The sequence below is a fragment of the Streptomyces sp. NPDC001492 genome (genome assembly GCF_053597275.1).
Genome location: NZ_JBSFHW010000008.1, coordinates 69,070 through 181,742, shown reverse-complemented (window position 1 = coordinate 181,742; position 112,673 = coordinate 69,070). Strand labels below are relative to the sequence as shown.

At 70.2% G+C, this 112,673-nt stretch carries 101 protein-coding genes and 8 pseudogenes (1 of these 109 running past the window's edge); 42 read left to right on the top strand and 67 right to left on the bottom strand.

The genetic code is table 11. The features are described 5' to 3' along the window. From ACWC1K_RS13385 to ACWC1K_RS13375, 3 genes are all read left to right on the top strand, one after another. Nucleotides 1-796, top strand: partial view of a quinone oxidoreductase family protein gene (locus ACWC1K_RS13385; protein ID WP_450831010.1) — the 3' portion only. The gene continues 122 nt to the left of window position 1, outside the view; the window shows 796 of its 918 coding nt (coding positions 123-918); the start codon falls outside the window, past its left edge; it ends in the stop codon at nt 794-796. 145 nt (nt 797-941) lie between these two features. Further along, the gene (locus ACWC1K_RS13380; protein ID WP_450831009.1) at nt 942-2,807 is read left to right on the top strand and encodes an exo-alpha-sialidase; all 1,866 of its coding nucleotides are present in this window, start codon (nt 942-944) and stop codon (nt 2,805-2,807) included. 10 nt (nt 2,808-2,817) lie between these two features. Continuing rightward, on the top strand, nt 2,818-4,029 hold the full coding sequence (locus ACWC1K_RS13375; RefSeq protein ID WP_450831007.1) for a DUF4185 domain-containing protein: 1,212 nt from the start codon (nt 2,818-2,820) through the stop codon (nt 4,027-4,029). Here ACWC1K_RS13375 and ACWC1K_RS13370 read toward each other — a convergent pair. Continuing rightward, nucleotides 3,965-5,014, bottom strand: coding sequence for a bile acid:sodium symporter family protein (locus ACWC1K_RS13370; protein WP_450831005.1), 1,050 nt, complete (start codon nt 5,012-5,014; stop codon nt 3,965-3,967). The two genes, ACWC1K_RS13375 and ACWC1K_RS13370, sit on opposite strands and share 65 nt — an antisense overlap. A gap of 141 nt (nt 5,015-5,155) precedes the next feature. Here ACWC1K_RS13370 and ACWC1K_RS13365 point away from each other — a divergent pair, with 141 nt between their 5' ends. After that, nucleotides 5,156-6,019: a LysR substrate-binding domain-containing protein gene (locus ACWC1K_RS13365; RefSeq protein WP_450831004.1), complete on the top strand. Its 864-nt coding sequence runs from the start codon at nt 5,156-5,158 to the stop codon at nt 6,017-6,019. 115 nt (nt 6,020-6,134) lie between these two features. Further along, nucleotides 6,135-6,299 (top strand): annotated as a pseudogene (locus ACWC1K_RS13360) (LysR family transcriptional regulator); the annotation flags it as partial. A gap of 139 nt (nt 6,300-6,438) precedes the next feature. Here ACWC1K_RS13360 and ACWC1K_RS13355 read toward each other — a convergent pair. Then, a complete protein-coding gene (locus ACWC1K_RS13355) occupies nt 6,439-7,434 on the bottom strand; it encodes an Lrp/AsnC family transcriptional regulator (protein ID WP_450831002.1) in 996 nt (331 codons plus the stop codon). A gap of 111 nt (nt 7,435-7,545) precedes the next feature. Here ACWC1K_RS13355 and ACWC1K_RS13350 point away from each other — a divergent pair, with 111 nt between their 5' ends. Both ACWC1K_RS13350 and ACWC1K_RS13345 read left to right on the top strand, forming a co-directional pair. Next, complete coding sequence (locus ACWC1K_RS13350) at nt 7,546-9,054, top strand: MFS transporter (RefSeq protein WP_450831000.1); 1,509 nt, start codon at nt 7,546-7,548, stop codon at nt 9,052-9,054. Between the two features lie 241 nt (nt 9,055-9,295). Beyond that, complete coding sequence (locus ACWC1K_RS13345) at nt 9,296-11,122, top strand: AMP-dependent synthetase/ligase (protein ID WP_450830998.1); 1,827 nt, start codon at nt 9,296-9,298, stop codon at nt 11,120-11,122. Between the two features lie 18 nt (nt 11,123-11,140). Here ACWC1K_RS13345 and ACWC1K_RS13340 read toward each other — a convergent pair whose 3' ends face one another. The 9 genes from ACWC1K_RS13340 to pqqA are packed head-to-tail and all read right to left on the bottom strand — an operon-like array spanning nt 11,141 to nt 22,860. Further along, on the bottom strand, nt 11,141-13,171 hold the full coding sequence (locus ACWC1K_RS13340) for a PQQ-dependent sugar dehydrogenase (RefSeq protein WP_450830996.1): 2,031 nt from the start codon (nt 13,169-13,171) through the stop codon (nt 11,141-11,143). Nucleotides 13,172-13,182: 11 nt separating this feature from the next. Then, nucleotides 13,183-15,435 (bottom strand): alpha-galactosidase, encoded by a 2,253-nt coding sequence (locus ACWC1K_RS13335; protein WP_450830994.1) that lies wholly within the window; start codon nt 15,433-15,435, stop codon nt 13,183-13,185. Next, entirely contained in the window at nt 15,432-18,659 is a 3,228-nt protein-coding gene (locus ACWC1K_RS13330; protein ID WP_450830993.1) for a glycosyl hydrolase family 28 protein, read from the bottom strand. The genes ACWC1K_RS13335 and ACWC1K_RS13330 overlap by 4 nt, the downstream gene beginning before the upstream one ends. A gap of 11 nt (nt 18,660-18,670) precedes the next feature. Continuing rightward, nucleotides 18,671-19,459, bottom strand: coding sequence for a Tat pathway signal sequence domain protein (locus ACWC1K_RS13325; RefSeq protein WP_450830991.1), 789 nt, complete (start codon nt 19,457-19,459; stop codon nt 18,671-18,673). A gap of 4 nt (nt 19,460-19,463) precedes the next feature. Beyond that, complete coding sequence (locus tag ACWC1K_RS13320) at nt 19,464-20,651, bottom strand: glycoside hydrolase family 88/105 protein (protein ID WP_450830989.1); 1,188 nt, start codon at nt 20,649-20,651, stop codon at nt 19,464-19,466. Next, nucleotides 20,648-21,724: a pyrroloquinoline quinone biosynthesis protein PqqE gene (gene pqqE, locus ACWC1K_RS13315; protein WP_450830987.1), complete on the bottom strand. Its 1,077-nt coding sequence runs from the start codon at nt 21,722-21,724 to the stop codon at nt 20,648-20,650. Before pqqE ends, ACWC1K_RS13320 begins: the two co-directional genes overlap by 4 nt. After that, nucleotides 21,721-21,975, bottom strand: coding sequence for a pyrroloquinoline quinone biosynthesis peptide chaperone PqqD (gene pqqD, locus ACWC1K_RS13310; RefSeq protein ID WP_450830986.1), 255 nt, complete (start codon nt 21,973-21,975; stop codon nt 21,721-21,723). Before pqqD ends, pqqE begins: the two co-directional genes overlap by 4 nt. Next, nucleotides 21,972-22,688 (bottom strand): pyrroloquinoline-quinone synthase PqqC, encoded by a 717-nt coding sequence (gene pqqC, locus ACWC1K_RS13305; protein WP_450830985.1) that lies wholly within the window; start codon nt 22,686-22,688, stop codon nt 21,972-21,974. Before pqqC ends, pqqD begins: the two co-directional genes overlap by 4 nt. A 22-nt stretch (nt 22,689-22,710) precedes the next feature. After that, nucleotides 22,711-22,860, bottom strand: coding sequence for a pyrroloquinoline quinone precursor peptide PqqA (gene pqqA / locus ACWC1K_RS13300; RefSeq protein WP_450830983.1), 150 nt, complete (start codon nt 22,858-22,860; stop codon nt 22,711-22,713). 300 nt (nt 22,861-23,160) lie between these two features. Between pqqA and ACWC1K_RS13295 the strand changes: the two genes are divergently transcribed. Next, entirely contained in the window at nt 23,161-23,997 is an 837-nt protein-coding gene (locus tag ACWC1K_RS13295; protein WP_450830981.1) for an aldo/keto reductase, read from the top strand. 94 nt (nt 23,998-24,091) lie between these two features. Here ACWC1K_RS13295 and ACWC1K_RS13290 read toward each other — a convergent pair whose 3' ends face one another. Next, nucleotides 24,092-24,703, bottom strand: coding sequence for a hypothetical protein (locus ACWC1K_RS13290; RefSeq protein WP_450830980.1), 612 nt, complete (start codon nt 24,701-24,703; stop codon nt 24,092-24,094). 204 nt (nt 24,704-24,907) lie between these two features. Here ACWC1K_RS13290 and ACWC1K_RS13285 point away from each other — a divergent pair, with 204 nt between their 5' ends. Beyond that, on the top strand, nt 24,908-25,603 hold the full coding sequence (locus ACWC1K_RS13285) for a glycoside hydrolase family 75 protein (RefSeq protein WP_450830978.1): 696 nt from the start codon (nt 24,908-24,910) through the stop codon (nt 25,601-25,603). Between the two features lie 62 nt (nt 25,604-25,665). Here ACWC1K_RS13285 and ACWC1K_RS13280 read toward each other — a convergent pair whose 3' ends face one another. Further along, nucleotides 25,666-26,568, bottom strand: coding sequence for a class I SAM-dependent methyltransferase (locus ACWC1K_RS13280; protein ID WP_450830977.1), 903 nt, complete (start codon nt 26,566-26,568; stop codon nt 25,666-25,668). Between the two features lie 137 nt (nt 26,569-26,705). Between ACWC1K_RS13280 and ACWC1K_RS13275 the strand changes: the two genes are divergently transcribed. Next, nucleotides 26,706-27,479, top strand: a complete 774-nt coding sequence (locus ACWC1K_RS13275) for a phytanoyl-CoA dioxygenase family protein (RefSeq protein WP_450830975.1) — start codon at nt 26,706-26,708, stop codon at nt 27,477-27,479. A gap of 31 nt (nt 27,480-27,510) precedes the next feature. Here ACWC1K_RS13275 and ACWC1K_RS13270 read toward each other — a convergent pair whose 3' ends face one another. Then, entirely contained in the window at nt 27,511-29,241 is a 1,731-nt protein-coding gene (locus tag ACWC1K_RS13270) for a glycoside hydrolase family 6 protein (RefSeq protein WP_450830973.1), read from the bottom strand. Between the two features lie 45 nt (nt 29,242-29,286). After that, on the bottom strand, nt 29,287-30,756 hold the full coding sequence (locus tag ACWC1K_RS13265) for a cellulase family glycosylhydrolase (protein ID WP_450830972.1): 1,470 nt from the start codon (nt 30,754-30,756) through the stop codon (nt 29,287-29,289). A gap of 284 nt (nt 30,757-31,040) precedes the next feature. Here ACWC1K_RS13265 and ACWC1K_RS13260 point away from each other — a divergent pair, with 284 nt between their 5' ends. The 3 genes from ACWC1K_RS13260 (at nt 31,041) to ACWC1K_RS13250 (ending at nt 37,233) form a co-directional block, all read left to right on the top strand. Next, on the top strand, nt 31,041-33,959 hold the full coding sequence (locus ACWC1K_RS13260) for a glycoside hydrolase family 48 protein (protein WP_450830971.1): 2,919 nt from the start codon (nt 31,041-31,043) through the stop codon (nt 33,957-33,959). 223 nt (nt 33,960-34,182) lie between these two features. Further along, on the top strand, nt 34,183-36,846 hold the full coding sequence (locus tag ACWC1K_RS13255; protein WP_450830969.1) for a cellulose binding domain-containing protein: 2,664 nt from the start codon (nt 34,183-34,185) through the stop codon (nt 36,844-36,846). 117 nt (nt 36,847-36,963) lie between these two features. Further along, complete coding sequence (locus tag ACWC1K_RS13250; RefSeq protein WP_143687415.1) at nt 36,964-37,233, top strand: hypothetical protein; 270 nt, start codon at nt 36,964-36,966, stop codon at nt 37,231-37,233. A 317-nt stretch (nt 37,234-37,550) separates the two neighbouring features. Here the strand turns inward: ACWC1K_RS13250 and ACWC1K_RS13245 are convergent, their stop codons facing one another. From ACWC1K_RS13245 to ACWC1K_RS13235, 3 genes are all read right to left on the bottom strand, one after another. Further along, nucleotides 37,551-38,300: a class I SAM-dependent methyltransferase gene (locus ACWC1K_RS13245; protein WP_450830967.1), complete on the bottom strand. Its 750-nt coding sequence runs from the start codon at nt 38,298-38,300 to the stop codon at nt 37,551-37,553. Between the two features lie 5 nt (nt 38,301-38,305). After that, the gene (locus ACWC1K_RS13240; RefSeq protein WP_351478653.1) at nt 38,306-38,611 is read right to left on the bottom strand and encodes a 4a-hydroxytetrahydrobiopterin dehydratase; all 306 of its coding nucleotides are present in this window, start codon (nt 38,609-38,611) and stop codon (nt 38,306-38,308) included. Between the two features lie 128 nt (nt 38,612-38,739). After that, complete coding sequence (locus tag ACWC1K_RS13235) at nt 38,740-39,819, bottom strand: ADP-ribosylglycohydrolase family protein (protein WP_450830965.1); 1,080 nt, start codon at nt 39,817-39,819, stop codon at nt 38,740-38,742. A 30-nt stretch (nt 39,820-39,849) separates the two neighbouring features. Here ACWC1K_RS13235 and ACWC1K_RS13230 point away from each other — a divergent pair, with 30 nt between their 5' ends. The 5 genes from ACWC1K_RS13230 to narI all read left to right on the top strand — a co-directional run bounded on the left by ACWC1K_RS13230 (nt 39,850) and on the right by narI (nt 43,948). Beyond that, complete coding sequence (locus tag ACWC1K_RS13230) at nt 39,850-40,686, top strand: helix-turn-helix domain-containing protein (RefSeq protein WP_450830963.1); 837 nt, start codon at nt 39,850-39,852, stop codon at nt 40,684-40,686. A 136-nt stretch (nt 40,687-40,822) separates the two neighbouring features. Beyond that, nucleotides 40,823-41,686, top strand: a complete 864-nt coding sequence (locus ACWC1K_RS13225; protein WP_450830961.1) for a helix-turn-helix domain-containing protein — start codon at nt 40,823-40,825, stop codon at nt 41,684-41,686. Between the two features lie 41 nt (nt 41,687-41,727). After that, nucleotides 41,728-42,525 (top strand): SAM-dependent methyltransferase, encoded by a 798-nt coding sequence (locus ACWC1K_RS13220; RefSeq protein WP_450830960.1) that lies wholly within the window; start codon nt 41,728-41,730, stop codon nt 42,523-42,525. A gap of 209 nt (nt 42,526-42,734) precedes the next feature. Continuing rightward, complete coding sequence (narJ, locus tag ACWC1K_RS13215; RefSeq protein WP_450830959.1) at nt 42,735-43,229, top strand: nitrate reductase molybdenum cofactor assembly chaperone; 495 nt, start codon at nt 42,735-42,737, stop codon at nt 43,227-43,229. Next, on the top strand, nt 43,226-43,948 hold the full coding sequence (gene narI / locus ACWC1K_RS13210) for a respiratory nitrate reductase subunit gamma (protein WP_450830957.1): 723 nt from the start codon (nt 43,226-43,228) through the stop codon (nt 43,946-43,948). The genes narJ and narI overlap by 4 nt, the downstream gene beginning before the upstream one ends. 3 nt (nt 43,949-43,951) lie before the next feature. Here the strand turns inward: narI and dnaK are convergent, their stop codons facing one another. The 6 genes from dnaK to ACWC1K_RS13180 all read right to left on the bottom strand — a co-directional run bounded on the left by dnaK (nt 43,952) and on the right by ACWC1K_RS13180 (nt 51,969). Continuing rightward, complete coding sequence (gene dnaK / locus ACWC1K_RS13205; RefSeq protein ID WP_450830956.1) at nt 43,952-45,817, bottom strand: molecular chaperone DnaK; 1,866 nt, start codon at nt 45,815-45,817, stop codon at nt 43,952-43,954. 167 nt (nt 45,818-45,984) lie between these two features. Next, nucleotides 45,985-46,413, bottom strand: coding sequence for an OsmC family protein (locus ACWC1K_RS13200; RefSeq protein ID WP_099934526.1), 429 nt, complete (start codon nt 46,411-46,413; stop codon nt 45,985-45,987). Nucleotides 46,414-46,471: 58 nt separating this feature from the next. Beyond that, nucleotides 46,472-48,205, bottom strand: coding sequence for a vWA domain-containing protein (locus ACWC1K_RS13195; protein ID WP_450831123.1), 1,734 nt, complete (start codon nt 48,203-48,205; stop codon nt 46,472-46,474). A gap of 62 nt (nt 48,206-48,267) precedes the next feature. Then, nucleotides 48,268-49,329, bottom strand: coding sequence for an ATP-binding protein (locus tag ACWC1K_RS13190; RefSeq protein ID WP_450830954.1), 1,062 nt, complete (start codon nt 49,327-49,329; stop codon nt 48,268-48,270). A 78-nt stretch (nt 49,330-49,407) separates the two neighbouring features. Continuing rightward, entirely contained in the window at nt 49,408-51,414 is a 2,007-nt protein-coding gene (locus ACWC1K_RS13185; RefSeq protein ID WP_450831121.1) for a phage holin family protein, read from the bottom strand. A 153-nt stretch (nt 51,415-51,567) separates the two neighbouring features. Then, nucleotides 51,568-51,969, bottom strand: coding sequence for a hypothetical protein (locus tag ACWC1K_RS13180; protein ID WP_450830952.1), 402 nt, complete (start codon nt 51,967-51,969; stop codon nt 51,568-51,570). An 83-nt stretch (nt 51,970-52,052) separates the two neighbouring features. Here ACWC1K_RS13180 and ACWC1K_RS13175 point away from each other — a divergent pair, with 83 nt between their 5' ends. Continuing rightward, a complete protein-coding gene (locus ACWC1K_RS13175; RefSeq protein WP_450830950.1) occupies nt 52,053-52,826 on the top strand; it encodes an MBL fold metallo-hydrolase in 774 nt (257 codons plus the stop codon). Then, entirely contained in the window at nt 52,823-53,443 is a 621-nt protein-coding gene (locus tag ACWC1K_RS13170) for a DedA family protein (RefSeq protein ID WP_450830949.1), read from the top strand. Before ACWC1K_RS13175 ends, ACWC1K_RS13170 begins: the two co-directional genes overlap by 4 nt. Before the next feature lie 64 nt (nt 53,444-53,507). Here the strand turns inward: ACWC1K_RS13170 and ACWC1K_RS13165 are convergent, their stop codons facing one another. From ACWC1K_RS13165 to ACWC1K_RS13150, 4 genes are all read right to left on the bottom strand, one after another. Continuing rightward, nucleotides 53,508-54,572 carry an MBL fold metallo-hydrolase gene (locus ACWC1K_RS13165; RefSeq protein ID WP_450830947.1) on the bottom strand — a complete coding sequence of 355 codons (1,065 nt, stop codon included), beginning with the start codon at nt 54,570-54,572 and terminating at the stop codon, nt 53,508-53,510. Beyond that, on the bottom strand, nt 54,569-55,816 hold the full coding sequence (locus ACWC1K_RS13160; protein ID WP_450830945.1) for an aminotransferase class I/II-fold pyridoxal phosphate-dependent enzyme: 1,248 nt from the start codon (nt 55,814-55,816) through the stop codon (nt 54,569-54,571). The genes ACWC1K_RS13165 and ACWC1K_RS13160 overlap by 4 nt, the downstream gene beginning before the upstream one ends. 101 nt (nt 55,817-55,917) lie before the next feature. Then, nucleotides 55,918-56,634 (bottom strand): hypothetical protein, encoded by a 717-nt coding sequence (locus ACWC1K_RS13155; protein WP_450830943.1) that lies wholly within the window; start codon nt 56,632-56,634, stop codon nt 55,918-55,920. A gap of 177 nt (nt 56,635-56,811) precedes the next feature. Beyond that, a complete protein-coding gene (locus tag ACWC1K_RS13150) occupies nt 56,812-57,531 on the bottom strand; it encodes an ANTAR domain-containing response regulator (RefSeq protein ID WP_450830941.1) in 720 nt (239 codons plus the stop codon). 88 nt (nt 57,532-57,619) lie between these two features. On the opposite strand from ACWC1K_RS13150, the gene ACWC1K_RS13145 reads away from it, so the two are divergent. Beyond that, entirely contained in the window at nt 57,620-58,735 is a 1,116-nt protein-coding gene (locus ACWC1K_RS13145; protein WP_450830940.1) for a PAS domain-containing protein, read from the top strand. Here the strand turns inward: ACWC1K_RS13145 and ACWC1K_RS13140 are convergent. Continuing rightward, nucleotides 58,716-59,510 (bottom strand): RNA polymerase sigma factor SigF, encoded by a 795-nt coding sequence (locus ACWC1K_RS13140; RefSeq protein WP_450830938.1) that lies wholly within the window; start codon nt 59,508-59,510, stop codon nt 58,716-58,718. The two genes, ACWC1K_RS13145 and ACWC1K_RS13140, sit on opposite strands and share 20 nt — an antisense overlap. 256 nt (nt 59,511-59,766) lie before the next feature. Here ACWC1K_RS13140 and ACWC1K_RS13135 point away from each other — a divergent pair, with 256 nt between their 5' ends. After that, nucleotides 59,767-61,560: a thiamine pyrophosphate-requiring protein gene (locus tag ACWC1K_RS13135; RefSeq protein ID WP_450830937.1), complete on the top strand. Its 1,794-nt coding sequence runs from the start codon at nt 59,767-59,769 to the stop codon at nt 61,558-61,560. Nucleotides 61,561-61,617: 57 nt separating this feature from the next. Here ACWC1K_RS13135 and ACWC1K_RS13130 read toward each other — a convergent pair whose 3' ends face one another. The 4 genes and pseudogenes from ACWC1K_RS13130 to ACWC1K_RS13115 all read right to left on the bottom strand — a co-directional run bounded on the left by ACWC1K_RS13130 (nt 61,618) and on the right by ACWC1K_RS13115 (nt 64,324). Continuing rightward, a complete protein-coding gene (locus ACWC1K_RS13130; RefSeq protein WP_450830935.1) occupies nt 61,618-61,824 on the bottom strand; it encodes a hypothetical protein in 207 nt (68 codons plus the stop codon). Between the two features lie 394 nt (nt 61,825-62,218). After that, nucleotides 62,219-62,551 carry a hypothetical protein gene (locus ACWC1K_RS13125; RefSeq protein WP_450831128.1) on the bottom strand — a complete coding sequence of 111 codons (333 nt, stop codon included), beginning with the start codon at nt 62,549-62,551 and terminating at the stop codon, nt 62,219-62,221. Between the two features lie 32 nt (nt 62,552-62,583). Then, nucleotides 62,584-63,453 (bottom strand): annotated as a pseudogene (locus tag ACWC1K_RS13120) (zinc-dependent alcohol dehydrogenase); the annotation flags it as partial. A gap of 202 nt (nt 63,454-63,655) precedes the next feature. Beyond that, on the bottom strand, nt 63,656-64,324 hold the full coding sequence (locus ACWC1K_RS13115; protein ID WP_450830933.1) for a FadR/GntR family transcriptional regulator: 669 nt from the start codon (nt 64,322-64,324) through the stop codon (nt 63,656-63,658). Nucleotides 64,325-64,605: 281 nt separating this feature from the next. Here ACWC1K_RS13115 and ACWC1K_RS13110 point away from each other — a divergent pair, with 281 nt between their 5' ends. The 3 genes and pseudogenes from ACWC1K_RS13110 (at nt 64,606) to ACWC1K_RS13100 (ending at nt 68,370) form a co-directional block, all read left to right on the top strand. Continuing rightward, nucleotides 64,606-67,206 carry a DUF1349 domain-containing protein gene (locus ACWC1K_RS13110; protein ID WP_450830932.1) on the top strand — a complete coding sequence of 867 codons (2,601 nt, stop codon included), beginning with the start codon at nt 64,606-64,608 and terminating at the stop codon, nt 67,204-67,206. Nucleotides 67,207-67,316: 110 nt separating this feature from the next. Then, a pseudogene (locus ACWC1K_RS13105) lies at nt 67,317-67,616 on the top strand (MarR family winged helix-turn-helix transcriptional regulator); the annotation flags it as partial. 142 nt (nt 67,617-67,758) lie between these two features. Continuing rightward, nucleotides 67,759-68,370, top strand: a complete 612-nt coding sequence (locus ACWC1K_RS13100) for an IS5 family transposase (protein WP_450830931.1) — start codon at nt 67,759-67,761, stop codon at nt 68,368-68,370. Here the strand turns inward: ACWC1K_RS13100 and ACWC1K_RS13095 are convergent. The 6 genes and pseudogenes from ACWC1K_RS13095 to ACWC1K_RS13070 all read right to left on the bottom strand — a co-directional run bounded on the left by ACWC1K_RS13095 (nt 68,323) and on the right by ACWC1K_RS13070 (nt 71,429). After that, nucleotides 68,323-69,192, bottom strand: a complete 870-nt coding sequence (locus ACWC1K_RS13095) for a helix-turn-helix transcriptional regulator (RefSeq protein WP_450830929.1) — start codon at nt 69,190-69,192, stop codon at nt 68,323-68,325. The two genes, ACWC1K_RS13100 and ACWC1K_RS13095, sit on opposite strands and share 48 nt — an antisense overlap. 66 nt (nt 69,193-69,258) lie before the next feature. Continuing rightward, a complete protein-coding gene (locus ACWC1K_RS13090) occupies nt 69,259-69,600 on the bottom strand; it encodes a MoaF-related domain-containing protein (RefSeq protein ID WP_450830927.1) in 342 nt (113 codons plus the stop codon). A gap of 64 nt (nt 69,601-69,664) precedes the next feature. Then, nucleotides 69,665-70,366, bottom strand: a pseudogene (locus tag ACWC1K_RS13085) (type 1 glutamine amidotransferase domain-containing protein). A gap of 29 nt (nt 70,367-70,395) precedes the next feature. Further along, entirely contained in the window at nt 70,396-70,521 is a 126-nt protein-coding gene (locus ACWC1K_RS13080) for a hypothetical protein (RefSeq protein WP_450830925.1), read from the bottom strand. A gap of 6 nt (nt 70,522-70,527) precedes the next feature. Next, the gene (locus ACWC1K_RS13075; RefSeq protein WP_450830923.1) at nt 70,528-70,785 is read right to left on the bottom strand and encodes a nuclear transport factor 2 family protein; all 258 of its coding nucleotides are present in this window, start codon (nt 70,783-70,785) and stop codon (nt 70,528-70,530) included. Nucleotides 70,786-70,829: 44 nt separating this feature from the next. Continuing rightward, nucleotides 70,830-71,429: a flavodoxin family protein gene (locus ACWC1K_RS13070; RefSeq protein WP_450830922.1), complete on the bottom strand. Its 600-nt coding sequence runs from the start codon at nt 71,427-71,429 to the stop codon at nt 70,830-70,832. Nucleotides 71,430-71,652: 223 nt separating this feature from the next. Between ACWC1K_RS13070 and ACWC1K_RS13065 the strand changes: the two genes are divergently transcribed. Continuing rightward, complete coding sequence (locus ACWC1K_RS13065; protein WP_450830920.1) at nt 71,653-71,883, top strand: hypothetical protein; 231 nt, start codon at nt 71,653-71,655, stop codon at nt 71,881-71,883. A gap of 180 nt (nt 71,884-72,063) precedes the next feature. Here ACWC1K_RS13065 and ACWC1K_RS13060 read toward each other — a convergent pair whose 3' ends face one another. Beyond that, nucleotides 72,064-72,828, bottom strand: coding sequence for an AraC family transcriptional regulator (locus tag ACWC1K_RS13060; RefSeq protein WP_450830919.1), 765 nt, complete (start codon nt 72,826-72,828; stop codon nt 72,064-72,066). Between the two features lie 204 nt (nt 72,829-73,032). On the opposite strand from ACWC1K_RS13060, the gene ACWC1K_RS13055 reads away from it, so the two are divergent. Together ACWC1K_RS13055 and ACWC1K_RS13050 are read left to right on the top strand one after the other, a co-directional pair. Next, on the top strand, nt 73,033-73,830 hold the full coding sequence (locus ACWC1K_RS13055) for a siderophore-interacting protein (protein ID WP_450830917.1): 798 nt from the start codon (nt 73,033-73,035) through the stop codon (nt 73,828-73,830). A 135-nt stretch (nt 73,831-73,965) separates the two neighbouring features. Then, nucleotides 73,966-74,244 (top strand): annotated as a pseudogene (locus ACWC1K_RS13050) (MarR family winged helix-turn-helix transcriptional regulator); the annotation flags it as partial. A gap of 454 nt (nt 74,245-74,698) precedes the next feature. On the opposite strand, the pseudogene ACWC1K_RS13045 reads toward ACWC1K_RS13050, so the two are convergent. The 11 genes and pseudogenes from ACWC1K_RS13045 to ACWC1K_RS12995 form a co-directional block, all read right to left on the bottom strand. Next, nucleotides 74,699-74,818 (bottom strand): annotated as a pseudogene (locus ACWC1K_RS13045) (IS5 family transposase); the annotation flags it as partial. Between the two features lie 504 nt (nt 74,819-75,322). Then, nucleotides 75,323-75,640, bottom strand: a complete 318-nt coding sequence (locus tag ACWC1K_RS13040) for an ImmA/IrrE family metallo-endopeptidase (RefSeq protein ID WP_450831119.1) — start codon at nt 75,638-75,640, stop codon at nt 75,323-75,325. 260 nt (nt 75,641-75,900) lie between these two features. After that, nucleotides 75,901-78,918 (bottom strand): hypothetical protein, encoded by a 3,018-nt coding sequence (locus ACWC1K_RS13035; RefSeq protein WP_450830915.1) that lies wholly within the window; start codon nt 78,916-78,918, stop codon nt 75,901-75,903. A 488-nt stretch (nt 78,919-79,406) separates the two neighbouring features. Next, nucleotides 79,407-80,048: a LutC/YkgG family protein gene (locus ACWC1K_RS13030; RefSeq protein ID WP_450830914.1), complete on the bottom strand. Its 642-nt coding sequence runs from the start codon at nt 80,046-80,048 to the stop codon at nt 79,407-79,409. Next, a complete protein-coding gene (locus tag ACWC1K_RS13025; protein ID WP_450830912.1) occupies nt 80,045-81,538 on the bottom strand; it encodes a LutB/LldF family L-lactate oxidation iron-sulfur protein in 1,494 nt (497 codons plus the stop codon). The genes ACWC1K_RS13030 and ACWC1K_RS13025 overlap by 4 nt, the downstream gene beginning before the upstream one ends. Continuing rightward, complete coding sequence (locus ACWC1K_RS13020; RefSeq protein ID WP_450830910.1) at nt 81,535-82,275, bottom strand: (Fe-S)-binding protein; 741 nt, start codon at nt 82,273-82,275, stop codon at nt 81,535-81,537. The genes ACWC1K_RS13025 and ACWC1K_RS13020 overlap by 4 nt, the downstream gene beginning before the upstream one ends. Nucleotides 82,276-82,327: 52 nt before the next feature. After that, nucleotides 82,328-82,639 (bottom strand): L-rhamnose mutarotase, encoded by a 312-nt coding sequence (locus ACWC1K_RS13015; RefSeq protein ID WP_450830909.1) that lies wholly within the window; start codon nt 82,637-82,639, stop codon nt 82,328-82,330. Further along, entirely contained in the window at nt 82,636-83,646 is a 1,011-nt protein-coding gene (locus ACWC1K_RS13010; protein WP_450830907.1) for an aldo/keto reductase, read from the bottom strand. The genes ACWC1K_RS13015 and ACWC1K_RS13010 overlap by 4 nt, the downstream gene beginning before the upstream one ends. Beyond that, nucleotides 83,643-84,401 (bottom strand): SDR family NAD(P)-dependent oxidoreductase, encoded by a 759-nt coding sequence (locus tag ACWC1K_RS13005; RefSeq protein WP_450830905.1) that lies wholly within the window; start codon nt 84,399-84,401, stop codon nt 83,643-83,645. Before ACWC1K_RS13005 ends, ACWC1K_RS13010 begins: the two co-directional genes overlap by 4 nt. After that, entirely contained in the window at nt 84,398-85,735 is a 1,338-nt protein-coding gene (locus ACWC1K_RS13000; RefSeq protein WP_450830904.1) for an L-fuconate dehydratase, read from the bottom strand. The genes ACWC1K_RS13005 and ACWC1K_RS13000 overlap by 4 nt, the downstream gene beginning before the upstream one ends. A 14-nt stretch (nt 85,736-85,749) precedes the next feature. Continuing rightward, a complete protein-coding gene (locus tag ACWC1K_RS12995) occupies nt 85,750-86,601 on the bottom strand; it encodes a fumarylacetoacetate hydrolase family protein (protein ID WP_450830902.1) in 852 nt (283 codons plus the stop codon). An 827-nt stretch (nt 86,602-87,428) separates the two neighbouring features. Between ACWC1K_RS12995 and ACWC1K_RS12990 the strand changes: the two genes are divergently transcribed. The 5 genes from ACWC1K_RS12990 (at nt 87,429) to ACWC1K_RS12970 (ending at nt 93,093) form a co-directional block, all read left to right on the top strand. Next, complete coding sequence (locus ACWC1K_RS12990; RefSeq protein ID WP_450830901.1) at nt 87,429-88,475, top strand: sugar ABC transporter substrate-binding protein; 1,047 nt, start codon at nt 87,429-87,431, stop codon at nt 88,473-88,475. 108 nt (nt 88,476-88,583) lie between these two features. Then, nucleotides 88,584-90,185: a sugar ABC transporter ATP-binding protein gene (locus ACWC1K_RS12985; protein ID WP_450830899.1), complete on the top strand. Its 1,602-nt coding sequence runs from the start codon at nt 88,584-88,586 to the stop codon at nt 90,183-90,185. 2 nt (nt 90,186-90,187) lie between these two features. Continuing rightward, entirely contained in the window at nt 90,188-91,231 is a 1,044-nt protein-coding gene (locus ACWC1K_RS12980) for an ABC transporter permease (RefSeq protein ID WP_450830897.1), read from the top strand. A gap of 85 nt (nt 91,232-91,316) precedes the next feature. Then, nucleotides 91,317-92,018, top strand: a complete 702-nt coding sequence (locus tag ACWC1K_RS12975) for a FadR/GntR family transcriptional regulator (protein ID WP_450830895.1) — start codon at nt 91,317-91,319, stop codon at nt 92,016-92,018. Nucleotides 92,019-92,214: 196 nt separating this feature from the next. Continuing rightward, nucleotides 92,215-93,093, top strand: a complete 879-nt coding sequence (locus ACWC1K_RS12970; RefSeq protein WP_450830893.1) for an LLM class flavin-dependent oxidoreductase — start codon at nt 92,215-92,217, stop codon at nt 93,091-93,093. Nucleotides 93,094-93,096: 3 nt separating this feature from the next. Here ACWC1K_RS12970 and ACWC1K_RS12965 read toward each other — a convergent pair whose 3' ends face one another. Then, nucleotides 93,097-93,357: a hypothetical protein gene (locus tag ACWC1K_RS12965; protein WP_450830891.1), complete on the bottom strand. Its 261-nt coding sequence runs from the start codon at nt 93,355-93,357 to the stop codon at nt 93,097-93,099. Nucleotides 93,358-93,485: 128 nt separating this feature from the next. On the opposite strand from ACWC1K_RS12965, the gene ACWC1K_RS12960 reads away from it, so the two are divergent. The 5 genes and pseudogenes from ACWC1K_RS12960 to ACWC1K_RS12940 all read left to right on the top strand — a co-directional run bounded on the left by ACWC1K_RS12960 (nt 93,486) and on the right by ACWC1K_RS12940 (nt 97,763). Beyond that, nucleotides 93,486-93,878 carry a DUF2795 domain-containing protein gene (locus ACWC1K_RS12960; protein ID WP_450830889.1) on the top strand — a complete coding sequence of 131 codons (393 nt, stop codon included), beginning with the start codon at nt 93,486-93,488 and terminating at the stop codon, nt 93,876-93,878. Between the two features lie 137 nt (nt 93,879-94,015). Beyond that, nucleotides 94,016-94,455 (top strand): annotated as a pseudogene (locus ACWC1K_RS12955) (CBS domain-containing protein). Beyond that, complete coding sequence (locus tag ACWC1K_RS12950) at nt 94,452-95,108, top strand: diguanylate cyclase (RefSeq protein ID WP_450830887.1); 657 nt, start codon at nt 94,452-94,454, stop codon at nt 95,106-95,108. Before ACWC1K_RS12955 ends, ACWC1K_RS12950 begins: the two are co-directional and overlap by 4 nt. A gap of 6 nt (nt 95,109-95,114) precedes the next feature. Further along, nucleotides 95,115-95,657, top strand: coding sequence for a type 1 glutamine amidotransferase domain-containing protein (locus tag ACWC1K_RS12945; protein WP_450693807.1), 543 nt, complete (start codon nt 95,115-95,117; stop codon nt 95,655-95,657). Continuing rightward, nucleotides 95,657-97,763: pseudogene (locus tag ACWC1K_RS12940) on the top strand (catalase). The gene ACWC1K_RS12945 and the pseudogene ACWC1K_RS12940 overlap by 1 nt, the downstream one beginning before the upstream one ends. Before the next feature lie 14 nt (nt 97,764-97,777). Here ACWC1K_RS12940 and ACWC1K_RS12935 read toward each other — a convergent pair. After that, entirely contained in the window at nt 97,778-98,050 is a 273-nt protein-coding gene (locus tag ACWC1K_RS12935; RefSeq protein WP_115910185.1) for a DUF6158 family protein, read from the bottom strand. Nucleotides 98,051-98,107: 57 nt separating this feature from the next. Here ACWC1K_RS12935 and ACWC1K_RS12930 point away from each other — a divergent pair, with 57 nt between their 5' ends. Beyond that, nucleotides 98,108-99,223 (top strand): baeRF2 domain-containing protein, encoded by a 1,116-nt coding sequence (locus tag ACWC1K_RS12930; protein WP_450830886.1) that lies wholly within the window; start codon nt 98,108-98,110, stop codon nt 99,221-99,223. A gap of 92 nt (nt 99,224-99,315) precedes the next feature. On the opposite strand, the gene ACWC1K_RS12925 is transcribed toward ACWC1K_RS12930, so the two are convergent. Together ACWC1K_RS12925 and ACWC1K_RS12920 are read right to left on the bottom strand one after the other, a co-directional pair. Next, nucleotides 99,316-100,935, bottom strand: a complete 1,620-nt coding sequence (locus tag ACWC1K_RS12925; RefSeq protein ID WP_450830884.1) for an ABC-F family ATP-binding cassette domain-containing protein — start codon at nt 100,933-100,935, stop codon at nt 99,316-99,318. Nucleotides 100,936-100,977: 42 nt separating this feature from the next. Then, on the bottom strand, nt 100,978-101,643 hold the full coding sequence (locus tag ACWC1K_RS12920) for a histidine phosphatase family protein (protein WP_450830882.1): 666 nt from the start codon (nt 101,641-101,643) through the stop codon (nt 100,978-100,980). Nucleotides 101,644-101,713: 70 nt separating this feature from the next. Here ACWC1K_RS12920 and ACWC1K_RS12915 point away from each other — a divergent pair, with 70 nt between their 5' ends. The 3 genes from ACWC1K_RS12915 to ACWC1K_RS12905 all read left to right on the top strand — a co-directional run bounded on the left by ACWC1K_RS12915 (nt 101,714) and on the right by ACWC1K_RS12905 (nt 104,341). Beyond that, entirely contained in the window at nt 101,714-103,207 is a 1,494-nt protein-coding gene (locus tag ACWC1K_RS12915) for a phosphatase PAP2 family protein (protein ID WP_450830880.1), read from the top strand. 99 nt (nt 103,208-103,306) lie between these two features. Next, complete coding sequence (locus ACWC1K_RS12910; RefSeq protein WP_450830878.1) at nt 103,307-104,128, top strand: class I SAM-dependent methyltransferase; 822 nt, start codon at nt 103,307-103,309, stop codon at nt 104,126-104,128. A gap of 42 nt (nt 104,129-104,170) precedes the next feature. After that, entirely contained in the window at nt 104,171-104,341 is a 171-nt protein-coding gene (locus ACWC1K_RS12905) for a hydrophobic protein (RefSeq protein ID WP_450830876.1), read from the top strand. Here the strand turns inward: ACWC1K_RS12905 and ACWC1K_RS12900 are convergent, their stop codons facing one another. From ACWC1K_RS12900 to ACWC1K_RS12845, 12 genes are read right to left on the bottom strand one after another with little or no spacing between them, the layout of a single operon-like run. Beyond that, nucleotides 104,342-104,626, bottom strand: coding sequence for a gas vesicle protein K (locus ACWC1K_RS12900; protein WP_450830875.1), 285 nt, complete (start codon nt 104,624-104,626; stop codon nt 104,342-104,344). It lies immediately after the preceding gene. Then, nucleotides 104,623-104,811, bottom strand: coding sequence for a gas vesicle protein (locus tag ACWC1K_RS12895; RefSeq protein WP_030936857.1), 189 nt, complete (start codon nt 104,809-104,811; stop codon nt 104,623-104,625). The genes ACWC1K_RS12900 and ACWC1K_RS12895 overlap by 4 nt, the downstream gene beginning before the upstream one ends. Beyond that, entirely contained in the window at nt 104,808-105,575 is a 768-nt protein-coding gene (locus tag ACWC1K_RS12890; protein WP_450830873.1) for a GvpL/GvpF family gas vesicle protein, read from the bottom strand. Before ACWC1K_RS12890 ends, ACWC1K_RS12895 begins: the two co-directional genes overlap by 4 nt. Beyond that, on the bottom strand, nt 105,572-105,922 hold the full coding sequence (locus tag ACWC1K_RS12885) for a gas vesicle protein (RefSeq protein ID WP_450830871.1): 351 nt from the start codon (nt 105,920-105,922) through the stop codon (nt 105,572-105,574). The genes ACWC1K_RS12890 and ACWC1K_RS12885 overlap by 4 nt, the downstream gene beginning before the upstream one ends. Next, nucleotides 105,919-107,031: an SRPBCC family protein gene (locus tag ACWC1K_RS12880; RefSeq protein WP_450830869.1), complete on the bottom strand. Its 1,113-nt coding sequence runs from the start codon at nt 107,029-107,031 to the stop codon at nt 105,919-105,921. The genes ACWC1K_RS12885 and ACWC1K_RS12880 overlap by 4 nt, the downstream gene beginning before the upstream one ends. Next, nucleotides 107,031-107,765, bottom strand: a complete 735-nt coding sequence (locus ACWC1K_RS12875) for a DNA primase (protein WP_450830867.1) — start codon at nt 107,763-107,765, stop codon at nt 107,031-107,033. Before ACWC1K_RS12875 ends, ACWC1K_RS12880 begins: the two co-directional genes overlap by 1 nt. Next, entirely contained in the window at nt 107,762-108,025 is a 264-nt protein-coding gene (locus ACWC1K_RS12870; RefSeq protein ID WP_450830866.1) for a gas vesicle protein GvpG, read from the bottom strand. The genes ACWC1K_RS12875 and ACWC1K_RS12870 overlap by 4 nt, the downstream gene beginning before the upstream one ends. Before the next feature lie 4 nt (nt 108,026-108,029). Further along, nucleotides 108,030-108,800 carry a GvpL/GvpF family gas vesicle protein gene (locus tag ACWC1K_RS12865; RefSeq protein WP_450830864.1) on the bottom strand — a complete coding sequence of 257 codons (771 nt, stop codon included), beginning with the start codon at nt 108,798-108,800 and terminating at the stop codon, nt 108,030-108,032. Next, on the bottom strand, nt 108,797-109,231 hold the full coding sequence (locus ACWC1K_RS12860) for a gas vesicle structural protein GvpA (RefSeq protein WP_450830862.1): 435 nt from the start codon (nt 109,229-109,231) through the stop codon (nt 108,797-108,799). Before ACWC1K_RS12860 ends, ACWC1K_RS12865 begins: the two co-directional genes overlap by 4 nt. Nucleotides 109,232-109,290: 59 nt before the next feature. Next, nucleotides 109,291-109,656 (bottom strand): gas vesicle protein GvpO, encoded by a 366-nt coding sequence (gene gvpO / locus ACWC1K_RS12855; protein WP_450830860.1) that lies wholly within the window; start codon nt 109,654-109,656, stop codon nt 109,291-109,293. A 39-nt stretch (nt 109,657-109,695) separates the two neighbouring features. After that, nucleotides 109,696-110,619: a non-homologous end-joining DNA ligase gene (ligD, locus tag ACWC1K_RS12850; RefSeq protein ID WP_450830858.1), complete on the bottom strand. Its 924-nt coding sequence runs from the start codon at nt 110,617-110,619 to the stop codon at nt 109,696-109,698. After that, entirely contained in the window at nt 110,616-112,472 is a 1,857-nt protein-coding gene (locus ACWC1K_RS12845; protein ID WP_450830856.1) for a transketolase, read from the bottom strand. The genes ligD and ACWC1K_RS12845 overlap by 4 nt, the downstream gene beginning before the upstream one ends. Nucleotides 112,473-112,673: the final 201 nt, after the last annotated feature.

Here is a 112,673-nt window from a genome sequence, read left to right as displayed (position 1 = left end):
CGTCCGCAAGGTCACCGAGGCCGCCGAGCCGATCCCGCTGGGCGGTGAGATCGCGGGCGAGGTGGTGGCCGTCGGCGACGGAGTCACCCGGTTCCGAGTCGGTGAGCGCGTGACGGGGCTGTGCTTCGGGCACGGTTACGCCGATTTCGCGCTCCTGCACGAGGCCATGGCCTCCCCCATACCGGACGGCGCGTCCGCCGTCGACGCGGTCGCTCTCGTCCGCAGCGGCCTCGTCGCTCTCGGCGCCTTGGAGGCCGCCCGCCCCGAACCGGGCGAGACGGCACTGGTCACGGCTGCCGCGAGCGGAGTCGGCCAGCTGGCCGTGCAGTTGGCGAAGGTGCGGGGCGCGGCCCGGGTGGTGGGGGCCGTCTCCGATGTGGGGAAGGCGGACTTCGTGCGCTCCCTCGGTGCGGACGACGTCGTCGCGTACGGCGACGACAGCTGGGGAGATCCCGTCGACTACGCCTTGGACGCCGTCGGCGGCGAGCTGCTCACCCCGGCCGTCGCGGCGCTCGCTCCGGGCGGGCGGCTGGTGGCCTACAGCTCGGGCGGCGGAACCATCCAGGCGTACGACCTGCTCGTCGGCGCCAAGTCCGTGATCGGCTTCCAGATGGCGCGGATCGCCCGCGGGCAGCCGGAGCTGTACGAGCGCCGGCGGCAGGAGCTGTGGCAACTGTTCGGGGCGGGCGCACTGAAGCCGGCCGTACATGGGGAGTTCGCGCTGGAGGACGCGGCGAAGGCGCATGCGGTGATCGAGTCGCGGAGCAATCTGGGCAAGGTGGTGCTGCGCCCCTGAGGTCCGCGGTGGCGCGCCACCGCGGTGCCTGACGAGTAGCTGCACGGTCCTTGTGAGGCTCCGGAGACCCCAACTAGCCTCTGTGGTGCGGACATTGGACGTGGGATGTCCAGATGTCCAGACCTCTGAAGGGCAGGTTCGCACCATGCCGTCACGTCTTCGCGCCCGTCTGAGAACCGTGTTCACAGCAGTTGCCGTCACCGCCGTACTGACCGCGTCGCCGCATCCCGCACAAGCCCAGACGCCCACCGCCGCTCCCGCGTTCGAACAGCAGGTGATCTTCAGGGCCTCCCAGGACCCCGGCTACGCCTGCTTCCGCATACCGGCGATCGTGAAGTCGGCCGACGGCACACTGCTGGCCTTCGCCGAGGGCCGCGTCCGCAACTGCGGGGACGCCGGCGACATCGACCTCGTCCTCAAGCGCTCCACTGACGGCGGCCGCAGCTGGGGCCCGCTCCAGGTCGTCAACCACGGCGGCGGTGACACGCACGGCAATCCGGCGCCGGTCGTGGACCGCGCGACGGGTCGCGTTCTGCTGGCCGAGACGTACAACACGGGCCGTGCGGACGGCTCCAGTTGCACGGTGCCCTGCGACCGGACCCCGCATCTGCAGTACAGCGACGACGACGGGCTGACCTGGTCCGAGCCGCGTGACCTGAGTTCCGAGATCCTGCCCGCGGACTGGAACTCCTGGTACGCCACCGGGCCCGTGCACGGCATCCAGCTCACCCGCGGCAGGCACGCCGGGCGGCTGGTCTTCGGCGTCAACACCGAGACATGGAACGGCAGTCAGGTCACCGCCAACCACGCGGCGCTGATCGTCAGCGACGACGACGGCGGCCACTGGCGGATCGGCGCCACCGATTCCTGGCCGATCGCCGAGGACGGCACCTTCCGGCAGAAGCCCTCCGAGCTCACGCTCACCGAGCGCACCGACGGCTCGGTCCTGGTCAGCGGCCGCGAGCAGGACGGCACCGACCTCGGCCACCGCACCCAGACGGTCAGCCGGGACGGCGGCGACAGCTTCGCCACGCCGTTCCGCGACCTGCCCGACCTCTACACGCCGCAGGTGCAGGGCTCGATGCTGCGCATGGGCGACCGGCTGCTGCTGGCCTGCCCCGGGGACCCCGACCGCCGCAGGACCATGATGGTCCGCTCCTCCTACGACGGCGGACGCACCTGGGACAGCGTGGACCGCGGCACGGTGGTCACCCCGGACTGGTCGGGCTACTCCGACATGGTGCGCGCCGACCGCGACACGGTGGGGCTGATGTACGAGGGCGGTGCCGTCGACGCCCGCGACGAGATCCGCTTCGCCCGCTTCACCGAGGACTGGCTGCGGCCGCGCCGCGGCCCGGATCCGACCACCGTCGACCTCGCCCGTCACGAGCCGCCGGCGGCCGTGCTCGGGGGCGCCCGGGAGACGGACGGCGTGTTCGGCGGGGCGCTGGAGTTCGACGGTGCCGACGACGCCGTACGCCTGCCGTATCGGGACGAACTCCCGCTCGGGGCAAAGGACTTCACGGCCTCGCTGTGGTTCCGGTACACGGCCACGACCGGTGAGCAGCCGCTGCTGTGGATGGGCGGGACCGGCACCACGCAGCCCCAGGTCTGGCTGCGCGGCGAGCCCGCGAGCAACCGCGTCCAGGGGCTGATCACCGTGCGGGGCGGCGCGGCTGCCCCGCAGTCGGCGTCCGTGCGCACCACGGGGGCGTACAACGACGGGCAGTGGCACCACTTGGCACTGCGGCGCGGCGGAGGACGGTTGACGCTGTTCATCGACGGCACCGAGTTCAGTACCGCCGACGTGCCCGGTTCGGTGAGCCGGAACTCGCCGTTCGGTGTGCACATCGGGCAGCGCATGGACAGCCGGGCCTTCTTCACCGGAGCGATCGACGAGGTCCAGGTGTGGGACCGGGCGCTGAGCGACGAGGAACTCGCCACCCGTGACACCTCCCTGAAGGACACGGTGCTGTGGCTGCCCATGGACCATGTGAGCAACAGCCACTAACGTCCCGTGGGTGCCCGACGACGTACGAGCACGACAGCGGACGGGAACCGGCCTCGGCCTGCTGCTGGCCCTGGTTCTCGGGGCCGTGCTGCTCACCGCCCTCCCGGAGCACGGTCGGCGGGAGGGCGGCGCCTGTACACCGCACACGGTCTCCTCGTGGTCGGCCGACGACCGTCTCACCGGGGAGTTCGCACGGTACGGCGACGACGCGACCCGTACCGACGACTGGACCGGCGGCGACGGCACCCATTCGGTGCGGCTGCCGGACGGGCGGGTGCTGTGGCTGTTCTCGGACACCTATCTCGGCCAGGTGCACCGTCCGCCCAACCCGGTCGGCGAGTCGTACGCCTGGCGGGACACGACGGCCCCGCTGGTGCGCAACTCGGCCGTGGTGATGGACGGCGGGGGCCGCCTGCGGACCACGCTCCCCGCCCCGCTCTTCCCCGACCCCGCCCAGAACCAGTGGCGCTGGCCGGTCGCGGCGCGGGTCGAACCGCGCTCCCCCGGTTCCTCCGAGAAGGTCGTCCGGGTGCTGCTGTGGGTGCGGGCGGCCGGGCAGTCCCCGTGGATCTACGGAGTGCCCACCGCGACCGAGGTCGCCACGCTCTCCCTGCCGGATCTGCGGGTCGAGTCGGTGGTGAAGGTGCTCGACCAGAGCCTGGTGCCCGATCCGTCGCACCGGATCCTGTTCGGTACGACGCTGGTGGAGAAGGGCGGTTGGACGTATGTCTTCGGCGGCGACGACGGGCAGGCGGCGTCCCGGCCGGCCTCGTCGGCGTATGTGGCGCGGGTGCCGCAGGGGCGGCTCGGGGACACGGGCGCCTGGCGGTACTGGGACGGCTCGGGGTGGGGGCTTCGGCCGCGGCCGGTGAGCGGGGCGAAGGTGGGCAGCGCGTTCTCGGTGGTGCGGGTGGGCGGGACGTATGTGCTGTTCACGATGGCGGCGGGGACGGCCGGTCTGACCACCGTGACCTCCTACTGGGCGTGCTCCCCCGCCGGGCCGTGGCACGGCCCGACGAGGAGCTTCAGCCCCTCGCTGCCGACGGCGGGCGTCGCCGCGTACAACCCGCAGGTGCATCCCGAGCTCAGCGGCGACGGGCGGCTGGTGCTGAGCTACGACGTCAACTGGCTGGAGACGAGCGGCGCTTCGGCGAGCATCAACGCGAACGTGACCCTGTACCGGCCGCGGTTCGTGACGCTGCGGGTGACCCGGTCGCAGTGACCTGGGCGGCTTCCTCCACGGGGTCGTGCGAGCGGCGCTTGGCGATCACCGCGCACACCATCAGCTGCATCTGGTGGAAGAGCATCAGCGGCAGCACGGCCAGCGAGGCGTGGGCGCCGAACAGGACGCTCGCCATGGGGAGACCGGAGGCGAGGGACTTCTTGGAGCCGGCGAACTGGAGGGCGATCCGGTCCTCTCGGCCGAAGCGCAGCGCCTTGCCGCCGTACCAGGTCAGGGCGAGCATCACGGCGAGCAGGACGGCCTCCACGACCAGCAGGCCGCCCAGCCGGACCGGGCTCACCTGGTGCCAGATGCCCTGGACCATGCCCTCGCTGAACGCGGTGTAGACGACCAGCAGGATCGAGCCGCGGTCGACCAGTCCGAGGACCTTCTTGTGCCGGGCGACGAACCCGCCGATCCAGGGACGCAGCAGCTGCCCGGCGAGGAACGGCACCAGCAGCTGGAGCACGATCTGGACGAGCGAGTCGGCCGAGAACCCGCCGGCGCTGCTGCCCAGCAGGGCCGCCGCGAGGAGCGGGGTGATCACGATGCCGACGAGGGAGGAGAAGGAGCCCGCGCAGATCGCCGCCGGAACGTTTCCTCTGGCGATCGACGTGAAGGCGATCGACGACTGGATGGTCGAGGGGACGAGAGTGAGGAAGAGCAGTCCCTGGTAGAGCGGGTGGGTCAGGAGGACCGGGACGAGACCGCGGGCGGCCAGGCCCAGCAGCGGGAAGATCACGAACGTACAGGCGAGGACCGTGCCGTGCAGCCGCCAGTGCTTGAGTCCGTCCAGCGCCTCACGGGTGGAGAGCCGGGCGCCGTACAGGAAGAAGAGGAAGGCGATCGCGGCCGTGGAGGCGCCCGAGGCCACGTCGGCCCCCGCCCCGCGCGCCGGGAGAAGAGCCGCGAGGCCCACCGTCCCGAGCAGCAGCAGGATGTACGGGTCGATCGGTATCCAACTCGGCCATCGCAGGCGTTTCACGGTGCTCCACTTGCTTGTTGCTGTCGGCGGTCCGGGGCCGGAGGGCCCCCGCCCATCGTCCTCCTCCGAGAGCCGATCGGGAATCCGTCATACCGCTCTGACTGTTATCGCGATCCACGATAAGCGGCTACCGTGGTCGCCATGTACGACCCCTCCCACCTGCGCACCTTCCTGGCGGTCGCCCAGACGCTGAGCTTCACGCAGGCCGCCCGGCGGCTGGGGCTGCGGCAGTCCACCGTCAGCCAGCACGTGCGTCGCCTCGAGGACGCCACCGGGCGGCAGCTGTTCTCCCGGGACACCCACTCCGTGGAGCTGACGGAGGACGGTGAGGCGATGCTCGGGTTCGCGCGGCGGATCCTGGAGGTGCAGGAGCAGGCGTCGGCGTTCTTCACGGGCACACGGCTGCGGGGCCGGCTGCGCTTCGGCGCCTCGGAGGACTTCGTGCTGACCCGGCTGCCGGAGATCCTGGAGGGCTTCCGGCACGACCATCCGGAGGTCGATCTGGAGCTGACGGTCGAGCTGTCGGGCACCCTGCACGAGCAGCTGGCCGCCGGGAAGCTGGACCTGGTGCTGGCCAAGCGGCGCCCGGAGGACCCGCGGGGCGAGCTGGTCTGGCACGACGAGCTGGTGTGGATCGGTGCGGAGCGGCTGCGCCTGGACGCGGACCGGCCGGTGCCGCTGATCGTCTTCCCTCCGCCGGGCATCACGCGCGCGCTCGCCTTCGAGTCCCTGGAGCGGCAGGGCCGCCCGTGGCGCATCGCCTGCACCAGCGGCAGCCTGAGCGCCCTGATCGCGGCCGCCCGGGCCGGCCTCGGCGTCATGGCGCACTCCCGCGGCCTGATCCCCCCTGGCCTGGTCCGCGTCCCCGACCGCTTCGGCCTGCCCGAACTCGGCCGCGTCGACTTCGTCCTGGACCACGGCACCCGCCGCACCCCCGCCCAGAGCGCGGCGGACGCGCTCGCGGCGACGATCCTGGCGGGCGGGGTGCGGCTGCACCGGCGCTGAGCGCCGGGCCGGCCGTGCCCCGACAGGTCTTCTGCCGTCTGCGGACCCGCCATGGCCGGCCACGCCCGCGCGGCGGAGCCGCATGTCGACACGGCCCCGCGCCCCTTGAGAGCAGCTGCCGCACCGCCCGGTCCGCGTCCCCGACCGCCTCGGCCTGCCCGAACTCGGCCGCGTCGACTTCGTCCTGGACCACGGCACCCGCCGCACCCCCGCCCAGAGCGCGGCGGACGCGCTCGCGGCGACGATCCTGGCGGGCGGGGTGCGGCTGCACCGGCGCTGAGCGCTCCGCCGGCTGTGCGCGAAAGTTGCGCCGGCTGTGCCGCGATACGCCGTCTGTCGACTACCGGTTCGTCGTGGCTTGTCGCGCCTGCGCGGCGGAGCCGCATATCGACACGGCCCCGCGCTCCTTCAGGGCCTGGTCAGCGGGTCGGGAGCGGGTAGGTGAGCTGTTTTATGCGGCGCAGGAAGACCGTCGTCTCCACGTGCTGGACGCCCTCCAGGTGGCCCAGCGGACCGCTGAGGTAGGCGTACAGGCCGGCGGTACTCTCGGCCAGCGCGGTCGCGATGATGTTGCAGGGGCCCGTGGCCGCGGAGGCATGGGCGATCTGGGGGTGGCCGGCGAGGGCCTCGCCGACGGAGTGCAGGGCGGCCGGGGCGGCGGTGATCCACAGGATCGCGGCCACCGGGTGGCCGACCAGCTCCGGGTCGCTCTCCGAGTCGACGTACACGGCCCCCGCGGCGAACAGTGCGGCGAGGCGGCGCTTGACCGCGGACTCGGACAGGCCGGTGGCGCGCTGCAGTTCGGGGTAGGTGGCCCGGCCGTCGCGCTCCAGCGCGGCCAGCAGCGGCTCGTCCTGCGCGGTGAGGCGGACGGGCCCGGCCGCAGGCTCGGCCCGGGGGCGCAGGGCCTCGGTCTCCTCGGCGGTGAGTGCCCCGAACTTGGTGATCCACCCCTGTGGGCCGCCGTAGAACCGGTGCAGCAACTGGTGGGCGCGGATCTCGACCACGCTGGGGGTGCGCGGGAGTTTGCCGAGGAGCAGGTCGTCGTGGTCGCCGGAGCTGCGCGGGCGGGTCAGGCAGAGGACCTCGGTCCCGCCCGAGACGAGCGCGACCCAGCTGGTGTCGGGCCGCTTCGCCAGCGCTTCCCCGATGGCCGGGGCACTGTCCGGCGCGCAGCGCACCCGCAGCATCCACTGGTCCCGGCCGAGCCGGTCCGCGTCCCGCATCACCACGATCCGCAGCCCGCCCTCGGCGCACAGCCGCCGGTAGCGGCGGGCGACGGTCTGGTCGGAGACCCCGAGCACCGCCGCGATGCGACTGAAGGGAGCCCGGCCGTCGACCTCCAGCGCCGACAGCAGGCGCAGGTCGAGCTCGTCGAACCCGGGTGCCAGCCGTGCGTGGGAATTCGTCTCCATACCGCCCTCTGGTGTCGGATTTCAGCGCCTGGACAGCTACAGCCACCGCGATCGTCCGGCCTGCCCCATCGTACGGAGTCCTACGCATCCATCGCACAAGGAGTTGAGGACATGCGTACATGGGGGCCGCTCACGGCGGTGTGCCTGAGCACATTCATGTTGTTGCTGGACGTGACCATCGCGGTGGTCGCACTGCCGGACATGGCGGGTTCACTGCACGCCTCACTGAGCGATCTGCAGTGGGTGATGGACGGGTACGCGCTGGCGCTGGCCGCGCTGCTGCTCGGCACGGGCGCCGCGGCCGACGTCCTGGGCCGGCGGCGGGTGCACGTCGTGGGCGTGGTGGTGTTCGCGACGGCCTCGCTGCTGTGCGGTCTTGCGGGCGGACCGGGGATGCTGATCGCCTCGCGCGCACTCCAGGGCCTCGGCGGGGCCGCGATGCTCGCGACCACACTGCCGCTGCTGGGCTCCGTCTACCAGGGCAAACAGCGGTCGGTGGCGCTCGGCGTGTGGGGCGCGGTCAGCGGCGCGGCGGCCGCGGTGGGGCCGGTGCTCGGCGGGCTGCTGACGGACGGACCGGGCTGGCGGTGGATCTTCTACGTCAATCTGCCGGTGAGCGTGGTCGCGGTGTGGCTGACGCTGAGGTTCGTGCCGGAGTCGCACGGTTCGCGTGACCGGCGCATCGACTGGGCGGGCACCCTGACGTTCGCGGCCTTCGCGGGCGGGCTGACGTACGGGGCGGTGCGGGCCGGGGAGCACGGCTGGGGCGAGACGGGCACCCTCGTGACGTTCGCGGCGGCGGTCGTGGCGCTGGTCTGCTTCGTCGCCGTGGAGCGGCGCGGCGCGGACCCGCTGCTGGATCCGCGGCTGTTCCTCAAGCCCGCGTTCTCCGTCGTGATGCTGGGTGCGCTCGCCTTCAACGCGGGGGCTTTCGGTCTCATGGCGTACGACTCGATATGGATGCAGTCGCTGCTCGGGATCAGCCCGGTGCGCGGCGGTGCGGTGTTCCTGTGGATGTCAGTGTCGGCGTTCGTGGTGGCCGCGGCCGGCGGGCGACTGCTGCACGGGGTGCCCGTGCGGATCACGGTCGGCGGCGGGCTGCTGCTGGTCGGTTCGGGGCAGTTCTGCATGACGGTGCTGGACGCGGGGTCGACGGCGGCCGCGCTGGCGCCGGGCATGGTGCTGGTCGGTGTCGGTACGGGGCTCGTGGGTCCGGGGATCGCGGGCGCGGCGCTGGCCGCCGTACCCCCGGAGCGGTCCGGGATGGCGGGCGGCGCGGTCAACACGTTCCGGCAGCTCGGCCTCGCGCTCGGCATCGCCGTCTACGGCACCGTGCTGACGTCGCGCATGCAAAGCACGCTGCCGCGCGAGGCGGCCCATGCCCTGGCGGGAGGCGGGGCTGGGGCCCTGCGCGGCGCCTTCTCCGAGCATGCGCTGCGGTCGGTGTTCGCGTCGGGCCTGAACACCGCGGCCATGGCGGCGGGGCTGACCGCGACGGCCGCCGGAGCGCTGGTGATCGTCCTGGTCAGGACGGCGCGCCCCACCCGGCCGGAGGTAACGGAATCCTCCGCTCCCGCGCTGACAGAGGAGAGGACGGCCCCACTCGGACGGGGCCACTGACGGGCGCCTGGGCCGGTTACCAGGTCGTACAGATTCGGTGGAGATTACGGGACCGAAACTTACTCAACCGTCAGTTTTCTGTCCGACCCTTCCGGATGTGAGCGCATTTTCCGGCCGTGACCAGCGTGTACCGGAGCACTGCTCGGATTCGGCCCCCCTCCCGCCCTGTCGCCGTCTGGGGTAGCTTTCACGCCCTGTGCGGAGTAGCACTAAATCGGGCGCCGAGGAACGGGGAGCGGGTTTGCGCGAGTTCACCAACCCTCCGTTGACGTTGTCACCGCCGGTGGGCGGCCTGGCCGACGTCGTCTTCGAGCGTGCCCAGGAAGACCCGCTGCACATCAGCCTCGGCCGCAAGGACGACCAGGGGCAGTGGCGTGATGTGACGGCGGCGGAGTTCCGGGACGAGGTGCTGGCCCTGGCCAAGGGGCTGCTGGCGCGCGGCATCCGCTTCGGCGACCGCGTCGCGATCATGTCCCGTACCCGCTACGAGTGGACGCTGTTCGACTTCGCGCTGTGGACGATCGGCGCCCAGGTGGTGCCGATCTATCCCACGTCCTCGGCCGAGCAGTGTTTCTGGATGCTCTACGACGCCGAGTGTTCGGCGGCGATCGTGGAGCACGAGGACCACGCGATGACGATCGCCAGCGTCATCGACCGGCTGCCTCAGCTGCACCAGCTGTGGCAGCTCGACCTCGGAGCCGTGCAGGAGCTGTACGACGCGGGCGTGTACATCGACGACGAGGTGGTGCACCGGCACCGGCAGGCCGTCACCCCCGACTCGACCGCGACGATCATCTACACCTCGGGCACCACGGGCCGCCCCAAGGGCTGCGTCATCACCCACGCCAACTTCATGTACGAGGCGGACACGGTCGCCGAGCACATGGAGCCGGTCTTCCACTCCAAGAAGGGCGACGAGGCGGCGACACTGCTGTTCCTGCCGCTCGCGCACGTCTTCGGACGGATGGTGGAGGTCACCGCGATCCGCCACGGGATCCGTTTCGGCCACCAGCCGCAGATGAACGCCGCCGCGCTGCTGCCGGACCTGCAGGCGTTCAAGCCGACGTTCATCCTGGCGGTGCCGTACATATTCGAGAAGGTCTTCAACGCCTCCCGCCGCAAGGCCGAGAAGGAAGGCAAGACGGGACCCTTCGAGAAGGCCGTCGAGATCGCGGTGAAATACGCGGACGCCGTCGAGGCGAAGGCCTGGGGCATCGGCCCCGGCCCCTCGGCCGGACTGCGCGTGCAGCACCAGCTCTTCGACAAGCTGGTCTACTCCAAGGTGCGGGCCGCTATGGGCGGCCGTATCCGCAACGCCATCTCCGGCGGCTCCGCGATGGACCGCCGCCTCGGCCTGTTCTTCGCGGGCGCCGGCGTGCAGATCTACGAGGGCTACGGCCTCACCGAGTCGACGGCGGCCGCGACCGCCAATCCGCCCGAGCGCACCCGCTACGGAACCGTCGGCCAGCCCATCCCGGGCGTGACCGTGCACATCGCGGACGACGGCGAGATCTGGCTGCACGGCCCGAACATCTTCCAGGGCTACCTCAACAACCAGAAGGCCACCGACGAGACCCTGCACGACGGCTGGCTCGCCACCGGTGACCTGGGCTCCCTCGACGAGGACGGCTTCCTCACGATCACCGGCCGCAAGAAGGAGATCCTGGTGACCTCCGGCGGCAAGAGCGTCTCCCCCGGTCTGCTGGAGGAGCGGGTGCGCGACCACCCGCTGGTCAACCAGTGCATCGTCGTCGGCAACGACCGCCCCTACATCGCCGCCCTGGTCACCCTCGACCAGGAGGCCGTCGAGCACTGGCTGGCCATGCGCGGCAAGCCGCAGATGTCGCCGGCCGAGCTGGTGCGGGACGCCGACCTGGAGACGGAGGTGCGGCGTTCGGTGGTCGCCGCCAACACCCTCGTCTCACAGGCCGAGTCGATCCGCACCTTTCGGATACTGGCCCAGCCCTTCACCGAGGAACACGGTCTGCTGACCCCGTCCCTGAAGCTGAAGCGCAAGGCCATCGAGAACGCCTACGCCAACGAGGTCGAGGCGCTCTACCGGGCCTGAGCCCGTCCTGACATACCGTCAGCTGATGTTGATGCGGAAGAGCTTGTCCGATCCGTCCGGCTGGTTTCCGTTGTTGTCGCAGTTGGTGGTCGACAGCCACAGCTGGTCGGCGCCCGGCACCTTGGTCACGGTCCGCAGCCGGCCGTACGTTCCCACGTAGTACGCGGTCGGTGTGCCGACGCTCTCGTTGTCCCCGTTGATCGGGATGCGCCACAGCCGCTCGCCGCGCAGGGACGCCATGTAGACGACGTTGCGGACGATCGCGATACCGCTGGGCGAGGCCTCGGAGACGTTCCAGGTGGCCTTCGGGTTGGTCATCCCGGCGGTGCTGCAGGAGCCCTCGCAGATCGGCCAGCCGTAGTTGGCGCCCGGCTTGATGAGGTTGAGTTCGTCCTTGGAGCTGTTGCCGAACTCCGCCTCCCACAGACGGCCGTTGCGGTCGAAGGCGAGGCCCTGCGGGTTGCGGTGGCCGAGGCTGTAGACGTAGTTGCCGAACGGGTTGCCGGGGGCCGGCTTCCCGTCCGTCGTCATGCGCAGGATCTTGCCGTTGAGGGAGTTCTTGTCCTGAGCCAGGTCCGGTGTCTGGGCCTCGCCGGTGGAGACGTAGAGGTACCCGTCGGGGCCGAAGGCGAGGCGGCCGCCGTTGTGGTAGCGGTTCTTCTTGATGCCCTGGAGCAGGATCTTGTAGTCGCTGAGCTTGGTGCCGTCGTACGTCATGCGCACGACCCGGTTGCCCTCGGAGGCGGTGTGCATGAAGTAGACGTAGTGGTTGGTGTCCCACTTGGGGTCGACGGCGACGCCGAGCAGTCCGCCCTCGCCGTTGGTGGTGACGGCGTTCGGGACGGTGCCGACCTGCGTCCTCGTGCCGTCCTTGGTGACCTTCCAGACCTTGAAGTCGTCCCGCTCGGTGACCAGGGCGGTCTTGCCGTCGGGCATCCAGTAGGTGCCCCAGGGGATGGTCCAGCCGCTGGAGAGCGTGGCGATCGAGGACGGGACACCGCCGTCGGTCGCGCACGCCTTGGTGGTGAAGGTGACGGTGTTGCTCGGATCGGAGACATTGCCGGCCGCGTCACGGGCGACGACGTTCAGACTGTAAGGACTGTTGCAGGCGAGCCCGGTGAGCGTGGTCGACGTGCCGGTGGTGACCGTGTCGTAGACGGTGGTGTCGCTGCGCACGTCGTACGCGACGACCCCCTTGTCGTCGGTCGAGGCGCCCCACTTGAGGTCGGCGCTGTTGGCGGTGACGTTGCTCGCGGACAGCGTGCCCGGCCTGCTCGGCGGGGAGGTGTCGGAGCTGGGCCTGGTGGTGCAGTCGACGACCGGGCTGGCGGACGAGGTGTTGCCCGCCGCGTCACGGGCGATCACCGTGAGGTTGTAGTCGGTGTTCGGGGTGAGCCCGGTCAGCGCCTTGGAGGTCGAACTCCCCGGCGCCTCACTGATCTTGTTGCCGTGCTCGTAGATGTCGTACGCGCTCACCCCCACGTTGTCCGTGGACGCGCCCCAGGCCAGGGTGAGGGAGTTCTCGCCGATGTCCGAGCAGCTGGGCTGTCCGGGACGGGTCGGGGCCTGGGTGTCGGCGGCCGCGTCGAGGCTGATCCGGTCGAGGTTGGGGCCGCCGTTGGCGGTGGTGGCGGTGGCCCGGATCTTGTCGGTGCCCGCGGTCAGCGGGACGTTGACGGTCTTGGTGACCCAGGTGTTCCAGTCGGCGGTGGCCGGGAAGGACACCCCGGAGGCGACGACCGTGCCGCCCACGGAGATGTCCATCGGCCGGTCGGTGGAGGTCCCGTTGGCGTAGCGCAGGGTGAGGGCGGAGGTGCCGGCGGAGGCCGCGCTCACCGTGAACTCCACATAGGAGCCCTTGATGTTGGTGTAGTCGACGAAGCCGGTGCCGGTGTACCCGGTGTGGTTGGTGGCCACGGTGCCCTGGGAGATCTGGGCGTCCTCGGCCTGGTAGTCGGTGGCGGCCAGCGCGGTGCCCTGGCCGAGTCCGGCGAGCGGCAGCGCCAGGGCCGCCGCGACGCCGTACGGCAGTACTCTTCTGATGTTCACGGTTGTTCCCCTCAGCCCGTGTACTGGGTGAAGACCTTGAGGTAGTCGTACGGCTGCTGCGTCACGCCGCTGCAGGCGTCGCCGTCGGTGCCCGAGCCGCAGGCCCGGTCGCGGTTGACGGCCCAGTAGGTGAGCCGTCCGATGTGGTGCTGCTGGGCGTAGGCGAGCATGGTCTTGAAGTCGGCCACCCGCACGCGCTCACCGGAGTCGTCGGTCCTGCCGTTCATCGACGAGAGCCCGATGTGGGTGTAGGCGGTGGCGTCGCTGTAGCCGTACGCCGACTTCACCTGGGCCTTGAGTCCTTCCATGGCCTTGGTGGTGAGGCTGCCCATGTTCGTGGTGCCGCCGCCGAAGTCGAACGGCATGATGCACCAGACGTCGTTGGCCAGACCGGAGTTGGCGGCCCGCTTGATCATGTCGACGCCGGTGGAGTCGGGGCCGCTGGAGGTGGTGCCGAAGGTGATGACGGTCTTCAGGCCCGGGTTGTTCGCCTTCACCGTCTTCAGCGCGTCGACCACCCGCTGCCGCACGGTCGCCTTGGACCACTCGGTGTTCTCGATGTCGATGTCGAGCGCCTTCAGCCTGTAGGCGTTGATCACCTTCTGGTAGGCGCCCGCGAGAGCGGAGGCGCTGGAGCACTTCTCGCCGAGCTTGTTCCCGCTCCAGCCGCCGACGGAGACGACCACGTCACCGCCCGCGCCTCTGATCGCGTTGATCGTGGACTGGTCGCTGCCCCCGGTCAGCGGGCGGGAGCCGTCCCACTTCGGGTTGCAGGTGCCGTCGGAGAGGATGAAGGCGAGGGTGAACCACTTGACGCCGGTCGCGGACATCACCGACGTGGGGCTTTGGGGGCTGCCCCAGCCGAGGTACTCGTAGGGGGCCACGGCGAACCCGGGTGAGGCGGCCGCCGTCTTCAGGGAGTTGACGGGTTTGACCCGGATGAGCCTGGTCTCGCCCGGACGCAGGGTCGCGCTGTAGGAGTCGGCGATCACGCCCTTGTGGGATCCGGACCAGAGGTCGGTCACGTCCCCCGAGCCGCTGAAGCCGACCTGCGACCAGTTCACGCTCACCGTCGCGTTGCCCGAGGTCCCGGTGTTGAACAGGGCCACGACGTACTGTCCGTCGCTCTCCTTCTTGCTCCAGACCTGTCTGACACCACTGCTCACGATCCGCTTCGCGGCGACCCCGTCCTGGTCGACGCCGATCAGCCGGTCGTTGGTCAGCATGGCCTTGTCGACGGAGTCGAGTCGGGTGAGGTCGGTGCCGAGCAGCAGCGGGGCCGCCGCCATCGACCACAGCGTGAAGTGCGAGCGGCGCTGGTCGGCCGTCAGGCCCACCTGGTCGCCGTTGCCGATCTCCAGCGAGTCCAGGTCGTTCCAGCCGCCGGGGCCGGCGTACGGCTGCCAGGAGGCGGCCGAGTCGAAGCGCTTGGAGACATGGGACCAGTCGGTCAGCGGATAGCCGCTGCCGTTGCTCCCCGGCCCGCAGTAGCACTCGACGTCACCCTGGGTGCGCCAGCTGTTGGCCAGTTTCCGCCAGGTGGAGGCATCCGCGATCGGCAGGTTGTTGGACAGGGCGAAGTTGATGGGCCGTCCGCTCGCCCGCAGCGCCTTGTCCCAGGCCTGGACGTCGGGAATGTCGGCGCTGCCCACCCCGTCGATCTTCAGGTAGTCGACACCCCAGGACGCGAACTGCTTGGCCCAGGAGTTGACGAACTCCTGCGCGCCCGGCTTGGAGTAGTCGATGTAGTACATGTTCTTGCAGTTGTAGTTCTTCTCGGTCCTGGACGTGTCCGCGATGTCCTTCGCGTGGTACGAGGTCCCCTCGATCGGTGTGTTCTTGGTGACGGCGTTCTTCGCGATGCCGGGTGTGACGTAGAAGCCGAACTTCAGGCCCTTGGAGTGGACGTAGTCGGCCACCCCCTTGATGCCGTCCGGGAACTTGGCGAGGTCGACGGCCCAGCGGCCGTAGCCGTCCACGGTGAAGCCGTTGCTGTCGCACTTCTGCCAGAAGTCGTCGAGGTTGACGTGGACGAAGCCGTGGTCCTTCAGACCGCTGGAGACCAGCGCGTCGGCCTGCGCCTTGATCTTCGCCTCGGTCGGTGTGCGGCGCACGAAGCTCCAGCTGGACCAGCCCATGGCGGGCCGGACGGACTGGCCGTTGTCGGAGGCGGCCGCCGGGTGGGCGGTGACACCCACCAGCGGCACGGCGGCCGCCACGAGCAGCCCGGCCACCGCGGCCGTGAGCGATCTGACACGGATCATGACTGTCCCCCGTTCGCGGGTGTGGCGTACGACGTGCCGATCCACGCCTCGTCGACCCGCAGTCGCTTGTAGCGGGTGGTGTCGCTGGAGGCGGCCCAGGTGGTGTCGACCTCGAGCCGGACGTAGCGGGCGTCGGCGGCGGTCAGGTCGATGCCCTGGATGCCGCGGCGGCTCGGCAGCTGGCCGGACTTGACCGCGCTGCCCCAGGTCGAGCCGTCGTTGCTGAGGAACACCTTGTAGTCCTTGATGCGGGCCGACTGCTCCGTGTCCGAGCGGGCGTAGGCGACGGAGTCCTCGCGTTGATTGAGCCCGATGTACTGCACCTTCTTGGCCGAGCCGAGGTCGAAGGTGAGGTTCACGGGCAGCGTCTTGTTGTTGTCCCAGTAGGTGAGGTAGTCGCCGTCGCCGGCCGCCGACGCGGCGTGCCCGCTCGCGGAGGCGCTCGCGCTGACCTTGACGCCGGTGAGGATCCCCTGGCGGCCGGCCGTCGTGACCTTGAAGACCGTGTCGTACGGGTCCCAGGTGCCGAGCCCGCTCAGGGTGAGCACGCCGCCGGACTGCGACCACGAAACCGCCGCTCCCGTGCGGAGGTTGGTGACGGAGGCGATGCGGTAGCCGTTGTCCCGCACGCGCAGGGTGCTGGTGCTGGGCGGGGTCAGGACGTGGATGTACTGCCGGTTGGCGTCGTCCTTGGCGATGGTCGTCACCCCGTACGCACCGTCGTTCCAGGTGCCGGGCTTGAGGCCGCCGTACATGTAGCCGCCGCCCTCGGTGCCGTGCAGGGACTCCCAGATGGGGTCGAGGTAGGAGTTGGCGAAGGTGTTGAAGGAAGCCTGGTTCGACGGGAACTTGCCGTTGACCTGGGCCGTCTCGGCCATCAGCGCCTTGACCGAGGAGCCGGCGTTGGTGATGAGGCGGCCGAGGGTGAGTGCGCGGTCGACGGAGGGGTTGGAGCCGTCGTACCACCACGCACCGGTCGAGGGCAGCTTGAAGTCGGCCTCGGTCAGGCGGGGTTGGGCCGTGTAGATCGCCTGCGGGTAGTCGTAGGCGGGTGTCATGCCCGTCTTCTGCTCATTGCTGATCATGTCCATGATCGGCGTGTCTTCGTTGTTGTTGCTGAGCGTGTAGTTCGGGCGCTTGTCGTAGATCTGCTGGTAGAGGTTGTGGCTCTCCCAGTAGGAGTTGTCGTTGTCGATCCAGAAGCCGCCGAGGTCGGGGTAGCGGTCCATGACCTCGAAGAAGTTGTCGTAGCTGAACTGCCCGAAGCCGTCGCGGGTGGTCAGGTCGACGTTCTTGCCCTTGTGGGCGGAGTAGGCGGCCGAGTCGAGCCACTCGTGGCCGCCCTCGTCGTGCCACTTCGGGTCGTCGGTCATGTAGAGGATGACCTTCATGCCCTTGGCCTTGGCGGCAGTGATCAGCTCGCCGAGGAAGTCGCGCTTGGTGGAGCAGGACCCGGGGATCTTCGACGGCCAGGGGCGGGCGTAACCGAGGCGGCTGTGGAAGGTGGCGAGGACCAGGTACTGGGTGTGCAGCTTCTGCGCCTCCTTCACCCAGTACTCCGGTGTCCAGCCTCCGCTCGTGACGTCCTTCTCCCAGGCGGAGCAGCTGGTGTGGGCGGGTGCGGTGCGCAGGCCCCAGTGCAGGAAGAGGCCGCCGACGGAGCTGCGGAGGAAGTCCTGACGGGGGTTCTCCAGGTCGAGGGGTCGTACGGCGCGCGCACAGTTCTCGGTGGATCCACTGCTCGACACCCGCAGTGTCACGCCGCTCAGGCAGTACCCGTCGACGTCCTGGAAGCCCATGTCGTACGGCGAGTTCGAGCCGCGCTGCGCGGTGAAACCGGTGAAACGGATGCCGCTCGCCGCGTTGGCGATGACCGCGGGGCGGCCGTCGCTCGCCGCGAACTTGACGGAGCTGTCGGTGAACTGGACGTTGTCGGCGTTGTGCAGGTACCAGCCGTACGCCGGGCGCGTGCCGATGGCCTTCGGGTTGTAGTCGCCCGGGTCGTTGCTCGGCACTCCGGTGGACATGGTGCCGTTGCCGCCGGGGACCGTGATGTTGACGTTGTTGAAGGTCACCCCGCTGATGCGGTGGCCGCTCTCGCCCCACAGGGTCGGGCTGAAGGAGGGGCTGTTGCCGGTGGCCGTGATGTTGTCGTAGGTGATGTTGCTGATCGATCCGATGCCAGGGCTGTTCCCGCATCGTTTCCGCGTGCCGATCTTCTGCATGATCGGCGAGTGGACGTTCGTCATCGTGATGTCGCGGTAGTGGACGTCGGAGATCTTCGCGCCGTCCATGGAGACCATGCCGAGGCCGGACTTGTCCGCGCCGTCGATGCGGATGTTCTCGAACTGGTAGTCCGAGAAGTCTCCGCAGGTCTCGGAGCCGAACATCAGAGCATTGCAGCAACGGGCCGACAGGGAGGAGTCGTTGACGCGGACGTGGCCGTTGGGGAGCTTGGCCCCGAGGGCATAGTCGCTCTTGAAGACGAGCGCGTCGTCGTTGGCCTTGATGTTCGCGTGGGTCACCGTGACGTTCGTCGTGGAGATGATGTTCCAGCCGTCGCGGTCGCTCGCGGTGTCGATGGTCAGACGGTCCGAGGTGACGTTCTTGCAGCCGTTGATGAGCGCGGCGAAGTGACCGCCGCGGCGCAGGGTGAGGCCGTCACCGATCCGGAGGCCGTCGCACCGGGTCAGTGAGATGATCTTGTCGGCCTCGCCGGTCTTCGGGTTGCCGGTGATCAGGTTGCCCGCGCCGTCGATGACGCCCTGGCCCACGAAGCCGATGTCGGTGAGCCTGTCGCCGTAGATCATCGCGTCGTGGAAGTGGCTGTGCCCGTAGTCCTGGTAGGCGTCGTACGGGTTTGACTCGGCCTTGTCGTAGGTGTCCGCGCCGGAGCCCTGGAGGGTGGCACCCTTGTCGAGCTGGAGCGTCACATGGCTCTTCATGTGGATGGTGTTCTTGGACTTGTAGGCGCCGGCGGGGAAGCGGACGATTCCGCCGCCGTCGGCCGAACTCGCCGCCGTGATGGCCTTGTTGATGGCCGGGGTGTCGTTGGCGGAGCCGTCCGCCTTGGCTCCGTAGTCACGGACGTCGTAGACGGCGGCGGCGCGCGGGGCGTGCTTCGGGGCCGCGAGCGCGGCGGGGTGGGCGAGTCCGAGGACGACGGCGATGACGAAGAACACGATCGCCGCCGCCCCCGTCCGCTGTGCGGTGGGCGGTCTCATATGACGGTTCCTCAGACGAGTTGGTAGCCGCGGAGATTGGTGAGCAGCAGGTAGGTGTCCCGCAGGGATCCGGAGGTGTCGCCGAGGGAGCGGTAGATGCCCCACTTCGGGCGCACACGGTCGGCCAGGAAGGTGTCGACGCCGGTCTTCGACGCGTCGACGACGGTGGAGCCGCCGGACTTGAGGATCCAGCGGACCGAGCCGGCAGAGCCGTTGCCGATCTTGATCTGGAAGTCGACGTCGGTCCATTTGTCGTGCAGCGGGTCCAGGTCGGTGCGGCCGACCAGGATGTCGTCGATGGCGAGCTTCAACTCGATGGTCTGCCTGCCGTTCACCCGGCGCAGGGACTGCACGACGATCGGCGAGGTGCCGTTGCCCGGCTGCTTCATCTGCATGATGTGGGTGAAAGTGGTCGTCGCCTTCAGCGAGCTCGGGATGTACATCGAGTACGTGAGCCGCCAGGTCTGACCCTGGGTCCACTTGAGGTAGTTGCTGCCGCTGCCGTTGCGCAGGCCCGTGACCTCCTGGCGCTGGCGGTCGGTCGAGGTGTCGCGGTCGACCGTGTGCATGTTGAAGCGCCAGTTGTTGCCGGTGGCGAAGATGTGCGGATGACCGGCGGGGTGCGAGTCGGCGCGGTCGTCCTCGACCGTCTCGAAGGCACCGAGGCCGTCGCCGCTCGCGGACGGTGCCCACTTCTGCTGCCAGGTGGCGGCGTGGGCGGTGGTGGCCGGCAGGCCGACCGCGGCCCCGGCCGCACCGCCGAGGGCGGCTCCCAGCAGAGCCCTTCTGGACGTGCTCATGACATTAATCACCTCGCAGTTGCTCGTTCATGATCAGGAAGGCGCCCAGGCCGTGGAAGTCGTTGGTGGCCCGGGTGCGGGCGACGTAGTACGCGTAGTCACCGACGTTCGTGCCGACGGAGATGTCGGCGAGGTCGGTACGGCCGTCGGGGCCGGTCGAGAGCTTGGCGAGGACGCCTTGGTAGCCCCGGCGGGCGACCGCCGCGTAGTGCGGGTCGAGGTAGTGCTGCTGAACCCCGCGGGACAGCGCGTAGGTGAACATGCTGGAGCAGGACGTCTCGGTCCAGTTGCCGCTCCGGCCGCCCTTGTCGATCACCTGGAACCAGCGTCCGGTCGCCGGGTCCTGGTACCTCTCCAGGCCGGCCGCCAACTTCCCGAAGATGCCGAGGAGTTGGGCCCGGCGTGGATGGTTCGCGGGGAGCGCGTCCAGCACATTGACGATCGCCATGGAGTACCAGCCGACCGCGCGGCACCAGTGCTCGGGGGCGAGCCCGGTCCGCGGGTCGGCCCAGCTCACGCTCTTGGACTCGTCGTAGGCGTGCCGGAGCAGACCGTTCGCCACCTGCAGATGGCTGCCGTACACGTACAGCTGCTTCGCCGCCTCGTCGTCGGTGTACGCGCTGTCGCCGAACTCCTTGCCGTACTCGACGAGGAACGGGTTCACCATGTAGACGCCGTCCGACCAGAGCTGGTGGGCGCGGCTTGCGGAGTCCGCGTGCCAGAAGCCGCCGTCGGCGGTGCGCGGGTAGGTGCTCAGGCGGTCGACGATCTTCTTGGCCGCCTTGCGGTAGCGGTCCTGGCCCGTCTCGTGGTGCAGGATCACCAGCAGCCGGCCGGCCTGCATGCTGTCCAGGCTGTTGAAGGACTGGCCGATGGAACCGTCGCTCTTCACGAAACGGTCGACATAGTCCTTGATGTAGGCCAGATAGCGGGCGTCATGGGTGCGCTGGTACGTGAGGTACTGGCCGTAGAGGTAGAGGCCGACCGGGTAGGACCAGCCGCCGATGCTGCTCGGGGTGTAGCGGGCCATGGTGGAGTCGACGACGGCCACGGACCAGTCGGGTGCGGCGGCCCGGAGATGTGCGGGCGCGGGGGCGGTGGGCGGAGCCGGTGTCGCCGCCGGCAGGGTGACGAGGCCGGCGGTGACGAGGGCGAGGGTCGTCAGTGCCGTCCGCAGACGTCTGGGGCTCATGTTCCTCCCTTTCGGTAGGCGTACGCGAGGTCGCCGCGCGGCCCCTCGACGAGATCGCGTACGAGGTGGTGGTCGGGGGCGTGCCGGCAGGCGGGGTCGGTACGGCTCGCGTCGCCGGTGAGGGCGTGGGCCTGGCAGCGGCAGCCGCCGTGGTCGGTGGAGCGCAGGGCGCAGCCGCGGCAGGGTTCGGGCATCCAGGACTCTCCGCGATAGGCGTTGAAGGCCTTCGACTCCCGCCAGATCCAGGCCAGCCGGTGCTCGCGCACGTTCGGCGGGTCGAGGTCCGGCAGGGCGGCCGCGGCCGGGCAGGGCAAGGCCGTGCCGTCCGGGGCCACGGTGAGCGAGACCGCACCCCAGCCGCCCATGCAGGGTTTCGCGGTGGCGTCCACCCAGTCCGGAGCGACCCACACCAGCTCCATCGCGCCGTCGAGGAGTTGGCGCCAGCGGGAGACGGAGGCGCGGGCCTGTTCGACCTGTTCCCGGGTGGGCAGCAGCGCCGCGCGGTTGCGCAGGGCCCAGCCGTGGAACTGTGCGTGGGCGAGTTCGATGCGGTCGGCGCCCCACGAGAGACCGAGGGCGATCAGGTCGTCGAGGGCGTCGAGATTGGCGCGGTGGAGCACGATGTTGAGGCCGAAGGGAAGACCGGAGGCGCGGATCAGCCGGGCGGCGCGCTCCTTGGCCGCGAACGAGCGGGCGCCCGCGATGCGCTCGGAGGCCCGCGGGTCGGCGTGCTGCACCGAGAGCTGGACGCTGCGCAGCCCGGCCTCGGCGAGCTGCTCCGTGCGCCGCTCGCTCAGCCCCACCCCGCTGGTGACCAGCTGGGTGTAGAGGCCCGCGGTGCCGGCGGCCGCGACGATACGGGGCAGATCGCGTCGGAGCAGCGGCTCGCCGCCGGACAGATGTGTCTGCACGACGCCGAGGTCGGCGGCCTGGCGGAACACGTCGGACCACTGCCCTGCGTCCAACTCCTTTGACCGACCGATCAGTTCGACCGGGTTGGAGCAGTACCCGCAGCGCAGCGGACAGCCGTGGGTGAGTTCGGCGAGCAGCGCCCAGGGGGCGGCCACGGTCATGCGAGCCAGCCCTCCTTCCGCAACGCGGCCAGGAAGCCGGGGACTTCGTCGGCGACGGGCGCGGCGGGGTACCGCGCGCCGAGCTCGGCGACGATGTCGTCCACCGCGCGCGTGCCGTCGCAGAGGCCGAGGACGGAGCCCGCGCTGCCGCGCAGCACGACCACCCGCTCGGGGAGCAGCAGCAGATCGGTGTCCCGCACGCGGTCGTGGTGCAGGACGACACCGCGGGAGAGTGCCGGACGCCAGGTCATGGGCCGCCTCCGTCCACCGCGTCCAGCAGCGACCACAGCACCTCGCACTTGAACTTCAGGGCGGCCAGCGCGCGTTGCTGCTGATCGCGGGTGCGGGCCAGGTCGAGGACCAGGGCGAGGGCCTCGGCTCCGTCGCGGCCGCCCTGGTCGATACGGGTGCGGAAGTAGGCGAGGCCGTCGGAGTCGATCCAGGGGTAGTGGCGCTCGAAGGCGGCGATACGGGTGCGCATGAGACCGGGAGCGGACAGCTCGGTCAGCGAGGCGGCGATCGCGTCCAGGGCCGGGTGCAGACGGCAGAAGTTGACGTATCCGTCGACCGCCAGGCGGACGCCGGGCAGCACCCGGGAGCCCTCCCACAGTTCGTCGCGGTGCAGCCCGGCCGCCTCGCCGAGGCGCAGCCAGCGTTCGATCCCGCCCTCCCCCTCGGCCGTGCCGTCGTGGTCCTGGATCCGGCGCAGCCAGGACCTGCGCGGCTCGGGCCGGTCCAGCTTGGCGAGGATCAGGGCGTCCTTGACGGGGATGTGGCGCTGGTAGTGGAAGCGGTTGGCGATCCAGCGGCGCAGCTCCGCCGGGCTCAGTTCACCCCGGTGCATCCGCAGGTTGAAGGGGTGGCGGTCGTGGTAGCGCTCCGCGGCGACGGCGCGCAGCCGCTCGGTGAACTCGGCGGTTCCCCAGGCGGTGGCGCCGTCGGCACGGACGGTTGTCGCGGTCACGGTGCGGTCGCCCTGCGGCCGGTCAACGGTCGCCGAGGGCGTAGGCGGTCACTTCGAGAGCGGTCTCCACCACCTGATAGCCAGGGTTTTGCCAAGCGTTTTCATCCGATGTCTCTTGCTCCTCCGGGAGGGTTCGTTCCGTAGGGAGGACGCGGCAAAGCATCTCGTTCATGTGGCGGTACCTGCTTTCCTGAGGGGTGGGGGGCTGGGGAGGCCCAGACAGGTGCAAGGAGTTCACATGCATGCACCGAGTTCATGAACTCGGTCGGTGGCGCGATCCAGAGTTGCGGGAGGAGGGGCTCGCGTCAATGGTCCGGACCGAAGACGTCGGATGCATTTCCGGACAATCCCCGGAACCGTCAACTGACTCATCGGTCAGTTCGTATGGATTCTGCCGTCAGGAATGCATGACGGCCCGTGATCGTTGACGATGGGAGTACCACCTGACGACAACCGTAAGGATCAAGAGCTCGTGAGCAGCAAGGTCCCCCCGATCATCCTCAACAACGGCGTCGAGATGCCACAGCTCGGCTTCGGCGTCTGGCAGGTGCCGGACGACGAGGCGGAGCGGGCCGTCGCCACCGCGCTGGAGGCCGGGTACCGCAGCATCGACACAGCGGCGATCTACGGCAACGAAGAGGGCACCGGCAGGGCGATCGCCGCCTCCGGCGTCCCCCGCGAGGACATCTTCCTCACCACCAAGCTCTGGAACAGCGACCATGGCTACGACTCCACGCTGCGCGCCTTCGACGCGTCACTGGACAAGCTGGGCGTGGAGTACCTCGACCTGTACCTGATCCACTGGCCGACGCCGGCCCGGGACAACTACGTCGACACGTACAGGGCGTTCGAGAAGCTGCACGCCGACGGCCGGGTGCGGGCGATCGGCGTGTCCAACTTCGAGCCGGAGCACCTTCGGCGGCTGATCGCCGAGACGTCCGTCATCCCGGCCGTCGACCAGATCGAGCTGCACCCGCACCTGCAGCAGCACGCCGCCCGCGAGTACCACGCGGAGCAGGGCATCGCGACCGAGGCCTGGTCGCCGCTCGGCTCGGGCAAGGGCCTCCTCGAGGTCCCGGCGATCGTCGCCATCGCCCAGAAGCACGGCCGCACCCCGGCGCAGGTCGTGCTGCGCTGGCACCTGCAGCTGGGCAACATCGTGATCCCCAAGTCGGTGACGCCGTCCCGGATCAAGGAGAACATCGAGGTCTTCGACTTCAGCCTGGACACCGAGGACCTCGCGGCGATCAGCGCGCTCAACGAGGACCGACGCCTGGGACCGGACCCGTCGACGTTCAACGTGGCCTGACGGCCGCCGCGGTACACGGGTCGGCCCCCGCCGCACGGCGGGGGCCGACCCGTGTCCGCAGCCGGCGCTCCGGCCGGCTCCCGCACGGAACTTGTCAGTCGACGCGCGCATCCGCGTGGACGACCTCGAACTCCTCCAGTCCGATCACGGTCACATGCGCCTTGGCCGCACCCTCGTGCCGGGCCGCCGCCTGCGCCCCGCGGGAGGCGGCAAGGGCGTTGCGGTCCGTGAACAGGGCGCCGACCAGACCGCGTCCGCGCTCCCGGTCGACCAGCAGGGACGTCCTGGCCAGCCCGGACAGACTGTCGAGCCGGGGCACCACCGAAGCGCGGAAGGTCTCGGCGAGCAGATCCGCATCCATCGGGTCGAACTCCAGCCTGGTGAGCCGCAGTCCGCCGCCCGCCTCCGGCTGCCGCACCTGATGGACGACCACCGCCTCGTAGTTCTCCACGGCGGTCGTCGCCGCGAACGGCTCCAGCAGTGCGCCGCGCCGCTCACGCATGACCTCGTCGCTGTTGCGCCGGGCCTCCTCGGACTCCCACCAGCTCACCGCCAGCAGCTTGCCGAGCTCCCGGTCCACGAAGATGCCGGCCCCGCGGTAGCCCGGACGCTCCTCCAGCAGATCCCGCCCCTGCGAGTTCAGGGCCCTGATGGCCGTGTCGACCTTCGCGGGATCCCCGGTCGCATACACCGTGCGAACGAACATGACGCCTCGCCTCCCAGAAGTCGGGCGCATATCTGGATATTCCGTCCATCCAGTCTTCTCCTCCGGGCAAACCGCTGCAATCAGGTCCGGATACGGCCCCGTGGCACGGCAGTCCGGACCAAGGGGTTGACGGGGGCACGTAAAGAGGGCCACCTTGTACGGCACCCAAGTAAGGAAACTTTCCTAACAGAAGGGTCCCCCACAGTGCGCATACGAACACTGACCCTCGCCGCGGCCTCCGGGGCCGCACTGCTCGCCGCCGGAGTGCTCCCCGCGAACGCCTCCGGTACGGCAAGGCCGGCCTCCGCCCAGGAGGGCTCGGTCAGCGCGGCCGACCTGCTCGCCAAGGTGACGTCGTGTCAGCAGATCTCCCACGGCAAGTACAAGACGGACGACGAGACGTCGGCCACGGTCCCGGTCTGCGGCAAGAACGGCGCGGTCTTCTGGAAGGCCGACATGGACATCGACTGCGACGGACAGCGCACCTCGAAGTGCAATGAGAACACCGACCCCTGGTACCAGGACGACACGGCGTTCCACCAGTCCAACGGCAAGCCCCTCAAGGCCGATTCACTGCCGTACGTGGTCGTGCCCAGCTCCAGCAGCATCTGGAACTACTCCGGCGCCGGCATCAAGGGCGGCGGCGTGGTCGCCGTGATCTACAACAACAAGGTCGAGTACGCCGTCGTCGGCGACACCGGCCCCACGAAGATCATCGGTGAGGCTTCGTACGCCACCGCCCAGGCCCTCGGCATTGACAGCAACCCCGAGACCGGCGGCGCCGACTCCGGCGTGACCTACATCCTCTTCAAGAACTCGCAGGTGTCCCCCATCGAGAGCCACAGCGCGGCGGTCACGCTGGGGGATCAGCTGGCGAAGAAGTTCCTGCAGAACAACTGAGGCCACGGCGCACGCGAGCCGCAGGGCAGCCCAACTGTCCTGTCCAGGTCGGTTGGGCTGTCTCACATGGCGTGCGCGGCCGTGTGCACGGTGTGTGCCGCGAGGACGAACACGTCCGGGCGGTGGTGGACGCTCGCCTTGTCGTCGGGGTCGAGGAGCTGGTCGAGGGTGGCACGGTCGGTGGCGTCGAGGTGGTCGCCCAGGCCGTCACGGAGGCGGGAGAGGGAGGCGGCGACATAGGCGCGGGCGCGGTCCTTGGCCGGGGCCGGCAGGTCGAGCAGGAAGGTGCGGGTGCCGGTGGGCCTGAGGCCCGCGGCGGCCATCAGGGCCGGCCAGTCCTCGGTCTCGGCGACCGCGCCGGGCAGGCTCGAGCGCATCTCGGCGAACCACTCCTCCTCCAGCACGTCGAGGCGGGCCTGCAGACCGGGGCGGCCGATCCCGATGTCGCGCGGCAGGAAGCGCGCGGGCAGACCGCCCTCCATGAGCGCGAGGGTGCCGCCGGGCGCGAGCCGCGCGGCGAAGGCGGCCAGGGCGGCCCGCTGGTCGCCGATGTGGTGCAGGCTGCGGCTGGCCCACAGCAGATCGGCGGGGTAGTCCAACTCGTCCAGTACGCCCGGCAGTTCACCGGTCAGCGTGCCGAAGCGATCGCCGAGCCCCAGCCGGTCGGCACGGGCACGGGCCCGCTCCAGGAGCGGCGCCGAGCTGTCGACCGCGACGACCCGGGCCCCCGGGAAGGCCTCGGCGAGCAGACAGGCGACGACACCGGGTCCGCTGCCCGCGTCGACGATCAGCCCGGGTTCGGTCTGCTTGTCGGTCAGCCAGGTCATGGCCCGCTCGTAGAGGGACGTGAACAGCTCCGCCTGCGATTCCAGCAGCGGGGCCATCTCGGCCCAGTCGATGTCGGTGTGGTCGTGGTGATGACCGTGACCGTGCTCTCGGTGTCCGTGGTGGTGTCCTTGCGCCATGGAGGTCAGCCTCTCGTCCGGGTGCGACCCAGCGTGCTCCGACGCACCGCATGACGGCCAGCACGGTTGCCGTAACGGCAAAAGCCGGCGGCAAAAATGAGGTGCACGGTGCCTGACGGGTCATCGACGATGGCCCGATGGACGACGGACTGGTGGAGAGGTTCCTCGACGACGGGTTCGTGAAGATCGAGGGGGCGTTTCCGCCACGGGTCGCCGAGGACTGCGCGCGGCTGCTGTGGAAGGAGACGGGGTACGACCCCGAGGACCCCGGCACCTGGAAGGACCCGGTGGTGTGGGTGGGGGGAATGGCCCAGGGCCCGTTCGCGGCGGCGGCCAACACACCGGTGCTGCACATGGCGTTCGATCTGCTGGTGGGCGAGCGGCGCTGGGACCCCCGCTACTCACTGGGCAGTTTCCCGTTGCGCTTCCCGCACGAGGAGGAGCCGGAGGACGCCGGCTGGCACATCGAGGGCAGTTATCTGCCTCAGGGCACCGAGCTCTGGCACACCAATCTCCGCTCCAGGGATCGCGCCCTGCTGATGCTGTTCCTGTTCAGCGAGGTGACCGAGGACGACGCCCCGACCCGTGTCAGGGTCGGCTCCCACCTGGACGTGCCACCGGTCCTGGCGCCGTACGGCGACGAAGGCGCGGACTTCATGACGCTCGGCCCGCGGGTGGACGCCGCCTCCGCGCACCGCCCGCTCGCCCACGCCACCGGCCGCCCCGGCGACGTCTACCTCTGTCACCCCTTCCTGGTGCACGCCGCCCAGCCCCATCACGGCACCCGACCCCGTTTCATGGCGCAGCCGCCGCTGCACCTGAGGGAGCCGCTGGAACTGGAGCGGCGCGACGCCGACTACTCGGCGGTGGAGTTCGCGATCCGCCGGGGCCTGGCCCGGGGGGAGGGGTAGGCCCCGGCGGGGTCGGTCAAGCCGTCGGTCACTACGACAGCGGCGGGTACGCGTTCTGCATCAACTGCTGGAACTGCGCCGAGAACCAGTGGCCGGACAGTGGCGCGTTCGGCAGGGCACCGGACATGTTGTTGTTGTTGCGCGGGTTGCCCGTGTAGGTCGGGTCGCACATCCGGTCGAAGCCCTTGCCCTCGTCGTTCGGGACCGCCGAGCTGGCACCGTCGGACTCGCCCGGGGGCTTCATCCACACGTACGCGTCGATCCCGGCCGCGGGGCTGGCCTTGGGCCGTTCACCGAGGCCGGCGCCGGCCTGGTTGCACCAGTTGCCGGTGTTGAAGCGCCGGTCGATACGGCCGCCGTCGACGTAGGTGTTCACATCGGTCTGGGCGCCGGGACCGGTCGGCCGGGCGCTGCCGCCCCAGCCGTTGCGGGAGGTGTCGATGAGCATGCCGACGCCCGAGGGGAAGCCCTGGCTCACGGCCTCCTGGCGGAAGGCCTGGGCGTAGGAGAGCTCGTCGACGTACCGGTTCCAGTCGACCCACTTCGACTGGCGCACGGACGTGCCGTTCACGGTGTCGTTGATGGTGTAGTACGGCTCCTTCAACGCGCTGTAGTTGGCGGTGTTGGTGATGAAGCCATGGACGTCGTTCACCGTGGCACCCTCGGCGGTCGCCGCCTGCTTGATCGTCTGGACCGTCGCCGAGAAGTTGTCGTCCCAGCCGAGCCAGCCGTGGTGCCCGGCGTCCACGTAGTTGTAGACGTTGGGGACGTCACCGAGCTTGTTCAGCGCGTAGCCGACACCCTTGATGTAGTTGCCGTTCGCCTTCATCGTGTCGCAGTTGGGGGTGGCGGTGTTCCGCGGCGAGACGTTGGTGACGAGGTTCGGCAGGGAGTCGAGTTCGACCGTGGTGACGATCCGCAGCGAGGCGTACTTGGGATCGGCGAGGATCGCGGCGATCGGGTCGATGTACTGCGTCTTGTACTTGTCGATGTCCGTCGGACCGAACTCACCGTTGGAGGCGAGCGCGGCACAGTCGCGGCCCGGCAGGTCGTAGATCACCAGCTGGACGACGAGTTCGCCGCTGCCCTTCTGCTTCAGGGCCTCGTCGAGGTGCGCCCGCAGGCCCATCTTCCCGCCGGCGCCGTTGATCGCGGCGACCCGGTCCAGCCACACACCGGTGGGCTGGTTGGCGACGCGGCTGCCGCCCGGCTCGGCGGCGGCGTTGGCGGACCACTCCGGGTTCACGTACACCTTGGCGCCGGCGTAGGGGTTGTCGGCCTTCGGGCCGGTCGGACCGGGGTCGGTCGGGCCCGGATCGGTCGGGCCCGGGTCGGTCGGACCGCCGTCGACGTTGCAGGTCACACCGTCGAGGGTGAAGGTGGCCGGGACGGCGTTGCTGCCGCCGTAGGTGCCCTGGAAGCCGAAGCTGACCGAGCCGCCGGTGGCGAGGGTTCCGTTGTAGCTCTCGTTGGCTGCGGTGACGGCCGTCCCGCTCTGGCTGATCTTCGAGTTCCAGAAGTTGGTGATCTTCTGGTTGCCGGCGTACGACCACTTCACCGCCCAACTGCTCTTGGCGGCGCTGTTGTTGGTGACCGTGACGGCGGCGGTGAAGCCGGAGCCCCAGTCGTTCTGCACCTTGTAGTCGACGGTGCAGGGGACGGAGGCCGCCAAGGCGTCGCCGGGGACGAAGGCCGTCGCGGTCCCGGCGGTCCCGGCGACCAGCGCCAGGGCGGCGAGTAACGCTGTTCTGGTACGACTCATGAGTGCGGGTTTCCTTCTCCATGCGTGAATTGCGGGATACGGGACTTACGGGTTGATGGCGCGCAGGTGATCGCGCAGCCCGGTGCCGTACGACGTGGGGGTTCCGTCGTAATTGGAGATCAGGGAGGGACCGGAGGAGCAGTCCCAGGTGTTCCAGGTCCAGCCGAGGTAGGACAGGCCGCGGTCGTCGAACCACTTCATGACCTGGTCGACGAAGGAGTGCGAGCAGGTGTTCTCGCCGATCTCTCCGGCCATCAGCGGCACCTGGGCCGCGACCGGGGCGAGGGTGGAGTTCCAGCAGCTCTCGTTCGCGCAGGAGTTGAAGTTGTAGACGTGGTAGGCGGCGACGAGATTGCCCGTCGGGTCGGTGGGCCTGTACGTCAGCCACTGGCCGAGGTCGTTCGAGTACGCCAGACCGCCGGCCATGACGACGTTCCTGGCGCCGGTGCCGCGCACGGCGTCGACGAGGTCCTGCATCCCGGCGACCTGGTAGCCGATCCCGGGGCAGGTGCCCCCGTCCTTCCAGCACTGCCACGCCTGGGTGGTGGTCGAGGTCGCCCGGTCCGGGTACGGCTCGTTGAACAGGTCGAACACGACCGCCGGGTCGGCCTTGAAGGTGCTCGCCACCGACGACCAGAACGACGGTGTGTACTGCATGTCGGGCATCGGCTTCTGGCAGGTCGCGTGTACGTCGGAGCAGCCCGCCGAGTTGCCGGTGTACTGGCCGTAGGTCCAGTGCAGATCGAGGACCGGCGTCAGACCGTGCGCCTCGGCCATGGTCACCAGGTCCTTGACGGCGGCGATGTAGTGGGCGCCCGCGTACTCGGGCTTGACGGTGGAAAGACCCAGCCAGCACTCCTCGTTGAGCGGGATGCGGACGGTGTTCGCCTTCCAGTCGGCGATCGCCCTGAGCGCGGCGTCGTCGACCGGGCCGTCCCAGATGCCCCGGCCCTGCACGCACATGAACTCGCCGCCGGAACGGTTGACGCCGAGCAGCCGGCGGTTCCTGCCGTCGGCGTCCACCAGCTTGTTCCCGGAGACATGCAGGGCGGGCGCGGTGCCACCGGCGGGCGGCCCGGTCGGGGGCGGGGAGGGCTCCGTATCGGCGTTGCACGTCGTCCCGTTGAGCTTGAACGACGTCGGTACGGCGTTCGTCCCCGACCAGGAGGCGAGGAATCCGGCGCTGACGCTCGCGCCGGTGGCCAGCGAGCCGTTGTAGCTCTCGTTGGCCGCGGTCACCGTCGTACCGGACTGGGACCACTTGGCGTTCCAGCCCTGGCTGACCTTCTGGCCGCCTGCGAAGTCGAAGCCGAGGCTCCAACTGCTCATGGCTGCCGTGTTGTTGGTGATCTTCACGGCGCCCTGGAAGCCGTTGTCCCACTGGCTGGTGACGGAGTACTCCACCGAGCAGGCGGGGGTGGCTCCCTGTGCCGTGACGACCGGTGCGACCGCCGTGCCCACCAGGGCCATGGCGGCGGCAACAAGTAAAAGACCTGAACGCGGGGGGTGTCGCATGAGCGAGTCCTTGCAGTTCGGGCGCGCCGTGACGGACGCGTCGACTGATGGAGTCGCTCCCACTGGTGTCCATGAAGCTAGCGCCAAGTGACGGCAAAGGACAGGGGAGTCACAGACTTTCCTGACTTTCCCTCAGCTAAATGGCGTCGAATCTTTTCGACTCTTCAAGCACCTTGACCGCCCTCACCCCCGTCCCCACTATGGGAGCGCTCCCACTGGTTCAAGGCTTGTTGCTCCTCCCTTCCCCCCACTCTTTTTTCCGAGCCGCAAGGAGGAACCAGCACATGCAGCCCAGCAGGAGACACAGAGCCGCGCGGCGGTTGTGGACCGCCGTGGTGGCGGCCCTCGCTCTTCCGCTCACCATGCTCGGCACCGGTACGACTCCCGCTCATGCGGCGGCACTTCAGTGCAGCGTCGACTACAAGACCAACGACTGGGGCTCCGGCTTCACCGCCGACCTCACCCTCACCAACCGCGGAACCGACGCGATCAACGGCTGGACGCTGACGTACGCCTACAGCGGCAACCAGAAGCTCAGCAACGGCTGGAACGGCACCTGGTCCCAGTCCGGTCAGTCGGTCACCGTGAAGGACGCCGGGTACAACGCGAAGATCGCCGCGGGCGCAGCGGTCTCCACCGGCGCACAGTTCACCTACAGCGGCACCAACGCCGCCCCCACCGGTTTCGCGATCAACGGCACCACCTGCACCGGCGCACACCAGCCGCCGGTCACCGTGCTGACCAGCCCCGCCGCGGGCGCGGTCTACACGCAGGGCGACCCGGTCCCGCTCGCGGCCACCGCCGCCGCGGCCGACAACGCGACCATCAGCAAGGTCGAGTTCTACGACGATACGACCCTGCTGGGCACGGACACCAGCGCGCCCTACAGCCTCTCCGCCTCCGGTTTGACCGTGGGCAGTCATTCGCTGGTGGCGAAGGCGTACGACAGCCTGGGCGCGTCCGCGGAGTCGACGCCCGTCGGCATCACGGTCGCCTCGGGTCCCGCCGTGGTGGCCTCGCCGACCCAACTGGGCGTCCAGCAGGGGAAGTCGGGCACCTACGACGTGAAGCTGTCGACGCAGCCGAGCGCCAATGTGACCGTCACGACGGCCCGCGCGAGCGGCGCCTCCGGCCTGTCGGTCACGGGCGGCGCCACGCTCACCTTCACGCCCTCCAACTGGAGCACCGCACAGAAGGTGACCATCACCGCCGACGCCTCCGGCACCGGTGCGGCGTCCTTCGAGTCGACGGCGACGGGGTACACGAAGGCGACGGTCACGGTGACGGAGCTGGCGGCCTCGAAGGCGTACGACGCCCGCTTCCTGGATCTCTACGGCAAGATCACCAACCCGGCGAACGGCTACTTCTCCCCCGACGGCATCCCGTACCACTCGGTGGAGACGCTGATCGTCGAGGCGCCGGACCAGGGCCACGAGACCACGTCGGAGGCCTACAGCTACCTGCTCTGGCTGCAGGCGATGTACGGCAAGGTCACCGGTGACTGGTCCAAGTTCAACGGCGCGTGGGCCCTCATGGAGAAGTACATGATCCCCACCCACGCCGACCAGCCGACCAGCTCCTTCTACAGCGCCTCCAAGCCGGCGACCTACGCGCCCGAACTGGACACCCCGAACGAGTACCCGGCGAAGCTGGACACGTCGGTCTCGGTCGGCTCCGATCCGATCGCGGGCGAGCTGAAGAGCGCGTACGGATCGGACGACGTGTACGGCATGCACTGGCTGCAGGACGTCGACAACGTCTACGGCTACGGCAACACGCCGGGCGGCACCTGCGAGGGCGGTCCCACGGCGAAGGGACCGTCGTACATCAACACCTTCCAGCGCGGGCCGCAGGAGTCGGTCTGGGAGACGGTGCCGCAGCCGACCTGCGACGCCTTCAAGTACGGCGGCACGAACGGGTACCTGGACCTGTTCACCGGCGACTCGTCCTACGCCAAGCAGTGGAAGTTCACCGACGCCCCGGACGCCGACGCGCGTGCGGTGCAGGCCGCGTACTGGGCGGATGTGTGGGCGAAGCAGCAGGGCAAGGGCGCGGACGTCTCCGCGGCCGTGGGCAAGGCCGCGAAGATGGGCGACTACCTGCGCTACGCGATGTACGACAAGTACTTCAAGAAGATCGGCAACTGTGTCGGCCCGTCCACCTGCCCGGCCGGTACCGGCAAGGACGCCTCCGACTACCTGCTGTCCTGGTACTACGCCTGGGGCGGCGCCACCGACACCAACGCGGGCTGGGCCTGGCGCATCGGCTCCAGCCATGTGCACGGCGGCTACCAGAACCCGCTCGCCGCGTACGCGCTGAGCTCCTACGCCGACCTGAAGCCGAAGTCGGCGACGGGCGCGACCGACTGGTCCAAGTCGCTGCAACGGCAGCTGGAGTTCTACCAGTGGCTGCAGTCGTCCGAGGGTGCCATCGCGGGCGGTGCGACCAACAGCTGGGCGGGCCGGTACGCGACTCCGCCGGCGGGGACGTCGACCTTCTACGGCATGTACTACGACTGGCAGCCCGTCTACCACGACCCGCCGTCCAACCAGTGGTTCGGCTTCCAGACGTGGTCGATGGAGCGGGTCGCCGAGTACTACCAGCAGACGGGGAACGCGCAGGCCAAGGCGGTCCTCGACAAGTGGGTCAAGTGGGCGCTGTCCAAGACCACGATCAACCCGGACGGCACCTATCGGATCCCCGCGACGCTGCAGTGGTCGGGCCAGCCCGACACCTGGAACGCGTCGAGTCCCGGGTCCAACAGCGGGCTTCACGTGACCGTCGCCGACTACACCAACGACGTGGGTGTGGCGGCCTCGTACGCCAAGGTCCTGACGTACTACGGCGCCAAGTCCGGTGACGCGACCGCCAAGTCGACGGCGAAGGCCCTGCTGGACGGCATGTGGAACAACTACCAGGACAGCCTGGGCATCGCCGCGCCGGAGACGCGTACCGACTACAGCCGGTTCAACGACAGCGTGTACGTGCCGAGCGGCTGGAGCGGCAAGATGCCGAACGGCGACGCGATCAACTCGTCGTCGACGTTCTCCTCGCTGCGGTCGTTCTACAAGAACGACCCTGCCTGGTCGAAGATCCAGGCGTATCTGGCGGGCGGGGCGGCGCCGTCGTTCACGTATCACCGGTTCTGGGCCCAGGCGGACATCGCCTTGGCCATGGGCTCGTACGCGGAGCTTCTGGAATAGCCCTGCGAGGCGCTCCGCGGGTGGGCGGTTCTTGACTGCGGGTCCGTTGTCGCTGGTCGCGCCCGCGCGGCGGTAGCCGCAAGTCCAGCACAGTCCCGCGCCCCTCAAGGGGCGCTCCCGCACCGCCGGGCGATCCCCACCCGCACGGGGGGTCGCCCGGCACTCGCGCGCCATGGAGAAGGCACTGGCCCACTCCGTCCCCACATCCCGGAAAGGACCCCCCGTGCGAAGAACCCGCATCCTCACTGCCGTGCTCGCGCTCGCCGCCGGGCTGCTTGCGGGCACACCGCCTGCGCTCGCCTCCGGCAGCACCCCGAACGTGAGGGTCGCCGCGGACACGTACACCTGGAAGAACGCGCGGATCGACGGGGGCGGCTTCGTCCCCGGCATCGTGTTCAACCGGAGTGAGAAGAACCTGGCCTACGCCCGCACCGACATCGGTGGCGCGTACCGCTGGCAGGAGGCGACCAAGACCTGGACGCCGCTGACGGACTCGGTCGGCTGGGACCAGTGGGGGCACACCGGGGTCGTCAGCCTGGCCTCCGACTCCGTCGATCCGGACAAGGTGTACGCGGCCGTCGGCACGTACACCAACAGCTGGGACCCGACGAACGGTGCCGTACTGCGGTCCGCCGACCGCGGCGCAAGCTGGCGGAAGACCGATCTGCCGTTCAAGCTCGGCGGGAACATGCCCGGCCGGGGCATGGGCGAGCGGCTCGCGATCGACCCGCACAAGGACAGCGTGCTGTATCTGGGCGCGCCCAGCGGCAAGGGGCTCTGGCGGTCGACGGACTCCGGTGCGACCTGGTCGCAGGTGACCGGCTTCCCCAACGTCGGCAACTACGTGCAGGATCCGAGCGACACCAGCGGATACGCCTCCGACAACCAGGGGATCGTCTGGGTCACCTTCGACGAGTCCACCGGTACGTCCGGTACGGCGACGAAGAACATCTACGTCGGGGTCGCCGACAAGGACAACGCGGTGTACCGGTCGACGGACGCGGGCGCCACGTGGACCCGGCTGTCCGGGCAGCCGACGGGATATCTGGCGCACAAGGGTGTGCTGGACGCGAAGAACGGCTATCTGTACCTCGCCTACAGCGACAAGGGCGGCCCCTACGACGGCGGCAAGGGCCGGCTGTGGCGGTACGCCACCGCGACCGGCACCTGGACCGACATCAGCCCGGTCGCCGAGGCCGACACGTCCTACGGCTTCAGCGGACTGACGATCGACCGGCAGCGTCCCGGCACGGTGATGACGACCGCGTACAGCTCCTGGTGGCCGGACACCCAGATCTTCCGCTCCACCGACAGCGGCGGCACCTGGACGAAGGCCTGGGACTACACCTCGTACCCGAGCCGCTCGAACCGCTACACCATCGACGTCTCGTCGTCGCCCTGGCTGACGTTCAACGCGAACCCCTCACCTCCCGAACAGGCCCCGAAACTCGGCTGGATGACGGAGTCGCTGGAGATCGACCCGTTCGACTCGGACCGGATGATGTACGGCACGGGGGCGACCCTCTACGGCACCGAGAACCTCACCAAGTGGGACAGCGGGGGCCAGTTCACCGTGAAGCCCATGGTGCAGGGGCTGGAGGAGACGGCCGTCAACGATCTCGCATCTCCCCCGTCGGGCGGCGCCCAGCTGTTCAGCGCCCTCGGTGACATCGGCGGCTTCCGGCACACGGACCTGACCAAGGTCCCCTCGATGATGTTCACCTCGCCGACCTTCACCACGACGACCAGTCTCGACTTCGCGGAGACCGACCCGAACACGGTCGTGCGGGTCGGCGACCTCGACTCCGGTCCGCACATCGCGTTCTCCACGGACAACGGGGCCGACTGGTTCGCGGGTACGGACCCTTCGGGTGTCTCCGGCGGCGGGACGGTGGCCGCGGCCTCGGACGGCAGCCGGTTCGTGTGGAGCCCCGCGGGCACCGGCGTGCAGTACACGACCGGCTTCGGGACTTCCTGGGCCGCGTCGAGCGGCATCCCCGCGGGCGCGACCGTCGAGGCCGACCGGGTCGACGCGAAGACCTTCTACGGCTTCAAGTCAGGGAAGTTCTACGTGAGTTCGGACGGCGGAGCGACCTTCACCGCGTCCTCGGCCACCGGCCTCCCCAGCGGCGACAGCGTGCGCTTCAAGGCGCTGCCCGGCACGAAGGGTGACGTCTGGCTCGCGGGCGGCGCCCCCGACGGCGCCTACGGGCTGTGGCACTCCACGGACGGCGGGGCGAGCTTCACCAAGCTGTCGAACGTCGAGCAGGCCGACACGATCGGCTTCGGCAAGGCGGCGACGGGGGCCTCGTACCAGACCCTCTACACCAGCGCCAAGGTAGGCGGCGTACGCGGCATCTTCCGCTCGACCGACAAGGGCGCGAGCTGGACCCGTATCAACGACGACGCCCACCAGTGGGGCTGGACAGGCGGGGCGATCACCGGCGACCCGCGTGTCTACGGACGGGTGTACGTCTCCACCAACGGCCGGGGTGTCGTCTACGGCGACACCTCCGACACGGGCGGCGGCGGGGACAACGGCGGCGGCACGGACCCGACGCCGACCGGCGCCTGCACCGTGACCTACAAGATCACCAACCAGTGGTCGGGTGGCTTCCAGGCCGACGTCCAGCTCACCAACACGGGCTCGAGCGCCTGGAACGGCTGGTCACTCGGCTGGACCTTCGCGGACGGCCAGAAGATCACCCAGCTGTGGAACGCCGGCCACACCCAGTCGGGCGCGGCGGTGACGGCGAGGAACGTGAGCTGGAACGGCACGGTGGCGGCCGGTTCGTCCGTGGGCTTCGGGTTCACGGGCAGCTGGTCGGGGGCGAACACGAAACCGAGCTCGTTCAAGCTGGGCGACCAGACCTGCACGGTCGGCTGACTGGGCCGAACGGTTGCCGGGAGTGATCCTCGAGTTGCGGAGGGCAGAGGGCCACCTGAATCTGATTGAACCTGATCAAGGAAGGTCCGGTCCCACATGCCCGTCGAAAGGACAGTGATGTCGCAACGCACACGCAAGTCGACCCGCTCTCGCGTCGCGGCGGTCCTCGCCGCTCCCGTAATCGCCCTGACCCTCATGGCGCCGAGCGCGTCTGCGGCTCCGGCGCCCTCCAAGTGCGAAGGAACCATCCACATCTCCCTTCTGGGCCACCAGACATGCGTCTCCTCCAAGGGCGACAACGGCGACCACCATGACGTGCTCTCGGGCCTTCTGGGCGTCGTGACCGGCCTCCTGGGCGGTCTGTTGGGTGGCGTCCTGGGTGGCTGAAGCCGACCCGGCAAGGTGAGGCGGTCGCCCGCGATCGGCGGGCGACCGCCTCCGTGTCACGGAGTGCGGGCCGTCGGCCGCGGAGCCGTCGCCATCCCGTCGACGACGAGGAAGCCCGGGCACATGCTCGTGCCCGAAGTCCCGGACCTGGACGCCCACTTGACCGACTCCCTGCCCGCAGGAACCACTGGAGAGCGCTCATGAGCAGCCCGGGGCCGCTGGTCCTTCCGCCGCTGTGTCGCCTGCCTCCGCCCACGGGGAGCAGGCGTTCTCCGTCGATGGCGGGGAGACGTGGGTGACCAACTGGACGATGGACTTCAGCCGGCCGCCGGCTTCCTGAAGGCCCGGAGGCTGAACTCCGGGTCGGGGCGTGGCCGTTCCTGGTCGGGCAGCGCCTGGATCCGGGCGACGAACCCTTCGGTGAGTGGGTCCCCGGGCGGCAGCTGGGTGAACCAGCCGCGCCGCAGATCGGCGGCGGTGCGACGGGGGCTGCGGCCCTGACCGCGGCCGGGGAAACGGGCCTGCCCCGCCGGGTGCAGGCGGTGCGCGACGGCGTATGTCTCCACGAGCGGGGCGGCGTCCGGGGCCGGGCGGCGCGGGCGCGGGGCGAGGACGGCGTCGATGTCGCTGCCGACGTCGTGGGCGGCGGCCTTGTCGACGGTGGTGACGTACACACCGCCGGGCTTCAGGACGCGGGCGCACTCGGCGACTACGGCGCGGACGTCCTCGGGTTCGTCGAACAGGTGCAGCAGCCAGACGCTGGTGACGGCGTCGAACGTCCCGTCGCGGAACGGCAGCCTACGGCTGTCGGCCAGCAGGACGGAGCCGGGCAGGCGCCGGGCGGCCATCCGGGCCATGCCGTACGTCAGGTCGGCGCCCGTCACCTGGGTGGCGGGCCGCGCGGCCGCGAGGCGCCGGGTGACGATCCCGGTGCCGCAGCCCACGTCGAGGAGCCGCTCGGTGGCCGCCGGGAGCAGGCCGAGCACGGCGTCGGCGGCGGCCGCGGCCCTCGGCTCGCCACCGCGGCTGGCGTCGTACGCGTCGGCTTCCTTGTCGTAGTCGAGCACGCGGGTCAATGTGCCCCGTGGGCCTGTGCGAGGTCCTCGACCCTCTGTGCGAGGCCGAAGTCGAGCTCGGTGACCTTGCCGCCCGCGCTGTGCGTGTTCACCGACAGGGACACGGTGTTGTAGCCGAGGGTGAGGTCGGAGTGGTGGTCGAGCTCGTCCTGGACCTGGGCGATGTGGATGACCATCGCGGTGGCGGCGAAGTGCGAGCCGAGCCGGTAGGAGCGGGTGAGCCGGTCGTCCTCGACCGCCCAGCCCGGCAGCTCGGCCAGTCGGTCCTCGATCTCCTTCAGCGACAGGGGTTCGACGGGCATGGGCTCGCTCCTTCCTCGGCACCGGGTGCTTCTTCAGCGTGCCACAGCCGCTGACTGCGGTCCTGGTCAGAAGGGTTCCCGGGGGCGGGCCGGGGAACCCTCCGGACGGTTGGGGAACGGCTGCCCCCTCACCGCTCGTGCAGTCGCTCCGCCGCCAGGTCGTCCGCGATCGCGGCAATCGTGCGCCTGCCCTCGACACGCTCGACCCACTCGTGCGGCAGGCCGACGTCTCCGTGCACGGCGCCGAGGAGGTTGCCGCAGATGGAGCCGGTGGAGTCGCTGTCACCCGAGTGGTTGACGGACAGCAGCAGGGCCGCTTTGACGTCCAGCTCGACGAGGGCGCAGTAGACGCCCATCGCGAGGGCCTGCTCGGCGACCCAGCCCGCGCCGAGAGACTGGAGCTTCTCCGCGGTGGGCCGCCCCTGGGCGGCGAGGTCGAGGGCCCCCTCCAGGGCGGCCGTCGTCTCCTCGTGACCGGGGTGGCGGGCCAGCAGCCGCAGCGTGCGCAGCACCGCGCCCTCCAGGGAGTCCCCCTCCACCACGTACGCCACGATCGCCGCCAGCGCGCCCGCCGCGTAGTAGCCGGTGGGGTGGCCGTGGGTGATCTGGGCGCCTCGGGCGGCCATGGCGAAGGCCCCGTCGGCGGAGTTGATCAGGCCGAAGGGGGCCGAGCGCATCACGGTGCCGCAGCCCTTGGAGTCGGGGTTGACCTGGCCCGGCTTTCCGTCGAGCGCGAGCATCGGGTCGGGGTGGTACTTCTGGGCGACCCCGGAGAGGCAGGCGTTGCCGGGCGCGCGGCGGGAGTACAGCCAGGGCTCGTCGATCAGGCCGCCCGTGGGGGCGGCGCCCTGCTCGGGGCCCGGCTTCGACTGGGTCTCCAGCCAGCGCTCGTACGCCTGGAGCAGCATGTGCGCCCAGGCACCGCCGATTCCCCTCGTCCGCTCCCGGGCGTGTGCCTGGATCAGTGCCTCGACCGTGAACAGGGTCATCTGTGTGTCGTCGCTGACCAGGCCCAGCGCGCCGTACGCGCCGGGCACGAACCCGGTCACGCCGCGCTCCCCGTGAACGGCGCGGATACGGTCCAGGGAGTTGAACTCGATGGGATAGCCGAGGGCATCCCCGATCGCCCCGCCCAGCAGACAGCCCCGCACCCTGGCCCGGTACACCGCGGCGGTCTCCAGGGTCGGCTTCAACGGCGGCCAGGTCATAAGGTGCGCTCCTCGACTACGGTCCTGCGTATGACCATTGTCGCGACGGGAACCAGCACCTCGGCCACCGCCCCCACCGACAAGGGGGTGGGCCCCCTCCTGCGGTCCTGGCGGGAGCGCCGCCGGGTCAGTCAGCTGGAGCTGGCGCTGCGGGCCGACTCCTCGGCGCGGCACATCAGCTTCATCGAGACGGGCCGTTCGCGGCCGAGCGAGGAGATGGTGCTCAGGCTCGCCGAGCACCTCGACGTCCCGGTGCGGGAGCGCAACTCCCTTCTGCTGGCGGCCGGTTACGCCCCGCGCTACCCGGAGACCCCGCTCGACTCGCCCGAGCTGGACGCCCTGCGCCAGGGCATGGAGCGCCTCATCCAGTGCTACGAGCCCTACCCGGCGTTCGTGGTCGACTCGGTGTACGACGTGGTCGCGGCCAACCGGGGCATGACGATGTTCCTGGACGGCGTCGCGCAGTCACTGCTCGAACCCCCGCTGAACGCCATGCGGTTGACGCTGCACCCCGAGGGCCTCGCGCCGCGCATCCGCAACCTCCCCGAGTGGCGCGGACATCTGCTCGCGCAGATGGAACGGGAGATCGCCCTGCACCGCTCCGCACCCCTGCGGGCGCTGTACGAGGAGGTGGCGGCCTACCCGGTGCCGCAGCAGGAGCACGGCCACGACCACGAACCGGCGGAGCCCGTCCCCTACTTCGCGCTCCCGATGCAGATCGAGCACGAGGGCCGGACGCTGTCCTTCGTCTCGTCCATCTCCACCTTCAACACCCCCATGGACGTGACGGTCGCGGAGCTGGCCATCGAGACGCTCCTTCCGGCCGACCCGGCGACGGTCAAGTACCTCCAGTCACTGATGCCCTGACGGGACGCGCCCCCGCAACCCCGCCCAACCGCCGGACGGCCCACGTGGCGAGCGCCTCACGGCCGAACCAGTGAGACTGGCGGCGGAACATGACACACTGCTGCGCGGTTACTTCGGCGCGTAGGGGAGGCGTGGCGTGAGTGAGCGGCGTCCCGCGCCCACCGTGGGCCAGGTCGTGCTCGGCAGGCGCCTGCAGGAACTGCGGGAGGCGGCCCGGCTCAAGCGTGAGGAGGCCGCGCGCGTCCTGCGGGTGGCCCCCGCGACCGTACGGCGGATGGAGATGGCCGAGGTCGCGCTGAAGATCCCGTACGTCCAGGTGCTGCTGGAGACGTACGGCGTCCCGGACGACGAGGCGGCCGCGTTCGTCGCCCTGGCCGAGGAGGCCAACCGGCCGGGCTGGTGGCAGCGCTTCCACGACGTGCTGCCGGACTGGTTCAGCCTGTATGTGAGCCTCGAGGGCGCCGCCGGCATCATCCGCTCCTACGAGCCGCACTTCGTGCCCGGCCTGCTGCAGACCGAGGCCTACGCACGTGCGGTGATGGAGGCGGGCACGGTCGGGCAGACCGGTCCGGAGACCATCGAGCGGCATGTGTCCCTGCGGATGGCCCGGCAGCGGCTGCTGGACCGTCCGGACCCGCCCCATCTGTGGGTGATCATGGACGAAACGGTTTTGCGGCGCCCGGTGAGCAACCGCGGCGAGGTGATGCGCCAGCAGATGGACAAGCTGCTGGAGTTCGCCGAGCGGGACCGGGTCACGCTGCAGATCGCCGAGTTCAAGGACGGCCCGCACCCGGGCACCTACGCGCCCTTCACCCTGTTCCGCTTCGACGAGCCCGAGCTGCCCGACATGGTCTTCACCGAGTACCTGACCGGGGCCCTGTACCTCGACTCGCGCAAGGAGGTCTCCGCGCATCTGGAGGTCCTCGACCACATGACGGCGCGGGCCGCGTCGGCCCAGCGCACGAAGAAGATCCTGCGGGAGCACCGCGAGGCCTTCTGAGCCACCCACCGCACCTGTCCGACCGGAGGAGAAGACCCCGTATGACCGGATCCGACGCCGCACCGCAGATCGACACCAGCCGGCCGCACCCTGCCCGTGTGTACGACTGGTGGCTGGGCGGCAAGGACAACTACCCGGTGGACGAGGCGCTCGCCCGGAAGATCCTCGCCGTGGACGACAGCGCGGTGCGCGGGGCACGGGCCAACCGGAGGTTCATGCACCGGGCCGTCCGCACGGTCGCCGAGGCCGGGATCCGCCAGTTCCTGGACATCGGCACGGGCATCCCCACCGAGCCCAATCTGCACCAGGTGGCGCAGGCCGTGGCGCCGGAGTCCCGGGTGGTGTACGCGGACAACGACCCGATCGTGCTGCGGCACGCCCAGGCGCTGCTGCGCGGCTGTGAGGAGGGCCGCACGGAGTACGTGCACGCGGACGTGCGGGACATCGACGCCCTGCTGCGGCAGGCCGCCGAGACGCTGGACTTCTCACGGCCGGTCGCGCTGTCGCTGGTGGCGCTGACCCACTATCTGGACGACGGCGTCCACGACCTTCTGGCGAAGTACGTCGCGGCGCTCGCCCCGGGCAGCCATCTGATCCTTTCGCAGGTCACCCCCGACCTCAATCCGGAGGCCATCGCGAAGGCGGCGGGCGCCTTCCGTGCGAGCGGCACCCCCTTCTTCCCCCGCTCGATCACGGACTTCCAGCGCTTCTTCGAGGGCCTGGAGCTGCTCGGTCCCGGCGTGATCCCGGTGACCGGGTGGCGGCCGGAGGCCGAGGACGTGGCGGCACAGGCGGAGGGCGTCGTTCCGGTGTACGCGGGGGTCGCCCGCAAGCCCTGACCTCGTGGCCGAGCACCCGTACGGGCGCCATGAACAGGTGCGTTCCCCCGCCCGGCCCTAGCGTCGAAGCACGGGGCGAGCAAGGGAGCGACGCAGGTGGCCGACACGCGAATACCGCCCGCCGGGCCGGGAGCGGCGCTGCTGGGCGCAGGACGCTTCTTCCGGCCCCAAGCGAGCGCCACGGGCTCCTGCACCGCGAAGGAGACCTGATGCCCTCCGACGCCGTGCTGTACCAGGCGGCAGCGCTCTGCCTGACCTATCCCGACGACGACTTCCGCGCCCGGCTGCCCCTGCTGCGCGAGGCGGCCCCGCAGCTGCGGGAGTTCACCGACCACGCGGCCGTCACCCCGCCCGGCGAGCTGGCCGCCCACTACCTCCAGGTCTTCGACTTCAAGAACCGGCACAGCCTCTATCTGAGCCGCTGGCGGGACGAGGACACCCGGCGGCGCGGCATGTCGCTGGTCCGCTTCAAGGACGTCTACCTCGCCGCCGGCCTGGAGTTCACCGGCGAGGAACTGCCCGACTTCCTCCCCGCCGTACTGGAGTTCGCGGCCCGCACCGGGAACACGGCCCTCCTCACGGAACACCGCGAGGCCCTGTGGCAGCTCCGGGCCCGGCTCGCCGACTTCGGCACCCCGTACGCATCCGTCCTGGAAGCCGTGTGCGCCACCCTGCCGATCCCCCACACGGAGGTTCCCTCATGACCACGCTCCTGTGGGGCGTTCTGCCGTACGTCGCCTTCGCCCTGCTCGTCGCGGGCCTGATCTGGCGCTACCGCTACGACAGATACGGCTGGACCACGCGCTCGTCGCAGGTGTCCGAGTCGAAACTGCTGAACATCGCCTCCCCGGCCTTCCACTACGGCATCCTCTTCGTGCTCGCGGGCCATCTGGTGGGCCTGTTCGTCCCACGGTCGTGGACCGGCCCGTTCGGTGCCGGCGAGCACACGTACCACCTGTTCTCGCTCTACGGCGGCACAGTGGCCGGTGCGCTCGCCGTCGCCGGGATCATGCTGCTCATCCACCGCCGCCACACGCACGCCCCGGTGTTCCGGGCGACGACGGTGAACGACAAGCTCATGTACGTCGTCCTGATCGCCGCCATCTGGATGGGCATGGCCGCGAAGCTCAGCCATGTCTCCGGCGACGGCTACAACTACGGTGCGTCGATCGCCCCTTGGGCCCGCAGCCTGTTCACCCTCCAGCCGAGGACGGACCTGATGGAGGGGGTGCCGGTGCTGTACCGGGTCCACGCGACGATCGGCATGGCGCTGATCGCCCTGGTGCCGTACACCCGCCTGGTCCACATGTTCAGCGTGACGGTGCAGTACCTGTTCCGCCCCTATGGGGTGAACCGCGACCGCGACCCCGGGCAGCCGGGGCCGCGGCCGTGGCGGCGGGACCGGGAGCGGACGGGCGTGTGACGGTCAGGCCGCGCCGCCCTTGGTGTCGCGGTCCTCGTCGACGATCTCGGCGTCGACCACGCCCTCCTCGTCCTGCGGTGAGGTGTCCTGCTCAGTGCCGCCGGCGGAGGCACCCTGGTCGGCCTGGGCGTACATGGCCTGGCCCATCTTCTGGCTGACGGTGGCGAGTTTCTCGACCCTCGTCCGCAACTCGTTGGTGTCCGCGTCGCGTTCCAGCAGGCCCTTGAGTTCCGTGGCGGCCGTCTCGACCTCCGACTTGGTGTCGGCGGGGATCCGCTCCTCGTTCTCCCGGATGAACTTCTCCGTCTGGTAGACGAGTTGTTCGGCCTGGTTGCGGGTCTCGGCGGCTTCGCGGCGCTTGCGGTCCTCCTCGGCGTACTGCTCGGCCTCCCGCATCATGCGGTCGATGTCGTCCTTGGGGAGCGCCGAGCCGCCGGTCACCGTCATCTTCTGCTCGCGGCCGGTGGCGAGGTCCTTGGCCGAGACGTGCATGATGCCGTTGGCGTCGATGTCGAAGGCGACCTCGATCTGCGGGACCCCGCGGGGGGCCGGGGGCAGACCCGTGAGGTCGAAGACGCCGAGCTTCTTGTTGTACGCGGCGATCTCGCGCTCGCCCTGGTAGACCTGGATGCCCACCGAGGGCTGGTTGTCGGTGGCCGTGGTGAAGATCTCCGAACGCCGTGTCGGGATGGTCGTGTTGCGTTCGATCAGCTTGGTCATGATGCCGCCCTTGGTCTCGATGCCGAGGGACAGCGGGGTGACGTCGAGGAGCAGCACGTCCTTGACGTCGCCGCGGATGACGCCCGCCTGGAGGGCCGCGCCGACGGCCACGACCTCGTCAGGGTTGACGCCCTTGTGCGGGTCCTTGCCGGTGAGTTCCTTGACCAGGTCGGTGACCGCGGGCATCCGGGTCGAGCCGCCGACGAGGATGACGTGGTCGACCGCGGACAGCTTGATGCCGGCGTCCTTGACCGCCTGGTGGAAGGGGGTCTTGCAGCGGTCGAGGAGGTCGGCGGTGAGTTCCTGGAACTGGGCGCGGGTCATCTTCTCGTCGAGGTGCAGCGGCCCCTCGGCGGAGGCGGTGATGTAGGGGAGGTTGATCGTCGTCTCGGACGAGCTGGACAGCTCGATCTTGGCCTTCTCGGCGCCCTCTCGCAGCCGCTGCACGGCCATCTTGTCGCCCGCGAGGTCGATGCCGTACTGCCCCTTGAACTTCTTGACGAGATGGTCGACGATCCGCTGGTCCCAGTCGTCGCCGCCCAGGTGGGTGTCGCCGTTGGTCGCCTTGACCTCGATGACGCCGTCGCCGATCTCCAGGAGCGAGACGTCGAAGGTGCCGCCGCCGAGGTCGAAGACCAGCACGGTCTGCTCCTCGCCGCGGTCGAGGCCGTAGGCGAGGGCGGCGGCCGTCGGCTCGTTGATGATCCGCAGGACCTTCAGGCCCGCGATCTCCCCGGCCTCCTTGGTGGCCTGCCGCTGGGAGTCGTCGAAGTACGCCGGTACGGTGATCACCGCGTCCGTGACGTCCTCGCCGAGGTAGGACTCCGCGTCCCGCTTCAGCTTCTGCAGCACCCGCGCGGACAGCTCCTGCGCCCGGTAGCGGGTGCCGTCCACGGAGCCCTGCTCGGGAAAGCGCCAGCTCGGGTCGCCCATGTGCCGCTTCACGGAGCGGGCGGTCCGCTCCACATTGGTCACGGCCTGCCTTTTCGCGACCTCCCCGACCAGCACCTCGCCGTTCTTGGCGAAGGCCACGACCGACGGTGTGGTCCTGGCCCCCTCCGCATTCGCGACGACGGTGGGTTCGCCGCCCTCCAGTACGGCCACCACCGAGTTCGTGGTCCCCAGATCGATCCCGACCGCACGTGCCATCTCCGTCCCCTTCCGCCAGGGCACTCCTCACACACCAGCACAAAACTTGAGTGCGCTGTTGTCAATGCCGCGTACTGGCCGCGTACTGCGGGTACCCGGAAACGACGGTGCCGCGCCCCCTGTGTCGGGGGCGCGGCACCGAAGGACGTCCAGGACGCGGGTGGATCTCAGGCCAGCTTGGCCGACAGGGTGATCGTCGTGCCGGTGAGGGCCTGGCTGACCGGGCAGTTCTTCTTGGCGTCCTCGGCGGCGGCGACGAAGGCGTCGTTGTCGATGCCGGGGACCGTGCCCTCGACGGTCAGGTGGATGCCCGTGATGCCCTCACCCGGCTGGAAATTCACGTCGGCCGAGGTGATCAGCTTGGTGGGCGGGGTGCCGGCGCCGGCCAGGGCGTGCGACAGCGCCATGGAGAAGCAGCTGGAGTGCGCGGCGGCGATCAGCTCCTCGGGGCTGGTCTTGCCGTTCGCGTCCTGGGAGCGCGAGGCCCAGGTGACGGGCTGCTCGGCAATGGCACCGGAGGAGTCGAAGGAGACGACACCGTTGCCCTCGAGCAGGTTGCCTTCCCAGACGGTGTGTGCGGAGCGCGTGGTTGCCACGATGAATCCCTTCGAATTCTGGCTGTTCCTGTACGACACCATCCGATCACATTCCGGCTCACTGCACCCGGAACACCGGCCCACGCGCGGTGAACGGCAACCGCGCCCCCTGCGGGATCAGATACGCGTGCTCGCGCCGCACCCGCAGGACGTCGCACCAGCCGTCCGTGATGACGAGGACGGGCGCGCCCGGCGGGAAGTCGTCCGCGCGGTGCAGGAGGTCGATCCCGGGCTGCAGGACCGTACCGCCGCGGCCGTGGACGCGTACCCGGCCGGCGATCTCCGTGACCGGCACGAAGCCCGCGTCGTGCGGGGCCGTGTCGCAGAAGATCACGCGGGCGGCCGGGACGTCGCGGGCCCCGGCGTAGGAGGCGATGGCGCCGAGGGCCTTGCCGAGGAGGGTGCGGTCCATGGAGCCGGAGGTGTCCAGGACGACGCCGAAGGTGCAGCGGGCGATCTCCTCGGGCGGGAAGTAGCGGCCGGCGCGCGGGATGTCGGGCGTGGAGGACTGGCGGCGCGAAGGGCGCGCGTATGTCCGTACCGGTTGTGGGCTCGGCACGAACTCGTCGAACCAGCGGGCCAGTCGGGCGTCCCAGGGCAGGGGCGGGTGGCTGAGGGTGCGGATCTCCTCGACCAGGCCGCCGGGGAGGAAGCCGCGCCCCTGCTGCTGGTGCAGGTCCAGGCCCTGGCTCAGGCCCCGGCGGTAGAACTCGTCGAGGTCGACGTACGCGCCGGGCGGGCCCAGCGGGGCGCCGAGCATGTCGCCGCTGCCCTTGCCGCGCAGGGTGGACAGGCGGCGCATACGGCGCAGGTCGCCGGCGAGACGGTCGTAGACCTCCTCGGAGGAGAGACCGGTGAGGGCCGGGTCGTGCAGGAGGCCCTCCGGCATGGTGCCGACCTGCATCTCCTGCAGCCAGCCGTTGATCACGTAGTCGCAGGCGATGTTGAAGAGGTAGTGGTCGCGGGTGCCGCAGCGGTCGCCGTGGCGCAGGGCGGCGTGCAGCATCTCGTGGGCGAGGATGAACCGCCATTCCTCGTCGTCGAAGCGGCGCAGCGGGTTGATGTAGATCTCGCCGGCCTCGGCGTTCACCGCCGCCACGGAGATGCCGTGCGCGCGGGCGAGTTCGGCGTCGGCGACGAGTGTGATGCCGGCCGCGATGCCGCCGAGCAGCGGATAGGAGGAGATGAACCAGCTCAGGGCCTTCTCCCAGGGGCGCTGCGGGGCGACTTCCCCGCTGAGGGAGTCGCGGCGGCCGCCCGCCATGTCCATCGCCGCGGACACCGTCCGGGTCAGGGCGGTGGCGAACGCCAGCTGGTGGTCGGGGGGTTGGCCGTAGTACCCGTGCCAGGTCAGGAGCAGCTGGTCGGGCTCGCCGCCGGCGGTGCCGCAGCGCTCGTACGCGGGTGGGAGCCCGTCCCGCCGCCAGCGCGCGGCGAGTTGCTCCTCGTCGCCGTCGGGGTAGGAGGCGGGCAGCGTCTCGGGGGTCTCGCCGATGGTGAAGTTCAGCAGGAAGCGGTTGACGACGACGCAGCGTGCGGCGAGGTCGTAGCGGTCCGGCTGGGTGCGCTGGCCCTGCGCCGCCGGGACGTGCCCGAAGCCGAGGTGCAGGACGGCGTGGGCGAGGGCCCAGGCCCAGGCGGCGGGTTCGGCGAGCCGGTGCGGGTGGACGTGCAGGTCGGCGGCGGAGTCGACGACCACGAGTCCGTCGCGGGGCGCGATCTCGCACTCCTCGTCGCGGCACACGTCGAACTCCACGGCCGCGAGGGCCGGGTTCGCCTTCACCAGCGCCATCCCCTCGGCGAACGCCTCGGCCGCGAGGTCCCGCTTCTTCTGCCCCTTGCCCTTGGTACGGCTCACCGCCGCGCCTCCACCAGCCGGGGCATGTCCCGGGCGGCCTCGATGAGGAACCACGAGGGCAGGACCGGGTTGCCGTCGGTGTCGGAGGCGATGACGGTCTGGGCGACCTCGACGGAGATCTCGGCGAGCTGCACCAGCAGCGACTTGGCGCGGTACGCGGTCTGCCGGCCGTTCGCCGACATGTGCTCCTTGCTGACCGGGAGTTCCTTGATCAGGCGGCCGCGGAAGGACTCGGCGAGGTAGTAGAGCAGGTCGCGGTCCTCGATGCGGTTCGGCCAGCGGGCGTCGCCCTTGATGATCGCCTCGATGCCGAACTGGCTGCGCACGATCTTGACGTAGCCGCAGAAGGCCGTGGCGTGCGCGGGCGTCAGCGTGCCGTGCGCGAGGACCTTCAGCGTCTCCTCGTCGAGGCCCTGGCCGAAGGAGTGCAGCGCGTCGGAGAGCATGTGCCAGGAGCGGGGCGTGGAGAAGGGCTCCTCGGTCTTCGGCGGCCTGGACCACAGGTGGTCGGGCCGGTCGGTGAGGTGGTCGAGGATCCAGGGGTGGATGTCGTTGTTCGCCGCCCAGGTCAGCCAGTCCTTGGCGGAGGCCTCCAGGTGGACGTGGGCGAGACGGTTGACGAGGGCGGAGGCGACGGGGCGGGCGAGCGCGTTGTCGGTGGCGCGGTTGCCGGCGCCGATGACGATGGATCCCTTCGGCAGCTCGTAGTTGCCGATACGGCGGTCGAGGATCAGGGAGTAGAACGCCTTCTGGACGTCCGGGGTGGCCGCGTTGAGCTCGTCCAGGAACAGGCAGTACGGCTCGTCGCGGGCGATCACCTCCGGCGGGCAGAACACCGACCGTCCGTCGCGGATCTGCGGGACGCCGATCAGGTCCTCCGGGGCGAGCTGGGTGCCGAGCAGGCTCACGCACTCCAGGCCCAGCGACTCGGCGAAGTCCCGCACCAGGGAGGACTTTCCGATGCCGGGGGCGCCCCAGATGAAGACCGGCCGGACGGTGGCGAGGCCGAGAAGCAGTTCGGGGATACGGGCGGGAGTGACGGACACGGCAGCCTGCAAGAGGCGTCCCTTCGGGGTGTTCGAGAGGTGTGCGACTCGAACAGTGTGTGCGTACGACCCCGGCGGCGCAGCCGAATTTCAGGCGGCCCGCTCCGCCTCGTCCTCGTCGGTGACCGGCACCTGAGGGCCGTCCGTCTCCCGCAGCCAGCGGCGCAGTACCCGGTGGACGTGCTCGGCGCCGGTCAGCTCCTCGCCGTCCTCGACCGGTGGCGAGAGGACGACCGGGGAGAGCAGGAACGGTCTGGCCTGCGCGCCGCCCAGGCCTCCGTGCGAGCCGATCTGTTCCTCGAAGGCGAGGACCTCGCCGTCGGCCGGGTCGTGGAAGGAGTTGACCATGATGTCGGCGGTGTGCGGGAACGAGTGGGTGCGGCGCACGGCGTCGGCGGCGCCCGGTCCGAATGCCTCCAACGGGCCCTGTTTGTCGTCGAGTTGGTCGAGTGGGATCTCGGCGCCGTACGCGCCGAGCACCACCCCGCCGTGCTCCTCGCTGCGGACGAGCAGGAAGCCGATGCCCGGATGGTTGGCGAGGGTGGTCAGCAGGGCGGGATGGCGGGCGTCGATCTCCTCCTTGCTCATCCGGTGCGGCACGTCGGGGAAGGAGACCAGGCCGAGGTTGCCGGAGGCCAGCACGAGCGGTTCCGAGCGGCGGGAGGGCCGGTGCTGCTCCTTGCCCTCCTCGACGGGTCTGCGCAGGGCCGCGCGCACGGCTGCGCGGGCCTCGGCCCCGCTGTGGGTGCGCTGCGCCTTGCGCGGCACGGGCAGCCCGCAGCCGGCCCGCACCAGATCGCCGAGGCCGAGGCCGTAACGGGCGCGGAAGGTCTCACCGGGACTCTGACCGTGGTCGGACAGGACCACGATGCGGTACGGCCGTGGGGCGTGCTCGGCGACGTTCGCGATCAGCGCCAGGGCGCGGTCGAGGCGTTCGAGCACCTTTTCAGCGTCGCGGCTCGTCGGCCCGGAGTGGTGCGCCACCTCGTCGTACGCCACCAGGTCGGCGTAGACGGCGGTGCGTCCGGCGAGCATGTCGCCCATCACCGCGGCGACGACGACGTCCCGTTCGACCACGGTCGCGAAGGCGCGGACGAAGGGGTAGAGGCCGCCGCGTGCGACGCGCGGGCGCTGCTTCCTGATCCGGGCCCGGGTGGACTCGCTTGTTTCGCGGCCGACTTCGGCGACGAAGGACAGGGCGGTGCGCACGGCGTTGGCGGGGTCGGAGAAGTACGCGAAGTAGCCGGCCCGGGAGCGGTTCTCCCGGCCGCGGCGGCGGGTGGCGATCGACAGCACCAGGGCCTGCTCGTCGGCGCCGCCGCTGAAGAGGTTGCCGCGGCTCGCGCCGTCGGCGGTGAGCAGGCCGGCGTCGCCGGTGCGCTCGACGGCCCGGCGCTGGAGTTCGGCGGCGCTGGTCGGCCGGTTGCAGACCATCACCTCGCGGGTGTCCTTCTCGTACCAGCGGAACGCCGGGACGTCGTCATTGCTGCCGTGCAGGATGCCGAGCTGGCTGGCGCCGGTCTGGCTGGACCAGTCGGTGCGCCAGGGGGTGAGCCGGTGGGTGGTACCCAGCCACTGGGCGACGGTGGGCATCACGCCCTTGCCGACGGCGGCCAGCAGGACGTCGTGACCCACGCCGTCGAGTTGCAGGAAGACCGTGCCCGGGGCGGACGGGCCGGGCGGCAGACGTCTGCGGCGGCGGTCGGCGAGGCGGTAGAGGCGCCGCCGGTACGCGTCGTCGTCGCGCACGGCCAGGGCGGCGCCGGTCGCGGAGGCCACGGCGGACATCACGGCGGCCACCACCACGGCCGTCTCCGGGGCCGCTTCGGCGCTGCTGGCCGGATTGAGCCGCAGGGCGACCAGCAGCAGCGACCCGTTCAGCACGAAGACGAGCAGTCCCAGCACCAGCGCCGGCACCAGCAGCAACAGCCGCACCAGCAGCGGCCAGACCAGGGCGGACAGCACACCGAAGGCCCCGGCGCCGACCGCGGCGGTGACGGCGATGTGGGTGGCGCTCTCGCCGTCGGCGGACTGGAGGCGGAAGTCCGGCAGGATCCCCGCGAGCACGAGCATGGTGACCGTGGAGACCGCCCACACCGCGACGCTCCGCCCCGTCTGACTGGCGACCCGCCGCCAACGCACGCCACGCACGCCCAGCCCACCTCACGTCCTGGCCCGTCGTCGGTGCGGGCCTGCACTTCAGACTGTCACACGGGTCGGACAATGCGGTCCGTCACCGGGAGCGGGGGCTCAGCGCCCGTCGTAGCCGGCCGTCGGCATCGACAGCCGCCGGTGCACCCGGGCCTTCATCTGGGCGTCGTAGCAGGGCTCCTCGAACCCGACCGTCTCCACCCGCACCCCGCGCCGGGCGCACTCCGCCGTGAACTCCTCGACGGACGACAGCGCGCTCTCCAGTACCCGGCGGCTGGGCGCCACGAACAGGTCCATCCCCGGCCGGACGCCGTCCCACAGCACACAGTGGTCGGCCCGCAGCCCCCGCACCAGCAGCTCCCGGCTGACGATGTAGCCCCGCTCGGCGGCCCAGCGCGCGCACATCGCGTGCTGGCTGCGCGAGTCCACCAGGAAGGGATCGTCGTCCAGCTCCTGCAGCGGCGTCAGACTCGCGATCGCCGTGACCCGCACCGGTCCCATGGCGTCCCCCTCACCTCCGGGTTTCGGCGCCGACCCTACTCCTGCCCGTAGGCTTCGGGGAGTCGCGCGAAGGAGGCAAAGAGGTGCCGGTGGAGATCACCTGGTGGGGTCACGCGACGTGTACGGTCGCTGACTCGGGCGTACGGCTGCTCACCGACCCTCTTTTCGCGCGCCGTCTCGCCCATCTCCGCCGCCGTCGCGGGGCGCTGCCGCCGCCCGGCGCCTGGCGCGCGGACGTGGCGCTGGTGTCGCATCTGCACGCCGACCACCTGCACGTTCCGTCGCTGGAGCGGCTCGCCGAGGGCACCCGCCTGCTGGTGCCCCGGGGCGCGCCCCGGGCCGTGCCGGGTCTGCGTCGGCTCGGCCATCTCGCGGTGAGCGAGGTGGCGCCCGGGGACCGGGTGACGGTCGGTGACGTGGTCGTACGGGCCGTTCCCGCACGGCACGACGGGCGTCGGCTGCCGCTCGGGCCGCATCGCTCGCCCGCTCTCGGCTATGTGATCGAGGGCGAGGCGCGGACGTACTTCGCGGGGGACACGGGGCTGTTCGACGCGATGGAGCAGGAGGTCGGGCCGGTCGAGGTGGCTCTGCTGCCGGTGGGCGGCTGGGGGCCGTACCTCGGCAGCGGGCATCTGGATGCGGGGCGGGCGGCCGAGGCACTGGGCCGGCTGGCGCCGCGCAGTGCGGTACCGGTGCACTACGGCACGTACTGGCCGATCGGGATGGACGCCGTGCGCCCCCATGAATTCCACGCGCCCGGCGACGAGTTCGTGCGCCTCGCGGCGGAGCACGCGCTGGATGTCGCGGTGCACCGGCTCGGGCACGGGGAGAGCGTGCGCCTGGAGGTCGCACGGTGACGTGGCTTGCCGCTACGGCGGCGATCGTGCCTCCGGAGTCGACGCAGCGGGCGATCGGCTATCCGTCGCTGTTTCTACTGGTGCTGTTCGGGGCGCTGGTGCCGGTGATTCCCACGGGGGCGCTGGTGAGTTCGGCGGCCGTGGTCGCCTTTCATCAGACGGCGCCGTTCGCGCTGGCGCTGGTGTTCGTGACGGCGTCGCTGGCCGCGTTTCTCGGGGATGCGGCGCTGTACTGGCTGGGGCGGCGCGGGATGCGGTCGAAGAACGGGTCGCGGTGGCTGAAGGCGATTCGGGCGCGGGCGCCGGAGGAGCGGCTTGCGCAGGCGCAGGGCAAGTTGGCCTCGCATGGGGTTGCCGTGCTGGTGTTGTCCCGGCTGGTGCCGGCCGGGCGTATTCCGGTGATGTTGGCCTGCCTGGTGGCCGAGTGGCCGTTGCGGCGGTTCGCCCGGGGGAACTTGCCGGCGTGCCTGGCCTGGGCTGCGACGTATCAAGTGATCGGGATTCTGGGTGGTTCTTTGTTCCCGGAGCCTTGGGAAGGCGTGGTGGCTGCGGTTGTGTTGACCGTGGTCATCAGTGTGGTGCCGAGTTTGTGGAGACGGGTTCGATCTGCCAGGTGAGGTGCGTTGCGGGGCGCGGGTGCGTTGTGGTTGATCGCGCAGTTCCCCGCGCCCCTATAGGGCGCTACAGGACCCGGGAGGCTCCTACTGGGAGGTCCCACAAGTCGTCGCGATCCAGGCCTGCCTTCTCCCAGGCCGTCCGTACCCGTGTCAGTGGCTCCAGGACCGGCTCCGCCGACAACACGAACGTGCCCCAGTGCATGGGCGCCATCCTGCGCGCGCCCACGTCCTGGGCCGCCCTGACCGCCTCCTCCGGGTCGCAGTGGACATCGCTGAGCCACCAGCGGGGGTCGTAGGCGCCGATGGGGAGGAGGGCGAGGTCGATGCCCGGGTAGCGCTCTCCGATCCGGGAGAACCAGTGGCCGTATCCCGTGTCGCCCGCGAAATAGACGCGTTGGCCGTCGGGGGCCGTCAGTACCCATCCGCCCCACAGGGAGTGGCAGGCGTCGGTGAGGGTGCGCTTGGACCAGTGGTGGGCGGGGACGAAGTCGAAGCGGACGCCGTTCAGTTCGGCCGCCTCCCACCAGTCGAGTTCGGTGACGTGGGTGAAGCGGCGGCGGTGGAACCAGCGGGCGAGGCCTGCCGGGACGAACACCGGGGTGGTGCGCGGGAGCCGGCGCAGGGTGGGTGCGTCCAGGTGGTCGTAGTGGTTGTGGCTGATGACGACCGCGTCGACGGGCGGCAGGGATTCCCAGGGGACCCCGACCGGGGTGATGCGGGCGGGGGTGCCGAGGATGCGACGGGACCAGACCGGGTCGGTCAGAACGGTCAGGCCGCCGATCCGGACGACCCAACTGGCGTGTCCCGCCCAGGAGACGGCGACGGTACGGGCGTCGACGCGGGGCAGCGGAGCGGGTTCGAAGGGGAGCCGGGGGATGTCGGCCAGGCCTTCGCGCCCGGGGCGGATGGAGCCCTCCCGGGCGAAGCGTGCCATCGCTTTCAGGCCGGGCAGCGGGGCGGTCAGGCGGTCGTGGAAGGTGCGCGGCCACACCCGGCGCTCGCCCAGCGGGCGGGGTTCGGCGAGCGGCGGAAGGACGGGCGCGAACCCTGGTCCGGACGCCGTCTCGTCGGCATCCCGGGTGGTCGTACTCGTGCTCGTGGTGGTGGTCGACTCGGACTGCTGCGTCATCGAGGAGGCTCCCATCGCTGAGCGTCGTCGCGGAGATCGTCGAAGACCGACTTCACATGGCTCAACGCGCGTTGCACATGTGGCAGTTCCAACGGCGTGGGTGATGTGAGACATTCCGCGCGTTCCTCGTCCGTGCGGCCCAGCAGCGGGCCGGTGGACAGACGGACGCGCAGGGCGCCGAGTTCGTCGCCGAAGCGGTGACCGCCCGGTGCGGGCATGCCGAGGCGGGCGGCGAGGAAGTCCTCCAGTTCCTGCGCGTCGCCGACGCCGTGCGCCGAGAGCGCGGAGCGCAGCGGGCCGAGGTCGGCGTAGAGGTGACGGCCGGCCTGCGGGGGTCGGGACAGGGTGCCCGCCGCGACGACCGCCGCGTGCAGGGCGGCGGCCACGCGCGCGTGCAGGCGCATGGCGGCCGCCACGCGCGCGGTGACCGGCTCCGGCTCCCGCAGCGCGTAGGCGGCCGGGGCGGCGAGGGGCCCGGCGATGCGGGCGCCGAGCGCGGTGAGCACGTCGAGCACGCGCGCGTGGAGGTCACCGCCCGTCCCGCCCGCCGGGAATCGGGCCACCGCGGCAGGCCAGCCGGGCGGCAGCAGCGCGCCGGCCAGGTCGGTGACGACGGTGACCCGGTCGGGCAGCATCTCGGCCGGGCTGAGCAGCACGGTGTCGTGCGGCGCGTGCAGGGTGTCGCGCCAGGTCTCGTCGCTGACCAGGTGCAGTCCCTCCCCGGCTGCGGCCTCCACGCACCCGTGCAGGAACTCGGGAGGAGCGACGGTGGCGGTGGGGTCGTCCGCGACCGACAGCACGAGAAGCCGCGGGTCACCGCCCTCGGTGCGCACCCTGCGCACGGTCTCCAGCAGGGCGTACGGATCCGGGACGCCACCGCACTCGGCCGGCGTCGCCACATGGAAGACGGGTCTGCCCAACAGGCGTGCGTACGGCGCCCACCAGGCCGCGCAGGGCCTCGGCACCAGGACGTCACCGCCGAGCGCGGCGGTCAGCGCGAGCAGCAGGGCGGGGGCGCCGGGGCCGGCGGCCACGCGGTCGGGTGCGGCGGACAGGCCGCGTCGCTCCCAGTACCCGCAGGCTGCCTCGATCAGTTCGGGTCCGCCGCCGATCGGCTCCGCGTCGGCGCGTGCGGCGGCCGCGGCGAGCACGGCGGTGAGTTCGGGCGGCACGGGCAGCCCGTCCTCGGGCAGGGGCGGCCCGAAGCGGACGGGGCCGTGGCCTTCCGGGTCCGTCGGCCGCATGCGTACCTCCGCGCAGTCCCTGTGCCGTGTCCGTGCTCCGAGTACCCAGGGTGCCGCTGTCGCATCGGAGTGCGCACGGGTTTCGCCCGTCTCCCGGCGGGTCAGCGGCCCCAGACGGAGTCCTTGGGCCACATCCGGTAGGCGGCGGCGCCCAGTGCGCAGACGATCAGGAGGCCGCCGGCGACCAGGGCGGGCACGGAGTCGGAGAAGGTGCCGCCCGCACCGGCCTCCACCCCGTGCTGCATGTCGTGTTCCCGCCCGTTCTGCAGGCCCGTGCCGCCGCAGGAGTCGGAGTCCTGCGCGGTGCAGGGCCGGCCTTGGTCATGGCCGTCGCCGTCCCCGACGTCGCCGCCGCCGACAGCGCCTCCGCCGAGATCGGCGCCCTCACCGCCGCCGCTGTCTCCCCGTCCGCCGCCACCGCCGCCGTCGTCACCGTGTCCGCCGCCACCGCCGCCGTCGGCACCACTCACACCGCCGTCGCTCCCGCTCTCACCAACCGCGGCGCCATCGCTGCCGTCGCCGCGGTTCACATGGGAAGCGGCGCTCCACGCCTTGCCCGTGGAGCCGGCCGCCGTCGCGCAGGTGCCGTCGACGGTCGTGGGGTGCCCGCTCCCGGCGTTCGTGTGCGAGGCGGCGCCGAGGGTGGCGGGCGGCGGTCCCCCGGTCGCTTCGCAGGCGACCGAGACGGTGACGCCGCCGCCCGGGGAGACGCTGCTCGAGCCGGTCTCTGCGGCCGAGTCCGCGTAGGCGGCCGAGGCGAAGCCGAGCGTGGCACCGGCCAGGGCCGCGACGGACAGGACACGGGCGGTGCAAGGCATGGGGAGGGCTCCTTCGACGGGCGGTTTCTCAGGAGCACGGAGTCGTGCCCCATAGCCCATCACAGCCCGCCCGGCGGCCAGGCGCGCGCGGCCGAGCCCCATTCGCGCTACGAGGACGCCCGAGCGGGTGACACGACGGTGCCCCGCCCTGGTGTCAGGGCCCCGGTTCGCGGGACCTCAGTTCAGCAACGCGGCCAGGTCCCTCTCCAGCCCCCGCCCCCGCCGTTCGACCACCGCCGCCGCCACGTCGGACAGCTTGCGGTTGCTGCCCTGCGAGAGGCGGCGCAGCACCCCGAACGCGGCGTCCGCGTCGCAGCCCAGTACGTGCATGATGATGCCGCAGGCCTGGTCGACGTGGGGGCGGGAGCGCAGGGCGGTGCCGAGCTGGTCGAGTTCGGTGAGCGCGGCACGGTAGGAAAGGTCGCGGACCAGGCATGTCATGGCGAGGTCGCCGAGCGCCCGGGCGGGCCCGTGCGGGGCGTCCGCCAGGGCGCCGGGCCGGAAGCTGTAGAGGCTGAGCGTCACCGCCAGCCCGGAGCGCCGGAAGGGCAGCGTGACGCTGGAGCGCACCCCGGAGTCGAGCGCGAGGGCGCGGTAGTCGGGCCAGCGGTCCTCGCGCAGCAGATCGGAGCAGCGGGCCGGTTCCCCGCGTTCCAGGGCGGCCGGGATGGGCCCGTCCCCGGAGCGCAGCTGCACGGCGACGAGCGGGGCGAGGTCGGGATGGGTGACGGCCGCGGGCCGCTCGCTGCCGCCGTCGGCCACCATTCCGCTCGCTCCACAGCACTCCACGGTGCAGCGCGCGGCCTCCTCCACCAGTTCCGACAGCCGCCGCCCGGGGAGGGCGGGCTCGGTCGCCTCCGTTCCCCAACGACGGGTGTGATGCCCGGTGTCCGGCATGGTGCACTCCTCCTCTCTCTCGCGCACCTTCCCCCTCGCCCGGTCCGAAAACGGTGGCCTCGGACGGGAGTCGCGCTAATTTCGTCGCATGACGCAGACGGACGAGTTCGGTGAAGACCTTGCGGACTTTGTGCGCCGCGTCGCGGAGCTGAAGACGGCGCGGTCCGTGTCGAGTGGGGACCTGCCCACAGTGCTGGACGCGGCCATCTTCGAACTGGACCATGTGGTCGGCCAGTTGTGGCCCCGGTACGAGCGGCTTTCGGAGGCGGGCCCGGCCCGCACCAGGGCCTCGGCGGACCGTCAGGAGCAACAGCTGCTGCGTGCCGTGTTCCAGCGTCTCCCGCTGCCGGTCGCGCTGGTCGACAAGGAGACGGTGGTGCGGCGGCTGAACGGCGCGGCGAGCGCCTTCACCGGTGTGCGCGCCGGTTATGCGACGGGCCGCCCGCTGACCGGTTTCCTCGCGCACGCCGACCGGGCCGCGTTCCGTTCGCAGGCCGCGGCGGTGGCCCGCGGCGAGGGCGACCGCAGTCTCACCGTCCGCCTCCAGCAGCAGCCGTCCGTCCCGGTGCACGCCACGCTGGCGGCCGTACGCCCGAGCGGCGAGCCCCGCGCGACGGTCCTGGTGGTCCTGCAGCCCGGCGGGCCCAGCGTCCCCACGGAGCCGGCGGACCCGCCGGCGCGGCAGCTGCCGGACCTCGCCGAGGCCACCCGGCACGCGGCCGTGATGGACCTCCTGGACGCGATGACCACGGCCCTGCTGACCACGGACCGGCACTCCGCCCTGGAGGCGGCGGCGCGGGTCCTGCACGGCAGGTTCGCCGACTGGGTGATCGCCGACGCGGGCGCGGACGGTCTCTCGCGCGCGGCCGTACTGGCCCCGCCGGACGGGACCGCGGCCGCGCTCCAGGGGCAGGATCCGGCCGACTGCCCCCTGGTCGTCGAGACGATCCGGACCGGGTCCCCGGCCCTGCAGATCCGCCCGCCGGACCCGGACGCCTTCGGCCGGACCGCGACGGGCGCCCCCGTCCTCGTAGCGGCGAACGTCACGTCACTGCTGTGTGTGCCGTTGAAGGACGGGGACGCCGTGCGGGGGGTGCTCACGTTGTTCCGGTGCGGGCCCCGGCTGGCGTTCTCGATGGCTGAGGCGCAGGCGATGGACCTGATGTCGCGCCATCTGGCACTGGCTATGCGGCCTCGTGCATGATCTGGTCCCGCATCCGGGTGCAGCAACGGCTGATCAGTCGTGACACATGCATCTGGGAGATGCCGAGCTGCTCGGCGATCCGGCTCTGCGTCATGTCGCCGAAGAACCGCATGTACAGGATGGCCCGCTCCCGTTCGGGCAGTGCGGCCAGCCGGGGCTTGACGGACTCGCGGTCCACGACCGTGTCGAGCGCGGGGTCCGGGGATCCGAGGGCGTCGCTCAGCGAGTAGCCGTCCTCGCTGCCGGGCAGTTCGGCGTCGAGGGAGAGCGCGGTGAAGCTCTCCAGCGCCTCCAGTCCGACCAGGACGTCCTCCTCGCTCATGTTGGCGTGCTCGGCGATCTCCGCGACCGTGGGCCTGCGGCCAGAGATGGTCTGGGAGAGGTCCTGGGTGGCGAACCGGACACGGTTGCGCAGGTCCTGGACCCGGCGCGGTACGTGCAGGGTCCACATGTGGTCGCGGAAGTGCCGTTTGATCTCGCCGGTGATGGTGGGCACGGCGTAGCTCTCGAACGCGTTGCCGAGTTCGGGGTCGTACCGGTCGACGGCCTTGACCAGGCCGAGGGCGGCCACCTGACGCAGGTCGTCGAAGCTCTCGCCGCGGCTGCGGAAGCGCCCCGCGAGACGGTCGGCCATCGGCAGCCAGGCCTCGACGATCTGCTCACGCAGCGTGTCGCGCTGCTGGCCCGCGGGGAGCTTGGCGAGTTTGCGGAAGGCGTCGGCGGTGTCGGGGGCGTCGTCGTGCGGGTGGTGCTTCGCGCTCACTTTGGTGGGCATGGTGCGTCGCAACTCCCTTGAAGGTGCTCTGGGGTGGACGGTCACCGTGGGAGTGCGGCTGCGCGTTCGAGACAGGCGCGGCCTGGGCGGCTCAGGGGCCGGTCCCACGGACGTGCCTCCTGTCCGAAGCACTGGAACTGCGCCTGCCCCGGGCCCCGGGCCGCAAACACCCCCGCATGTTTTCCGTCGGCCCACCGGGTGACTCGGCCCGCAGACGACAGCTGTCCGATCACGCCAAGGCCCGGGAGGTCGACACATGAGCACCAAGGTCTCCGACCACGTCCTGCAACGACTGCGCGAGTGGGGAGTAGACCACGTCTTCGGCTATCCGGGTGACGGCATCAACGGTCTGCTGGCCGCCTGGGGGCGGGCCGAGAACAAGCCCCGTTTCGTGCAGTCCCGGCACGAGGAGATGTCCGCGTTCGAGGCGGTCGGCTACGCCAAGTTCAGCGGTCGTCTCGGAGTGTGCGCGGCGACCTCGGGGCCCGGTGCGATCCACCTGCTCAACGGCCTCTACGACGCCAAGCTGGACCATGTGCCGGTGCTGGCGATCGTCGGCCAGACGCATCGCACGGCGATGGGCGGCTCGTACCAGCAGGAGGTCGACCTGCACACCCTGTTCAAGGACGTCGCCTCGGACTTCATCGAGACGGTGACGGTCCCCGAGCAGCTGCCGAACGTCATCGACCGCGCGATCCGCACCGCGTACGCACGCCGCGCCCCCACGGCGATCATCATCCCCGGGGACGTCCAGGAGCTGGACTACTCAGCCCCCACGCACGAGTTCAAGATGGTGCCCTCCAGCCTGGGCCGCAGCTCCTGGACGTCGGTTCCGTCCCGGGAGTCCATCGAGCAGGCGGCCGAGATCCTCAACTCCGGTGACAAGGTGGCGATCCTGGTCGGCCAGGGCGCGGCCGGGGCACGCGCCGAGGTCGAGCGGACCGCCGAGCTGCTGAAGGCCGGCGTGGCGAAGGCACTGCTCGGCAAGGACGTCCTCAGCGACGAACTCCCTTACGTCACCGGCTCGATCGGCCTGCTGGGCACCCGGCCGTCGTACGAGCTGATGCGGGACTGCGACACCCTGCTGACCATCGGTTCGTCGTTCCCGTACACGCAGTTCATGCCGGAGTTCGGCAAGGCGCGCGGGGTGCAGATCGACATCGATCCGCACATGGTCGGCATGCGCTATCCGTACGAGGTGAATCTCGTCGGCGACGCGAAGGCGACCCTGCAGGCCTTGATCCCGCTGCTGAGTGAGGACCGCGGGCGGGAGTGGTACGACCAGGTGTGCGCGAACGTGGCGCGCTGGCGCGAGGTGATGGCGCGGCGGGCCGAGCTGTCGGCCGACCCGATCAACCCCGAGTACGTCGCCCATGTGCTGGACCCGCTGCTGCCGGCCGACGCGATCGTCAGTTCCGACTCGGGCTCGGCGGCCAACTGGTACGCACGGCACCTGACGATGAAGCCGGGCATGCGCTCCTCGCTGTCCGGGACGCTCGCGACGATGGGCTGCGGGGTGCCGTACGCGATCGGTGCGAAGTTCGCGCACCCGGACCGGCCCGCGATCGCGCTGGTCGGGGACGGTGCGATGCAGATGAACGGCATGGCCGAGCTGATCACGGCGGCCAAGTACCGCGATCTGTGGGAGGACCCGCGGCTGGTCATCGCCGTGTTCAACAACCACGACCTCAACCAGGTGACCTGGGAGATGCGGGCCATGGAGGGCGCTCCGTCCTTCCTGCCCTCGCAGGAGCTCCCGGACGTCCAGTACGCCGCGTTCGCCCGTTCGCTGGGCCTGACCGGCATCCGGGTGGAGAAGCCGGAGGACGTCGAGGCGGGCTGGCGGGCCGGTCTGGAGGCGGACGGCCCGGCGGTGATCGAGTTCCTGACCGACCCGGCGGTCCCGCCGATCCCGCCGCACGCCACCTGGGAGCAGATGGAGGCGACGGCCGCCTCGATCCTGAAGGGCGACGCGGACCGCGGCTCCATGATCAAGCGGGGGCTGAAGGCGAAGGTGCAGGAGTTCCTGCCGGGGCGGGAGAAGCAGTAGCCCCGGTCGTGTTGCACGGCGCTGAAGAGTTCAGTTGCGCACGAAACAGTTCAGTGGTCAGTTCAGTAGCGGTGAACTGTTCAGTGCCGAACTGCCGTACTTGACATCGTGGTGCGGCCGAGACTCCCGGACGTCACGCCACGGGGGCTTGCAGAACACGCTGGTCAGGCAGCGGCCACGGCGCACCGGTGCGCCGTCGACGGCCTCCATCGCGTGGGTCACCGTCCAGGAGGCGTCGACCGGGGTGCCTTCCAGGTCAACCACCTGGCACCGTTCCGGCTCACCAACCGGCTGCTCCCCCGGCTCACCGCCGCCCCGGCGGGGCCAGGGTGACCAACACCGCCGGCCGCATCTGCCCCCGTGGACGTCTGGACCTGGACGACCTCGACGGATCCCACCGCCGGTACAGCTCCCAGCGGACCTACGCCGCATGGAAGCTCGCCACGGTCCTGTTCACGCGGGAACTCGCGCGGCGCGTACACGGCACAGGTGTCACCACCTCGTGCTTCCATCCCGGAGTGATCGCCACCGACATCGGTGACCTGCGGGAGTCCGAGCCGCTGGCGGAAAAGGGTGACCACGAGCCGGTCGGGGAGGGTGAACATGGGGCGCCGTCCGGTGCCGGGAGCCGCCAGACGAGGCCGGCCCCCGCATGTGTTCAGGGGACCAGGATGAGGCGGATCGGATCCCCGATCTTGTGTGCCAATCGGTGGACGGCCTTGTCGGCCTCGGCAGGCAGCTCCAGGGTGATGGACTTCGCCGGGGCGCGGGGCGCGCTGAGGCCGAAGTCCCACAACCCGGTGGGGTCTTTGACGAGGTCCTCCGTGGCCACCACGGTCAGCGGGTGGGCCTGGCTGGAGACGATCGAAGGACCGATGTCGGCCTCGGTGAGGAGGTCGACCTCGAAGCGCGGTGCGCTCTCGTCGGTGGTGGCGGCGGCGTACTCCTCGGCCAGGGCCGACCACAGCGTGTCGGTCCAAGCGCGCGCCATGCCGTCGAAGTCCCCCGAGGCGTCGGCCTCACCTCCAGGGCCTCGAAGGCGGCGGGCGCCTGGGCGAGCGGCACGACCTTGCTGATCAGCCGCTCGGCGGGGATGGTGCCGTCCGCGACCAGCGCCACCGCCTTCTCGAAGTCGGAGCGGTCGTACAACCGGGCGCCCACCAGGGTCAGTTCGCGCCAGAAGAAGCGGTGCAGGTCGACCTCGCGGGGGCGGGATGGATCGCGACCAGGCACAGCCGGCCGCGCACTGCCAGCACCTCGACCGCCGTGTCCACGCCGGCCGCCGCGCCGGACACCTCGAAGGCGACGTCCGCGCCCGCGTCCCCGGTCCACTCCCGCACCGCCTCGGCCACGTCCTCGGCGGCCGGGTCCCAGGCCGTGAGCCCCAACTCCTCGGCGAGCAGCCGACGGTGGGCGCTCAGCTCCACCACCCGGACCTCGGCGCCCGCGGCCCGCGCGACCAGCGCGATCAGGACGCCGACCGGGCCGCCGCCGACCACGACGACCTTCTCGCCCTCACGCACCCCCGCCCAGCCCACGTCGTGCACGGCGACCGCCGTCGGCTCCACCAGCGCGGCCCGGTCCAGGGCGAGCGACTGCGGCAGCATGACCAGCGTGGTGGCGGGCACCGTCCGGCGCTGCTGCATCGCACCCGGCGAGTCGATCCCGATGAAGTCCAGGTGCTGGCAGACGTGCTGATGCCCGGCGCGGCAGGCCGGACAGGAGTCGTCCCAGCGCAGCGGCATCACGGTGACCGCGTCCCCCGGGCTGCCAGCCCTCGACGTCCGGGCCGACGCGTACGACGCGGCCTGACATCTCGTGCCCCAGGACGGCGGGCGTCTGGACCCGGGCGTCCATGTCGCCGTGGAAGATGTGCAGGTCGGTGGACGAAACCGTGAGGACGACGAGAGATCGGCACGCCGTCCTCCCCTCTACACCAGTCACCGTGAGGTCCATGAGGCGGGCCCCTGTGGAGGAGCGCAGTGGTCTTTGCCGTGCTCGCGCGGGCTGACACCGCCCTGTAGCGATCGGCCGGCGGCATGACCGGATGTACCCAACCTGTCCTCTCCGGCGGACGGGGGGCCCGTCGGTGATGTCACGGCTGCGGGGTCGGCCGGCGGCTCGCCCACGCCCGGGCGATGTGCTCGCGCATCGCGCGGGCGGCTCCGTCGGCGTCACGATGGCGGAGCAGTTCGAGTATGGCCACGTGCTCGCCCAATGACACGGTCAAGCCGTCGCGGCTTGAGTGACCGATGTAGAGGCGTGACAGGCGGGCCTTGCCGTGAACGCTGCGGATGATCGCTTGACCCAGCAGGTTCCCGGAAGCCCTCATGATCGTCTCGTGGAAGGCGGCGTCTGCCTCGGCGTAGCGCACCGGGTCGTCCAGTGCCTCCCGCAGCGCGGTGGCCTGCTCTTCGAGTTGGGCGAGTTCGAGGTCGGTGATGCGGCCGGCCGCGTCGGCGGCCATCTCGGCCTCCAGGGCGATGCGCACGCTGACCAGCTGGTCGAGGATCGTCAGCGTCCGGTCGTGGCGGACCTGGGCCTCCAGGACGACAGGGTCCAGGAGATTCCACTCCTGTGGCTCGCGCACCCGTGTACCGCGCCCGGGTGCCGCCCTGACCAGCCCCTTTTCTTCGAGTACCTTCACCGACTCGCGCACGACGGTCCGGCTGACGCCGAACTCCTCGCACAGCACCGGCTCGATGGGCAGCGCGGAGTGCGGCGGATAGGCCCCGCCCACGATCCGGTCGACGAGGTAGGTCACCACGGTGTCGCTGAGCCGGCCAGTTGGCCGTCGGGGAACGGCTCCCAGCGAGCCCTCCGAGGGCGCAGGTGCCAGTCGTTGACGACTGGCCGGGGTACGGACCACGTGCGGCTCCCTGTGATCAGGAAATAGCACAGCATACACCTTGCAGATTATGTCATTCGTATGATGAAGTTCGTCCGCCCCGGCGAAACGCCGGTGAAACATGGCCGGATTCCCGCCGGGTCGCGACCGAGAGGGGACCCGGACCAGGCACGGTGCGCATCACCGAAGGAGCCCTCGTGCTTTCACTCCGAAGAACGACCCCCTCACGCCGCCCCCGGCTGCGGATACGCGCCGCGACCGCGGCGACGGCGCTCGTCGGCGCCCTGCTCTCCGCAGTCACGTCCGCCGGAGCGGCACAGGCCGCGACCATGACGACGCTCTACGCGTCACCCTCGGGTACCGGCACCGCATGCTCCTCTGCCCAGCCGTGTTCGATCACCCAGGCGCAGACCTCGGTGCGTGCGGTCAACGCCGGCATGACCGGCGACATCGTCGTGCAGTTGGCGGACGGTACCTACCGCCTCTCCGCCCCGCTCTCCTTCACTGCCGCGGACTCGGGCACAGGCGGCCACACGGTGGTGTGGAAGGCTGCCCCCGGCGCGCACCCGGTCATCTCGGGGGCGCGGAAGATAACCGGCTGGTCGCAGTTCGACGCGACCAAGAACATCTGGCGCGCCAACGTCGGCACCGGCTTCGACACCCGCCAGCTCTACGTCGATGGCCTGCTCGCCACCCGGGCGCGCACCCAGGTCACCCGCTCCGACCTGACGTTCACCTCGACCGGGTTCACCTTCACCAATTCCGCGCTGAGCTACCTGAACACGCTGGCCAACCAGAGCCGGGTGGAGCTCGAGACGCTCGACAGCTGGACCGACCGCTACATGCCGGTCCAGAGCATCAGCAACAACACGGCCACCATGCAGCAGCCCGCCTGGGACAACAACACCTGGGGCTGGGACACCGTCCAGTCCCCGTTCCGCAAGGGACCGGCGTACCTGGAGAACGCCTACGAATTCCTCGATGCCGCAGGTGAGTGGTATCTGAACACCGCCACCGGCTACCTCTACTACAAGCCGCTGGCCGGGCAGGACATCAGCACCGCTGACGTGGAGCTGCCGCGGCTGGAGTCCCTCATCAGCGTCGGCGGCACCTACGATGCGCCGGCCCACGATCTGTCCTTCGTCGGTGTGCAGTTCTCCCACACGAGCTGGCTGCACCCGAGCACCAACGACGGCTGGGCCGACCAGCAGACCGGCGGGTACATCAAGGGCAACTGGAACAGGCCCTCGGATGCTTTCACCTCCTGCAAAGCGGGATGCAGCCTGTTCGAGGCGACCCGCCCGGTCTGGCTGCAGATGCCCGCGGCGGTACAGGTGTCCGCAGCGAACCACGTGACGTTCAACGCCGACAAGTTCGTCGGCATCGGCCAGTACGGCCTAGGTATCGGCGAGGACGCCAACGCGAACACCTCGGGCGTCGGCCTGGGAGCCAGCGACATCAGCGTCGTCGGCTCGCTCTTCAACCAGATCGCAGCGGGCGGCATCATCGTCGGCGGGTACCGGGAAGACGCGCATCACCCCAGTGACGCCCGGATGACGAACAAGAACATCACGATCAAGAACAACCTCATCCACGACGTCGCCATCGACTACCGTGACAACGACGCGATTCTCGCCACGTACACCACCAACGCGGAGATCAGCCACAACGAGGCGTACAACCTCCCCTACTCCGGCATCGGCCTCGGCTTCGGGTGGGGAGTCAACGACGTGGGCGGCAGCCCGGACTACCTCAACCGGGGTCTGTACAACTATCAGCCGATGTACAACACCCCGACGACGGCCTCGGGGAACTCGGTGGTCGCCAACTACGTGCACAACTTCCTGCAGTCGATGAACGACGCCGGCTGTGTCTACACCCTGTCGGCGAACCCCTCCAGTGTGATCGACCGGAACTACTGCACCGCCGGCGGCAACCACGGCATGTATTTCGACGAGGGATCGCGATACCTGTCCGCCACCAACAACGTCTTCAACGGGAGCGGGGACTACGTCCACGCGAACGCCCCCAGTAACACCAACACCGGCAATTTCACCCTGACCGACAACTGGACCACGAGGGACGGTGACGTCGTCAACGGGGTTCGTGGCAACGTGGTCAGCGGCACGGTGATCGTCACGGGCGGTGCCTGGCCGGCGGGCGCCCAAGCGGTCATGAACGCGGCCGGTCTGGAACCCGCGTACCAGTACCTCAAGTACCCGGTGACCGCTCCCTACTCCACCTTCGCGGTGAACTCGCCGGCCACCTTCAGCCAGGCGAACGGCCAGTTCGCGATCACGGAAGCCGGGACCGACGTCTGGGGCGGTACGCCACAGCACGACGACCAGTACGGGGCCATCTACCAGAGCCAAGCGTTCACCAACGGCACCACCGTGACCACCAAGGTGAACCAGCTGGACAACACCAACCCCTGGGCAAAAGCGGGCATCATGGTGCGTAACAACATGACGGCCTCCGGCAGTTCAGCGGGCTACGCAGTCATGGCCGTGACACCCAGCAATGGAGTCGTTCTCGAATACGACTCCAACGGCGACGGATACCTCGACTCCGAGGCGAAGACCACGGGCATCAAGGCACCGGTCTGGTTGCGGCTCACCCGCACGGGCAACCAGGTCAGCGGGTACTACTCCACCAACGGGACCACCTTCACCCAGGTCGGCTCAGCGGTGAACCTGTCCGGGGCCAACGCGACCGAGGACGCGGGCGTCTTCCACACCTCCCACGACAACAAGGTCTCGGGTACGGCCACCTTCAGCGGCCTGAGTATCACTCCGTAGCCAGTTCTCCATCAGATGAGCAGAGGGTGTTCAGATCATGCGGTGACGCAAGATCTGAACACCCTCTTGTCCGTGCCAGGCTCGGCGGTATCCCCGTCCGGCATGACCAGATGGCCGTGGTCGCCAACATCTATCGCGCCGCCTCGGCGGTGCGGCAGCACCTGGAGAACTCCGTGCTGCGCGGTGTCGACCTGACCTGGACCGCCTTCGTGGTGCTCTGGGTCATCTGGATCTGGGGCGAGTCGGAGACGCGGCACGTGGCCGAAGAGGCCGGGATTTCCAAGGGCACGCTCACGGGGGTGGCCCGGACGTTGGAAAGCCGAGGGCTGGTGCGGCGAGCAGACCATCCCACCGACGGCCGACTGGTGCTCCTGAGCCTGACCGACGAAGGGCAGGAGCTGATGCAGCGCCCTCCAGGAGACCCTGTTGCCGCAGTTGTACGTGCTCGCGCCAGTGGAGTTCAACTCGGTTGCACCGACGTGTGATTGTGTCGCTCACCGGTTCGGGAATGCGGCCGATCACCCGGAACGTGTTGGGCGGTATCCGTTGGACATGACGGACGCGGAGTGGGCCCAGGTCCGGCGGCTGCTGCCGGTGCCGGCCTGGCTGCGCGGCCGGGGCGGGCAGCCGGAGGCGTACTGCCACCGCACGATGCTGGACGCGATCCGGTATCTCGTGGACAACGGGATCAAGTGGCGGGCGATGCCAGGGGACTTCCCGCCGTGGGACCGGGTCCATGCGTTCTTCCGCCGCCGACATGACCATGGCCTGGTCAGGGAGTTCCACGACCGGCTGCGTGAAGAGGTCCGCGAGAGGCTGGGCCGCGACGCGGCACCGACGGCCGGTGTGATCGACTCGCAGTCGGTCAAGGCGGACGCCGTCGTCGGTGCCGACAGCCGCGGGTTCGAAGGCGGCAAACTCATCAACGGCCGCAAGCGGCACGTCGTGGTCGACACACTCGGCCTACTGCTGGGCGTGATGGTCACCGCCGCGGACACCGGTGACCGCACCGCCGCCCGCGTGCTTCTCGGGCGGGTCGCCGACATGCACCACCGGCTGGAACTGGTCTGGGCCGACGGCGGCTACACCGGCAGCCTCGTCGAGCATTGGGGACGGTCAGGTGGAGCTGTCGCTGGTCGTGCGGCTCGGGTCGGCCGCCCATGAGGCCAGCATGCGCAGGCTGTCGTGGGTCGGGGTGCCGGACTCGGCGGTCCAGACGATGATCTGGAGGTCGGGGTCGGCGGCCCAGGTGACGGCGTTCCAGTCCAGGTGCAGGTCCCCGACGACAGGATGGCGCAGGTGTTTGGTGCCGGTGTCGCAGACGGCGACGTTGTGCGCGCCCCACCACTGGCGGAACTGCTCGTCCCGGGCGGAGAGTTCCCTCACGATGGCAGCGAGGTGCGGGTCCCCGGGGTTGCTGGTGTTGTGCATCCGCATCAGGGCGACGGCCTGCCGGGTGACACCCTCCCAGTCCGCGTACAGCTGACGCATCGCGGGGTCGGTGATGAGCAGCCTGATGTGGTAGCGCTGCTTCTCGGGGATCTTGGCGAAGTCGGTGATCAGGGCGGCGCCCATGGCGTTCCAGGCGACGATCTCGGTGCGCGGTCCGATCACGAAGGCGGGGGTGTGCGCCATGTCGTCGATCATGCGCTGCAGCTGCGGCTGCGCCCTGGGACGAGGCTTCCTGCGGGGCGGGCGGAACTCCTCCCTGGCCGCGAGCTCGTACAGGTAGACCCGCTGGTCGTCGTCCAGGTGCAGGACGCGGGCCAGGGACTCCAGCACGGACGGCGAGGGCTGGATACGGCCCTGCTCGAGGCGGGCGTAGTAGTCGGTGCTGATGGCCGCCAGTACGGCGATCTCCTCACGGCGCAGACCCGCGACGCGCCGCGGACCGCCGTCGGGCAGGCCGACGGCGGCCGGATCGAGCTCGGCGCGGCGCGCCTTGAGGAATTCCCCCAGATCGTGGCGGTGAGGATCGCGGTTCATGCCATCACCCTGACATCGGAGAGCGGTGTTGTCAGGGGGAGGGATTTGTCCCTGGAAGCCTCACCTTCAAGATGAAGTGCGAACTGCGGCCGTCACCAGGGGTTCACGGGAGGCGGATCCACTTCCCGTGGAGCTGGACAAACTCGCCACCGATGACGGAGCTGGCCATGCAGGTCCCCTCGGTGTAGTCCTCGATGTGGGTGACGTGGTCGCCGGCTCGGTCCAGCGCACGACGTACAGGCCGTCGCGGAGCTGGGTGGTGGTGTAATCCATCGTCCGCCTGCGGCCCTTGATGGCACCGCCCGTCACCTCGAAACTGACCTGGGTCGCCGGGGCGAAGGTGATGTCCACCGTGAAGTGGCCGAGCGGCGTGTCTGGGCCGAGGTCCGCCAGCCAGGTCTGCCCCACGCTGGGAAGGGGCGCGTTGCTGTTTGTCAGCACTACTTCTTTCCGTGGGCGGCGGTGCGCGGCGTCAGCCGAGGACCTTGACGACTTCCCGGGCGAGCGGGACAGCCGAAGCGGGGTTCTGGCCGGTGACGAGGATGCGCTCCACCTCAAGAGGGGAAGCGAACTTCTCCTCGCCCTTGTGGCAGTCCGCACCCACGTCCGAGATGAGACGGTCCTGCAGAAGCCACTTCGCCCGGTCGGCGAGGCCGTTCTGGATCTCCTCGGAGTTGGACAGTCCGGTCAGGCGGCAGCCGTGGAACGGGGACTTGCCGTCGGGGTCCACGGTGGACAGCAGCGCGGCCAGGCCATGGCACACCAACGACACGATCTTGCCGGAAGCCAGCCAGCCGCTGAGTAGCCTCCCGGCCGCGGGGTTCTCGGACAGGTCCTCCATCGGGCCCCAGCCGCCGGGGACGAACACCGCGTCGTAGTCATCGATGTTCACGTCCTCGATTGCGCATCGGGTTCGCCAGTTCGGTGGCCTCGCGCAGAGCGGTCCTCATCTGCTCGGCACCCTCAGGTCCGCCGTTGAAGTCCGGCGCCAGGCTGAGCGCATCGGCGGTCGGCGGGATGCCGCCCGGGGTGGCCGCGGCGGTCTCGTAACCGGCCTCCTTGAGGACGCCGTACGAACCGATTGCCTCCTCGGCCCAGAAACCGGACGGCTGCTCGAACCCGTCGGCCAGGGTCCAGTGGTCGGCGCGGCGATGAGGAAGAGGATCCTCGCCAGCGAGTGCTCCCTGGGGTGAGTCCGGACGGTCAGTTGTTCGCAGCCTGCTGGACGACGTGGCTGTCGGCGGCCTGGACCAGGTGGGTGAGCTTGCCGTTGCCGACCGTCCACAGGTGGTTGAAGCGCGCGTCCGACTCCGCACCGGACTTGGACACGGCGTGCTAGTGACCGCGTACGAAGACATGCTCGCCCGCGTCGTAGAAGTCCTCGGCCACCGCACCGAAGGACGTGAAGCGGGGCGCGAGCCGGCCGAAGAAGTGACCGCCGGCGCTGGCCCAGGTCGTGTAGACGCCGCCGTAGGGGAAACCGGGGGTGATGTCCCAGACGATGTCGGGGTCGATGACCTCGGCGACCACGTCCGGAGCCATACCGGAGTCGTAGAGCCGATGCACGAGAGCGAGGTTCGGGGAATCGGACATGACGATGCTCCTTTTCGGGACGGGCTGCGGGTGTCGTTCTGGGTTCAGGCGGCGAGGGCGGCGCGGCCGGCGCGGAAGAACGCGGTCTGCTGCGCGACGCGGGCACCGAGGCCCTCGGCGGTGACGATGTCCGCCTTGTGGACCGCTTCCGGACCGGCATCGACCGGGGTCTGGGCGCCCGCACCGACGAAGTAGCCCAGACGGTTGATGTCGTCCTCGCTGCCTTCGGTGGAGGACCAGCCCGGCTGCACGCCGAGGCTGACCCAGTGCATGCCGTGCTGGGCGGCCAGGGTGAAGAAATAGCCCAGGGTCGAGGACTTGTCGCCGTTCTTCGCACCGGAGTTGGTGAACCCGGCGGCGATCTTGTCGGCCCAGGTCTGGGTGTACCAGCGCTTGCTGCTGGCCTCGGCGAAGGTGTGGAAGACGGCGGAGGCGGTGCCCATGTAGGTGGGGGCACCGAAGATGATCGCGTCGGCGGCGTCCAGCTGCACCCACTGCTCATCCGTGATCGTGTCCACAGGAATGGAGATCACCTCGGCACCGGCCTGCGCGGCGCCACGCGCCACGGCCTCGGCCATCACGGCGGTGTGGCCGTAGCCGGAATGGAAAGCGACGGCGACAGCGGGACGGGAGAGAGAGGACATAGGATTTTTCTCCTCGAAAAGCATTGCGTGAATCGGGCTCCGGAAGCGTGGCACGAAATTCGAATGCGAAGGTAGGAAGGATTAGTCCCTGGCTGCGCTGTCCCTGCTTTTATGCCGGGCGACCTGTTGGTCTTACGAATTTGTGGCCGCCGCGTACCGACACGTCTATGCCGTCACCAGCCGCGACGCGTTCTCCGCGACCGACTCTCAGCTCGCCTGAGCGGTGCGCGAGCACTGGCACGTCGAAGCCCATCACCACGTCCGGGACACCACCCCCCTCGCCGAGGACGCCTCCAAGATCCGCACCGGGAACACTCCCCGCGCAATGGCCACTTTCCGTAACATCGCGATCGCCCTGGCCCGCCTCACCGGCTGGACCAATCCCGCCCACGCCACCGACTACTACAAGTCACGCCCCGACCATGCACTCGACCTCATCCCACCCGGCAGGTGAGCACGCAGGCGCCTTGGGCACACACCTGGGCTTGATCCCTTTTGGCGGACATCGAAGATCAGTGGCCGCCGCTCCAGAAGGATGATGTCCGCCAAAGCGGACCAAGCCCAGCGCAGCTGACCACCCGCTCAACCCGAGCGTCACATCATGTGACTTCAAACCGCACTCGCTGCATGGCTCCTACTCGCCCCCGTAGGTACCGGGCGTCTGCCCGGTCACGCGCTGAAAGGCGGCGATGAAGGCGCTGGGCTTTCGGTATCCCACGGCCCGCGCGGTGGCCTTGACGGACGCGCCGGTCGCCAGATGGCCTACTGCGGCGCGGACACGGACCCGAGTCCTCCACTGCGAGAAGGTCAGCCCTGTCTCGGCGAGGAAGAGCCGTGACAGAGTACGCACCCCGCTGTGCACCTCCGCCGCCCACATCGCCAGTTCTCGCTGATCTCCGGGCGAGTCAATGAGTCGCTCGGTGATCGTACGCAAGCGCGGTTCGGCGGGCATGGGCACCTGGATCGATTGGGTCGGCAGCGGCCGGAGGACCTCGAAGAGGAGAGCTTCGGCATGACGGCGGCTTGCCGCGTCCGGCTCGGCCCGCAGGTATCGGATGAGCTCACGAAGCAGCGGCCCGACGGCGACGCCGGTGGGCTGTGTCCAGTCGATGGGGCAGCGCGTGGCCATGAACCGGATGACGCACAGTTCACCGGCGTGCCGTGTCGTCCCCGTGTGCTCGACACGGCCGGGAAGCCACAGGCCGTGCCCCGGAGGCACCAGCCAGTCGCGCGAGACCGTGCGCAGGGTGACGGAAGTGGTCGACGCCCACAGCAGCATCGGCTCCGCATGGGTATGGGGTGCCACCTGGAAGGGCGGATGCGCATGCTGGTGATCGATGCTCAGGATCGGCGAGGCGGTTCCCTCGCCCAGAGCTGTCACCTGAGCCAAGACGCTCACCCCTCCATCCGCCGATCCGTCCCGTCCCAGCCCACCAGTCCCGTTCGCCCAGTGCTCCGCTCACGGTCCGGCCGTTCCGGGGTATCGCATGGCCACCATGCGCACAAGCGCCATTCTACGGTTAGGCATGCCTTACTTGATGCCCGGGCGTGGAGCGTACCCACCTCGCGTTGCGGCGTCGACGCACAGGAAGAGGACGTCACCATGAACCGGATCAAGCCCGTCAGCCGTCGGGTGCTGTCGGCCGAAGTCGTGCGCAAGGAGTGGAGGCCCGGAAACTTCCTGCTGGTGACCGTGGGCGGAGAGGACCTCAAGGACTTCCGGCCGATCGGAGTCGACCAGCAATTCAGGCTCCTGTTCCGGCGGCCCGGCCAGGACCGGCTCTGGCTGCCCTCCCGGTCCGACGCCACATGGATGGCGCAGTACATGATGACGGGCAAGGCGGCACGCCCCTACGTCCGTTTCTACACGGTCCGGCACTTCTGGCCCGACCGCAACGAACTGGACATCGAGTTCGTGCTCCACGAAGGGGACAGTCCGGCCTCCACCTGGGCGCGGGGTGCCCGCCCCGGCGAACCGGTCGGCATCCTCGACGAGGGAGCCAGCTACAGCCCGCCCCATGGCGTGGAATGGCAACTGCTCGTAGGGGACGAGACCGCGGTACCGGCCATCCTGTCCATCCTGGACTCCGACGAGGGCGCGTTGCCCAGCGAAGTGTTCCTCGAGGTACCCAGCAGCGCGGACATCCAGAAGTTGAACACGCCACAGAACGTCAGCGTGCACTGGCTTCCGCGCGACGGCCGCCCCGGACTTCCGGGGCGCTACGCGCTCGACACCGTGATGAAGGCCGCCCTGCCAGAAGGGCGCTTCGCCACCTTCGTGGCAGGTGAGAATCACCTGCCCACGACACTGCGGCGGCACCTCGTCCATGAGCGCGGCGTCGACAAGTCCGACATCACGTTCGTCGGTTACTGGCGGCACGGCAGGGCGACTCCGGGATGACGGCCGGTGCGTTCGGTCGAGGCCGCCCGCGTGGACCGCCCTTCTCACCCGCTCCTGAGGCAGATCTCGCTCTGCCACCCATCGTCGCCCAGCGAGGTGCCCTGCGCGGTCGGTTCTGTTCACGAGGCACCTCCAGCAGTGGTCGCCAACATCTATCGCGTCGCCTCGGCGGTGCGGCAGCACCTGGAGAACTCCGTGCTGCGCGGTGTCGACCTGACCTGGACCGCCTTCGTGGTGCTCTGGGTCATCTGGATCTGGGGCGAGTCGGAGACGCGGCACGTGGCCGAAGAGGCCGGGATTTCCAAGGGCACGCTCACGGGAGTGGCCCGGACGTTGGAAAGCCGAGGGCTGGTGCGGCGAGCAGACCATCCCACCGACGGCCGACTGGTGCTCCTGAGCCTGAGGCCGCGCGGCGCGTGGCTGTCGCCCGCGAGGAGATCGTCGAGGTCCTGGCCGCGTCGCCGGTCGGGGCGGAGGTCGAGATGGTGGGGGCTGTGAGTGCGATGGCGCCGAGGGTCGAAGTGCCTTGCCGGCAGCCAGGCTTGGATCGTTCGGTCTGACGGGTGACTGCGCGGTGATCGTGGCGCTGGTCGAGGAGGGTGCGGCGGGGGGCGGGGAAGGTGTGCGGGCCCGGCGGATGCGTGAGCATCTCGGTTGGCGGGCCAGTGATGCCCGTGAGCAGGCTGCTCGGTTCCGCGCGAAGCGGCTGGTGGAGCGGGGGTGGTTGTGCGAGGAGCGGCCGGGGCTGTTCAGGCCGCGGCCGGGGTGGGCCGGCTGACGTGGCGTCGGGGTGTGGGAGTTCCTTGGCGGGCAGGCGGTGATGGACGGCCGCCCACCAGACCATGGCCTCGGAGCTGTCGGTACGGTTCTCGTAGTCCCGGGCCAGGCGCCGGGCTCCGATCAGATGGGCAAAACTGCGTTCGACCACCCAGCGGCGTGGTAGCACGGCGAACCCGCGTACGTCGTCGGGGCGCTTGACGACGGTCAGCGCCAGGGCGAGGATCCTTCGGGTTTCGACACCTCGAAGATCAGCCGGTGGCCGTTCATCTATGCGGGCCTCATCCCAACGCCGGAGCAAACCCCCGGATCAGGTCGAACCCGTACACCATCTCCATGGACGCAACCCTGTCGTGGAAGCTGGACCCGAAAGGGCTCCATCCGTGTTCCGGCAACGAGGACACCACCCAAACGCCCTGCACCAGCTGACCGCCGGCCACGGCGACCTGAGGCACCGCAGGAGCACCATCTCAAGTCGGTTGACCTCGCTCAGCGATCACAGCCGCCTGCGTGAGCGCGGGGAACGCCTCCTCCCAAACCTGGCAAAGATGTCGGCTCACCATCCGTCTCAGTACGGGCCACTGGGCGAGCAACAGTTCCTTGTTGAGGAACCGGACCAGGTCTTGACGCTGCCCCTCTGCGGCACGGATCCGGTGGGCGTCTCCGACGTCCTGCATCAGCTGGCTGTCCTCACTCACGCTGGTTCAAAGGCCCTTCAACTGGCCGATCGACCCCGGCGCGCACTCGCGCCACTCTTGTTCATACGCCAGGTCAGCATCTTCCTGCTCACTCCGAAGCGGAGCATGGCTCCCTCCGGACTGAGTCCGCCTCTGGCAATGGACCACGCCGCCTCATTGGTAATCAGGAGGTTGCCGGCAAGCCAGTCCGCTTCCTCTTCCATCTCTCCGTCCCAGTGCCGGCAACCACGCAAGTCGAGCGCAGGGCCCGGCGGATGCATCAACAGCGCGTGGGCGATGTCATGGCTGGCCGAGCTGTTCTGACGCCCCGGCTCGTGGGAATCGTTCACCCAGATCTGCCGCCGCGGCCCCGCATGCAGCGAGCCTCACAGGCGGCAGCGGCGAAGCGGGGCGAAGCCCCAACTCCCCGATGATGTCGAACGTGGTGCCGCTTTGCGGCCCGGCCGCCAGGAGCAGATGACGCCGGCATATGGGATACCGACCCGCTGTCCAGGGGCACCGATCCGGAGCCTCCGGACGAGCCGCCCGCGCGCACCTCAGCCGCCCCTGCCGGTGGGCCCGGCGGGGCGGCTGAGGTGTCGTACGCGGTGGTGCGTCAGCGCACGTCGAACCGGTCGACGACCAGCCAGCTGCCTCCCGTCTTGGTGAGGGTGAGGGTGTGCCGTCCGAGGGGCAGGCCGCTGACGGAGTACACGGTCTGCTGGGCCTGGCGGCTCGCGGAGGATGCGTTGACGCTGCTCTGGGAGGCTCCGTCGAGGGAGACCGCGATGGTGCCCTCGTCGGAATTGGTCTCGGTGACGAGGCTGATCCCGGTGCCGGTGAAGGTGACGGTGACCGAGTCGCCGTTCGCCGTGGCGGCGTGGACGTCGTCCTGGTAGTCGCCCAGACCACGGTTGCCGAAGTACTTCCAGGAACCGCCGTTGTATGTGATCTTCGTTGTGGTGTCGTTGTACGTGCTGGTCACCTCGAAGCCGTCCAGAGTGGCCCAGGTGCCGCTGCGCTTCACGAACTTGATCGTGTGGCTTCCAAGAGGCAGCCCGCCGGTGCTGTAGATGACGGCCTGAGCCTGGCGTGTGGCCGAGGAGGTGTCGAACAGCCCTTGGGAGGTGCCGTCGAGGAAGACCTCGACTTGTCCCTGATCGCTGGACTTCTCTCCGAGGATCGAGACCCCGGTGCCGGTGAACGTCAGCGAGGCGGTATCGCCGTTGCCCTTCGTGGAGTGGACATCGTCGACGTAGTCGCCGTAGCCGCGGTCGCTGCTCACGGTCCAGCTTCCGGTGTAGGCGATCGCGGAGTCGTCGTCGTTGATTCTCCCGGTCAGCCCCTCGGTAACGGGATTGGGGGTGCTGGGGCCGGCGGCGGCGATGATGTCCTGGGAAGCGGTGGGCCAGGCGCCGCCGGAGACGATGGTGGCCTGGTTGAAGGTGATGTTGGTGCCGTGGTTGTTGTACGAGGACGTGTCGGAATAGTTGTCGTGGATGTTGATGTCGTGGATGGTCGGCGTCCACATGCCGATCCAGTTGCCGCGGCCGATGCGGGTGACGTTGTCGTGGGTGTCCCAGTAGGAGCTGCCCTCGTCCTGGTACAGCCTGTTGTTGGTGTTGTTGGTGGCCTCGACGACGTTGTTCGCGAGTACGGAGGTAGTGGAGCCGTCGCCGTTGCCCTGGCCGCCGTTGGTGTAGATGGGGCCGCCGTCGTGGAGGATGTTCATCACGTCGTGCACGTGGTTGTTCAGGATCTGGTTGGCCCCCGCGTAGATGGTGCCGTGCTGGCAGGTGGTCAGGCCCTGGGCGGACTGCATGGAGCACGGTGAGGCGTAGCCCCAGCCCCAGCCGACCGACATGCCGGAGTAGGGGGTGTCGCCGATGTCGTTGTGCGAGATGGTCAGGTCGCGGGTGTAGCCGGCCCAGATGCCGACCGCGTCCGAGTAGTCCTGGCCGACCTGCGAGATCCAGTTCTGGGAGACGGTGTCGCCCGTGGTCATGCGGCCGGTGTCGGTGAGGTAGTAGTCGTCCACCTCACCCACCGAGACGCCGCCGCCGGAGGTGTCGTGGATGTAGCTGCCGGTGATCGTGGAGTCCTGGGTGCCGTCGGCGAGGTCGATGCCAGTGCCGCCGGTGTGCGTGACCTCCACGTCGTCGAAGGTGATGTGCGAGCCGCGGTGGACCTGCACGGCGGCGGGGATGCGGATGGGGGCGTTGTTGTTGTCGGGGTCCCACAGCACGCCGGCCTGGTTGTCGATGTAGCCGGCCGTGGAGGGCAGCGTCCAGGTGGTGTAGGCGAAGGTCAGGCCCTGGAAGGTGATGTCGTGCGCGGGCGTGATCGCGTCCGGCACCACGGTGAAGCCGTCCAGGAGCATGGACGTCCCGCCGGTCTTGACCAGCTTGATGGTGTGCTGGCCCTTGGCCAGGCCGCTGACGGAGGCGACGACCTGCTGGGCGAGCCGCGATGAGCCGGAGGCGGAAACGCTCTGGACCTTGGCGCCGTCGATGTAGACGTCGATGCCGCCCTCGTCGCTGTTGGTCTCCGAGAGCACGTCGATCCCGGTGCCGGTGAAGGTGTAGCTCACCGAGTCGCCGTTGGTCGTGGTGGCGTGCACGTCGTTGTAGAGGTCACCGAAGTTGCGCCCGCTGGAGGAGCTCCAGGAGCCGGTGTAGGTGATGGCCGGGTCCGTGTCGTTGACCGGGGCGAGGTGTCCGGGCGTGCCCTTCACGTTCAGCAGCGTTTCGGTGGTGGGCAGTTCCACGTCGGCGGTGCTGAGGTCCTCACCGCTGCGCGGCTTGTAGTACAGGAAGCCCGCCGAGCTGTCGAGGTAGAACTCGCCCGGGGCGTCGAGCAGTTGGTACGCGTTCTCCACGTAGCTGATCGCGTTGAGCTTCGGCAGCCCGGCACCGTTGAAGGGGAAGCCCCGGTTGGGCACCGAGGTGTTGTTGTTCTTGAAGCAGGCCGGGTCGACGTTGAGGCTGGACCCGCCGCCGCTGGGCGCGGTGATGCTCGCCAGCGGGCAGCGCATCTGCTTCCACTGGGCGTTGTCCACGACCTCCACCGACGAGGCGTTGGTGAACGACGTGTAGGAGGCGTCGCTGGTGGTGAAGCTGGACCCGGAGAGGGTGAACCCCGAGGGGTTCAGCGGACCGCGTGCACGCTGGGCCCGCACTCCGTCGACGAAGAGCTGCCTGCTCTGCGTGCCGGCCGGCACGGCGGCGCGGTAGATGTTCTTGCCGCTGTCGAACAGGGAGAACCCGCTGACCTTGGTCGCCCCGCTGAGGACGGGCTTCTCGCCCGGGTAGGCGGCGTAGACCACCTTGTGGCCGTTGCGTCCGGAGTCGGACGCACCCAGGGCGAACGCCTGGGACAGGCGGTAGGTGCCGCCGCGCAGAACGACGTCGATGTCGGCGGCCATGGCAGGGGTGAGGCCCGCCACCTTGCTCTTGGCGCCGTCCAGGCTGCACGGGGCGCTCTGCGAGCAGGTGCTGCCGGACCCGGAGGGTGAGGCGTACAGCACGGTCGGCGTGGCGGCGTACGCCGGGCCGGCCGAGGACAGAGCGGCGCAGATGATCGCGCCGACCGTCCCCAGCACACCGTAGAGGCCGGTGGCTCTGGAACGGAACATAGGGGTGCTCCTTCGGGAAGGGCCGGAACGCCCGGCGGCTGCGGACCTCGTCGTCGTGAGGACCGTGACGGTCAGCCCGCCGGACGTCGTCCAGTGGAGGGGGGCGGTGGCCTTCATCGGGGAGCGCCTGCTGAGGCGAGCGCAGACATCATGCGGCTCCATGACACGTGAAGGACACAAGGAGTGTCGGCAACGACTGTTTGTCCACAGCACAGACCAGGCGGCGGGTACGCGGCTCGCGTCCGCTCAAGGCCAGAGCTACTCACTCGGACATCGGATGTATTAAGAGGCACATCTCTGTGCTCTGTCTAGTACTAGCGAAAAATTCATGAAAAGAACGAGGAAGAGCCCCAACTTGCGACCCGCCAAGCGAAACGGCGCAACGAATAGATGGGATCTATCGCTGCCCTCTGTGCGCAGAAAACGGCACGGAACGCAGCGCGGCCATTCCGACCGCGCCGCGTTCCGTGCTGTCCTGTCTACGACGGCTACGCGCCCTCCAGCACGATGATGTCGAGGGTCCTGGGCCCGTGCACGCCCTCAACCCGCTCCAGCTCGATGTCGCTGGTCGCCGAGGGGCCCGAGACCAGCGTCAGCGGCCGCGACGGGTCGAGGCGCTGCAGCGCCTCGGGCACGTCGGGTGCGATCTGATCGGCCCGGACCAGGCAGATGTGCTGGTCCGGGAGCAGCGTCAGGGCCCGCCGCCCCTGGCCAGGACCGTGGTCGAGGGCCACGGTGCCGGTGACGGCGATGGCCGCGGCGACCGTGGTGAGGACGGCGTCGGCAGCGTCGAGCTGTCCGACGGTCAGCGGCGGGACGTCCGCCAGCAGCGACCAGGGCCCGTCCGGGACCAGGTCGTCGTCAAGCCCGGACGGCACCACCAGGGAGCGTGCTCCGGTACGGGCGAGCGCGCGGCCCACGGCCGCCGCGGCATCGGAGGCCGGCACCCGGACCACCGTGGCGCGGTACTCGGCCGCACGCTCGGCGAACAGCCCCACGACGTCCTCTCCCGCAGGGTCGGCGCGGCGACCATGCGGAGGTGGCAGATCATCGGGACGCTCGGTGCCGGGAACACCGGACAGCGCTCCCCGAACCGCGCTCAGGACGGTCTCGCGGCCGTTCATCGTCATCCCTCCCCTCCCGCCGTCGTACGGCTGTCTTCTCTCCTGCGGGTTCTCGTACGGCGCCACCAGGCGCGCAGTGACTCCTGCGGCGGGGCGGGTGTGTCACGGGTGGCGGACCAGCGGGAGAACGGGCCCGGCAGGGCGCCGATCCGGCCGCCCCGGCCCACCAGCCGGCCTCCCAGGGCGGCGAGCCGCTGGGCTGCCGCCAGCCGCCTCGGCGAGGACAGCACGGCGCCCGCGGCTTTCATGGCGAGCGCCTCGGTGGTGGGGAGCAGCCGATCGCGGCGTTTGGCCTCCACCGCCTCGGCCCTCAGGTGGACCAGCACCTCGGGGATGTCGATTTTCACCGGGCACGCGTCGTAGCAGGCACCGCACAGAGTCGAGGCGAAGGGCAGCGAGGCCGCGTTCTCGACGCCGACGAGCTGCGGGGTGAGCACGGCGCCGATCGGGCCGGGGTACACCGAGCCGTAGGCGTGGCCGCCGGTGCGCTCGTAGACGGGGCAGACGTTCAGGCAGGCGGAGCAGCGGATACAGGAGAGCGCCTGGCGTCCGACCTCGTCGGCGAGGGTCCCGGTGCGGCCGTTGTCGAGGAGGATCAGATGGAAGTTCTGCGGGCCGTCGCCCTCGGTGACACCCGTCCACAGCGAGGTGTACGGGTTCATCCGCTCCCCTGTGGACGACCGCGGCAGCAGCTGGAGGAAGACGTCCAGGTCGGAGAAGGACGGAAGCACCTTCTCGATCCCCATGACGGTGATCAGCGTCTGCGGCAGGGTCAGGCACATCCGCCCGTTGCCCTCCGACTCCACGACCACGACCGTTCCGGTGTCGGCAGCGGCGAAGTTGGCTCCGGAGACGGCGACCTTGGCCCGCAGGAACTTCTCCCGCAGGTGCAGCCGGGCCGCCTCGGCGAGGTCACGGGGGTCGTCGGTGAGCTCTTCGGGGGCCGGACTGCCCCACTCCCCCATCTCCCGGCGGAAGATCTCCCGGATCTCAGAGCGGCCCCGGTGGATGGCCGGCACGAGGATGTGCGACGGGCGGTCGCCGCCCAACTGCACGATGAGTTCCGCGAGATCCGTCTCGTAGGCGCGGATGCACGCGTCCGCCAGCGCCTCGTTGAGACCGATCTCCTGGGTCGCCATCGACTTGACCTTGACGACCTCGTCCTGACCGGTCTGCTTCACGAGGGCGGTCACGATGCGGTTGGCCTCGGTGGCGTCCGCCGCCCAGTGGACCACTCCGCCCGCGGCCGTGACCGCCTTCTCCAGGCGCAGGAGATGGTGGTCGAGGTGGCGCAGGGTGTGGCGTTTGACCGCGGCGGCCTTCTCCCGCAGTTCCTCCCAGTCCTCCAGTTCGGCGGTGGCCGCCAGCCGCTTGTCCCGGATGGTGCCGGTCGCCCGGCGCAGGTTCGCCCGCAGCCGGGTGTCGGCGAGTGCGGTGCGCGCCGCGTCGGGGAAGGCCGGCGTGCCCAGCCATACGACGTTGTCGGCGCCGCTCACCGTACGTTCCCTTCAGTGGAGGCCAGGATCTCGGCCAGGTGCATCGTGCCGACGCCGGTACGCAGCCGGGACAGGCCGCCGCCGATGTGGGTGAGGCAGGAGTTGTCGCCCGCGCACAGGAACTCGGCGCCGGTGTCCAGGACATGGCGCATCTTGTCGGCCAGCATGGCGTTGGACACGTCCGCGTTCTTCAGCGCGAAGGTGCCGCCGAATCCGCAGCAGGACTCCGCGGCGGGCAGTTCGACGAGGTCGATGCCCTTCACGGCACGCAGCAGCTTCAGCGGCCGGTCGCCCACCCGGAGCATGCGCAGCGAGTGGCAGGTCGGGTGGTAGGTGACCCGGTGCGGGAAGTAGGCGCCTACATCGGTGAGACCGAGGACGTCGACCAGCAGTTCCGACAGCTCGTACACCGTCGGGACCACGCGCTCGACAGCCTCGGTGAGGGCGGCGTCCCCGTACTGGGCGGCCACCACGCGGTGGTGATCGCGGACCATGCCCGCGCAGGAGCCGGAGGGGACGACCACGGCGTCGTAACCGGCGAAGACCTCGGCGAAGCGGCGCACCATGGGGAGCGTCTCGGGGCGGTAGCCGGTGTTGAAGTGCATCTGGCCGCAGCAGGTCTGGGCCTGCGGGAACTCGACGGTGTGGCCGAGGCGTTCCAGCAGCGCGGTCACGGCCTTGCCGGTGCGGGGGAACATGGTGTCGTTGAAACAGGTGATGAAGAGGGCTATGCGCATGGGGTTTCCCGGGGCGGACTGGGGGTGCGCAGCCGGCCGTGATCGGCACCGGTCACAGCTGCCACACCACCGGCAGTGAGGCGTCCGCGCCCTGCGCGGAGTAGTCGTGGACGACGTCGAGCAGGTCGGCCATCCGGGCCTGCCAGGCGATGTTGACGGGCAGCTTGTCCAGTTCCGCGATCATCGCCGGGTAGTCCGCAACGTCCAACAGGTGGAAGAGGTCGGTGCCGCTTCGCCAGATCGTCCACTCGCTCACCCCAGCCGCGCGGATGGCGGCGGTCAGCTCCTCGGGTACCTCCCGGTGCGCCGCCTCGTACTCCTCGACGCGATCGGCACGGACCTTGGTGTGCAGGGCGACCCTCATGACGGCTCCTTCGACGGTGTGGTGACGGGGACGGGTGTGCCGGGCGCAAGCAGTCCCTCGGCGCGCAACTCGTCCCACAGCGCGTCCGGGACTGGGTGGCGCAACTGCTCGACGGTGTCGCGCACCTCTTCGGGGGAGCGGGCCCCGGTCAGGACGCTCGCGACCGTGGGGTGGCCGAAGGGGAAGAGCAGCGCGGCGGCCCGCAGCGGCACACCGTGGCGTTCGGAGACCGCCAGCAGCCGCAGCGCCCGGTCGAGCACCGGCTGCGGAGCAGGTGCGTAGTCGTAGGTGGCGCCGGGCCGGGGCGCGGTGAGCAGCCCGGAATTGAACACCCCGCCGATGACGACACTACGGCCGCGGGCGGCTGCCTCCGGGAGCAGTTCGGCCAGCCCGTCCTGTTCGAGGAGGGTGTAACGGCCGGCGAGCAGCACCACGTCGGTGTCGGTCTCGCGCACGAACCGGGCGGGCAGCGCGGACTGGTTCATCCCGACGCCGATCGCGCCGATCACGCCTTCGTCGCGCAGCCGCTCCAGTGCCGGGTAGGCCTCGCGCAGGGCCTGCTCGGCGTGGTCGTCCGGGTCGTGCAACAGGGCCACGTCGACGCGGTCGACACCGAGGCGTTCCAGACTCGCTTCCAGGGAGCGCAGCACCCCGTCGGCGCTGAAGTCCCAGACGCGGCGGTGGGTGGCCGGGACGGCGAAGCCATGGGCGATATCGTCGCCGGCACCGCCCTGCGGGTCCGGCACGAGCAGCCGGCCCACCTTGGTGGAGAGGGTGTAGGCGTCCCGGGGGCGTTCGCGCAGCGCGGCGCCGAGCCGCCGTTCCGACAGACCGAGACCGTAGTGGGGTGCGGTGTCGAACGTGCGGATGCCGACGTCCCAGGCCGCGTCCACCGTGGCCTGGGCGGCCTCGTCGGTGACCGGGTGGAAGAGGTTGCCGAGGGCGGCACAGCCCAGCGCCAGCTCCGTGACCGGTACCGCGCTGCCGCCCAGCGTGGTGGTTCTCATGACCGTTCCGCCGGGCGCAGCCGCAGCCCCTGCATACCGCCGTCCACCGCGAGCGAGGTGCCGGTGACCGACGCGGCGGCCGGACTCGCCAGATAGACAATGGCCGCGGCCACCTCGTCCGGGGTGACCAGTCGTCCCATGGGCTGGCGGGCGTTGAGGGCGGCGCGCTCGGCCTCGGGGTCGTCCGCGGCGTCGAGGAGCCGGGAGACCCAGGGTGTGTCGGCGGTGCCGGGGTTGACGCAGTTGACCCGGATGCCCTCACGGACGTGGTCGGCGGCCATGGCGAGCGTCAGGGAGAGAACCGCGCCCTTGCTGGCGCAGTACAGGGCGCGCTGCGGCAAGCCCGCGGTGGCGCCGATCGAACAGGTGTTGACGACCGCCGCATGGGATGAACGCCGTAGATGGGGCAGGGCGGCGCGGGTGGTGCGCACGATGCCGAGGACGTTGACGTCGAGGACCCGGTGCCAGACCTCGTCCGGGTTGTCCTCGACGGTTCCGATGGCGCCCATGCCGGCGTTGTTCACGAGGATGTCCAGGCCGCCGAGCCGTTCGGCTGCCTGTTCCACGGCGGCGCGCACCGAGGCGTCGTCCGTGACGTCGGCCCGCAGGCCCAGCAGCGGTTCGCTGACCGCGGCCGGGTCGAGGTCGAGCACGGCCACCGCCGCGCCCCGACCGGCCAGTGCGCGGGCCGTGGCGAGGCCGATGCCGGACGCGCCCCCGGTGACGACGGCCCTGAGGCCCGAAAGATCGGTCATGCCGTCTCTCCCTGTGCGGCGCGGTCGGCCACCCAGAACGTGCCGTCCGGGAAGCGGTACTCGGCGATGGACTGCTCCCGCATGGTGGCGGAGAAGCCGGGGGCGAGCGGTGCGGTGTAGTGACCGTCGCGGATCACCACGGGCGCGGTGAAGTGCTGGTGGAGGTGGTCGACGTACTCGATGACCCGGTTCTCGGTGGTGCCGGACAGCGCCAGGTAGTCGAACATCGACAGGTGCTGCACCAGCTCGCACAGACCGACGCCTCCGGCGTGCGGGCAGACGGGCACCCCGAACTTCGCGGCGAGCAGCAGGATCGCGAGGTTCTCGTTGACCCCGCCGACGCGGGCAGCGTCGATCTGCAGGACGTCGATGGCGCCGGCCTGGAGCAGCTGCTTGAAGACGATGCGGTTCTGGACGTGCTCGCCGGTGGCGACCTTCACGGGGGCCACCGCCTGCCGTACGGTCGCGTGGCCGAGGACGTCGTCGGGGCTGGTGGGCTCCTCGATCCAGTACGGGTCGAACTCGGCGAGCGCCTGGGTCCACTCGATCGCTTCGCCCACGTTCCACCGCTGGTTGGCGTCGATGGCGATGCGGATGTCGTCGCCGACGGCGGCACGGGCGGTGCGCATCCGTCGGATGTCGTCGTTCAGGTCGGCACCGACCTTGAGCTTGATCTGGGTGAAGCCGTCGGCGACGGCCTGCTTGGCCAGCCGGGTGAGCTTGTCGTCGGAGTAGCCGAGCCAGCCCGGGGAGGTGGTGTAGCCGGGGTAGCCGCGCTCCAGCAGGACGTCCTCGCGCTCCGCGAGCCCGGTGCGACCGTCGCGCAGCAGTTGGAGGGCGTCCCCTGGAGTGAGGGCGTCGGCGATGTAGCGGAAGTCGACCTGGGAGACCAGCCACTCGGGGTCGGCGTGGGCGAGCAGCCGCCACAGGGGCTCTCCGGCGCGCTTGGCCGCGAGGTCCCACACGGCGTTGACGACGGCGCCGATCGCCATGTGCATCACGCCCTTCTCGGGTCCCAGCCAGCGCAGCTGACTGTCACCGATCAGGTCGCGGCTCAGGGAGCCGGGGTCGGCGCACAACTCCTGGACGGAGCGGCCCATGAGATGGGGCCGCAGTGCGCCGATCGCGGCGACCTGGACGTCGTTGCCGCGTCCGATGGTGAAGGTGAAACCGTGGCCCTCGTACCCGTCGCCGGCGTCCGTGCGCAGCACCACATAGGCGGCGGAGTAGTCGGGATCCGGGTTCATCGCGTCGGAACCGTCCAGCTCCCGCGAGGTGGGGAAGCGGACGTCGTACGTGTCGACCGCGATGATCCGGGCGGGTGTTGCAGTCAAGATGGTGCTGCCTTTCACGCTTGGGCGAAGGTCTGGCGCTGGCTGCCGAGACCGTCGACGGAGAGCTCGACGGTGTCGCCGGAGCGCAGGAAGGGAGTGCCGGGAAGACCCAGTGCCACGCCCGCGGGCGTACCGGTGTTGATCACGTCACCCGGTTCCAGGACCATGTACTGGCTCAGGTAGGACACGATGTGGTCGACCTGGAAGATCATGTCGCTGGTGTGGCCGTCCTGCCGCTTCACGCCGTTGACGCTCAGGTGCAGGCCGAGGTTCTGCGGGTCGCCGACCTCGTCCGCCGTGACCAGCCACGGGCCGAGCGGGTTGAAGGTCTCGCAGGACTTGCCCAGGTCCCACTGCGGTGAGTACTCCAGCTGGAACTCGCGCTCCGAGACGTCATGGCTGATCGCGTATCCCGCGATCACGTCCCGCGCGGCCTGCGGTCCGTCGAGGTAGCGGGCCCGCTGTCCGATGACGACGGCGAGTTCGACCTCCCAGTCGGTCTTCACCGACCCCCGGGGGATCAGCACCTCGTCGTACGGGCCGACGACCGTTCCCGGGTCTTTCATGAACACCACGGGACGCGGCGGGATCGGCGCGCCGGTCTCGGCGGCGTGGTCGCGGTAGTTCAGGCCGATGCAGACGATCTTGCCGGGGCGGGCCACAGGTGCGCCGACGCGCAGACCGTCCGCGTCGAGTTCGGGCAGTTCTCCCGCCGTGACGGCCGCGCGGGCCCGGTCGACTCCACCGGAGGCGAGGAAGGCGCCGTCGATGTCCGGGGTCAAGGAGGACAGGTCCAGCAGTCGGCCGTCCTCGGTGTGGACCGCCGGGCGCTCCTCACCGGGGGCGCCGACTCGTAGCAGTTTCACTGGGGAGCTCCCTTGCCATGCGGGTTCGTCTCAGAGGCCGGCGGCCGTCGGGCCGGGCCGCCTGCGGTGCGCCGGGCGGGAGCTCTCGGAGGAGCCTCACCCCCTGCACCTCGCCAGTCATCGGATGAATGGCGGCACGGTGACCTTAGGCCGCAGAGATCGCGCCTGGCAATGGATTCCTCGGATGTATTTGGTCGATGTTGCCGGTCAAGCCTCCCAAGGAGGCACATCCTCCGCGATTACATACGACCAAGCAGGGGACACGCGGTCTGCCATCCGATGAATCCAGAGGTGAGCCACAAGGTCGTCCCCCCTGGTGAGAGCGGGTCGAGTCGACCCATGGACGGACCGCTGTACCGCTTCGCGGCGCATGGGTGCGCCTCGCCGTGACCGAATCGTGAACTGTCGCCGTGCGTCACCCTCACCGGCGGATTCAGTGAAGACGCAGGCCAGACGAGAACCAACGCAGCGTAACGAGGCCGGAACGACACCTCGATGCCTGCGCGGGATGCGCGGTAAATCTCTGGCAGCGACCTCTTGTCAACGACCGCAACGCCGTCGTAACGTCCTCGTCGTCCGAGATACATCGGAGGAATGGCTCGCCATCCAGGACGCCGTTCGGCTCGCAATCCGGCCGGTCGTTTCGCCTCCGCACCTCGGTCTCCGGTCGACCCTCACACCCGCCCTTCTCAGGGACGATCTGCGCGTCTTCCGCGCCGGATCGGCACCTGCCCGTCCGACGACCTCGCCCCTCCCCCCAGGCAGGTACACCCCCTCCCACCGTCGCCCTGCGGCCCTGTGCCCCTGGCTAAGGAGAGATCACGGCCATGAAGCTCGCTCACCCCCGCTCCACCGCCGCAGCCGTCAGCGTCCTCGCGGTGCTGGCCCTCGCCACCGCCTGCAACCGCGCGAGCACCACCTCGGTCGCCTCCGGCGGCGACAAGCCCGCCATCGGCATCGACCTGCCGCGCTCCGACTCCGACTTCTGGAACTCCTACGCCGAGTACGTGAAGAAGGACGTCAAGACCGACGGCATCAACGCCCTGCCGCTGAGCAACTCGCAGAACGACGTCACCAAGCTGGTCGCCAACGTCCAGGTGTTCCAGAACACCGGCGCCAAGGCGGTCGTCATGGCCCCGCAGGACACCGGTGCGATCGCCTCCACCCTCGACACCCTCGCGTCGAAGAAGATCCCGGTGGTCAGCGTCGACACCAGACCCGACAAGGGCGATGTCTACATGGTGGTCCGTGCCGACAACCGGGCCTACGGCACCAAGGCCTGCGAGTTCCTCGGCAAGCAGCTGGGCGGCAAGGGCAAGGTCGCCGAGCTGCAGGGCGCCCTGGACTCCATCAACGGTCGCGACCGCTCCGAGGCCTTCGCGGAGTGCATGAAGACCAAGTTCCCGAAGATCAAGGTCTTCGAGCTGCCCACCGACTGGAAGGGCGACGTCGCCTCCGCGAAGCTGCAGTCGCTCCTCGCCCAGAACAAGGACCTGAACGGCATATACATGCAGGCCGGCGGTGTCTTCCTCCAGCCGACCCTTGCCCTGCTGGAGCAGAAGAACCTGCTCAAGCCCGCTGGGCAGAAGGGCCACATCAGCATCGTCTCCAACGACGGCATCCCGCAGGAGTTCGACGCCATTCGCAAGGGCCAGATCGACGCCACCGTCTCCCAGCCCGCCGACCTCTACGCCAAGTACGCGCTGTACTACGCCAATGCCGCGGCCGAGGGCAAGACCTTCAAGCCGGGGGCGACCGACCACGGCTCCACCATCATCAAGCTGCCCAACGGCCTCGAGGACCAGCTCCCGGCCCCGCTGGTCACCAAGGACAACGTCGACGACAAGGCCCTGTGGGGCAACAACGTGGGCTGATGACGGTCAGGTCCCGCCCTCCGCATCGGGGGGCGAGGACCACATCCTCCGTCTCCCCACGCCCGCGCCCCTGGCCCCAGCCTCCGTACGCAAAGGACGGTATCCACCATGGCGGACACCGCGACCGGCCCCGGCACCCCGGCCCCGGTGGCCGAGGCGACCGGCATCAGCAAACGCTTCGGCGCGACCGTCGCCCTGCGCGAAGCCCGCATCACCGTCGCCCCGGGCGAGTCGCACGCCCTGGTCGGACGCAACGGCGCCGGCAAGTCCACGCTGGTGTCCATCCTCACCGGCCTCCAGCAACCCGACACCGGAACCCTGCGCTTCTCCGGTGAGCCCGCACCCGCCTTCGGTGACATCGACGCCTGGCGCTCCCGTGTCGCCTGTGTCTACCAGCGCTCCACCATCATCGGGGAACTGACCGTCGCCGAGAACCTCTTCCTGAACCGGCAGAGCGGCAGGGCGATGCAGCCCATCCGCTGGAAGCAACTGCGGCTGCGTGCGGAGGAGTTGCTCGGCGAGTACGGCGTGGCCGTCGACCCCGCCGCCCGGGCCAGGGACCTCACCGTCGAGCAGCGGCAGTTCGTGGAGATCGCCCGGGCGCTGTCCTTCGGCGCACGCTTCATCATCCTCGACGAGCCGACCGCCAAACTCGACGCCCGCGGCATCGACCGGCTCTTCGGAAAACTCCATGACCTCCAGGACCAGGGCGTCGCCTTCCTCTTCATCTCGCACCACCTGCAAGAGGTGTACGACCTCTGCACCACGGTCACGGTCTACCGCGACGCGAGCCACATCCTCACCGCGCCCGTCGCCGAACTCGGGCACCAGGCACTGGTGGAGGCCATGACCGGCGAGCCCGCCCACACGGCCATCGCCACGGCGGGCGGGGCCCGGGCCGCGCGGCCCGACGCCGAGGAACTGCTGACGATCGACGGCCTGACACTGCCCGGCGTCTGCGAGGACATCTCCCTCTCGGTCCGCTCCGGCGAGGTCGTCGGACTCGCCGGCGCCACCGCCAGCGGCAATGTGCAGGTGGGTGAGGCGATCGCCGGCCTGCACCGCGCCGAGGACGGCCGCATTGCGGTCGGCGGCAGGAGCGTACGCACCGGCAGCGTGCCGTCCGCGCTCACCGCCGGAGTCGGACTGGTCCCCGAGGACCGCCACCTTCAGGGACTGGTGAACAACCGCAGCGTGGCGGAGAACGCGACGCTCACCGTCACCGACCAGCTCGGTCCGTTCGGCACGGTCCTGCCGGCCCGCACCAAGGCGTTCGCCGGGCGCATGATCCGCGACCTCGACATCAAGACCCCGGGAGCCGCGACCCCGGTCTCCGCCCTCTCGGGCGGCAACCAGCAGAAGGTCGTCGTCGCCCGTGCGCTGGCCACCGACCCGCACGTCCTGGTGGCCATCCGGCCCACCAACGGGGTGGACGTCAAGTCCAAGGAATTCCTCCTCGGCCGTATCCGGCAGGTCGCGGACGGCGGCAAGGCCGCACTGATCGTCTCCGACGAGCTGGACGACCTGAGGGTCTGTGATCGGGTCGTCGTCATGTTCCACGGACGCGTGGTCGCCGAGTTCGACCGCGGCTGGAAGGACGAAGCCGTCGTCGCCGCCATCGAAGGCGTCAGCGGCGACTCGGCCCCCGCCACCGCGTCCCCCGCATCCGCCGTAACCGCCTCAACCCGCGCAGACGAGCACGGAAGGTAGTCATGTCCGCCACCACAGATCTCACCGACCCCGAAGTGGGCAAGGCCGCGCCTGTCGCCGCGCCCACCACGCCCCGCCGGGTCGACCTCGGGCGCTTCCGTGAACTGTCCCTGGTTCCGGCGATCCTCGTGCTCGGCCTGATCGGGTTCATCGTCTCGCCGGCCTTCCTGACCGCCGACAACCTCATCGGTGTGGCCCAGCAGTCCACCGAACTGAGCCTGCTCGTGCTCGCCACGACCTTCATCCTGGTCGCCGGGCGGATGGACCTGTCACTCGAATCCACCATCGGCGTGGCCCCCGTCATCGCCGTGTGGCTCGTCCTGCCGACCAGCGGCGGCCGGTTCAACGGGCTGGGTCTCTTTCCGGAGTGGGCAGCGATCCCCCTCTGTCTGCTGATCGGCGCACTGATCGGTGCCGTCAACGGCTTCCTCATCCTCACCCTGCGACTCAACGGCTTCATCGTCACCCTCGGCGCCCTGACCATGCTCCGCGGCCTCCAGGTCGCCCTCTCCCAGGGGCAGTCGATCGTCGAACTACCCTCCTCCTTCACCTACTTGGGCAGGACCTCCTGGATGGGCGTACCCGCCGCCATCTGGGTGTGCGCGCTGCTCTTCGCCCTCGGCGGCAGTGCACTGGCCTGGCTCCGGCACGGCCGCGCGCTGTACGCGATCGGCGGCAACGCGGAGGCCGCCCGCACCGCGGGCATCCGCGTCGACCGCATCGTGTGGATCGTCCTCGTCCTCGGCAGCGTCCTCGCCGCGTTCGCCGGCATCCTCTACAGCGGCCACTACGGCTCCATCTCCGCCACCCAGGGCAGCGGCTGGATCTTCCAGGTCTTCGCCGCGACCGTCATCGGCGGAGTCAGCCTCAACGGCGGCAAGGGCTCCGTCTTCGGCGCCCTCACCGGCGTCCTCACCCTCCAACTGGTCGTCAACGTGATGACTCTGGCGGGCGTACCCCCGCTGTGGAACCAGTTCCTCAACGGCGCCATCATCATCGTCGCCCTGATCATCTCCCGCTTCGCCTCCGGCGAGAAGCAGGAATAGCCACGCACGGCAAGCGGCTCTGCCGGCCTCGAACCAACCCCGGCAGAGCCCGTCCCACTCATCCCCGGCACGGAGAGGCACGCCCGTGGCACTGACGGACGATGCGATCGACAAGATCAAGGCGATGATCGTCGACGGCGAACTCGCCCCCGGATCCCGGCTGCCCAGGGAGGAGATCCTCGCCGAACAACTCGGCCTGTCCCGCAATTCCCTGCGCGAGGCCGTGCGGGCGCTGACCGCCATGCGGATACTGATCACCCGTCAGGGCGACGGCACGTACGTCTCCAGCCTGGAGCCCCACCTGCTGCTGGAGAGCCTCTCCTTCGCCGCGGACGTCTCCCAGGGCCACACGGCTCTGCAGCTGCTCCAGGTACGCCGGCTGCTCGAACCGCAGGCGACCGGGCTGGCCGCCGCGCTCCTGAAACCGAAGGACCTCCAGGAACTGCGCAACATCCTCAACCGGTCCCGGACCGTCACCACCGTGGAGGAGTTCGTCGCCCACGACACAGCATTCCACCTCAGGATCGTCGAAGCCGTCGGCAACCCCGTGCTGTCGATGCTGCTGCAAGTGCTCTCCACCCGCACCCAACGGGTCCGTATCGTCCGCGGCAGCAAGACCCGTCACGCCCTGGACAACGCCCACCAGGACCATGAGCAGATACTCGACGCCCTCCAGTCACGCGACGCCCTGCTGGCCGCCTCTGCCGCGACCGTCCACATCACGGCCGTCGAGCAATGGCTCGCCGCCAGTCTGACCGACACCTCCTTGCGAGAAGTCGATTCCTGATGGCATGGTCACGCGGCCCGGACACCACCGTGCTTCCGGAGCGCGCCACTGCGGTCCTGCACCGTGCCGGCACCCAGGCGGACGCGTGCGTCCTGGGGTGACTGTGCAGAAAGGTCCTGAATTCTTGGGGACTCAGCCGGCATCCCCGCGGCCAACCCCCGTTGATCGTCATCTCACCGGCACATAGGTTCCGGGCATGACGAACGTACGGATCGGTGTGATGTACGACCGCGACTGGGCGCCGGAAGAGCTGCCCGGGTTCGCGCGGCGGGCCGAGGCGCTCGGAGTGGACGACCTGTGGGTGGTCGAGGACCTCGGGTGGAACGGCGGAGTCTCGGCGGCGGCGGTCGCCCTGGGAGCGACGGAACGCATCCGGGTGGGCCTCGGCATCGCGCCCGCCCCGCTGCGCAGCCCGGCGCTGCTGGCGATGGAACTGGCCACGTTGGCACGGGTGTTCCCAGGAAGGCTGGTGGCCGGCATCGGGCACGGGGTGCGGGAGTGGATGGTCCAGGTGGGCGTCGCGCCGCGCTCGCCGCTCGCCCTGCTGGAGGAGACGGTCACCTCGGTGCGCGCCCTGCTGCGCGGGCAGCGGGTGGAGCTGGCCGGACGTGAAGTGCGCCTGGAGGGCGTCGAGTTGGTGCATCCCCCGGCCGAGGTGCCGCCGGTGGTCGCCGGCGTCGTACGCCCCCGTTCGCTCGAACTGTCCGGCCGGGTCGCGGACGGCACCGTGATCACCGAGGGGCACGGCCCCGGCGACCTGGAGAACGCCCGTGCGCTGACCGCCAAGGGCGGCGCCGCGCCCGGCCACACCCTGACGGTCCTCGCCTTCGCCTCCGTCGGTGACGACCCCGACGAGGTGGCCCGCGCCCTGCAACCGCACATCGAGGGGCACGCCGCCTGGCTCGGCCGCCCGCGGGACGAGGTGTTCACCGTCGCGGGACCCGCCTCGGCGGCTGCCGAACGGATCGGCCGGCTTGCGGCGGCCGGCGCGGACACGGTCGTACTGCGGATCGCCGGCGCGGAGCCGCTGCGGCAGTTGGAGGCACTGCTGGAGGCGGCCGGGAGGCGGGGCTGAAGGTCAGCGAGGAGAGTGCGGGGAAGGGTGGCGGCGGCGCCTGCGGCGCGCGGTCCTGATCGCACTCGTTCCTGAAGCAACCACTCGGCCCGGGCCTCGCGGGATCCGCAGGACCGGGAGTGGAACGGTCGCACCGAGGGGGCCGACCGGGGCTTCATCGCTCGGGTCGGGCTTCTTCACGGGCAGCAGGAACTCCTCGTAACGGCCGAGTGCAAGCACCATGCCGAGCATGAGAAGCGGGATGATCACGGCGAGCAGTGCCATGGCCGATTCCTCCCCGAGGGTGTGCGTGGAGGGCGGATGCCGGGTTCCCGGCTTTCGGGCCGCAAACCCTGTGTCGGCCTCCGGTCTTCGGGTACGCGGAGCTCACCCCCGAAGATCTGGAGGGAGTCATGCAGCGAGGCAGTGACCGGCTGAGCGTCCACCGCGACGAAGAGATGAAGCACGAACTGCAGGGTCTGCTCCGGTCCGGACACCCGACGCGGACCGAGGAATGGCACGACCCCGAGCCCACCGCCGACGACGACCCTGAGGTCGCGGGCGGTCCGATCGCACCGGGACGCTCCCGCGCGTCCCTGGCCGCGATCCGCACGGAACTGGCCCGGCACCTGAACCGCCGGGTGTTCCCCGCAGGCCCCCGCGAGCTCGTCCACGCACTGCGCCGGGCGTACGCGCCCGACGCGCTGATCGAGCCCGTGGAGCGGCTGCCCCGCACGGCGCGCTACAGCACCGTCCAGGAGCTGGCGGAGGCACTCGCCGGGACCGGCCGGGAGCGAAGGACGTAGGCCCGGACTCGGCCGGATCCCGCGGTCGCCGGAGTACAAGGGCCCGCCGCGGCGCATGAGCCCCGGGCCCGGGGGTACTGCGGGCGGCGTCACCCCGACGACGGCCACCGGCCGGGAACGGAGAAGTACCCACAGTGATGGCAGCGAGCGCGGATTTCGTCAGGGAGGTCATGACACCGGGCGTGGTCGCCGTCCGCCCGGACGCGTCACTCGTCGAGGCGGCGCAGCTGATGCGGTCGCAGGGCATCGGAGATGTGCTGGTGGCCGACGGGCAGCAGGTCGTGGGAGTCCTCACCGATCGTGACATCACGGTGCGGGCGGTGGCGGACGGCGTCGATCCGCTGACGGTGAGCGCACAGTCCGTGTGCACCCCGATCCGGTGCTGGTCGGCCCGGACGATCCCGTCTCGGCCGCCGTGGCGCTCATGCGCGCGCACGCCGTCCGCCGGCTGCCGGTCGTGGAGGACGGGCTGCCGGTCGGGATGGTGAGCCTCGGCGATCTGGCCACGGTGCAGGACCCCGACTCGGCGCTCGCCGAGATCAGCCTTGCCGTGCCCGACGGCCGGGGCAGCGTATGAGCCGGGACCAGGCCGCCGAGATCAGCGCCACCAGTGTCACCGTCGACGTCGGTGATGTGACCACCCGCTATCTGCTGTACGGGCTGCTGCCCGGCTGGTTCGTGCCCGGTCTCGCCGACTGGGTGATGCACCGGCGCAGCCGCATCGAGGACACGGCGGGCACCAAGGAGTCGCTGATCCACTCGCTGATGATGGCGGAGGTCGGCATCCCCATCGCGCTGACCCTGCGCTACGAGGTCAACCCGCTGCTCCTGACGGTGCAGTTGGGCGGCGCCGCGGTGCATGAGGCGACCGCGCTGTGGGACGTGCGTACGGCGGTGAGGAGCGATCGTGAGGTCACCCCGCTGGAGCAGCACATCCACAGCTTCCTTGAGTCGCTGCCGTACGGCGCGCTGTCCGCCCTGATGTGTCTGCATGCCGACCAGGTCAAGGCACTGCTGCGCGGCGGAGCGGGCCGCGCCGACGCCTGGCGTCTGGTGCCGCGCCGCCGCCCGCTGTCCCGCGGCTATCTCGCGGGCATCGCCGCCGCGATCGGCGCCTGTGTGGTGCTGCCGTACGGCGAGGAGCTCGTGCGCTGTGTGCGCGCGGGCCGCCGCAACAAGAAGCGCGCCAGGACCGACGAGGCCAACTGGCGTGCCAGGAAAGGACGTTGAACCATCATGCGCATCGCATTCCTGACCGCACCCGAGGGTGTCGAGCAGATCGAGCTCACCGATCCGTGGCAGGCGGCGAAGGACGCGGGCCACGAACCCGTGCTGGTGTCGACCAAGTCCGGCCGTATCCAGGCCTTCGACCACCTCGACAAGGCGGACACGTTCCCCGTGGACGAGGTGGTGGGCGAGACCTCGGCCGCCTCCTTCGGCGCTCTGGTCCTGCCGGGCGGGGTGGCCAACCCCGACTTCCTGCGCATGGACGAGAAGGCCGTCGCGTTCGTACGGGACTTCTTCGACCAGGGCCGGCCCGTCGCCGCGATCTGCCACGCCCCGTGGACGCTGGTCGAGGCGGACGTCGTGCGGGGCCGTGAGCTGACCTCCTGGCCGAGCCTCAAGACGGACATCCGCAATGCCGGCGGCACCTGGGTCGACGAACAGGTGAAGATCGACGACAATGGCGCCGGAAAGCTGGTCACCAGCCGCAAGCCGGACGACCTGAAGGCGTTCTGCGACGCCTTCCTGCATGTGTTCGCCGAGGGGGCCGGCTGATGGGCTCCCCCGCCGACCGGAAGCAGCAACAGCGCGCCTCCTTCCACGCGGACGATCCGGCGGGCGGGCCGCTCACCACCGACCAGGGCGTCGAGGTCGACCACACCGACGACTCGCTGGCCGCGGGCGAGCGCGGTCCGACGCTGATGGAGGACTTCCACTTCCGGGAGAAGCTGACCCACTTCGACCACGAACGCATCCCGGAGCGGGTGGTGCACGCGCGGGGGGGCGGGCGCGTACGGCTACTTCGAACCGTACGAGTCCTGCGCCGAGTTCACTCGCGCGGCCTTTCTGCAGGACCCCTCCGTGCAGACACCGGTCTTCGTGCGGTTCTCGACGGTGCAGGGGCCGCGCGGCTCGGCGGACACCGTGCGGGACGTGCGCGGCTTCGCGACCAAGTTCTACACGTCGGAGGGGAACTACGACCTGGTCGGGAACAACTTCCCGGTCTTCTTCATCCAGGACGGCATCAAGTTCCCCGACTTCGTGCACGCGGTGAAGCCGGAACCGCACAACGACATCCCGACGGGCGCCTCCGCGCACGACACGCTCTGGGACTTCGTGTCGCTGCAGCCCGAGACGCTGCACGCGATCATGTGGCTGATGTCGGACCGGGCGATCCCGCGCAGCTACCGCATGATGCAGGGCTTCGGCGTGCACACCTTCCGGTTCGTGAACGCCGACGGGCGCGGCACGTTCGTGAAGTTCCACTGGAAGCCGAAGCTGGGCGTGCACTCCCTGGTGTGGGACGAGGCACAGGAGTGCCAGGGCCGCGACCCCGACTTCAACCGGCGCGACCTGTGGGACGCGATCGAGGCGGGCGAGTACCCGGAGTGGGAGCTCGGCGTCCAACTCGTCCCGGAGGAGGACGAGTTCGCCTTCGCCTTCGATCTGCTGGACGCCACGAAGCTCATCCCGGAGGAGCAGGTGCCGGTCCGGCCGATCGGCCGGATGGTCCTCAACCGCAACCCGGAGAACTTCTTCGCGGAGACCGAGCAGGTCGCCTTCCACACCGGCAACGTGGTCCCCGGCATCGACTTCACCAACGACCCGCTGCTGCAGGCCCGCAACTTCTCCTACCTGGACACGCAGTTGATCCGCCTGGGCGGCCCCAACTTCGCGCAGATCCCGGTCAACCGTCCGGTGGCGCCCGTGCGCACCAACCAGCGCGACGGCTACCACCAGGGCGCGATCCACCGGGGCACGAACTACTTCCCGAACTCCCTCGGTGGCGGCTGCCCCGCCCACGCCGGGGCGGACGCGAACGCCTACACGCACTATGCGGAACGTGTCGACGGCGCCAAGATCCGCAAGCGCAGCGAGAGCTTCAAGGACCACTACAGCCAGCCCGCGATGTTCTTCCACAGCATGACGGACTGGGAGAAGCAGCACATCGTGGCGGCGTTCCGGTTCGAACTCGGCAAGGTCGGCGCGATGACCGTCCGGGCCCGGACGGTCGAGGAACTGGCCAAGGTGGACGGCGGGTTGGCGCGCGAGGTGGCGCGCGGCATCGGTGTGCCGGAGCCGGACGGCGCCGAACCGGGGACGTACAAACTCGCCTCGCCCGCGCTCAGCCTCGAGTCGCTGCGCGGCGACGGCTCGATCCGCACCCGGCAGATCGCGGTCCTCGTCACCGACGGCGTGGACGCCGAGCAGGTCACCTCCGTACGGGAGGCGCTGGCCGCCGGGGGTGCGATCGTCGAGGCGCTGGCGCCGACGGACGGCACGGTCAGGGGCGCCGACGGCGAGTCGTACGCGGTCGACCGTGCGCTGCCGACCGTCGCCTCCGTGCTGTACGACGCGGTGCTGCTGCCCGGCGGGCAGGACGGCGCCCCGGCGGCGGTGAAGGACCCGGACGCGCTGCGCTTCGTGCGGGACGCCTACCGGCACGGCAAGCCGGTGGGCGCACTCGGCTCGGGCGTGGGCGTCCTGTCCGCCCTGGAACCCGAGGGCCTGCGGCTGTCCACCGGGGACCGGGGCGCGGTGTCCGACCGGGGCGTGGTGACGGACACGTCACCGGGCACACCGGACACCGAGTTCGTACAGGCGTTCATCGACGCGATAGCGGCGCACCGGCATGGGGACCGGCCACCGGTACGCCACTGAGGAAGCGCCGTGATTCAGGGAGTCGCCGACTCCCCGCACCGGCGGTCCCGTGCGCCTTCACGGGTGCGGCCCGCGGCCACCATGCGCCGCGGGTTGCGGCGCAGGTACTCGCCCTCCAGCTGGGCCATGCGATCGTTGTGGGCCCGCAGCGCGTCCGTCGAGCCGTACAGCAGCGTGTCGTGGCGCGTGCGGTGGATCGTCTCCAGCTCCTTCATGAGCTGCTGGTCGTCCAGCCGGCTGGGGTCGACTCCGGTCATGGTGGCACCCCGCTCGTCGTGTTCGTCCATGCGGTCCGGGTACCCGCCCGGTGAACACCAGTCCCAAGCGGCATCCGGGAGGGAACCATGGATCTCGCTTTCCTGCATCCACTCTACGAACATCCGGGCCCCTGGGCCTCCGTGTACGTCGACACGTCCCGGCATACGGAGGACACGCCCCACGAACGACATCTGACGGCCGTGGCGCTGGCCCGCGACCTCGATCGGCAGGGGGCGGACCAGGCGACGTGCCAGGCCGTCCAGGAGGCACTCGACGAGCTTCAGCACTCCTCCGAGCCCCACGGGCGAGCCCTGTTCGCGCGCGCCGGCGAGGTGGTGCTGGACCCGCCGCTGGCCCGGCCCCCGCAGCCGGACAGCGCGCACTGGGCGCCGCTTCCGCACACCTCGCCCCTGCTGGAACTGGCGGGCGAGGACCCGGCCTGCGTGGTGGCGTACATCGACCGCAAGGGCGCGGACTTCGAGCTGCGCACCTCGCTGGGCGGGCAGGAGGCCGGCACGGTCAGCGGGCGGCAGTGGCCGGTCCACCGTACGAGCACGGGTGACTGGTCGGTGCGGCACTTCCAGCTGAAGGTGGAGAACACCTGGGAGCACAACGCGGCCGAGATCGCCGACGCGCTCGTCGTCTGCCAGGAGGAGACCCGCGCCGACCTGCTGGTTCTCGTGGGTGAGGAGCGGGAGAAGCGGGCGGTGCACGACCGGCTGCCCCGGCGGCTGCAGGACATGGTCGTCGAGGCCCCGCACGGGGCCGGCAGCAGGCTGCTCGACGAGGATGTCGAGCAGGCCCGCGCGGAGCACGTACGGCAGCGGGCCGAACGGGAGCTGGAACGGTTCCTGGCGGCTCGCGAACCGGGCCCCGAGGGGCGCTCCGGGGCCGTGGAGGGCGTGCCCGCGCTGGTCGAGGCGGCCCGCGAGCACCGCATCGAAGAGCTGCTGATCCGTCCCGACGGCCCCGACGCGCACCGCGAGGTGTGGATCGGTGAGGACCCCGACCAGCTGGCGGTCCGCCGCACGGACCTGAAGATCCTCGGCAAACAGCGCTCCTGGCCGGCCCGCGCGGACGACGCCCTGATCCGCTCGGCGGTGACGACGGGCGCCCCGGCCCTGTCGGTGGCCCCAGCGGCGGAGGCGACGGGGGGCCAGATCCCGGCGGGCGGCCTGGGTGCGCTGCTGCGCTGGACGTGAGTTCACCGCGCGTCTGGGGGCTACCGCCCCCCAGACCCCCGTTCGGCCCTGAAAGGGCCTCGTCCTCAAACGCCGGACGGGCTGGTTGATGCCTATCGAACCCGCTCCACACGCCGCTCGTCCCACACCGGCTCGGCGGTCTCGCGGACGCGCCCGTCGCTGCCGAACACCAGATACCGGTCGAAGGACCGGGCGAACCAGCGGTCGTGCGTGACCGAAAGCACCGTACCGTCGAAGGCCTCCAGCCCCTCCTGGAGCGCCTCGGCGGACTCCAGGTCCAGGTTGTCGGTCGGCTCGTCCAGCAGCAGAGCCGTGACGCCCTCCAGCTCGAGCAGCAGGATCTGGAACCGGGCCTGCTGGCCGCCGGAGAGCCGGTCGAAGGTCTGCTCCGCCTGGTTCGTGAGCTCGTAGCGGCGCAGGCGGGACATCGCCGCGCCCCGGTCCTGGGAGTGTTCCTGCCACAGGATGTCCAGCAGCTTGCGGCCCTGGAGCTCGGGATGGGCGTGGGTCTGGGCGAAGTGCCCGGGCACGACCCGCGCGCCGAGCTTCCACTCCCCCGTGTGCGCCACCTCGTCGCCGGCCAGCAGCCGCAGGAAGTGCGACTTGCCGGAGCCGTTGGAGCCGAGGACGGCGACCCGCTCGCCGTAGAAGACCTCCAGGTCGAAGGGCTTCATCAGACCGGTCAGCTCAAGTCCCTTGCAGGTGACGGCCCTCACCCCGGTGCGGCCGCCCTTGAGGCGCATCGTGATGTCCTGCTCACGCGGCGGCTCCGGGGGCGGGCCCGCCTCCTCGAACTTGCGCAGGCGCGTCTGCGCGGCCTGGTAGCGGGACGACAACTCATGGCTGATGGAGGCCGCCTGACGGAGGCTCAGCACCAGCTTCTTCAGCTGTGCGTGCTTCTCGTCCCAGCGGCGGCGCAGCTCCTCGAAGCGGGCGAAGCGTTCACGCCGGGCGTCGTGGTAGGTGGCGAAGCCGCCGCCGTGCACCCAGGCGTCGGCGCCCGCGGGCGAGGGCTCCACCGACACGATCTTCTCCGCGGCGCGGGCGAGGAGCTCACGGTCGTGGGAGACGAAGAGGACCGTCTTGCGGGTCTCCTTCAGCCGCTCCTCCAGCCAGCGCTTGCCGGGCACGTCGAGGTAGTTGTCGGGCTCGTCGAGCAGCAGCACCTCGTCCGTGCCACGCAGCAGCGCCTCCAGGACGAGCCGCTTCTGCTCACCGCCGGACAGCGTGCGCACCTGCCGGAACTGCGCCTTCTCGTACGGCACCCCGAGCGCGGCCGTGGTGCACATGTCCCACAGCGTCTCCGCCTCGTACCCGCGCGCCTCCGCCCAGTCGGCGAGGGCCTGCGCGTACTGCAGCTGGGCCGCCTCGTCGTCCACGGTCATGATGGCGTGCTCGGCCTTGTCGACGGCCTGCGCGGCCTCGCGGATCCGGGGTGGCGCCACGGACACCAGCAGGTCCCGTACGGTCGTCTCGTCCCGTACGGACCCCACGAACTGCCGCATCACGCCGAGACCGCCGCTGACGGTGACGGTGCCGCCGTGCGGTTTCAGCTCGCCGGAGATCAGCCGCAGCAGAGTCGTCTTGCCGGCGCCGTTCGGTCCGACGAGGGCGACGACGGCCCCTTCGCCCACCCGGAAGGACACATCGCCGAGCAGCGCCCTCCCGTCGGGGAGGTAGTACTCGAGGTGTGCGGCTTCCAGATGTCCCATGAGGAGGCATTCTGCGGGCCGGGCCGGGGGTCGGGCAAACGCTTATGCGGTCTGTGCGGTCTCGTCGAGGGGACGGCCCGCGGGTCCGCCCTCGCCTGCCGGGGCCACCAGGGCACCCGCCCACGACAGGGCCTTCCAGCCGTCGCCGGGCGAGCCCTCCAGGATCACCACGCCGGTGTTCTCGAGGGGGCGGGCGGCGGCGAAGGGAACGTCCACGTTGTCGGCGCGGGCCGCGGTCCACATGCGGATCGCCGCGCCGTGGCTGACCATGGCGACCGTCGCGGCGCCGCTGCGTGCGGCCTCGGCGACGACGGCGTCGTAGCGGGCGAGCGCCTCGGCGCCGCTCTCGCCGCCGGGCATCCGCAGCTCGGTGTCGCCGGCCGCCCACGCGAACACCGTCTTCATGTAGAGCGCACCGTGCTCGGTGTCGCCGGGCAGCATCTCCAGGTCGCCCGCGGTGAGCTCGCGGATGCCGTCCCTCACCAGGACGTCGAGGCCGCGGGCGGCGGCCAGCGGGGCGGCGGTGAGCTGCGTACGCACCAGCGTGGAGGCGTACAGGGCCTCGATGTCCTCGTCGGCGAGCGCCTCGGGGAGGGCGGCGGCCTGCTGCTCGCCGAGCGCGGTCAGCCCCGGACCCGGGACGGCGGTGTCGAGCAGGAGATCGACGTTCGAGGGGGTCTGACCGTGGCGTATGAGGAGCAGACGCATACAGGGCCCTCCGGGTGTCGATCACCGCCCGTGGGACAAGGAACGGGCACTTCAGGGTACCCGGCACTTCATGAGCCCTGACGTCGACCTCACCGTCCCGAAGCCCGGCCCGCACCTGCTGCGCAGCCGGCTGCTCGCCCTCGACTGCCGTCTCTTCGAGTTCGCGGCCGAGCGGAACTGGCCGGCCGCCGAGCGCGTGCTGCCCCGGCTGAGCCGGAGCGCGAACCACGGTGTGCTGTGGTTCGCGGCGGCCGCCGCGATGGCGGCGAGCCGTACCCCGCGGGCCCGCCGGGCCGCCGCGCGCGGTCTCGCCTCGCTCAGCCTGGCCTCCCTGACCATCAACACCCTCGGCAAGCGCTCGGTGCGCCGCCCGCGGCCGGTGCTGGATCCGGTGCCGCTGGTGCGGCAGCTGAAGCGCCAGCCGATCACCACCTCGTTCCCGTCCGGGCACTCCGCGTCGGCGGCCGCTTTCGCGACCGGTGTCGCACTGGAGTCGCCGGCCTGGGGTGCGGCGGTGGCCCCCATCGCCTGGTCCGTGGCGCTCTCCCGCGTCTACACCGGGGTGCACTTCCCGAGCGACGTGCTCGCGGGAGCCGTCCTGGGCGCGGGCGCCGCCTACGCCGTACGGGGCCTGGTGCCGACCCGCGCCCAGCTCGTCCCGCCGGCCCGGCCCCGCGCCGAGGTCCCGGCACTGCCGGACGGCGAGGGCCTGGTCGTGGTGGCGAACAACGGCTCGGGCACCGCCGACCGGGTACGCGCCCTGCGGGACAGCCTGCCGGCCGCCGAGGTCGTCGAGTGCCAACCGGGAGATCTGCGGGCCGAGTTGGAGAAGGCCGCGACCCGCGCCCGGGTGCTCGGCGTGTGCGGCGGCGACGGCACCGTCAACGCGGCCGCCGAGGTCGCCCTGCACCACGGCCTGCCGCTCGCGGTGCTGCCCGGCGGCACCCTGAACCACTTCGCCTACGACCTGGGGGTCGAGGACGTCCGCGATCTGAGCCGGGCCGTCCAGCAGGGCGAGGGGGTGCGCGTGGACGTCGGCCGGTTCGTCTGCGGCAGCCGGCAGGGCATCTTCCTCAACACCTTCAGCCTGGGGGTGTACCCGGAGCTGGTGCGGGTGCGGGACCGCTGGTCGGGGCGGATCGGCGGCTGGCCGGCCGGGGTGCTCGCGGCCCTGCGCGTCCTGCGCACGGGCCGGCATCCGCTGGAGGCCGAGTTCGGCGGCCAGGTACGCCCGCTGTGGCTGCTGTTCGTCGGCAACGGCACCTACCACCGGATGGGCCTGGCGCCCGGCCGCCGGCTCGATCTCGCGGACGGGCAGCTCGACGTACGGGTGGTGCACGGCGGCCGCCGTCCCGCGCTGCGGCTGCTCGCGGCCGCCCTGGCGGGCCCGCTGACCCGCTCCCCCGTCCACGCGGCGGTCCAGGTGGGCCGTCTGCACCTGGAGGGCGTCGCCCCCGGCACGCTCCTCGCCCACGACGGCGAAGTCACCGAGGCGGAGGGTGAGGTGACGCTGGAGAAGCTCCCCGAGGCGCTCACGGTGTACCGCCCCCTCGCCGGTGACTGACACTCCATCAGTCCACATTGCAAAACGCGGGTCTCATCATTCGACATGCGGACGTACGGTGACCGGTACCGGCAAGCCGTCGAACAGGGGAGTTCAGCCATGTCGAAGCCGCACGAGACCGCCGTCTACACGCACGGGCACCACGAGTCGGTGCTGCGCTCCCACACCTGGCGGACCGCCGCCAACTCCGCGGCCTATCTGCTCGGTTCGCTGAAGCCCCACATGAAGATCCTGGACATCGGCTGCGGCCCGGGGACCATCACCGCCGACCTGGCGGCGCTGGTCCCCGACGGACACGTCACCGGCGTCGACCACGCGCCGGGGATCCTGGACCAGGCCCGGGCCACGGCCGCCGAACGGGGTCTGACGAACGTCGACTTCGCGGTCGCGGACGTGCACGGCCTGGACCACGCCGACGACACGTTCTGCGTGGTCCACGCGCACCAGGTGCTGCAGCACGTCGGCGACCCGGTGCAGGCGCTGCGCGAGATGGTGCGGGTGACGAAACCGGGCGGGATCATCGCCGTCCGCGACTCGGACTACGCGGCCATGACCTGGTATCCCGCCTCCCAGGGGATGGACGACTGGTCGGACCTGTACCGCCGGGTGGCGCGCGCCAACGGCGGCGAGCCGGACGCGGGGCGGCGGCTGAAGTCCTGGGCGCTGAAGGCGGGCCTGAGCGACGTCACCGCCACCTCCAGCACGTGGACATTCTCCACAGAGCAGGAGCGGGCCTGGTGGAGCGGGCTGTGGGCGGACCGGACCCTCGCTTCCGCCTATGCCGAGCGGGCCACCGAGGGCGGGCACGCCACCACCGAGCAGCTGCGGGCCGTATCGGAGGCCTGGCGGGAGTGGGGCACCCAGGAGGACGGCTGGTTCAGTGTGCTGCACGGAGAGATTTTGTGCCGAAAAGGCGCCTGAATCTCCATTTCTGGGATACCCGGAGAACAGGAGGTTCGAATTATGGTTGCTGTTCTGCTCGTACTGCTTCTCGCGCTGATTCTTTTCGGCGCGGGATTCGCACTGAAGATACTGTGGTGGTTTGCGCTGGCGGTTATCGTGCTGTGGCTGCTGGGATTCCTGGTGCGCGGCACAACAGCGGCCGGGGGCAGGGGCCGCTGGTACCGCTGGTAGTCAGCTCCTGGGAAGCAACGGCCCGAGCGGCCCGAGGTCCAGATTCAGGTCCTCGGGCCGCAGTCCGTAGCGCTCACGCAGCTCGGTCATACGGTCGTCCAGCAGCATGAGCGTGAGCCCGATCCGCTCCTCCTGCTCCTCGCTGAGGTCCCCGGTGTCGAAGCGGCGCAGCGCCTGGCGCTCCATGAGCTGGCGCAGCAGCTCGACCACGGTCAGCACCAGCTTGACGAGGTCGCGCTCGACGGTGTCGGGTTCCAGGTCCAGACGGTTGCGGTTGCGGGTCATGTGAGTTCCCCCCAAGGTGACGGAACCTGCTCGTTGACCGAGCTGATCAGCGCGTTCAGGTCGATGCGCACCAGGTCGACGTCCGCGATGCGCAGGGTGATGTCCCCCGTGATGACGACCCCGCCGGCGAGCAGCCGGTCCAGCAGGTCCACCAGGGCGATCTCACGACGTTCGACAACCGTCACGACTCTTCCCCCGTAAAGGAATAGGCGGCCCATGGGCCGGTGAGTTCGACTCGTATCGCCGGACTGTTCAGCTTCGTCTCGTCCTTGCTCTGGTCCACCAGCTCCACGAATTCCTCGGAATCACGGCGGGACACCAGATAGGCGGCGTTGAGGACATTCCGGCCGGAGACTCCGGACAGGGCGGGATTCTGCGGAGCATGCAATCGGGAATCATCGGCGTAAGCGGAAAGCGCCGCGTGCAGGTGCTCGGCGAACTCCTCGGTCTGCTTCCACATGTCCTCGTCCGCCCGCACCCGCATACGCCGCTGACGCAGATAGTCCCGGCCCGACACCGCCTTCTGCGGGGGTGCGGCGCTTTCCTCGGGCTCGATTTCGGCATACACCTTGACGCCCCATTCCACCCGCCCCTCCAGCCGGTCGAGGGTGCGCCGGAAGTCGTCCTCGCGCGCCTCCATCATCACGCGGACACCGCTGTCGTCCCGGAAGACGGTCGCGAGCCGCAGCGGCAGCGGAGTGGTGACGACCGTGAGCGCGTCGATCACGCTCTGATGGGCCCGCGCCGTCTCCGTCAGCCAGTCCAGGTCCTCCAGACGCCTGCGGAGCGGCTCCTCCGCGAAGTCCCGCTCCGGCACATGACTGACCACGGCGATCAGGCCGTGGTGGGTGAGCACTCTGGGCGGATCACCCGCCACACCTTTCAGCTGGGACTGCAACGGGGCGCCGAAGGGACGGCAGACGGCGTAGACGTACCGCAGTCCGGTCATGGGGCCTCCTCCTCTTCGCGCACTGCACGACCCTCTTCCAGTCGGCCGTTCTCCAGCTGGGCGAGTCGCTCGCGCAGCTCGGCGTTCTCCCGTGCGAGTTCCTTGCGGCGGGCACCGGAGGACAACGCGGGGTCGTCCTCCCACCAGTCGATGCCCATCTCCTTCGCCTTGTCCACCGAGGCCACGATCAGGCGGAGCTTGACGGTGAGGAGTTCGATGTCGAGCAGGTTGATGCGGATGTCACCGGCGATCACGATGCCCTTGTCGAGGACGCGTTCCAGGATGTCGGCAAGGTTGGCGCCCGAACCCTGTCCGTAGGGTTCGGGCAGGCGGCCGGCCATGCTCATCGACGGCTCCCACCGTGGGCGTACTCGGGCTCAGGCTCTTCCTCGGGCTCAGGCTCTTCCTCGCCCTCCTCCTCGTACTCGTCCTCGTACTCGCCCTCGGGCTCCTCGCCGTCCTCTTCCTCTTCCTCGGGCTCCTCTTCCTCTTCTTCTTCCTCCGCCTTGGGCTCCTCTTCTTCCTCGTACTCGCCGTTCTCCTCGTCGCCCTCGTACTCCTCCTCGCCCTGCTCTTCCTCCTCCTCGGCCACCGCGTCCTCGTGGCTGCGGACGACCTCGCCGTCGCGGATCTCGCCGCGCCAGCTGTCCTCCGCCTCTCCCTTGAGAGTGATGAAGCGGACGAAGTTCTTGAGGTCGAGGCGGGCCCGGCGGCCCTGGGCACGCCAGATGTTGCCGGTCTTCTCGAACAGGCCCGACGGGTAGTACTCCATGAGCAGCACAATGCGGGTGAGGCTGTCGTCGAGCCGGTGGAAGGAGACGACGCCCTTCGCGGTGCCCTTGGCGCCCTCCGAGGTCCAGGCGATCCGGTCGTCCGGCACCTGCTCGGTGGTCTTCGCCTTCCAGCTGCGGTTGGACCAGAAGACCTTGAGCTGCCAGTCAGACTGGGTGTCGTCGCTGCGGTTGGCGCTCTTCACGCCCTTCGCGAAGGTGCTGAAGTCCTGGTACTGGGTCCACTGGTCGTAGGCCGTGCGCAGCGGCACGCCCACGTCGACGTACTCGAGGATGACGATGGGCTTCTTGCCCGCGCTCTTCTTGCGCTTGCCCTTGCCTCCGCCGCCGAGGCCCTTGAAGGCCGACACGACGTTGTCCTTGGCGCGGGTGGCGCCGAGCTCCAGCGCGGAGCGCAGGGGCCCCTTGCCCTCGGCCAGCTTGCGGCCGCCGTCGAGGGCGAGCTTGGCCAAGCCGGGGCTTTTCCCCTCGGCGATGTCGTTGAGCTTGCCGGTGGTCTCGCCGAGTTTGCGGCCCACTCCGACCAGCATGCGCTGGGCCTGCGCGGAGAGGTACTCCTGCAGTTCGGCCTTCAGCCGGTCGGCGGCCTCGCTGTGGGCCAGGCCGGTCAGCTGTCCGGTCACCCCATTAGCGCTTTGCTTCGCGGATCCGAGCGTGTCGGTCATCACTCACCGCCTCCCTTCGGCAGGCGGGCCCGAGTTCCGCGGGCCCCGCCCCTGGCGGCGGTCGTCTTGCGGCCTGCCGTCTTCTTGGCGGAGGTCTTCTTGGCCGCCGTCTGCTTCGTCGCGGCCTTCTTGGCCGGCGCCGTCTTCGCGGGAGCCTTCCTCGGAGCCGTCTTCTTGGCGGTCTTCTTGACCGGGGCCTTCTTGGCGGTCTTCCGCGCCGGGCCGCCCTCGTCCTCGTCGTCCGCAGACTCGTCCTCGGCCTCGGGCTCGTCGTCCTCCGACTGCTCGGCTTCGGGCTCCTCGTTCTCCTCTTCCTCCGGCTCCTCGTCCTCGTACTCCTCCTGCGGCTCCTCCCCCTCACTCTCCTCCGGCTCCTCCTCGTCGTCACCTCCGACGAGATCCGTCGCCTGCCCCGTCACGCCCGAGAGCTGGTCGCGGACCTCGCTGGTGCGTCCGTGCAGGCGGTCGGCGAGGGAGCCCATCTGCCGCTCGACCATGGCGCCCGAGGCCGCCTTGCCGACGCCGCGCAGGTCCTCGCGCAGCTGGTCGCCGATCTCCTTGAACTGCGGATTGTTCTGCATCTGCTGGGACACCAGGTCCGCGATCGCCCGCGGGCTCAGATGCATCCGCTTGCCGGCCACCATGCTGCCGATGGCAAACGCCAGTTTCGCCTTCTTCGTACGTCCGAGGACGTATCCGGCCCCTATCGCGAGGCCAAGTCCCACTCGGTTCATGGTGTCGTCCAGATTCCTGTGTCCGTGCCACCGCGCTGGCCGAATTCCAGCCGGTCCAGAAGCTCGTCCTCCTGTCGGTCGAACTCCTCCTCGTCGATCTCACCGGCCTCCAACTGCTCCTCCAGCTTGCCGAGTTCGGCCCTGACGGTGGCCGGGTCGTAGTAGATCCGTTCCGCCTCGTGCAGCACCTGTTCGATCACCCATCCGCTCCCGCGCACCGGGGCGAAGGGCAACAGGACCAGCTCCTTGATCAGTCCCACGGGGTCACTCCTGGGCGATTCCCGGGCCCGCGGTGCTGCCCGCGTGCTCGGCGGGACCGGGCTCGACGAAGCTGTACGGCGGCAGCGGGCCGTTGACGCGCAGCTCGATGTGCGGATGGCTCTTGCGGATCTGCTCCACCTCGGCCAGGAACGACTCGGCGGAGTCGCGGTCCACGAGGAAGGAGACGTTGAGCAGCCACCCCGTGGACTCCGGGCCGGCGCTCACGGCGGCGGCTGCCGGTTCCAGGGTGCTCTGCAGCTCGGCCGCGTCCTCCGCCTCCCGGGCCTTGACCGCGGCCACGACCATCTCGCCGAGCCGGAGCCGCTGCTCGTAACTGCCGCCGCCCGCCTTCCGGTTGGCCTCGCTCATGGCGCGGATCTCCGGGTTCTCGGACATCACGCGGTGCAGGACGGCGTCTTCCTGGTGCGTGGCCTTGACGTTGTACTCGACCTTGCCGTCGAGGGCGCGAAGGCGTTCCTTGTAGTGGTCGGCACGATCGGACAGGACGCTGGTGACCGTGTCGTCGTCCGGGGCCGCGCTGCCGAACCGCATGGGCAGCACGACGCCGCCCGAGCCGGCCTCGGCGAGGATGTTCTGGTGTGCGAGCAGATCCTTGCGCTTGGGTCGCAGCCCCTCGGGAGCGTCGCTCACGACGGCCGCAAGGTCGCCCGCCTTCAGAATGCGCACCGGGCGGGGCGGATCGCCGACCCCGGCCAGGTCCTCGGGGAGCGCGGGGTGCGAGCTCGCCGTGATGCCGTACACATATGTGCTCACTCCTGCTCCTCCTTCCTGCGCGAGGACGTGGCCTTGCGGGCACGCGGGCGGGACTCGGTCTCGCGCTCGCGGCCCTCACCACGTGCCTGCTGGAAGGCGTCGGAGATGGTCTCCGCCGCTCCGGAGAGCGCGCCCTTGGACTTGCCGCGCGCACCGGACTCGGTCACCTCGCCGACCAGGTCGGGAAGACCCGGATCCTTGCGCGGTCCTGCCTCCAGGTCGAGGCGGTTGCACGCCTCGGCGAAGCGCAGGTAAGTGTCGACGCTGGCCACGACGACCCGTACGTCGATCTTCAGGATCTCGATGCCGACCAGGGAGACCCGTACGAACGCGTCGATGACCAGCCCCCTGTCGAGGATGAGCTCCAGAACGTCGTAAAGGCCACTGCTGCCGCCCCCTCCGCCGGTCTGCTGTGCCGGGACAACGGTCATTCCGACCGCACCTCCTTGTCTGTGAACTGGTAAATGGATGCGTGTTCCAAGCAGACGGCCTACCGGGCGCCGTGCCCGTGCGGATCGGACCGCCCGCGTTCGTAACGGCGAACGCGCCGGTAGCCGGTGAGCTGCCCCTCGGTGTCGAGCTCGACCTGGTAGCTGGCCAGCAGGCTCATCGTGTCGGGCACCCTTTCGAGCTCCACGACCTCGACCTCCAGCGACCAGCCGTCCTCCGTCCGTTCGAAGGCCGAGGCGCCCTCGACGGCCATGCCGGTGAGCTCCGCAAGCTGCGCACACGCATTGCGCAGCACCTCCATGGGGCTCAGCTTCTTGTCCGCCACGCTGTTTTCCTTGTCTGTGCTCCGCCGCGAGTCGGAGTTCCGTGAACTTTGTGACTCTTGCGTGTTTCTTGTGTTCGACATGGCCTCCTCCGGGTGGCCCCATGACCACAGGCCAAACCTTTACGAGCCACGCAACGCGTCGAGCCTGCGCCGCGCCGGTCCCAGGGCGCGGCCGCGGCTCATGATCCCGGCCCAGGGATCGGTGCGGGCCTGCTCGACGGCGTCGGCGATGGTCCAGCGGCGGGCGGTCAGGTCCGGGTCGTCCAACTGCTCCCAGGTGATGGGGGTGGCCACGGGGGCGCCGGGGCGGGGGCGGACGGTGAGGGGCGCGACCGCGGTCTGCGCGTAGGCGTTGCGGCCCACGTCGAGGTAGAGGCGGTCGCCGCGCTCCTTCTTGCGTGCGGCGGTGGTGAGCCGGTCGGGGTGGGCCCCGGCGAGGGTGTCGGCGACGTCGCGGGCGAACTCGCGGACCTCGTCGAAGTCGTGCCGGCCGTTCAGCGGCACGACCACGTGCAGTCCGCGCGAGCCGGTGGTCATCAGGGCCGAGGGGAGCTCCAGCTCGTCGAGGAGTTCTCCGAGCAGCGCGGCCGCCTCGCGCACCGCCGCGAAGTCGTCACCGGTCGGGTCCAGGTCGAAGACCATCCGGTCGGGCCGATCCAGGTGACCGACCCGGGACAGCCAGCGGTGCAGGGTGAGGCCGGCCTGGTCGGCGAGGTAGAGGAGGGTGGCAGAGTCGTCGCACACGGTGTGGCAGACGGTGCCGCCCTCCTTGGGCACCTCGATGCGGCTGATCCACTCCGGATAGTTGTCAGGGGTGTTCTTCTGCATGAAATGCGGGCCGTCCAGGCCGTCCGGATGCCGTTCCAGCATCAGCGGGCGGCCGCGCAGATGGGGCAGCATGAGCGGGGCGGCGGACCGGTAGTAGTCGACGAGATCGCCCTTCGTGTACTCCTTCGCGCGGCCGGCACCGTTGCCGGGGAAGAGCACCTTGTCGGCCCGGTGGACCTCCACGGTGCGGCGCACGGTGCGTACGTCGTCGCTCACCGCACGACCGCCTCCTCCACCAGCAGTTTCGCGGCCGCCGCGATCGACTCGGCGTCGATGCCCGCGGCGTGCAGCTGCTGGTCCGGGGCGGCCGAGCCCGGCATCGCACGGACGGCCAGGCGCACCAGGCGCGGTACCGGCCGCCCGTCGAGGAAGGCGTCCAGGACGGCGTCGCCGAGGCCGCCCTCCTCGTGGTGGTCCTCCACGGTGACCAGGCAGCCGGTGTCCTCGGCGGCGCGGCGCAGCGTGCGCCGGTCGACGGGCTTGACCGAGTAGAGGTCGATGACACGGGCCTGGATGCCGTCCCGCTCCAGCGCGTCGGCGGCGGCCAGCGCCTCGGCCACGGTGACGCCGGCCGCAACGAGGGTCAGCCGGTCGTGCGGGGAGGAGCGCAGCACCTTGCTGCCGCCGATGGGGAACTCCTCGTCGGGGCCGTAGATCACCTGGCTCGCCCCGCGCGAAGTACGCAGATACCGGATGCCCTCCAAGCCCGCCATCGCGGCGACGAGCTGCGCGGTCTGGTTGGCGTCGCACGGATAGAGAACGGTCGAGCCGTGCACCGCCCGCATCATCGCCAGGTCCTCCAGGCCCATCTGGGACGGGCCGTCCTGGCCGATGGCGACGCCGGCGTGCGAGCCGACGAGGTTGATGCCGGCGCCGCTGACGGAGGCCATGCGTATGAAGTCGTAGGCGCGGGTCAGGAAGGCCGCGAAGGTGCCCGCGTACGGCACCCAGCCGCGGGACGCGAGGCCCACCGCCGTGGCGACCATCTGCTGTTCCGCGATGTAGCACTCGAAGTACCGGTCGGGGTGTTCCTTGGCGAATGGCTCGGTCCGGGTGGAGTCGCCGACCTCGCCGTCGAGGGCCACGATGTCGCTGCGGCCGGTGCCGAGGGCGGTGAGCGCCTGCCCGTAGGCGTCGCGGGTGGCGACCCCCTCCTCGGGGGTCCCCTTCTCCCAGCGGGGCAGTTCGAGGTGCCCGGCGCGCACGGCGTGCAGCATGCGGGTGGCGGTCGGCTCGTGGACATGCACCCTCAGGTCACGGAGGCCGCCGAGTTCGGCGATGGCCTCGTCGGCGTCCTTGAGGGGCTTGCCGTGCAGTCCCTCGCGGTCCTCGGCGGAGCTGACTCCCTTGCCCTTGAGGGTGCGGGCGAGGATCACGGTCGGCTGCCCGGTGGTGGAGAGCGCCTCGCCGTACGCGCGGTCGACGGCATCGACGTCGTGCCCGTCGACCTCGATGGTGTGCCAGCCGAACGCCTGGAAGCGGCGGGCGTAGGCGTCGAGGTCGTGCCCGTGCCGGGTCGGGCCCCGCTGTCCCAGCCGGTTCACGTCGACGATCGCGGTGAGGTTGTCCAGATGCTCGTACGCCGCATGCTCGGCGGCCTCCCAGATCGACCCCTCGGCCAGCTCGCTGTCCCCGCACAGCGCCCACACCCGGTACCCGCCCCGCTCCAGCCGCTTGCCGGCCAGGGCGATGCCGACGGCGACGGGCAGCCCCTGGCCGAGCGACCCGGTGGCCGTCTCGACCCACGGCAGCCTGCGTGGCGTCGGATGCCCCTCGAGGCGGCTGCCCAGCTTGCGGAAGGTGAGCAGCTCTCCGTCCTCGATGGCGCCGGCCGCCTTGTAGGCGGCGTAGAGGAGGGGCGAGGCGTGCCCCTTGGAGAGCACGAAACGGTCGTTGCCGGGGTGGGCGGGCCGGTCGAAGTCGTAGCGGAAGTGGTGCGCGAACAGTACGGCCATCAGTTCCGCGGCGGACATCGAGGACGTCGGGTGCCCGGACCCCGCGGCGTCGGCTGCACGCACGCTGTCCACCCGCAACTGCTGGGCGAGTTCGACGAGTTCGTCGGTGTTCATGAGTCTCCTTCCGCGGGGGTGTCGTTACGTCGCTTCACGGGACCAGGAGCTTCGGCCGTCCCCCCACCGGCCTGCCCCCCAGCCGACTCGGAGCCCACCTGCCCCTTGGCAGGCTCACCGCCCCGCTGGTTCTTGGCAGGCTCACCGCCCCGCTGGTTCTTGGCAGGCTCACCGCCCCGCTGGTTCTTGGCAGGCTCACCG

Excerpts from the sequence above, each read along its gene's own strand:
- ACWC1K_RS13380 (WP_450831009.1), top strand. The coding sequence starts at position 942 with ATGCCGTCACGTCTTCGCGCCCGTCTGAGAACCGTGTTCACAGCAGTT.
- ACWC1K_RS13365 (WP_450831004.1), top strand. The coding sequence starts at position 5,156 with ATGTACGACCCCTCCCACCTGCGCACCTTCCTGGCGGTCGCCCAGACG.
- ACWC1K_RS13355 (WP_450831002.1), bottom strand. The coding sequence starts at position 7,434 with ATGGAGACGAATTCCCACGCACGGCTGGCACCCGGGTTCGACGAGCTC.
- ACWC1K_RS13350 (WP_450831000.1), top strand. The coding sequence starts at position 7,546 with ATGCGTACATGGGGGCCGCTCACGGCGGTGTGCCTGAGCACATTCATG.
- ACWC1K_RS13335 (WP_450830994.1), bottom strand. The coding sequence starts at position 15,435 with ATGATCCGTGTCAGATCGCTCACGGCCGCGGTGGCCGGGCTGCTCGTG.
- ACWC1K_RS13330 (WP_450830993.1), bottom strand. The coding sequence starts at position 18,659 with ATGAGACCGCCCACCGCACAGCGGACGGGGGCGGCGGCGATCGTGTTC.
- ACWC1K_RS13325 (WP_450830991.1), bottom strand. The coding sequence starts at position 19,459 with ATGAGCACGTCCAGAAGGGCTCTGCTGGGAGCCGCCCTCGGCGGTGCG.
- ACWC1K_RS13320 (WP_450830989.1), bottom strand. The coding sequence starts at position 20,651 with ATGAGCCCCAGACGTCTGCGGACGGCACTGACGACCCTCGCCCTCGTC.
- pqqE (WP_450830987.1), bottom strand. The coding sequence starts at position 21,724 with ATGACCGTGGCCGCCCCCTGGGCGCTGCTCGCCGAACTCACCCACGGC.
- pqqD (WP_450830986.1), bottom strand. The coding sequence starts at position 21,975 with ATGACCTGGCGTCCGGCACTCTCCCGCGGTGTCGTCCTGCACCACGAC.
- pqqA (WP_450830983.1), bottom strand. The coding sequence starts at position 22,860 with ATGAACGAGATGCTTTGCCGCGTCCTCCCTACGGAACGAACCCTCCCG.
- ACWC1K_RS13290 (WP_450830980.1), bottom strand. The coding sequence starts at position 24,703 with ATGTTCGTTCGCACGGTGTATGCGACCGGGGATCCCGCGAAGGTCGAC.
- ACWC1K_RS13280 (WP_450830977.1), bottom strand. The coding sequence starts at position 26,568 with ATGGCGCAAGGACACCACCACGGACACCGAGAGCACGGTCACGGTCAT.
- ACWC1K_RS13275 (WP_450830975.1), top strand. The coding sequence starts at position 26,706 with ATGGACGACGGACTGGTGGAGAGGTTCCTCGACGACGGGTTCGTGAAG.
- ACWC1K_RS13270 (WP_450830973.1), bottom strand. The coding sequence starts at position 29,241 with ATGAGTCGTACCAGAACAGCGTTACTCGCCGCCCTGGCGCTGGTCGCC.
- ACWC1K_RS13265 (WP_450830972.1), bottom strand. The coding sequence starts at position 30,756 with ATGCGACACCCCCCGCGTTCAGGTCTTTTACTTGTTGCCGCCGCCATG.
- ACWC1K_RS13260 (WP_450830971.1), top strand. The coding sequence starts at position 31,041 with ATGCAGCCCAGCAGGAGACACAGAGCCGCGCGGCGGTTGTGGACCGCC.
- ACWC1K_RS13250 (WP_143687415.1), top strand. The coding sequence starts at position 36,964 with ATGTCGCAACGCACACGCAAGTCGACCCGCTCTCGCGTCGCGGCGGTC.
- ACWC1K_RS13240 (WP_351478653.1), bottom strand. The coding sequence starts at position 38,611 with ATGCCCGTCGAACCCCTGTCGCTGAAGGAGATCGAGGACCGACTGGCC.
- ACWC1K_RS13235 (WP_450830965.1), bottom strand. The coding sequence starts at position 39,819 with ATGACCTGGCCGCCGTTGAAGCCGACCCTGGAGACCGCCGCGGTGTAC.
- ACWC1K_RS13230 (WP_450830963.1), top strand. The coding sequence starts at position 39,850 with ATGACCATTGTCGCGACGGGAACCAGCACCTCGGCCACCGCCCCCACC.
- ACWC1K_RS13220 (WP_450830960.1), top strand. The coding sequence starts at position 41,728 with ATGACCGGATCCGACGCCGCACCGCAGATCGACACCAGCCGGCCGCAC.
- narJ (WP_450830959.1), top strand. The coding sequence starts at position 42,735 with ATGCCCTCCGACGCCGTGCTGTACCAGGCGGCAGCGCTCTGCCTGACC.
- narI (WP_450830957.1), top strand. The coding sequence starts at position 43,226 with ATGACCACGCTCCTGTGGGGCGTTCTGCCGTACGTCGCCTTCGCCCTG.
- dnaK (WP_450830956.1), bottom strand. The coding sequence starts at position 45,817 with ATGGCACGTGCGGTCGGGATCGATCTGGGGACCACGAACTCGGTGGTG.
- ACWC1K_RS13195 (WP_450831123.1), bottom strand. The coding sequence starts at position 48,205 with ATGGCGCTGGTGAAGGCGAACCCGGCCCTCGCGGCCGTGGAGTTCGAC.
- ACWC1K_RS13180 (WP_450830952.1), bottom strand. The coding sequence starts at position 51,969 with ATGGGACCGGTGCGGGTCACGGCGATCGCGAGTCTGACGCCGCTGCAG.
- ACWC1K_RS13165 (WP_450830947.1), bottom strand. The coding sequence starts at position 54,572 with ATGACGCAGCAGTCCGAGTCGACCACCACCACGAGCACGAGTACGACC.
- ACWC1K_RS13160 (WP_450830945.1), bottom strand. The coding sequence starts at position 55,816 with ATGCGGCCGACGGACCCGGAAGGCCACGGCCCCGTCCGCTTCGGGCCG.
- ACWC1K_RS13155 (WP_450830943.1), bottom strand. The coding sequence starts at position 56,634 with ATGCCTTGCACCGCCCGTGTCCTGTCCGTCGCGGCCCTGGCCGGTGCC.
- ACWC1K_RS13150 (WP_450830941.1), bottom strand. The coding sequence starts at position 57,531 with ATGCCGGACACCGGGCATCACACCCGTCGTTGGGGAACGGAGGCGACC.
- ACWC1K_RS13145 (WP_450830940.1), top strand. The coding sequence starts at position 57,620 with ATGACGCAGACGGACGAGTTCGGTGAAGACCTTGCGGACTTTGTGCGC.
- ACWC1K_RS13140 (WP_450830938.1), bottom strand. The coding sequence starts at position 59,510 with ATGCCCACCAAAGTGAGCGCGAAGCACCACCCGCACGACGACGCCCCC.
- ACWC1K_RS13135 (WP_450830937.1), top strand. The coding sequence starts at position 59,767 with ATGAGCACCAAGGTCTCCGACCACGTCCTGCAACGACTGCGCGAGTGG.
- ACWC1K_RS13125 (WP_450831128.1), bottom strand. The coding sequence starts at position 62,551 with ATGGCGCGCGCTTGGACCGACACGCTGTGGTCGGCCCTGGCCGAGGAG.
- ACWC1K_RS13100 (WP_450830931.1), top strand. The coding sequence starts at position 67,759 with ATGACGGACGCGGAGTGGGCCCAGGTCCGGCGGCTGCTGCCGGTGCCG.
- ACWC1K_RS13095 (WP_450830929.1), bottom strand. The coding sequence starts at position 69,192 with ATGAACCGCGATCCTCACCGCCACGATCTGGGGGAATTCCTCAAGGCG.
- ACWC1K_RS13075 (WP_450830923.1), bottom strand. The coding sequence starts at position 70,785 with ATGTCCGATTCCCCGAACCTCGCTCTCGTGCATCGGCTCTACGACTCC.
- ACWC1K_RS13070 (WP_450830922.1), bottom strand. The coding sequence starts at position 71,429 with ATGTCCTCTCTCTCCCGTCCCGCTGTCGCCGTCGCTTTCCATTCCGGC.
- ACWC1K_RS13055 (WP_450830917.1), top strand. The coding sequence starts at position 73,033 with ATGAACCGGATCAAGCCCGTCAGCCGTCGGGTGCTGTCGGCCGAAGTC.
- ACWC1K_RS13035 (WP_450830915.1), bottom strand. The coding sequence starts at position 78,918 with ATGTTCCGTTCCAGAGCCACCGGCCTCTACGGTGTGCTGGGGACGGTC.
- ACWC1K_RS13030 (WP_450830914.1), bottom strand. The coding sequence starts at position 80,048 with ATGACGATGAACGGCCGCGAGACCGTCCTGAGCGCGGTTCGGGGAGCG.
- ACWC1K_RS13020 (WP_450830910.1), bottom strand. The coding sequence starts at position 82,275 with ATGCGCATAGCCCTCTTCATCACCTGTTTCAACGACACCATGTTCCCC.
- ACWC1K_RS13015 (WP_450830909.1), bottom strand. The coding sequence starts at position 82,639 with ATGAGGGTCGCCCTGCACACCAAGGTCCGTGCCGATCGCGTCGAGGAG.
- ACWC1K_RS13010 (WP_450830907.1), bottom strand. The coding sequence starts at position 83,646 with ATGAGAACCACCACGCTGGGCGGCAGCGCGGTACCGGTCACGGAGCTG.
- ACWC1K_RS13005 (WP_450830905.1), bottom strand. The coding sequence starts at position 84,401 with ATGACCGATCTTTCGGGCCTCAGGGCCGTCGTCACCGGGGGCGCGTCC.
- ACWC1K_RS12990 (WP_450830901.1), top strand. The coding sequence starts at position 87,429 with ATGAAGCTCGCTCACCCCCGCTCCACCGCCGCAGCCGTCAGCGTCCTC.
- ACWC1K_RS12985 (WP_450830899.1), top strand. The coding sequence starts at position 88,584 with ATGGCGGACACCGCGACCGGCCCCGGCACCCCGGCCCCGGTGGCCGAG.
- ACWC1K_RS12980 (WP_450830897.1), top strand. The coding sequence starts at position 90,188 with ATGTCCGCCACCACAGATCTCACCGACCCCGAAGTGGGCAAGGCCGCG.
- ACWC1K_RS12970 (WP_450830893.1), top strand. The coding sequence starts at position 92,215 with ATGACGAACGTACGGATCGGTGTGATGTACGACCGCGACTGGGCGCCG.
- ACWC1K_RS12965 (WP_450830891.1), bottom strand. The coding sequence starts at position 93,357 with ATGGCACTGCTCGCCGTGATCATCCCGCTTCTCATGCTCGGCATGGTG.
- ACWC1K_RS12960 (WP_450830889.1), top strand. The coding sequence starts at position 93,486 with ATGCAGCGAGGCAGTGACCGGCTGAGCGTCCACCGCGACGAAGAGATG.
- ACWC1K_RS12950 (WP_450830887.1), top strand. The coding sequence starts at position 94,452 with ATGAGCCGGGACCAGGCCGCCGAGATCAGCGCCACCAGTGTCACCGTC.
- ACWC1K_RS12945 (WP_450693807.1), top strand. The coding sequence starts at position 95,115 with ATGCGCATCGCATTCCTGACCGCACCCGAGGGTGTCGAGCAGATCGAG.
- ACWC1K_RS12935 (WP_115910185.1), bottom strand. The coding sequence starts at position 98,050 with ATGGACGAACACGACGAGCGGGGTGCCACCATGACCGGAGTCGACCCC.
- ACWC1K_RS12930 (WP_450830886.1), top strand. The coding sequence starts at position 98,108 with ATGGATCTCGCTTTCCTGCATCCACTCTACGAACATCCGGGCCCCTGG.
- ACWC1K_RS12925 (WP_450830884.1), bottom strand. The coding sequence starts at position 100,935 with ATGGGACATCTGGAAGCCGCACACCTCGAGTACTACCTCCCCGACGGG.
- ACWC1K_RS12920 (WP_450830882.1), bottom strand. The coding sequence starts at position 101,643 with ATGCGTCTGCTCCTCATACGCCACGGTCAGACCCCCTCGAACGTCGAT.
- ACWC1K_RS12915 (WP_450830880.1), top strand. The coding sequence starts at position 101,714 with ATGAGCCCTGACGTCGACCTCACCGTCCCGAAGCCCGGCCCGCACCTG.
- ACWC1K_RS12910 (WP_450830878.1), top strand. The coding sequence starts at position 103,307 with ATGTCGAAGCCGCACGAGACCGCCGTCTACACGCACGGGCACCACGAG.
- ACWC1K_RS12905 (WP_450830876.1), top strand. The coding sequence starts at position 104,171 with ATGGTTGCTGTTCTGCTCGTACTGCTTCTCGCGCTGATTCTTTTCGGC.
- ACWC1K_RS12900 (WP_450830875.1), bottom strand. The coding sequence starts at position 104,626 with ATGACCCGCAACCGCAACCGTCTGGACCTGGAACCCGACACCGTCGAG.
- ACWC1K_RS12890 (WP_450830873.1), bottom strand. The coding sequence starts at position 105,575 with ATGACCGGACTGCGGTACGTCTACGCCGTCTGCCGTCCCTTCGGCGCC.
- ACWC1K_RS12885 (WP_450830871.1), bottom strand. The coding sequence starts at position 105,922 with ATGAGCATGGCCGGCCGCCTGCCCGAACCCTACGGACAGGGTTCGGGC.
- ACWC1K_RS12880 (WP_450830869.1), bottom strand. The coding sequence starts at position 107,031 with ATGACCGACACGCTCGGATCCGCGAAGCAAAGCGCTAATGGGGTGACC.
- ACWC1K_RS12875 (WP_450830867.1), bottom strand. The coding sequence starts at position 107,765 with ATGAACCGAGTGGGACTTGGCCTCGCGATAGGGGCCGGATACGTCCTC.
- ACWC1K_RS12860 (WP_450830862.1), bottom strand. The coding sequence starts at position 109,231 with ATGACCGTTGTCCCGGCACAGCAGACCGGCGGAGGGGGCGGCAGCAGT.
- gvpO (WP_450830860.1), bottom strand. The coding sequence starts at position 109,656 with ATGTCGAACACAAGAAACACGCAAGAGTCACAAAGTTCACGGAACTCC.
- ACWC1K_RS12845 (WP_450830856.1), bottom strand. The coding sequence starts at position 112,472 with ATGAACACCGACGAACTCGTCGAACTCGCCCAGCAGTTGCGGGTGGAC.